Source organism: Spirosoma lituiforme, assembly GCF_054776635.1.
Window position 1 is genome coordinate 346,029 of the sequence record NZ_BAAHBO010000001.1, and the last position, 115,343, is coordinate 461,371.

Below are 115,343 nucleotides of genomic sequence, written 5' to 3' on the forward strand. Positions count from 1 at the left end.
GATGCCGAAGATCCAACCACCGGTGCGGCCCTCCGGGAGGTTGAAGATACGCGCATCAATGCCCTGAAAAGCTTTTCGTCGATGCGCCACTACATCGACTGGGATAAGCTGGAAGCCACGCAGGGCAGCTACACCTTCAACCCGACCTTCAGCGGAAGCTGGACCTATGATGGCATGTATGAACGCCTGGGCACCGATGGCGTTGAGATGCTGGCCTGCCTGCAAACCCTGCCCAAGTGGATGGAAAATACCTATCCTGAGGATGGCCGGGACTACAGCAACTCACCCGCGCGCTACGGTAGTGACCGGTCAAAACCAACGTCTTACATTGAGCACGCACGAGTAGCGTTTCAGTACATGGCGCGGTATGGCTTTAACAAAAAAGTCAACCCGGCGCTGGTCAGCGTCAGTCCGGAAGTGACCTGGGCCGGAGTCAACACGGTTAAGATTGGACTGGGCCTGATTCGTTACATCGAGTGCAATAACGAACCGGACAAGACCTGGAAAGGTCGGAATGGCTACCAGTCGGCCCGCGAGTATGCGGCCAACTTATCGGCTTTTTACGACGGACATAAAAACACGATGGGCCCAGGAGTTGGTGTGAAGAATGCCGATCCATCCGTGGTTGTGGTGATGGGGGGCATGTCGAACCCGACCACCGATTATTTACGGGCTATGATCGACTGGTGTAAAGAATTTCGGGGGTACCGTCCCGATGGTTCAGTCAACCTTTGCTGGGATGTTATCAACCAGCATTTATACGCCAACGATGTTCTGTCGGAGCAGAATGGCGGGGCTACCCGGGGTGTCGCTCCCGAACTGGCAGGCGTTGGCGAGCAGGCAGCGGCTTTCGTGAAACTGTCCCGCCAGTACGCGCAGGGTATGCCGGTCTGGATTACGGAAGCGGGGTACGATATCAACCAGGACAGTCCGTTTCGGGCCATCCCAATTGGTCGGAAAAGCGTTCTGGAAACACAGGCCGACTGGATTCTGCGAACGTCGCTGCTGTACAGCCGGGTGGGTATTGACCGGGTCTTTTATTTTCAGGCCTACGACTTCGATATTCAGAATCCGACCCAGTTTGCCTCCATGGGTTTGCTGAACGAGATTGGCAAAACCCGTAAACCAGCCGCTGATTTTCTTTACCAGGCCAAAAACCTGCTCGGCGACTATCATTACAAAGAAACCATTAGCCACGATCCGCTGGTAGATCGGTACGAACGGGATGGACAGTCGGCTTATGTCCTGCTGATCCCCGATGAAAAAGGCCGAACGGGTACCTATAATCTGCCGGTATTAAAGGGCGATACTGTCCAGATTTGTACACCCGCTGTTGGCCGTGATGACATGAACCGCAGCGTACAGGTTAGCCAAACGGGTACCATTACGGTAAACGTGAGTGAAACCCCTGTCTTTGTCATGCCCACCCGTGCCGCCAGTTCAGACGCAAAAAATAGCCTGAGCAGCTTGCAGGTGTACCCAAACCCGGCCAATGACTATGTTAAAGTAACGCTCGAAAACGGGGATATCAGACCCGTGAACGTGACCATTTACGACAATTCGGGTCGAATATGTAAACAAATAAGTTTATTCAAACCAGGTCGCGTTCTCAACGAACAGCTCGATTTGAGTGCGCTGGCCAACGGATTGTATCTGCTGGAAGTGCGCCAGGGACCGGCAAAATTGATCAAAAAGATTATTCTCAATCAGTAAGGGGCAAATTTAGTGCGGCCCTTATCACCAATACAAGCCCACAGCATACGTAAATGAGTAATACACAAAAGGCAATGAACGGGGGCAAGTGGATTACCGTTTCTACGGTAATTTCTACCCTGTTTCAGTTTTTGCAGGTGGCCGTTCTGGCCCGTCTGCTGGACCCGTCCGATTTTGGTATCGTCAGCATCAGCAATCTGATTATTGCTTTCTTTCAGATATTCTCTAACCTGGGCTTCTCCAACTCCATCATTTACAAGCAGGAAAGCGACCGTAATGTATTGTCGACGCTGTACTTTCTGAATCTTCTGGTTGGCTTTTTCATCTTCGTGGTCATTCACCTTACCTCCCCCCTCATTATCTCCTTTTACCACGAGCCGAAGCTGGATAGGGTCCTGGGGTTGTCATCCTACTATTTCATGATTGCCTACTTCGGGCAACTGTATATGTTTCTACTGGAGAAGGAACTTCGGTTCAAATCGGTAGCCATGCTCGATATTGCCGGAACCGTTATCGGGTCGGCAGTGACGGTGACGCTGGCCTACAACGGATACCGCGAGCTTTCGCTCATCATCGGTGCCCTGGTCATGCAGACCGTTAAGTCGGCGTTACAGATTGCTTTTGGTCTGTCGCTCTTCCGCCCTACCTGGTCGTTCAATCTGAAAGAGGTCAGGGACCACCTTCGCTTCGGGCTCTACAACATGGGCGATGGGTTTCTGGGCTTTATTCAGTTCAACTCCGACAATATATTTATCGGGGGTATGCTGGGTGTCAAAATGCTTGGGTACTACACCATTGCGTACCAACTGGCTATTTTTCCGATCGCCAAACTCAACCCGATTATCCTGCAGGTCGCCTATCCCATTCTGGCCAAGATGAAGGATAACCTGGCGGATCTGAAGAAGTCGTATCTGAAAATTCTGGATTTTATCAGCTACTGCAACCTGCCGCTTCTGGCTGGCTTGTTCATCACCGCCGACAGCGTCGTTCCCCTGATTTATGGGCCGGGCTGGGAAAAAACTATCGACTTGATCCACATCTTTGTTTTTGTGGGCATTTTCACCTGCCTGAGCCATCCGCTGTATACGCTGGTCTTTACCAAGGGCAAGCCAAATCTGCTGTTCTACCTCAACCTGGGCACGCTGGTCGTTAAAATACCCCTGGTTTACGTTATGGGACACTACTGGGGCGTAACGGGTATCGCCCTGGCCTTTTTGCTGACAACAGCCCTAAACATGGTTGCTAATTTTGCCATTGCTCATTCAATCATCGGCGATTTTGTGGGCGATTTCATGCGGGACGTGGCCAAGCCCGTTATTTTCTGCCTCATCATGGTCGGTGTTATTTACACCTACAAACTGTTCGTGGGGGATACCGGCCTGGTCAATACGATCGTCGAAATTGCCCTGGGCGGAGGCACCTACGCCTTGTTGACTTTAGCCTATAAGCTTTCGTTTACCGAAATCAAAGCGTATCGGCAGGCGCTGCTTTAGGCGGTTGAGTATACGCTTTTCGACATTTTGCCAGCCCCGACTATCCGCCAAATTACGGTAGTACCCAATAGCAGCCCACATTGGTTTGTCCTACAGAAACGCCCCTATTCTACATTTACGTAGAATAGGGGCGTTTCTGATAGTATACTCTGTTGCGCTTGTCCCAGACTCACCGGTTATCCAGGGCGCGCTGCAAGGTTTGGGCAAACACTTTATCGTTGGGAGGCAACAGCATATTTTCGTGGTCTCCCGGCACGTTGTGTACTCGAACACCTTTCAGAGCGTATTTTTTCCAGCCCAGGTACCTGCTGTCATCGACGAAGTAAATCCGAAACTTCGCTTTGAACAGGTCAATCACCCCATCATAGGGTTTCATGGTGTACGAGTGGAAAGCAATCTCGTGTTTCTCCATGATCAGCGCTAAATGGTCGAGTGGCGTTTCGGTTTGCGTGGTTGCCGGTTTCCGTAAACCAACCGCCTGCAGGAACCGATCGAGGTTGCGCTTTACGTGGTGTTGCTGGTACTGAAGTGCCATGATCGGGTGCTGGGCCAACGAGGAGATAAACCATACCAGCTTGGGAAACTGCCGGTTTACTTTGCGAATCAGCCGGGGAATCCCCGTTTGCGACGAGTCCCGTTCCTGGGCATTGGTATCGAACATGGCCAGTAGCTTCACCTCTTTGCCCGTCTCCCTAAGCTGGCGAGCCATTTCCAGCGCTACGTAGCCCCCGAACGAATACCCCGCAATGGCGTAGGGACCCGTCGGATTTTGATCGATTACTTCCGTCAGGTAATGGGCAGCAATCGCTTCCATGTTATCCAGTGGTTCATCGACCCCATCCAGACCCAGAGCCTGCAAGCCGTAGATTGGCTGTTCCGCATCCATATAGCTAACCAGTCCACTGAAATTCAACAGATTGAGACCAATGCCATGAATGATATAAATGGGCGTTTTACTTCCTTCTGGCTTAATAGGCACCAGCGATTTCCAGGTCATGGGTCGCTCATCCGTCTGGAGCAGGGTCGCCAGTTTCCGGATCGTTGGGTACACGAGTAAAGTTGACAGAGGCAGTCGGCGACCCGTTTCCTTTTCAAGCCGGGTCATCATCTGAACGGCGATCATGGAGTGCCCGCCTAATTCGAAGAAATCATGATCGATGCTCATTTTGTCTACGCCCAGCACATCCGTCCAGATAGCGTGGATCAACTTTTCCGTGGCCGAAACCGGCTCCCCACCGGACTCATTCGGAACTTGCACCACTTCGGGCCGGGGCAGTGCTTTCCGGTCGATTTTTCCATTGGGTGTAATGGGTAACTCATCCAGGCCGACAAAGTCGCTCGGGATCATGTAATCGGGTAGTAGCTCCCGAAGCCTGGTCCGCCAGGCGGGTACCTGCTTCAGAAACGCGCCGTTCACCAGGGGCTTGTTCGTGACCACATAGGCAACCAGTCGCTGGTCACCGGGTCGGTCTTCCCGGGCCACCACCACGGCATCTTTAATGGCACTGTGGCTAACCAGCGCGTGTTCGATCTCCCCAAGCTCAATCCGGTAACCTCTGATTTTCACCTGGTGATCGATACGACCCAGACAATGGATTTCACCATCGGGCATAAACTTACCGAGGTCACCGGTACGGTACATCATCCGGTTGGGCGATGCCGCAAACGAGTCCGGCACAAACTTCTCCTGGGTCAGTTCCGGCCGTTTCAGATAGCCCCGAGCTACGCCATCGCCAGCCAGGTAGATTTCACCGATCGCCCCCACGGGTAATTGTTTCCGCTGTTCATCCAGAATATACACCTGGGTATTCTGAATCGGACGGCCAATGGTGATGATCTCATCGCTGGCGAAAATCTGCTTCCCGGTGGAGTAAATAGTCGTTTCGGTCGGGCCATACATGTTCCAGAGGGAGGCACAACGGGCCGTCAGCTTCTGGGCGAGGTCTTTCGACATGGGCTCCCCGCAGCAGAGGATTTTGAGGTCAAAGCGTTGTTCCCATCCGGCCAGCAGCATCAATTTATACGTGGCCGGGGTTGCCTGAATGATCGTTATGTTGTGCTCAGAAATAGCTTTCAGCAAAGCCCATCCATCTTTCGTCGTTTCAGTGTCGGCAAGTACCAATGTGGCTCCAACCAGCAACGGCAGAAACAATTCGAGACCGGCGATATCGAAGGAAATGGTTGTTACGGCCAGTAATGCATCGTCTCTGGTTATGCCGGGCATGGTGATCATGCTGTACAGCAGATTGACCAGGTTGTGGTGTTCGATCAGGACGCCTTTGGGTTGCCCCGTAGAGCCGGATGTGTACAGAATATAAGCCAGATCATCGCCCGTTACAACGATTTCGGGTGCCTCTTTCGGATAACGATCCAACTCTGCGAGTACGGTTTCGATAGCCAGCACCCTGGTCGCAACAGTCGACTGACCATCCAGCTGGTAGGTCGATCCGGCACTCAGGTACTTCTTCGACGTCATGAGCATGTTGGCCGCCGAATCGGTCAGCATGAAGGCAATCCGGTCGTGCGGGTAGGCGGGATCAATGGGAACGTAAGCGGCTCCGGCCTTCAGAATGGCCAGCAACGCAATCATTAACTCCGGTGACCGGTCCAGCACGACACCGACAACATCCTTTGGACCAATACCCTTTTGCTGTAGGGCATGGGCGACCTGGCTGGCGGCTTCATCCAGCTCACGAAACGAAAGAGAACGCCCGTTCGACACCAGAGCAACCTTATCGGGATATTGGGTTGCCGTTTGCGCCAGCAACTGATGCAACGGCGACTGCCTGGGGTAGGCCGCCTTCGTGTCATTCCACTGCGCAACTTGCGGGTTCTGTTCCTGCTCCTGGGCACTCGTTAGCGGAATGTCGCCCAGCCGAACCAGTGGGTTGGCAACGATTTCTGTCAACAAGTGCTCGAACCCGGCCATCATCCGATCGATGCTATCATCCCGGAACAAGTGGGTGTTATAGGCCCATTCAAAGATTAACGATGCGTCTTTTGCGGCAGACGAGCCACTGATGTTCAAAAACAAATCCACGGCTGCATATTTCCGCGGATTACTGATTAACTGATAATCAAGCCCGGAGAAATGAACACCATCATCCAGCCCCATGTCTACATTGAAAATAACCGGAACCATGGGCACTCGGGACGGATCGCGGGTGATCGGCAGTTTTTTGAGCAGGCTGCTGAAGGTTAATTGCTGATGCTCGTAAGCATCGAGAATTTCTTCTTTCCGGATGTGTAAAAAATCCCGGAAACGCTGATTTGCCTGCGGGAAGCTCCGCAGGGGCAACAGGTTTACGCAATGTCCAATGAGTCCTGTCTGACCCGAAACCGACTGGCCAGCAGTCGGCAGCCCCACCACCAGATCGTCCTGCCCCGTCAGCCGATGTAGAAATACCTCAAAGGCCGTGATCAGAATTGTCACAAAACTGGCTCCCTCCTGCTGCCCCAACTGCTTAATGGCGCGGGCCAGCGCAGCCTGCATCGGATAATCGCGCCGGGCACTTTCGTACCGACGCAGGGAAGGCCGGGGAAAATCCGTCGGCAAGTCGACCACGGGCACCGTCCCTTTGTATTGATCGAGCCAGAATGATTCGATTTCCCGATGTGCCGCACTCGTCACGAACCGGCGCTGTTCGAACGCGTATTGACTGTACTGGGGAGCGGTCGCCAGCACCGGAAATCTGTGCTGCGAATAGGCCGAGTACAGCGCGCCCAACTCCTGCAACAAAATACCCAGCGACCAGCCATCGCAGATGATGTGGTGTGCCGTCAGAGTGAAGTGGTAGGCTGTATCGGAAAGCTTCAGCAAGCCCCCTTTAATCAATGGCCCATTGACCAGATCGAATACGTACAACGCATCCTCATCGGCATACGCATCAACCGCCCGCTGCTGGTCGGCGTCGGTTCTGTCCGAAACATCGAGTTGAACCAGGTCAACGGAGAAGTTACCAAACACGCACATCTGCGTTCCGTCGGCGCTGAACGCAGCATGCAGCGACTCATGCCGGTCGATTAAACGTTGCCAGGCTTTGTCAAAAGCAAGTGTATCCACTAAACCCGTGAACCGAAGGGATACCGATTCGTTAAATCCCCGGCTTGCCTCATCGCCACCAAACTGACAGGCAGCCCATATTTCTAATTGGGGCTCTGTAACGGGGGCAAGTCGCACAATGCTGGGCCCTTCGAACGGATCGAAGTCAACGTCAATAAGTTGTCTAGTTATAGTGCTCTCGGTCATCCGTACTCAGTTTAGTTCAACCTGCAAGTATTTACCTGGTTGCTCCGGATTCGGGATGAACCAGGCCGGATTGCCCGATCGGTCACGACCTAACCGGGCGCCAGGGGCAGGCGGAGTTGTCTTGTCAACCGTTGCGTCATTTGTCGGCGCAGCCATTTTGCTGCCGCCCAAAAAACCGGCGGCCAGTAAGCTTCGCAAACTCTCGGTGAAGTGGTGAATGATCGTGTCTATTTCGGCTTCAGTATGGGCTTCGGTCAGAAAACAGGGAAAACCATCCCAGATGTGGATTCCCTTTTCCCGCATCAGCGTAAACAGCAGTTCGGAATAAGCCGACTCTTCGTTAAACTTGATCTTCCACAACGAACCGAAACTGGCCACCAGCATAGGCAATTGCCACTGGGTAATAACGTTGTTCATAGCTTTGGCCAACCGGTCGGTTTTTCTTGTCAGATCGGCCTGTAGCTGCGGACCCGCTTTTTTCATATGCACCAGAGCCGCTTTTGCCGCAGCCAGGGCCAGCGGATGGCGGACGAAGGTACCGGCAAAATACGTCACGCCAACTTCAGGTACGGACGCATCGCCGTACTGCCAGAAACCGCCGTCCAGGGCATCCATGTAGTCCCGCTTACCCGCGATGACACCAATGGGCAGACCCGCGCTCACGACTTTCCCGTACGACGCCAGGTCGGCTTTGATGCCGAACAGGGCCTGTGTACCGCCGGGATGCGTACGGAAGCCCGTAATGACTTCATCGAAAATCAGCACGGTTCCCGACTGGGCTGTAATGGCTCGTACTTCCTTTAAAAACGCAATCGGCACAAATTCCGGGCGACGGCTCTGGACAGGTTCAACCAGTACGGCAGCCAGTTCGTGGGCGCGCTCGCGGATAATCTTCAGGCTTTCGTCGGTTCCATAATCCAGAATCAGCATGTTCTGCACCGACTCAGGCATGATGCCGGGAGCCGCCGGGAAAGACTTTAGTTTTTTCGTTCCTCTAACCAGCACCTCATCAACAATACCGTGATAAGAACCGGAGAACGCAACAATCAGAGAGCGGCCGGTTACCGTTCGTGCCACTCGCATCGCGCCTAAAACGGCTTCAGATCCCGTATTGCAGAGGGCTACGCGGTCCATGCCGGTCAATTCCGAAATAAGCTGGCTTACTTCACCGGCCAGGGTATGCTGAGGACCAACTTCGTACCCGTTTTCAATTTGTTCATGTAAAACTTCTTTAATAAAGTCAGGCTGATAACCGAACAGATTAGAGCCGAAGCCATTCAGCGCATCGATGTACTCATTGCCGTCGATGTCCCACAAATGGCTTCCCTTGGAACGGTTCACAACCAGCGGATAAACGATTTCTTTGGTGAGCGGACGAAACCCCGATACGACCCGGGGGTCGGCCATATGGCTGCGATGCTGTTGCGCGTACGCTTTGCTGGCCTTCGTTTTCTGATTGTATCGCTGGATGAGCTGGGCCAGAAAATCCTGTTGTTTCTGCGTTAACGCCGACGCCTGCCGATCAATTCGGGCGGTGGCTCCGAACGGTTTTTTCAGTTCGACTTTTTCTTCCGGCGTTAAGGCACTATCCGCAGCGACGGGGTCATGTGCTACGCTCACCGACGGCACCGGTGATACGGGCGTGACAGGTGCCGGTACGGGCGCTGGTGCCTGAGGCATGATCTCCGGGACGCCACCCTGAAGCAGCGCCACCTGTTTTGCCATGAGTTGCAGTTGTTGGGCAATTAACCCAAGAGCCGTATCGTTTTGCGCAAAGGCTACCGCTGGCTGACTGCTGCGCTCAGGATAACTAACCGGAGCAGGCGCTGGAGTCGGTACAGATACGGGCATTGTCGCGGGTTGCGAAACTGGTTGAGGCACGTCAGCGGGCATCATCTGATCCAGATAACCAGCCAGTTGTTCTGGTGTCGTGTACGTCGAGGTCAGCTGCCGGAAGGTAATGGGCAGGCTGAACTCTTTCTTCAGATTCAGCGCCACCTGCGTTAACAGCAGCGAATCGAAGCCGATTTCCAGAAAACTGGTTGTAGGGGCTACCCCAACCATATCGATACCGGACGCATCTTCCAATAATTGATTCACTTTTGAGAGCAAGGCCTCTTTTCTCATGGTGGTGTGTTTATGGTCAGTCGTAGGGTAGAGCGTTGGGCTCACATCGGCAAGCATCTCGCTCCCGGCAGACAAGACCGGTTGATCAGGAGCTGTAGTCGGTGCTGGCTCCACGCGAACGGGGTCGAGCCAGCACCGTTTTCTAGAAAAAGCATAGGTTGGCAGCCTCACTTTCGTGCGCTTCTGTCCGGCATAAAAGGCTTTCCAGTCAGGCTCTGTTCCATTTAGAAAGAGTTGGCCAAGCGTCGTCACAATAGATTGGCTGGCTTTTACCCAATCCGGCTGGTTGGGTAGCCCGGCAAGAATCGTTACGGCCTTTTTGCCGGCTTGCTGGCGGGCAAGGGTTGCTGTAACATGGCCGGGGCCTACCTCCAGCAGAAGCGGCTTCTCAACCGTAAAAATCGTATCGAGGGCCTCCGAAAAACGAACCGTCGAACGCAGATGCGTGGCCCAGTAGTGCGGATCGACGGCTTCGGCATCCGTCAGCCAGGTACCCGTGCAGGTGGAGACGATCGGCATTTTCGGACGATGCAACCCTACCCCCGCCACCACCTTCGCGAAGGCATCGACAATGGGGTCCATCATCCTGGAATGAAACGCATGGCTCGTTGCCAGCGGCTGATTCGGTATTTCGCGCTCGTCCAGCAGCCGGGAGAAATCGGCGATGTGCTCGTCGGGGCCAGCCACGACGCAAAGGCTATGGCTGTTGATGGCCGCCATAGACAGCGTTTCGGGGAGGATGGCCTGCACCTGGGCGGCTTCCTTCCTGACGGAAAGCATTCCTCCGCGCGGCAGTTGGCTCACCATTTTTCCGCGAGCGGCAATCAGCGTCAGGGCATCGGCCAGCGAGAACACACCCGCCAGATGAGCCGCCACGAATTCACCGATGCTGTGCCCACAAAAGACGGAAGGCTGGATACCCCAACTCATCCACAACTGCGCCAGGGCGTATTCGGTAATAAACAGCGCGGGCTGGGTATACCGCGTATTTTTCAGCCGCTGCTCGGCTTCGGAAGTAGGCACTTCGGGGTACATGACCTCCCGAATGTCCAGGTCTACCTGATCTGCCAGCAGGTAGGCGCATTGGTCGACGGCATCTCTGAATACGATCTCCTGCTCGTACAGCATTTGACCCATGTTGAGGTACTGAGACCCCTGACCCGGAAACAGGAAAACTAGTTCTTCGGGACTTCCGTCTGCTCTTTGCGTTGTGGGTTCGGCCTTTAATTTTTCGATCAGCTCGTCTTTCGACGTAGCCACGATAAAGGAGCGATGGTTGAAATCAGGCCGGGTTGTCTGGAGCGTAAACGCTACATCAGCTAGCTCCATCGATTCATCCCGCTCCAGTGTTTCGGCGAGTTGGCGGGCGTATGCTTTCTGGCTGCTCAATGACTTCGACGACCACGTCATTAACTGTGCCCTGCGTGAATTTGTCCGGCATGAAATTGTCCCGTTTGCCGTTTGTTCACCCGTATTTTCGGGTTGTCCATCGTCAGAGACAGGAATTTCCGGTTTAAATTCTTCCAAAACCACGTGCACATTTGTACCACCTACCCCGAACGAACTCACCCCCGCCCGACGTGGAGTCGTCCGGTGGGGATCCGTCTCATCACCCACCGGTTCATTATCCGGCAATGCCCAGTCACGCAGGATTGTGTTGACAAAAAACGGACTGTTGGTGAAATCAATGACTGGGTTGGGCGTCGAAAAATGAAGCGATGCGGGTATTTGCCGGTAGTACAGCGCCAGCGTGGTTTTGATGAAGCCTGCTACGCCAGCCGCCTGGGTCAGGTGACCCATGTTGCTCTTGATGGAGCCGATAGCGCAGTACTGTTTCTGATCCTGTTCGCCAAACGCCTGCGTAAGTCCCTCTATTTCGATGGGATCACCCAACGGCGTTGCCGTTCCGTGCGCTTCAACATAACTGATTGTAGCCGGGTCAATATCCGCATCGGCAATAGCCATGGCGATAGCTCCGGCCTGGCCATCGGCATTAGGTGCCGAAAAACTCCCTTTACCCCCGCCATCGTTGTTTACGCCAATGCCTTTTATGACCGAGTAGATGGTATCGCCATCCCGGCGGGCGGCATCCAGACGTTTCAGCAAAACGACCCCGGCTCCATCGCTGAAAACGGTTCCCTGGGCGTCGGCATCAAATGACCGGCAGTGCCCATCCCGGCTCAGCATCACCCCTTCCTGATATAGATGACCGCTGTTGATCGGTGTTGTAATGCTGGCACCTCCTGCCAGCGCTACCTCACACTGCCCGTCGCGAATACTCTGAACAGCCTGTGTGATAGCCAGTAGCGATGTTGAGCAAGCGGAGTAAACACTCACGGCTGGCCCTTTCAGGTTGAGTTGGTAGGCCGTGCGCGAGGCTATGTAATCTTTTTCGTTCAGGGTCATTACCTGAAAGGCACCCACCTGGTTGATCAGGTCTTTATGGCCCAGAATGTTGTTCTGGTAGTACGTATTGTTTCCGCTTCCAGCAAATACCCCAACCCGACCAGCGTATTGCTGGGGCAGGTAGCCGGCCTGTTCGAGCGCTTCCCAGGCAATTTCCAGAAAGACCCGCTGTTGCGGATCCATCAGTTGGGCCGTACTGGGCGTTAAACCGAAAAACTGTGCATCGAACTGGTCTGCTCCTTCAATGACTCCACGCGCCTTCACATACATCGGGTCGTTTCGGAGTGCATCAGGCACCGATGCATCGAGTTCGGCATCGGTAAAGAAACGGGTTGTCTCTTTGCCCAACGTCAACACGTCCCATAATTCGTCGATGGTATTGGCGCCCGGAAACCGGCCAGCCATGCCAATCACCGCGACATCCGCCGACTGATTTTCAGCGGTACGTTCTGGTACGGCACGACCAGCAGACAGTCGCTTTGGGTCAGCTGACGATTTAGGGTGTAAATAGAGGACGATACCCGCTACAGTCGGGTATTGATACAGCTTCGTGACGGGCAGCACATACTGCTCATGAGCCAGGGCGGCTACGGTTTTCTGAGCCAGGAGCGAATTGCCGCCCAACTCAAAGAAATTATCATCCAACCCGATTTTATCGATTCGCAGTAGCGTACTCCATATGCCGGCAATGGTCTGCTCCAGTTTCGTTCTGGGCTTTCGGTAGGCCGACGTCTGTTCGGGCCGGTCCCGGCTGGGTTCAGGGAGCTGTTTTTTATCGACTTTACCGCTGCTGGTCTTCGGAAACTCGTCCATCCAGACAAAGGCCGACGGCATCATGTATTCGGGCAGTCGCTGCTCAAGCTCCCGGCGAATGGTTGCCGTATCGGTATATGCCGGACTGGCAATCAAATAAGCAATCAGTTGTTTCTGGGCATCGGCGGTTTCCCGCGCCAGCACAACGGCCTGCTTAATCCCTGCCGTATGATTCAGAATAACCTCAATCTCGCCCAGTTCGACCCGGTGACCCCGAATTTTTACCTGATCATCCCGACGACCCAGGAACTCAACACGGCCATCCGGCAAAAAACGACCCAGATCACCCGTCCGGTAAGCCCGCACGGTCTGTGTCGCTGACGGCGTATTCAACGAAATGAATTTCTCGTCTGTGAGAGCAGGCTGGTTTAGATATCCTTCGGCCAGACAGGCCCCGCTAAAGCACAATTCACCCGCTTCGCCATTGGGCAAACAAGCCAGGTTTTCATCGACAATAGTCAGGTTTACGTTGTCAATGACATACCCGATGGTGGGCAAATGAGGCCATTCCGCCGGATTTCCATCTAGTTTGAGCTGCGTGACGACGTGGCACTCGGTGGGTCCATACTGGTTGTAGAGAACGCAGTCCGGTAATTCCGAAAAAAAACGGGCGATCTGAGGAGTGATCTTCAGCTGTTCACCGGCCGTCATGACTTCGCGAAGATTTTCCGGAAACTGATTGAGGCTCACGCCCGCTTCGGCCAGATACTGCAGGGCAACAAACGGCAGAAACAGCCTGTTGACTGATTGTGCATCAATAAACTGCAACAGCGCATTCAGATCAAGCCGCAAGGTTTCCTCGACAAGAATCAGCGTTCCACCCGTTGAGAGAGTAGCGAATATTTCCTGGAAAGAAACGTCGAAACTGAGCGGAGCCAGCTGCAATGTTTTCGTGCCCGGACCAGCCACCGAATTTTCAGTCTGCCACTGCAACAGGTTCATGAGCGGGCCGTGTCCCATGCAAACACCTTTCGGGTTTCCGGTCGACCCGGATGTGTACAGCACGTAGGCCGTGCTTCCCTGGTGCGGAACCGGCTGGGAAGTGTTTATGTACGTGGTATCAGATGAGACAGTTGCCAGGCCCAGCTGTTCGAACAAGTCTTTATCCCGGGCGGTTGTCACGCCCGTACGCAGGCCCGAGTCGGCAACGATTTTCCGTAAACGTTGCTCAGGGTAGGCAGGATCAAGGGGTAAATAGGCTTTGCCCGCCTTTAGGATAGCCAGCACCCCAACCACCATGTCTAGGTTACGCGAGGTACTCACCCCAATCAGTTTGGCCCCTGCATCCGCCTGCACAATAGCCTGACAAAGCTGGTTGGCCCGGCTATTCAGTTGATCGTACGTCAGCGACTGATTCCCGTAAACGACGGCCGGTCGATTCGGATATTCGGCAACAATCTGATCGACCAGTTGATGAACAAACGGTGGGCCAGCACTATCCCGGACTACGGCTTTGTCGACATAAACACGCATACCGCTAACAAATTAAGTATGACTAGTATTCAGCTGTCGCGTTGGGCTATTGTTCAGTAGCCCAACGCGTTGTTCCGTTTACTAATCGCCTGGTATTAATTAATTTACAGAAAAGTACGCTGAGTTTGCTCGGAACGATCTTTGTTCACCGGCAGTTGTATGGCATCGTCCTGGCGCGGCACATCGACGTAGTTGCCTTCAACCCGGTTCAATACCGTTAAGATTGGTTGATTGGTTGTCCGTACGTACATGCTGAGCAGTTGTTTCTCGGCACGCGCCCAGGGGCTGTTAGCATCAATGACCAGTAGCGACAGGGCGCTTCCTTTGAGGAGATAAGACGGAATCTGGTTGTTGATCAACGCGGGTATTTCGAGAATGATACGGTCGTATTGGGTGATGTCGAAGCCGTAGCTGTAATCGATCAGGTATTCGATGCCCGTTACATTCATAAAATCGGGGCGAATGGTGTAGGGGAAAAATGTTACGTTCCGCTGCTGCTCCCGCTGCTCTCTACCCGTTGCCCGTGGGTAGCAATACGCTACTCTCTGATCGGCAACATCGTACAACTGCGTCAACCCGTTGGCAACCCAGCTTTTTCCCTGTTTCGAGCGGATGCTGAACAGGGTAATGACGGGTGGATAGGACTTGGCAGAATTTTGCGATACCTCAATGTTGATGGCGTTGAAAAGCTGCTCGAACATGCTCCGCGATGCGCGGGTCGTTCTTGAGTAAACCAGTGGTTTCTTCACCGTCGGGAACAGGGCCGTAACAGGCATTCCCACCAGCGCTTCGGCCTGCTCGGGCGATTGAATTCGTTTGTCCAGCCAGAAACGCAGGGCCGTCAGCAACAGCGCAATGAAAATACCTACGCCCAACCCAACCATAATCAGCTGCGAACGCTTGGACGACAGCGGTTCAAGCGGGAAATCGGGAGCATCAATGATTTCGAGCGTTCCGCCGATCGACACGTCCTGCCGCTTTGTTTTCGACTGATCTACATTTTGCAGTAAATCAAGGTAGGCTTTTTCGGAAACAGCCAGATCCCGGTTCAACTCGCGAAGCTGTGACCCCAGCGGGCCATACTCGTTGGTTTTCGCCTGGAACTCCGCCATGCGTTTCTTGTACAAGGCTAGCCGGGCAGTCGATTCCTCATATTCCAGCGATTTCAATAACCGGTCGTTGGCCATCGTCTGGGTGGGAATGGCGTCGGACGAGTTGGCGGCTGCGTCGTATTTCTGGGCGCTCGTTTTCAGTTCTTCCTGCGCCTGCACGACGCTGGCCTGTAACTGATTGATCACGCTTTTGGGCTGGCCGTACGCGCGGGCATTGGCTAATTTATTTTCAACATCGGTCAGTTTCTTCTGTTTGTCGGACAGGTCATTGTTCGCCGAGCGAATATTTCCCTGCTGGCCCATACGCCGGTTAAGCGCATCCAGGGATGCTTTTGCGGCATTTTTGCGCATCAACTCCTGGTTGTACTCATTGTCAAGTGCCTCACGGGACGACGCTACATTCCGGGCTTCTTCGTCGTAGTCAAGCACCTGGTGTTTGGCGCTAAACGCCCGCAGGTTCGCTTCGGCCTGCGAAAGTTTATCTTTGGCTTTCTGCAGTTTGTCTTCGTAGTACCCGACTACCGAGTTCGTTTCGGAGGTTTTGAGCGTGGAATACCGGCTGTTCAGAATGTTGATGGCGTGGGTGAGCGTACGCTGGGATACGGCCGGATCGTCGGACTCGTATTCCATCAGCATAACGTCATTAGTGCTCTTCCGCGCGGTTGCTTTAATGTTCTCACCCAACCGGCTGATGGAGTAGTACGAGTCTGATTTCAGCAACAGAGTTTTTATCGGGTTATCGGTCTTCGATTTAGCCAGGCTATCAATGGTGCGATGCAGCAGGACCGAGTCGCCCGCGATAAAGTACAGGTTTTGCCAATCGGGGGTCAGTGCCTGGTGCAACTTTTGAAAACCGGCGCTTCCCAGCACGAGGGTATCCGGCTGACGAAGACGCAGGTGGTCGCTCAACAGGCCGATCCCGATCTGGAGCAGGGTTTCCCGCGAATTAAGCGTCGTCAGGATATTGTCGAACGCACTGGCCGACCGGTCGGTGAACGAGTTCTGCTTATCCGACAGCAGCGAGTAACGAGATACCAGACCCGTATACAGCGTTGCCTGTGATTTATACACCTTGGGTTCATTGCGCGTAACAAAGTACGCCATACCCGCCGTCAAGCAAGGAATAAGGACAAACCAGAGGATGTGCTGTTTTAATAAGCGCAAAAAGACGTCGATCGACATACTATTCGTTTAGTTACGTTTCAACCGCTGAATAGGCATACCTACCAGCGCTTCGAAGTAGTGAACATTTTTCAGAAAGCTACCCTTAACCTGTTCCGATGCCGTTTTTGCCTGCACATACCGGCTCGTGATAAGGGCCAGCGCATCGGCCGTTGTACGTCCCTTCTGAATCTCAACCTCAGCCACGCGCAACGCCGTTAGAGACGCCTGTTCATCAATCAGGTTTATTTTCAACAGCTGCTGCGTTGTAATCATGTCCTGATAAATGCCAATCAGACTTTGCTTTAATTGCAGCTCAACAACGTCCCGCTGGATAACCGATGCTTTGTAATTCGAATACGCCTGCTTTACCTGGTGCTTGCGGCCAAACAGGTCATACAGGGGTAGCCTGACGTCAACACCTACCCGGTATCCGTTCGAAATCTGCCCGAGCGCATCCCGACCCGGTATGGAGGCTGAACCGGAGGATACGATAGACTGATCACCCGTTGAGTAGTTGACAAAGCCAGCGACATTCTGCAAAATCTGGCGTTTGGCTACTTCGTACGATGAATTTAGCGAGTTAGACACCTCATTCTGGTATTTGATGAGGGGTGAATGCGACACGGCCACTTTCATGATGTCGTCGAACGGCAACAATTGAACGGCCACATCCTGATTAATATCCAAGTATAAGGTATCGTCGGCTAAACCGGATGACGGACCGAACGATACCAGTCCACGCCCTCCCCGGCTTTGGCCGGAGCAGACGGAAAACGTTAGCAGACCTACAATGACAACGACGCTTGCCTTCCTGATTACGGTGAAAAAACTCGATTTTATCCTGAACATGATTTACAGTGCCACGTGTCTATGCTTGCCACGTTAGTCGTGATTACACAAAGTAGGGAGACAAAAGCGTCAAATAATCAATTGTTTATCAAATGGTGCATTAAATAGACTTGATCGCTTATTTCACCTCGTTCCTTTGTCAATTTCCTTACCTATTCTGACTGCTTTATGTTCCGATTGTCACAAAATGAAAACAATTAAGATACAGTTGTTCCCGTTGTGCTTGTATGTGGCGTGTGCATAAACCGTTTGAAAGCCTTACGCATGTTCAGAACCGCCCGGACAAAACTGAGTAACAACAGCGGCACGAGCAGCAACTCCCGGAACGTAATCCGTTTCCACAGATGAGTGGGTACGGCAATCATCAAGCTACCACAAAGCGCAATCAGTAGCCCGAGAGGAATTTCCCAAAGACTCGCATTACCACTCAGCAGACCCGCTACGATACAGACCAACAAGACACCCAGGAGCAGAATTTTAGGCAGAAAAACAGCCTGTAGCACTTTGAACCCGCTGGCGAACTGACCCCGCGCCATTTCTGTGATTCCCCGCCAGAAATAGAATGTGAGAAACTGCCATTGAGCGGCAATCCAGCGGGTACGCTGGTTTTCAAACACGGCCCGGTTAGCAACCTTTTCATCATAAATAAAGGCATCTTCGAGGTAACCAATCTTATGGCCGCTCAGGACGATGTTCGTTTCCAGTTCTTTGTCGTAACCACCGATGGTGTGCTGCGTAGACATAGCCTCTTTCATCAGTCCCGGCTCGAACGCCATTCCCGACCCGATGGTGGCCGATGAAAGTCCCAGTACGCGACTCGCTTTGCGGAACACATGGTTGTTGATCTCTTCACTGATCGCGTCCAGAATGGCAACACTTGTGTTGATGTTTTTGGCCACCCGGTGACCCTGGATGGCTTTCCAGCCCTGGGCAAATGCCTGATTAATGCGGCTCAGAAAATCGGGGGCCATGTGGTTGTCCGCATCCGATACCACCAGAATATCATACTGCTCCAGCGGCAGCCGCGATAAGGCCGCATTGATGGCCTTCGCTACCGTCGATACCTCAAAAGAAACCTGCAGCACGTTGACGGGTAACGTGGCGAGTTTTGCCAGGGTGCTGGGTTGAAACGAGTCGGCAATCACGATCAGATCGTAGCGATCAGCGGGGTATTTTTGTTTCAGATTTTCGGTAACGGATTCAACAATGACGGCATCTTCTTTGTAGGCCGGAATGAGAACGCCTATTTTCCGAAAGACCGATGTTGCCGGATCGGCAGGCGCATCGTCAGCGCGGCCCAGACGGCCAGCAATGGAGAATACAAGCCAGTAAAGGACATTTAAGGCAACAATTCCGAGTAAAATCAGGTAGGCGACGTAGGCAATGGTCATAGGTAAACCCTAAGGCTGGTGGGTATTTTCTTTCTGTTTTTGACCAGTAATTCGGCAACAGGTCACAAAAGCGACGCAACCCAACCTACCATTCCTGCGTACATAGTAGTATGCGTTACATCGCGGTTTTCGCTCAGCAGGAAATTGGGTATGCCGTAGGGTTTGATAGCCTTACCGATGCCGTTGACTTCCTATTTTGGGGTTACGAGGCCTACGAACTACTGCCCTATGGTACGTTTGACCTCCTGACGGGGGAGGTCTGGCCTTACAGGCATCGGGGAGAGCGAATCGTACAGGTTGATGACGATGTTATCAGTCAAAACGCCCGGAATTACGTTAAAGCCGCTATCCGGCGAATGAACTGACCCGCTCGCTCCCATAAAAAGGAAAGCCCGCCAAGACAGATGTCCGGCGGGCTTTCCTTTTTATGGGTGATTGTAACCAAAAAACTTACACCACCATAATGTCTTTTTCCTTAGCAACAAAAGTTTCATCGACCCGAGCAATAAAGGCATCGGTCAATTTCTGAACCCGCTCTTCACCCACTTTAACGGCGTCTTCCGACACTCCTTCCTTGGTCAGCTTCCGGATATCGTCATTTGTTTCTTTCCGGATGTTTCGCACATTGACCTTGGCCGTTTCCACTTCCTGCTTCACCTTTTTTACAAGATCGCGCCGACGTTCTTCGGTGAGGGGTGGGATGCTCAGTCGAATCTGTTCGCCGTCGTTGTTTGGGTTAAGGCCGAGGTTGGAGTTACGAATGGCCTTTTCCACTTCACCAATGAGTTTTTTCTCAAATGGTTTGATAACAATTGTACGGGCGTCGGGGGTGTTTACAGAGGCAACTGTGTGCAGCGGAGACAGCGTTCCATAATATTCGACCTGAATACCATCGAGCATGCCAACATTTGCCTTGCCCGCCCGGATTTTAGTCAATTCGATGGCCAGGTGCTTGAGCGCCTTTTCCATCGTATCTTTTGCGTCGTCGAGAAATAACTCAATTTCTTCCATTTCTTACTAATTGAATGAGTGAATGAGCGAATGAGAGAATGGTTACTTTGTCGATTCAATCACCTTACTCATTAAACAGATTAAGTCAGCTACTTTATTCCGGCAATTTCATGGTGATGAGCGTTCCCTGATCATCGTCGCCCTGCACCAAACGGAACAGGCTACCCTTCGTATTCATGTTGAAAACAATGATGGGCAGGTTATTTTCCTGGCAAAGTGTAAAGGCGGTCAAGTCCATAACGCTCAGTTTCTTTTCGTAAACGTCGTCGAAGGTAATGGTCGTATACCGTGTAGCGCTTTTGTCCTTCATCGGGTCGGCGGTATATACACCATCGACTTTGGTTCCTTTTAATACTACATCGGATTCGATTTCGATAGCCCGCAGACTGGCCGTTGTGTCGGTAGTAAAGTACGGACTTCCGGTACCGGCCGCAAAAATAACGACACGGCCTTTTTCGAGGTGGCGCACGGCCCGCCGACGGACGTAGGGTTCGCAAACCTGCTCCATCTTGATGGCCGACATCACGCGGGTATACATGCCGTGCTTCTCGAATGAACTCTGGAGAGCCATTGCGTTGATCACCGTTGCCAGCATACCCATATAATCGCCCTGTACGCGGTCGATTCCGGAACGTTCGCCGGATACTCCCCGGAAGATATTACCCCCGCCAATGACAATGGCTACCTCTACTCCCAGGTCAACTACCTGTTTGATTTCCTGACTGTATTGCTCCAGTACAATCGGGTCAATATTGTAACCGTTCGGCCCAGCAAGAGCCTCCCCACTCAGCTTGAGCAGGATGCGTTTATACTTTGTTTGCGATGTCATGAGGGAAAGTTTGCGGGCAAAGATAAGAAAAGGGCGCAATTTTTACACAAACTCCACCAGCACCTGGCCCTTCTCCACTCGGTCGCCTTTGGCAATGCGTATCGCTTTTACGGTGCCGTCGCCCGGCGCTTTCAGGTTATTTTCCATTTTCATGGCTTCCAGAATCAGGAGGCTATCGCCTTTGCTGATCACATCGCCCGGCTGAATGCCAATGCCGACAATCAGGCCCGGCATGGGTGCCTTCAGTTCGTTTACCTTGGTACCTGCCGCACTGCTCATGCCCATTTTTTCGAGCAACAGGTCAAAGCGATCCTTGAGCTGGACGTGGTGAATGTGCCCGTTTATTTTCAAACGCACCTGTTTTTCAGCCGTGTTCACGTCCAGCACTTCAGCCGTGTACGACCGATCCTGGTGAAGTATGTGAAACGAGCGGTCGCTGATTTTGACCAGGTCCCACACAAACGGTTCGTTATTGAGGAGTGGCCCATCAGCCGTAAAATCGACGGTGAGGGGCTGATCGTTCAGGGTTGTCTGGTACATAATGCTCTTGCGTGTTGGCTGACAGGCGATGGTAGTGCCGCCGGGTTGAATGCCAGCAACTTACTTTATTTCGTCTACATTAAACAAGTTCGACCAGGTAATTTTCCTGAATCTCATCGAGAATGGCGCTCACCCCGCTGTACGAATCCATCGTAACCAGTCGCATCCGGTAGGGTTTGAAATCGGGCAATCCTTTAAAATAATTGGCGTAGTGACGGCGCATTTCAAACAGCCCGACAATTTCGCCCTTCCAGCGAATCGAAAAGTCGAGATGCTGCCGGCAAACGGCTACCCGATCGGCAACGGTTGGCGCGGGCAGATGCTGACCCGTTTTAACAAAATGCTTGATCTCATTGAATACCCAGGGATGCCCAATGCTGGCCCGGCCAATCATGACGCCATCCACACCGTACCGATTCTTGTACTCCAGCGCTTTTTCGGGCGAATCAATATCACCATTCCCGAAGATGGGGATCTGAATGCGGGGGTTTTCTTTGATCCGACCGATCAGTGTCCAGTCGGCCTCGCCTTTGTACATCTGCACGCGGGTACGGCCATGCACGGTCAGCGCCTTGATACCAATGTCCTGTAAGCGCTCGGCGACGTCGCCCACGTTTTTGGTGCGATCGTCCCAGCCAAGCCGCGTTTTTACGGTTACGGGCAAATGAGTCGCGTTAACGACGGCTTCGGTCATGCGGACCATTTTAGGAATGTCCTGCAATAAAGCCGCGCCCGCCCCCCGGCAGGCAACCTGCTTCACCGGGCACCCGTAATTGATGTCGATCAGGTCGGGGTTGGCCCGCGTAGCGATGCGTGCGCATTCACCCATCGTGTCAACATCCGAACCAAACAGCTGAATACCGATAGGCCGCTCATACTCGAAAATGTCCAGCTTCTGAACGCTCTTGGCCGCGTCGCGAATGAGCCCTTCGGACGAGATAAATTCGGTGTACATCAAATCAGCGCCGTTTGCTTTACAAACCGCGCGAAAAGGAGGATCGCTGACATCCTCCATCGGAGCGAGCAGCAACGGAAAATCCGGGAGTTGTATCGTACCAATCGAAACCATTGAGTCGTATCGGGGCCTCAACCCCCCTATTGATTAAGTAACTGATGTTTGCCTTCCTGAGAACACCGTCCTGAATGGTCTTGTTTCCCAGGTTATTTATGTTCGTTTTAGCACAATCCAAAGGCCGAAATGGTTCCCTTGCACGATTTCTGCGAACTAGTCTGTAAATTTACCCGAATTATGCAACCAAGTTATACGCCCCAGGGCGCTTCTTCCAGGCCACCAACCATCGGCGGACTGACCATGCTGGTTGGTTTTGTGCTCATTGGCGGAGTTATCAGTACTTATTTGTTGCTCGGTATTCTTGCGCTCGCGAAAGGCATGGATTTTACGGGAATCCAGGCTTACCTCAAGCAATTAATTAGTAATCCGGCTGCCTTATCAGGTAGCTGGTATGAACTCATGCTGGTTCAGGGGGTCAATCACCTGGGCACCTATCTACTCCCTTCCTTACTGTACTGGTATTGGATTGAACGGCGAACCTGGCACCAGTTCAATAACCGGCCTGTTTCGGCAGTGGCAGGCATTGGCCTTGTTGTGCTGATCGTTATCAGCTTTATGCCGTTTGATAGTCTCATCATCGAGTGGAATCAAAACCTGCACCTGCCCGAAACATTGTCTCCGGTAGAGCAATGGATGCGTAATCAGGAGAAAAGCCTGGCAGGAATGAGCAAGTTTCTGACGACGTTCCAAGGCCCTGACCAATTAATAATTGCCGTGCTGGTCATCGGCGTTATTGCTTCCATTGGGGAAGAAACGCTTTTTCGGGGCATCTTACAGCGAAACCTGACTGTCTGGACCGGTAATCCGCACGTCGGTATCTGGCTGGCGGCTGCCCTGTTCAGTGCCATTCATGTGCAGTTTCTGGGCTTTTTCCCCCGCATGCTGCTCGGTGCCCTGTTTGGGTATCTGTACCTGTGGTCGGGTAATTTGTGGGTGCCCATATTGGCTCACTTCGTTAATAATGGGTTTACCGTACTCATGGTCTACATGCACCAGAAGAAACTGGTTTCCGTCGATATTGAACGCACCGAGTCGATCCCGATGGCTGGCGTTCTGGTGTCGGGACTCATTACGCTGGGCCTGCTGGTCTATTTTCAGAAACGTAATCAGCAACGAGCGTTGACCGATTGAGTAACCAGCTTTAGCGGGTTGCCTTCACGTTTTTTACGCATCATTTCTTAGTCGTTAACGTACCATGACAGAAGCCTGGGAAGTAATTTACTCAACGCCATTGCCCCACCGAGCCGAATTAGCCAAAGCAATCTTGCTTGAACATGATATATCGGCGGTGGTTATTAATAAACAAAGCAGCAGTTATCCAACCATTGGCTGGGGGAAAAGCGAGGTACATGTATTGGCCCAGGACGCTATCTTAGCTAAAGTAATTCTTGAGAATGAAGCAACGTTTAGCTAAACTTTCGAATCTTCAGCAGCGGGTGATTGCCGCGGTAGCCGGGGTTCCGTTTATTCTGTTCATGATCTGGTACGACGCCTGGACGTTTGCGTTGCTGTTCTGCATCGTCAGCGCGCTTACCCAACGCGAGTTTTACCGGCTGCTTGGCCTCGATGGGTTTGAACCGCTGACCGCCTACGGAACTGTCGTTGGCACCATGATTTGCGTGCTGGCCTATTTTGTTGAAACGGACCAGATTGGCACCGGAAATTATTTCCTCATCTGCCCGGCCTCGTCTATGATTTTTTTGATCAAGCTGTATAAAAAACGGGATATGAAACCCTTCACCAACATTGGGTTCACGTTTCTGGGCATCATTTACGTAGCCATGCCATTTGCCCTGCTGATCATTCTGGCGCTTCGGGGAGGTACGTTTCACCCCATGATCATTACGGGCTGCCTGCTTCTGCTCTGGGCGAGCGACATTGGTGCTTATTTCGCCGGCACCAAGTTTGGCCGCCGAAAGCTCTTCGAACGGGTATCGCCCAAAAAATCGTGGGAAGGTAGCATCGGTGGGGCAGCCGCAGCGGCCCTTGTGGCGCTGGGCCTTACGTTCTGGGCTCCCGAACTGCGCCCCTGGCAATGGTACTGCGTGGGAGGCATCATCGTCGTGACGGGTACGTACGGTGACCTGGTCGAATCGTTGTTCAAGCGCAGTATTGCCATCAAAGATTCCGGTAGCAGCATTCCGGGGCACGGTGGTTTTCTGGATCGTTTCGATGGGCTATTACTGGCGGCCCCGTTCATCATCACGTTTTTGAAGCTGTTCGCTTAAACCGGTTGATCGTAAATAGGGTCATAAACTTTCTTAAAATTCGGGTAACACGAATCATTACTGGTCTTTTACTCGTTTACTTTGTAGTATGGTAACGTTGTCTATGAAGAAGTCACTGACGTTGTTTGTCTTTATTCTGGTATTGTCTGCGCTGACGGGACTCTTCACGACCGTGCGGGCGCAGGGGCAGGAGCGGCAAATCACGTTCACGGGCTTTATCACCGGCGGTAAGTCAAGTGATGCCTTGCCCGGTGCTTACATCTATATTCCTAAAGCCGGAAAAGGTGTTCTGTCGGCACCTAACGGCTATTTTGCCCTGCCCGTTTTTCCGGGTGACAGTGTTATCTTTAGTTACGTCGGTTTCAGAACGCAATACCACATCATTCCACGCCGGTTAACTGACCTTACGTATTCGGCGGTCGTAGCGTTGCAAGAAGATGTCAAAACACTGGCCGAAGTAAAGGTTTATCCTTACGCTACAGAAGAACTTTTTAAAGAAGCTTTCGTAAACCTGAAACTTCCCGACGAAAAAGAACGCGAAAACCTGGCCCGCAATACCAGCCCCGAAGCCATTATGCGGCAGGCCGCGACCATGCCTATGGGCGCATTGGCTAACCACCAGAATTTTGTGAATCAGCAGTTTTTTGGGCGCGAATCGGTTATTGGCCGCAGTGCCACGCCAACGTTTGCCTTTACAAACCCCTTTGCCTGGGCCAACTTTATCCGATCTGTCAAGCGGGGCGATCTTAAAACAAAGGAATGGCGCAGTGAAATCAACAAGGCCCCGCGGGAAAACCTGACCCGAAAAGACGTTTTGCAGGACGGAAACTGAGGTTTCGTTCATCCATAACATAAACTTCACAGTCGCCCTTCTGAATACGCCTATCTTTAAGGATCGATCGAATCCCTAGAGGATGTGTCATCTGTCTTTCCATCAACCGTACCGTTCAGATAAGCTGCTTTCCGCTACTTGCCGGCAACGGCTGTGGTTGCTGCTGATTCTCATTTGTAGCCCTCTGATGACTGGTTATGCCCAGTCGTTGATCGGCACCGAGCTGCTATCTCGCCAGTATCCGGATTCGGCTTACCGGCTTATCAAAGTCAAGCTGGATCAGGCCGTTGCCCAGCACGATGAACTGGCTCAGGGTAACTATCTACAACAGATCGGTACGCTGCTTTACCATCAAGGCAGTTACGTGCAGGCCATTGACTACCTGCTGCAAGCCCAGAAAATAGTCCGCAACGCCCATGATGATCAGCGGCTGGCCAGCAATCAGAACGAGTTAGGAACGGTCTATTATTACAATGAACAGCCGGAACGCGCGCTGGCTCAATTCACGGAGGCTTTAACGTACTACCAGCAAAGTCAGAATGCGAAAGGGCTCGCCCAGACCTACGCCAACATTGGTCACATTTACGAGAAACGGCAGGATCTGAAAAAAGCCTATCACTATCAGAAGCAGGCACTTATTCACAGCCGGATTGCAAACGACACGGCCAGCCTGACGAAAATCTACGAGAACCTGGGGAGTATTTTCGAGGATGAAGCCCGCTATGACTCAGCCCACATTTATTACCAGAAGGCACTGATACTCACTCAGCAAACAAACGATCAGATCAGCCAGATCGAAATCATTAACAACTTAGGGGATGTGTTCCGAAAAACGGGGCGCTATAAACAGGGAATGGCGTTATCGAGACAGGCGCAACAACGCTCGCAGCAAACAGGCGAACGGTATCAATTGAGTGCGGCCCTCCGCGACATCGCCAAAACGTATCGGCTCCTGAACCAGCCCGATAGCGCCTACAAATACATTGAACTGAGTCGTGATCTGACGGATGAGATCTACGCGGTCGAAAACAATCGACAGATTATCCTGCTCCAGTCGTTGTTCGATGTCGAGCGGAAGGACAGCGAGATAGCCCAGTTGAATGCCCGGAAACAGGTGGACCTGATTATCATTACGGCCAGTTGCGTCGTATTGCTGTTGCTGGGCAGCCTGGCTTTTGTTATTATCAGCCGGCAGCAGTTGAAAATTCAGAATGAACAGGCCATCAATCAGCAGAACCAGCAGATTTTCAGTACACAGCATGAGCTGATGCGCGCCGAGTTGAAGAATAAACAGCTGGAAGAAGAAAACCTGAAGGGTCAGCTGGAGCTAAAAGGAAAAGAACTCACGTCACACACGCTGCAGATTATTCAGAAAAATCAGGTGCTCGAAGCCGTCAAGGATGATCTGGCCGCTATCCTGAAGGACGATAAACGGGACCAGAAAAAGCAGCTTCGTCAGTTGCTGGAGAAGATTGGCCAGAGTTTTGACCGGGATAAGTACTGGGATGATTTCCGCCGTATTTTCGATCAGATACATCCGCACTTCTTCGAGCAGCTCGCCCGCCAATTTCCCGACCTGACCCCCACCGATCTGCGCTTGATCGCTCTGCTGAAGATGAACATCAATTCCGCTGACATGGCCACCTTGCTCGGCATCTCCTCCGACAGTCTTCGGGTATCCCGTTATCGCCTGCGCAAAAAAATCGGCTTATCCGAAGGTGAATCGCTCTCGGCCTACATCCACAGCTTTTCGGTTCACCGTTTACCCGCCCCCGAAAACAGCCCCGCTTAATTGATACCTGTACTACATGCGGTGACTAGGTCATCGGGTACGGTACATCCCGTCGTTCGTGAGGACACGCACCATGAAGATCCAAGAACCACGGAGAAAGTGGTCTTCGTCCGATGAAGTTGAGTTTGCTTAGCAGGCAAAACTGCTTCTTAACAAGTAGGAAACAGCTTGTTAACAATAACATAATGGCTAACAGACAGCCGTATAACAACCTACTATACAAATACTTACAACAATATGCTTCCTGCCTGTTAACGCCCTGAATCCCCTTGTTGCCTTCCTGTTAACGGGGCAAATTTGTCCGGTTCCTCGCCTTCCTCGCACCTTTGTCGCATCAATCCCACACAAGGCTGGGTAAACACAAAACGAAGAATTGCAATTCTGTTACACCGGATGAATCGACTACTACTGACTGGTATCTGCCTGCTTTCCGCACTTGACGTTCTGGCGGGTACGATCCGGGGCAGAACGGTAGACGCCACAACGGGCCAGCCTATCATTGGCGCGACATTGCTCATTGAAAACACTAAATTCTACAATGTGTCGGGGCTGGATGGCTCGTTTGCCCTCAAGAATATCCCGAACGGTTCGTATAAGATCCGCATCAGCTACGTCTCCTACCGGACATTAACCCGCGATGTCGTTATCAACAGCGACGACCAGACGCTTACGATGGATTTGCCGCTCGAAACAGAATCGAACCGGGAGATTGCGGAGGTGACCGTGAAAGGGAAACGGGACGGCTCCAGCGACCGTACGGCCCGCGACCTCGAACGAAATGCCCTGCAGGTTACCAACATCGTATCCGGGCGCACCATCGAACTGTCGCCCGATTTAACCGTTGCCAATGTCATCCAGCGGGTGTCCGGCATTTCCATTGAGCGCAACAGCAACGGCGATGGTCAGTATGCCATTCTGCGGGGTATGGATAAGCGCTACAATTATACCCTCGTCAACGGCGTGAAAATCCCCAGCCCCGACAATCGCTACCGTTACGTACCCCTCGACATTTTTCCGGCCGAACTCCTGGAGAGGCTGGAGGTGTACAAAGCCCTGACGCCCAGCATGGAAGGCGATGCCGTGGGTGGGGCCATCAACATGGTCATGAAAGATGCTCCGGAACGGTTGACCGTACTGGCGAATCTGGCAACGGGTTACAGTGAATTATTCCTGAATCGACCCTTTGTGCGCTTCGACGCGACGAGCATCCATTCGCAATCGCCTTACGAGCAATACGGCAATCAGTACAGTGCTAAGTTCGCTGACTTCAACAAAGCCCCGACCACGTACACCCGTCATACGCCTTCCCCAAACCTGATTGGCAGTTTTGCCATTGGCAACCGTTTCATCAACCAGCGGTTCGGCATCATGCTGGCCGGAAGTTTACAGAACACGTTCCGGGGCAGCAACAGCCTGTTTTTCAACGGCGATGTTGTTGATACCCTACCGGGAATAACGCTGAACAAACAGAGCGAGCGGCAGTATTCTGAACACCAGACCCGAGTTGGGCTTCACGCCAAGATGGATTTTCGCCTGAATGAGCGTGCTAAAATCCAGTGGTTCAACGCCCTCATCAGCCTCAAGAATGAGCAGATTCGCGAGACGAAATCAACGGAACTGGGCATCGGTGGTTTCGATCCGGTACTGGGCAACGCAACGCTGGGGTACGAAACACGTTCGCGGCTAACCAAGCAGCACATTTACAATAGTACCCTGCAAGGCACCCACCAGCTTACACCCACTCTTGGCCTAACCTGGTCGGCGGTTTACTCGCTGGCGACCAATGATGTGCCCGACCAGACCTATATCTCCCTGCTGGGTATCCGCAAGAACTTTGCGGAATCGCGCACAACCGTGCAGGATGGCGCCCGACGCTGGGAACATAACTCCGACAATGACTTGGCGGGCTACCTGAACCTCACCCTCAAAACTAATCTGGCGGGTGTGCCCGTAGAATGGATGGCGGGCGGCCTCTACCGCGACAAGCAGCGCACTAACTTTTACAACAACTACACGCTACGGCCAACCAATCCGTTTGCCCAGTACGGCGTTGATTTCACCGACTACAATCAAATTTCGTACAACGTACAAAATCCTCTCGGTTCAGTGGCATCGGCCCTCAACTACGATGCCAGCGAGACGACGACCTCGGGTTACCTGCAATTTCGCACCACCGACCAGCCGCTGGAAATAACCGGTGGCGTTCGGGTCGAGCACACCAACCAGGGTTATGCAATGAAGTTCCCGATTGGCGAAGACCAGCCGGTAGGGAGCCAGATTTACACGGACGTATTGCCAAGTCTGCATATCCGGTACCGGCCTGGCGAAACAACGAACTGGCGCCTGTCTTACTTCCGCTCACTCAACCGCCCCGGCTTCTTCGAGATTGTTCCTTACCGGATCGTGAACGAAGAGTATCAGGAACGCGGTAACCCGAACCTGAAACGGGTCATTGCCGATAACGTCGATCTTCGGTATGAGTTTTTCCCGCGCCCACTGGAGCAGTTTATGGTTGGCCTGTTCTACAAACGCCTTCAGGACCCGATTGAATACACGCTCCAGAAAGACGCCATCCGGGGGCAGGATTTATACTATGGACCGGGTAATTTCGGCAACGCCACCAACGTTGGTCTGGAACTCGATGCGATTAAATACTTCCGGCAGTGGGGCCTCAAGGCCAATTACACGTATACCAATTCCAGCATCACAACGCCCAAATCCAAGCGTATCCGCAACGCCCAGGGCGACCTGCAAACGATTACGGTAAACCAGACCCGCGCCCTATACGGCCAGTCAGCTCACGTGGCCAATCTTTCCCTTCTCTACAAAAGCAGCCAGCACGGATGGGATGGTCAACTAGCGGCCAGCTATACCGGCGGACGCATCAATACGGTGTCTCAATTCGTCGATAATGACCTGTATCAGAAGGGATTCATTCAGATGGACGCATCGCTGGAAAAGCGCATCAGGGGGGGCTTCCTGCTGTTTGCCAAGGCCAATAACCTGCTGAATACACCCACCGAGATTTTCATCAACAATACCAGTCCGAAAAATTCGGATGTGCCCAATCAGGATGTGTCGGGCAAAACGCTTATCCGGCGCGATTACTACCAGCGCTCCTACGTGCTGGGCGTACGGTACAAACTTTAACCGTGTTTACTAACCAATCAATTACCATGAAACAGGCATTTAGTTTAGCCGCGCTATCTATTGCGGTACTAACGGGTTGCTCAAAACCCAATGACTCAAGCAGTACAGTTACGCCCGTAACTGTCCCCGTCGTTAAGGAAGCGGTATCAGGCGATGTATCGGGCGTTTGGGAAAAAGGCAGCACCTACAGGATCACGGGTCATTTGCAGGTACCCGCCAGCCAGTCGCTGGTCATTCAGGAAGGCGTAACCGTTGTGTTCAGCGACTCGACCGTGAAACCGGAGTTTATCGTTAAGGGAAATCTGTACATCATGGGTACTTCGGCAAACCCGGTGAAACTGACGGTGCCCGACGCCTGGAAAACAACCGCGAATCAGTGGGGTAATCTGTGGGGTGGTATCATTGCCGCGCCCACCTGCGCCGAATTATTGATCGACAACGCTATTCTCGAATACGGTGGTGCCGTTACGACCGAAAGCTCTCCCTCGGTGAAAGCTGGTTTGTACAAAGCAACCGCCGGAAACCACGTTCCGGCAGTGAACTACTCGAACGTAAATGGCAAACTGGTCATCGTGAATAGCCGGTTGAACAACCAAAACGAAGACGGTTTTTACATTGAAGGCGGCAAAGTGATTATTGCCAACAACAAGATATATACACAGGGTGTATCGGGGGGCGATGCCATCAACATCAAATCGGGTGTGCAGGCCGACGTTGCGTTCAACCTGGTGTATAGCCCAAATACGAACGCACTGAAACTCTCAAACACCGGCGACCGGACGCCACAGTCGTATGTTATTGGGTATAACAACACCATTGTGAACGCAGGCTGGCGTCGGCCAACCATCAAAGGTGGTTCGATTTGGGTGGAAATTGCGGTTCGTGCCGAATTATACAACAACCTGCTGGCCAACGACCGATTCGGTATTAAGCGCGACCCGAAGAACCCCGAAGATGCCCGATCTAAGGTGAGCAATAACCTATATTATAATTACACCGCCGATGGGGTTACGAACTTCCAGCCCAGCACCGAGATCCTGACGGGTACGAACGACGTCATCAGCAAAACAGCGGGCGATAACGATCCGAAGTTTGTGAACTACCCGCTCAGTACCGATCAGAAAAATGCCGTGTTCAACACTGCCTGGGATTTCCGGCTGCAAAGCGGTTCGCCCGCCATTGGCAAAGGCACGACGAGTTTCACCCGTTTATACGCCGATGGGCTTACGTTTGCCAACGGTACGGTCTACAAATCGCCCGCCCCTTCAACCACCATTGGTGCTTTCGGTAGTAATTAACTCCTCGCTTAAACGCTGTTGACCTGAGACTCGCGAAGAAACGGCAAGCTAATCAATCCTTTATCGCCCTTCGCGAATCTCAGTGTTCCTCTCCATTCTTATGAAGACCCACCTACCGGTGCTTGCCCTGTTTCTGACAATTTCCTGCCAGTCGTCGGCGCAGCACGTCGTTAAACCCGTTGTCATAACCGATGCCGTCCGGCATGACACCGACGATCCGGCCATCTGGATCAACCCCAAAGACCCGGCCAAAAGCCTGGTGATCGGCACGGATAAAGACCAGGATGGCGGCTTATATGTCTTTGATCTGAAGGGGAAAATCGTTCGGGAAATTCACGATCTCAAACGCCCCGATAACGTTGATGTGGCTTATGGGCTTTCGCTCGGCGGCCAACCAACCGATGTTGCCGTAACCACCGAGCGGTTTACCCACAAGCTCCGCATTTTCTCGCTGCCCGACATGAAACCCGTTGATAACGGCGGACTGGCGATGTTTGTCGGCGATACAGCCAATGGGTTTCGGGATTTGATGGGCATTGCGCTCTACAAAAACCCGGCGGGGGTTCTTTACGCTATGGTCGGCCGGAAATCAGGACCAACGGATGGATCGTACATCGGGCAGTACAGGCTCGAAGACGACGGCCAGGGACGGGTTCGGGCAACACTTGTCCGGAAGTTCGGCGCGTACAGCGGCAAAAAGGAAATCGAAGCCATTGCCGTCGACAACGAACTTGGTTATGTCTATTACTCCGACGAAGGCGTGGGCGTTCGGAAGTACCATGCGGACCCCGAGAAGGGAAACCAGGAACTGGCCTTATTCGCCAAAACAGGATTTGCCGAAGATCACGAAGGTATCTCGATATACAAAACGGGGCCAAAGACCGGATTTATTCTGGTGTCGGATCAGGGAGCGAACCAGTTCCACCTCTTCAAACGGGAGGGCGAAACGAATAACCCGAACGAGCACAAACTAGTGAAAGTAGTGAAAGTGGCCGCCCAGGTAAGCGACGGCTCCGACGTAACCAACGTGGCATTGGGCAAGCAGTTTCCCCACGGCTTGTTCGTTGTCATGTCCGACGACAGGACGTTTCACTACTACCGCTGGGAAGACGTAATGAAATGATGTAGGATATAGGATGCGAGCCAAATACATCATACATCCTATATCCTACATCACTTACGCCCATTTTGTCAAGGTCAGGTCAGTGCCATCGAATACGGCGTAGGTTTTAGCGGATACCCACTCGCCGAGATTTACGTATCGACTGGTGGGCGAAACGGCTAAGTCGAGTGGCAGGTGGCGATGGCCGAAAATGTAATAGTCGTGGTGCATGCGGGTTTCAACCTCCCGGCAGTATTGCATCAGCCATTCCCGATCTTCCCCCAGAAATTGCTCCTCCCCTTTTTCCTGATTACTGGCCCGGCTCCGTCGTGACCACGCCTGGGCTAACCCGATACCCAGATCGGGGTGTACCCAGCGAAACAGCCCTCGGGCAAGACCACTCTCGAATACAGTTTTCAGTCGCTTGTAGACAAAGTCACCGGGACCGAGCCCGTCCCCATGGCCGATCAGAAATTGTTTATGCCCGATCAGATACCGGCGCGGGTTGCGGTAGACCGGGATGCCCAACTCCTTCGTGAAGTAGTCGTTCATCCACATATCATGGTTACCCGTAAAGAGAATAATGCGAATACCGGCATCGGTCAGTTCGGCCAGTTTTCCCTGCAAACGAATGAATCCTTTGGGTATACTGTGCTTGTATTCGAACCAGAAGTCAAAGACATCGCCCACCAGAAAGATGACATCGGCGTGGGGTCGGATGGATTCCAGCCAGGCAACGATAATTTTTTCCCGTTCGTGGCTTTGCTCAATAGAGGGCGTGCCGAGGTGAAAATCAGACGCGAAGTAAACGTTACGACCGGGGGCAAGCGAAATTGTTTCGAGATCAGACATGCATAAGGTGAGATTCTGCCGTAAAGGTACGCAAGCCGATTCATTCACGAATTCATTATGGACTATCCACTACGCAACAGGTGGTGTGTCCCGCCGGATTTCAGACCGATACACCCGATTAAATTAGCGAAAACAACTGAACCGATAATCTGGTATGTAAGAAAACGCTAATTTTGGCTTTTCTCTAATCATCTCATGAAAATCAAATCACTGATACTGGCTTTTCCTGTTTTGTGTTTAGCCTGCAGCAGCCCAAGCTCCACTACCGATCCAGCCAACAATGTTGATGCCAGCCCCATTGTGGCTAAACAGGTTGTTGGTGTAAATGCACTCTCGACGGATCGGAACTACGATGAGCCCTGCAACATTTTGGGCGAAGAGTATGTTCGTTCTACGTTCAATCTGGGAGAAGATACCAAGCTGGAAGAAGCGATCGAGCACACAGGTTGTGAGTTCACCTGGGCAGGCAACAAGGTTCTGGTTTCGTTTGCGGGGGCTCGTCCTTTCGCATCCATGTATGTGGCTGAATATACATTTGACAAACTGTACCAGGGCAAAAAAGCCAACGCTATAACGGAACCGGTCGCTGTGGCCGACGACTCAACGGACAGTGGCCCAAAACCAGAAGGAACCAATTCTGAAACGCCGGCTACAACCGAGAACGAAGAAACAGCGCATCATACAACGGACGATAACCAGCCCCAACACGGCGGCATCACCGCAGCTACGCCAGCCCTCACGAAGCACGCGGTTGGCACGGGTAACTACGAAGCGGTGAAAAGTCTAGGCGACAAAGCGGTATGGGATGCCTCAACCGGTGCCATGCACGTGCTGTACAACAACCATATCATCAGCGTAACGGTTGAAACCAAAGAAAAGCCTGAGGTAAAGAAAGAACATGCTCAGAGCCTGGTTGAAGTCCTGATTGATAAAATTTCCGTGAACGAATACACCCGCGGGCTGTAGAAAAAACAAGCTCAACAAAGTATAAGGCGTCAGGCGTGCCACGGTTCAGAACCGTGGCACGCCTGACGCCTTATACTTTGTTGCAAACCAATTAATGCAATTCACCTCCTGCACTGTCAGGGAGTAACTTATTAGAAAAACAGATAAAGTTAGACCAGTTTGTGTCGATAAACGGCACGTTTTCTTTAGTTGAAGTTGCTATCCTGACTGGTGTTACCCAAGGCTTTATGATGAGCGGCTTACGAGGCTTGTACAAAAGACAATTCCTGAACAAAAGGCCGCTACGGGTAATACTGCTCGTGTTTAATTTGCTTTGTATAAATTACGGATTCACACCATAGGCTAGTGGAGACTTGATAAATTTCTATATTTAAAAACAGGGTGTTTTCTTCAGTCCATCAAAGAGGTGGTCAGCCATCTTCAGAATTTCTTTAGATTGATTGGGTACGTTTGAGCGCTGGGTCATCTTTGTGCGTCAATCACGATATCGGTTCGATTACCTTGTGGTAGAAAAACAGGCTGCTACCCCCAGAAAGTGCCTTTACTTTTGGCAATTAAGAAACCCATTTGTGCGTCGATCGTCCATTATCCTGGTAATCGAAGCAAACCATAACCAGCAGCTTTCCCTCACCAATCACTCATCAGGCAGGAGACGGGCAATTACTTAACGAGCGGAGAGCATCGTATGAAAATTTTACTAATTGAAGATGAGCCGGAGTTGCTGGTGAACATTCAGACCTACCTGCAGGAGGAACGGTTCACTGTATCGACGGCGACTACGTTTCGGCAAGCCTCTCAGAAAGTCAATGATTACGACTACGATTGCATCGTGGTAGACATCATGCTGCCCGACGGCACTGGCCTGGCGCTCATCGAGCAACTCAAGGAGGCCCATTCACAGGCGGGCATAATTATTATCTCAGCTAAAAATTCACCCGATGATCGCATCAACGGCCTGGACCTGGGGGCGGATGATTACCTGGCCAAACCCTTTTTCCTACCAGAATTAAATGCCCGAATCCGCGCCTTGATTCGTCGTCGGCAGCATGCCGGTGAGCATCAGCTTGCGTTTGGTGCCCTTACCTTCCTGTTGAAGCGAAACGAAGTAAAAGTGGCGAATCAAGTGCTTTCGTTAACACCGAAAGAATATGCCCTGCTGCTATTTATGGTTACGAACAAGAATCGTCTGTTAACCAAGGAAGTCATTGCGGAACACATCTGGGGGGAGTATACTGAAGATGCGGATTCGCTGGAGTTTCTGTACACGCACATCCGCAACCTACGAAAGAAATTGCTCCTCGGTGGCTGCCCGGACTACATAAAGTCCCGCTACGGCGTTGGTTATATGCTGACTCTGGAATCATGAAACTAATTCATAAAACGGTCCGGTACGTCTTACTGATCACCATACCGGTTGCCTTGGCAGGGGCTTTTTTGCTGTATTATCTGATCCATCAGGTCGTCAATAAAGAAATCGATGAGTTGTTGAACAGTGAACTGAAACAGGTTCAGCAGAACCTGGATCGGCATCCGCCCGATCACAGAGGTATTCTCAACTGGGATCATAACCTGCAAATCGAACCCGCAAAAGCCGGTAGCCGCCAGCCACCCGTATTCAGTGACACAACCTTATTTGATCCTATTGAGAATGCGGTGGTTCCCGTACGTATGCTACGGGCCGACTATGCTGTGGGGCATCATAGTTATAGCATTCGATTGCATCAGCCCTACATGGAGTATCAGGAAATCGCTCAGTATCTATCCGTAGGCATTGTGCTCTGCTTTCTGGCCCTGTTCGTTAGTCTTTTATTTATCGAGACCCTTATTTTCCAGCGAATCCTCCACCCTTTTTATGAAATTATTCAGCAACTGGGCCGATACCGGGTGGATCAGGGAGCCACGATCACGTTTCCGGCGAGTGATGTCGATGAATTTAGCGTACTGAGTCAATCGCTAACCGAAATGACCCAGCAGGCGGCTCTTCAGTTTAGCCGCCAGAAACAGTTTACGGACAATACGTCCCATGAGCTACAGACACCCTTGAGCGTCTTGTCGACGGATTTGGACCTGTTGCAGCAATCGGCTCGGCTCTCGGAAGAGGACATTCAGCGCATTTATCGATCGCAAAAAACAATTAAACGACTGGCTTCCATCAACCAATCGCTGTTGTTGCTCACTAAAATCGACAACCAGCAATACGAACAGACCGAACTCATTGACTTTCGCGAGCTTATGGGGGTGGTGATTGACACGTTCAGGGATTATGCCGACAGCAAGCAAATGCGGTTCAAGCGAGCGGATACGCGGTTGCGTATCCGACTAATCAACCGACAGCTAGCGTATATCCTATTGTCTAACCTGGTCCGAAACGCTCTCCGGCACGGGCGGCCTGGCAGTACGGTTCTCATTGAGAGCGATGCCCACACCTATCAGATCATCAATGAAGGAGCCCCCCTCCCATTTGATCAGGCGCGACTCTTTCAGCGATTTGTGCGCAATCCGGCCATTCCTCAATCAACCGGACTTGGCTTAGCCATTGCCAAAGAAATTGCGGACCGGTGTGGCCTGCAACTTGACTATGCGTACAGTGTGCCAACCCAGCAACACATCTTTACCATCACTTTTCACTAAGGTTATACGCAGGTTTTACCCATCTGGCAGTCGATTGTCTAATCCTTGCCCGATCGCGTTAGCCCTATGATCGCTCACAACCCACCTGCGATCCAGCAGAAAACGGACCCATTTGCTTCAGTAACTTCAGATTTGCTCAAGATTCGTTGAATAGATTTGGCCGGGTTAGTTAAGAATCATCCGAACGAACTAGCCCAAAAACGTTATGAATACCAATCGCCATCAACATGAGACAATCGGTACTAATCATGAGTGTCATCCTGGCTGGCTTATTTCTCTTTTCAGGCTTCTGCTGGGTACTTATTGACTGGTGCCAGGCCATTCAGCAGGATCGGCACAAACACGAACCGTTGAATCTGATCGTAGAATCGCTGACCATTATGGTCTACGGCTACCTGGGGTTTCGGTTTCTTCAAGCCAGATTACCGGGCAGCCAGCCGCCTGATCATTGACCTACGCGGGATAACTGCCTGCTGATTTTACTCACCATTCGCAATCTGTTGGCACGGTTTCCTGTACCGTGCCAACTATTCTATTCTCATCGTCTATGCACACTTCTTTAGCGCATGCACTGCTATGCTGGCTCTTGTTTGTGTCGATACGCCCAGGCCAGGCTCAACGCGTAAGGCCGCTCCGGTATCAGACCGAAATCGGTTACTATGGATCGTCGGCATCGGTGACCCCCTTCTGGCTACGGAGCAATCAATACGGCATTGTGCCCAACAACGGCTCTCTGTTTACGCTTCGCCAGACGCTGGGTCAGGCATACCGCACCAAACGCACAACAGCCGACAGTCTACGCGGTATCAGGCGCAAGCTCGATGTTGGCTGGGGGCTGCAGGCTGTTCTTAACACAGCCCCCAGCCCCCAGGTATTGATCCCCGAAGCGTTTGTCAAGATCAAACTGGGCCGGAACGTAGAGGCCTGGGCGGGCCGACGACGGGAAATCATTGGGCTGGTCGATTCAACGCTAAGTTCGGGCTCCTACGCCTGGTCGGGCAATGCCTTACCCTTAACGAAAGTGCAGCTGGCGATTCCTGACTACCTACCCCGCAACTGGTTGTTTGGGGTCAAAGGGTTCTACGCCCACGGGTGGTTTGAGTCGGGTCGGTTTGTCGATAAGGCTATGTTGCACCAAAAAGCGCTGTATGGCCGCTTCGGCAAGCCTTCCTGGCGTCTGAAGCTTTACGCGGGCATCAATCACCAGGTCATGTGGGGCGGGCAAACCCGGTATCTGACCCAGAACTCCATGATCAAGAACAACCGGCTTCCCGACCAATTTAGTGATTACATAAATATGGTCCTGGCCCGCTCACTCAACACGCGGAGCGATATCGACACCAACCGAATCAGCCATTTCGATCAGGAAAATCGAATTGGCAATCATTTAGGAACGGTTGATCTGGCGATTGAATACACCGCGCGATCGTTCTCAATCTTTGCTTACCGACAGAGTATTTATGAAGATGGGTCTTTGTTTTACTTGACCAACATTCAGGATGGGCTCAATGGCCTGCGCATTCGCAACCTGCGTCCGCGGAGAGGATCCGGCCTTCGCATCGACGACCTACTGCTGGAGTACCTCTTCACCCAAAGTCAGGGCGGGGCTCTATTTATCGATACCGATCCAGCCACGCGGGGACGAGATAATTATTTCAACCATTCCCAATACCAGGATGGCTGGTCGCGCGAGGGCCAGGGAATTGGCACCCCCTTCATCAACCCCTCATCGACCAGTCGGCCTGAGCTACCACCCTACGGGTTTACGAACAACAACCGCGTAGCCCTTATGCATGTGGGGGTTTCGGGTCAGCTCGGGGCGTACCTATCGTTCCTGCTGAAAGCGTCTTACAGTGAGAATCTGGGCACCTATGTACAACCCTTTTCCTCGGTGGTTCATCAGTTCTCCTCCCTACTGTTGGTATCGTCTCCGCTGGCTAGGCAGCGTGGGCTAACGGCCCAAGCTTCTATCGCGGTTGACCAGGGAGATTTATATGAGGATTCAGTTGGTTTTTATTTTGGCATTCGAAAAGACGGCCTGTTCTAGCATAGGCTGATCCCTAAAAGCACTCATTCTGAGTACCATTAATACATGTATCCTTTCACTAAAAAAAACAGATTATGAACAAGATCATCGTGGCCGCTTCCGTTCTGGCCCTGTTAACAGTCGCCCAAAGTGGTTTTAGTCAAGCCACTCAGGAAGCCAAAGCCGAGAAAAAAGAGCAGAAAGCGGAAAAGAAAGTTGCCAAAGCACGTGAGCTTCGGTCGAACGCGGCCAGCGGCAAGGGGCTGGAGATTGCGGGGATTTCGGATCCTAAAACGCGTAACGCAAAAGCCGATCGTAAGCTGGAGCACGCTCGCAAGAAAGAACTGAAGAGTGAATCGAAGGAACTCAAAGCAACGGCTAAAGACATGAAGAAAAAGGCGGCTGGCGTTGATTAAGCCGGTGCTTCGTTGAGCCTGTCATCTATAGCGTTAACGGGCTCAAAAGCATAGCCAGTGGGTTGCACCTCGAAGCGGTTTTCCTGCGGAACGGCTCTATAGGTTGACTTATGCCTCAAAGCCAGGTACCGATAATATCGGTACCTGGCTTTGTAATCTTCCCCTAACGTGATCGGCTGACAAGGAGAGTCTTCCCGGTATTGAGGTCTTCCTAAAAAGCATACCAGCCAACGACCACGCGACAATTCCACGTCGGCACCCTATCTTAGTCAGCTAAAACCTGCTACATGAAACCAGACGAAAATTTATCCGGAAGAAGGGAATTTGTGGGTGTTATCTCAAAAGCCGTTGGCGCTTCATGGCTGATGCCAGCGTTGGGTCTCGGGCAGGAAACACTGGCCAGTCAGCCATCCTATACCGTTGGGCAAATTATGGAGATGATTCTCAAAACAATACCCGGTGCCCCATTTTCGAAAACCGTCGACACCCTCAAGTCGGGCAACGCAGCTCAGAAAGTAACCGGTATCGTTTCAACCATGTTTGCCACGGTCGATGTCATTAAAAAAGCCATCGCGTCGGGGGCGAACTTCATTATCGCTCACGAACCAACTTTCTACAACCACGCGGACGAAACGGACTGGCTTAACAACGATGACGTTTTTCAGTACAAACATGATTTGCTGACGAAGCACAACATTGCGCTCTGGCGTTTTCACGACTACATCCATGCACACCGGCCTGATGGTGTGCAGACCGGCGTATTGGCCGCATTGGGGTGGACGAACTACGCCAGCGCTGATAATGCCCATGTTCTCACTCTCCCCGCCACACCGCTTGGCCAACTTGTCACCCACGCAAAAAGCAAGCTGGACATCAAGATGGTGCGGGTCATTGGCGACCCGGCCCAATCCTGTCAACGTATTCTGCTCATGCCCGGCGCATCGGGCGGACGCAGCCAGATAGCCGCCATCGAGAAAGAGAAACCCGATGTTATTTTTTGTGGAGAAACCAGTGAATGGGAAACACCCGAGTATGTACGGGATGCTCGTCAGCAGGGCAAAAAGCTATCGCTGGTTATTCTGGGTCACATCATGAGCGAAGCCGCTGGCATGAACTGGGTTGTCTCCTGGCTGAAACCTCAGTTACCCGGCCTTAAAATAACCTACATTCCATCCGGTAACGCATTCACTTACCTGTAAAGCCCGTTGCTTCCTCCATCGCGTAAACAAGAAAGAGAGCTGGGCTAAACACTTAGCCAGCTCTCTTTCTTGTTTTACCATTACGGTGTTCTGTCCGTTTCGTTTAAAGCGGAATCTGCTCGAACACAACGGCGGGCTGAGCCGAGTCTTTAAACGCCTTGCGGGGGCGAATGTTGAGTGTCTGAAACAATTGCTGGTCAGCGTCCTCGTTCGGGTTTGGCGTAGTCAGTAGTTTATCGCCCGCGAAAATAGAGTTCGCTCCGGCCAGAAAACACAACGCCTGTTCTTCGGTATTCATCCGAACGCGTCCGGCAGACAGTCGTACCATGGCTTTCGGCATAATGATCCGCGCCGTGGCAATCATCCGAATCATTTCCCATACCGATACCCGCGGCTGATCTTCCAGCGGTGTTCCCTCTACGGGCACCAGCGCATTAACCGGCACAGATTCCGGGTGCTGCGGCAGGGTGGCCAGCGTATACAGCATGCCAATCCGGTCCTGCTCCGACTCACCCATCCCGATAATTCCACCGGAACAAACCGAAATACCCGCTTTGCGTGCATGGCCGAGCGTATCCAGCCGGTCGTCGTACGTGCGTGTGCTGATGATATCGCCGTAAAATTCCTCGCTTGTATCGAGGTTATGGTTATAAGCGTACAAACCGGCGTCTTTGAGTTTCTGTGCCTGGTTTTCAGTCAGCATACCCAGGGTACAGCAAACCTCCAGGCCCATGTCGTTAACGCCCTGCACCATGTCGAGAACTTTGTCGAAGTCGCTGTTGTCACGCACTTCGCGCCAGGCCGCACCCATGCAGAAACGCGTACTGCCCGTGTCTTTCGCGCGCTGGGCAGCGGTCAGGACCTCATCCACTTCCATGAGTTTGTGTACTTTCACGGCGGTATGGTAGCGGGCGGCCTGCGGACAATAGGCGCAATCTTCGGGACAGCCGCCCGTTTTGACCGACAGCAGTGTACAAACCTGCACTTCCTGCGGGTCATGGTGTTGGCGGTGAACAGTGGCGGCCCGGTACATCAGGTCCAGAACGGGCGAATTATAAATTTCGGCAATTTCAGCACGAGTCCAATCGGTACGCATGGGTATACGATTTTTATTGATACACCCCGGATAAACACGGGGCTGTTGGTAAAGACTTAACGCAAGGGCTATAAGTGGTCAAAAATCGTAAATCAAACGCCAGAAACCAACATCATTTCATACCAAACAGAAACCGGGTTAACTTAAACGGCCGTATCAGCAGCCAGTAAATAGCTACACAGACCAGCAGTGACGAAAAACTCACGACCAGAAACCCATCGTAAATACCTAACCCTGTTCTGGTTAAAACGTAATAGCCAATCAGCACAATTACGGTCTGGTGAAGAATATAGAATGGATAAACGGCTTCGTTCAGGTGCGGTAAAATTGGTTTACTGACGTTTAGGTAGCGATACCCATACGCAATAGTCGCCAGCACCGAAGCCACCATCAGGCATTGCCGATTCGTAAAGTACGTAAAGTCGAGCCAGAAAATCGTATCAAGTTCGTCGAACGTAAACCAGTAATTCATCCCGTACATGATGACCGTGAAGACAAGGGTTGCTACCAGGAAGATATGACGTTGCTCGGTAAGGATTGTCCAGAAATCCTGCCGACTCACCAGCAGATACCCAAACCAGAACAGCAACAGGTTTTCGGCAAAGTAGGCCCAGTCATTTATCAAGGCGTGGGTTTCGTCCGGAAAATAGGGCCGGAGCGCATACTGGCTGGCCAGAATACTGACAATCATGACTCCTAAGGCCCCACCCGGCAACGCAATCAGGCGGCCAAAAGCAGTGGTGAATCGTTGTCCACCAGCGGATTTTAACCAGCCAAATACAGGAATACTTAGTAACGAGAAAAGGAATAAATAAGTAATAAACCAGAGATGGTGCCAGCTGAATGCCCCACCAGTACCCCCATCGTGATAGGGCTGGAAGTTGAATACCTCCGGGTAAAACGCGCTGTAACTCCCCGAAAACCGACCACGAAACAACCACTCAATGTAAATCTGAGGTGGCACAATGACGAGCATCCCGAATACCAGCGGCACGAAAAGGCGCCGGACACGTTCGCCGGCGTATTGCCCGAATGATCGTTTTCTTAAGGCGAAAAATGTCCCCGCGCCGGAAATGAAAAATAGCAGCGGCATCCGCCATTGGTGAAGCCACCGCATGACATGCTCCATTGCCCTACTGTATTCGGCGCTTTGAATATGCCAGCCCCACGACACGTAGATCATACCGGTGTGGTAAAATAACAGGGTGATAATGGCAATTACCCGAAGCCAGTCGAGATCATACCGGCGGGCATTGGCAATTACGGGCAGTTTTTCTTCTGCTTTGAAAAAATGGGATGTTGTTTGTTGGGCAGGTGCCATGAGCAGCGTTGCGGTTGTTTGATGACCCAAAAGTGGGCCTCAGTTACGCACAATGGCCTATTCGCCGGTATTCAAGAAGTTCATGCCGACCGGGACGAAGTCGGTAGCGATCCCGAACCGGCTACCAATTGCCGGTATTGAGCCGGGGTTTGGCTGGTTAGCCGCTTAAAAGCCGTATGGAAGGCAGACGGTGAATTGTACCCGACCCGCTCGGCAATCTCATCGATTTTCAGGTTAGCCGTTGCGGCTTCATTCAGCAATCGTTGCGCTTCGGCAATCCGATACGCAGCCAGCCAGTCGAAGAACGTTTGCCCCAGCCGGTCATTTAACAATTGCGACAAATGATGCGGACTGGTATCGAGTCGGGCCGCTAGTTTGGGCAGCGATAAATCACTGTCCAGGTATGGTTTTTCGGTTTCCAGCAAGCGGTTGAGTTTACCCAGAACCGCATCTTCCCGTTCTTCCGACAAGGCTGATTTCTCGTATTTCTTTTTGGGTTCGGCAGATGAATCTGGTTCGATAGTTTTTGGTTCGGCAGGCGGTTCTTCCCGAAAAAAATCGGACCGACTCATTACTAGAAAACTGTTCGTGTAAATCGTGATCGCGATGTATGTTGCCAGTAAATAATCGCCAGCGTCATTTACGAACTGTGGTTTGACCAAGACAATTAAAAATGGGACGAGGGCAAACAGCCAGCTTGGTAAACGAAGGGATTTTAACTTGATGGATGAGCGCAACGTCGCATCCTGACGACTTGCTTTCCAAATAGCTAATAATGCCAAAATAGCATAGATAAAACAGCTGATAAGCGTCATCTCATTAATAAAACCGCGCAGTTCCGTAAAATCTTCCTCCAAATAGAGATGCTGTTTTATATACGGCAATTCAGGATGCTGTGAATTTATGTAGGAGTTGTATTTGAAATTAATAGGTTGATACATCCAGGTTACCGAATTAATCAGCCAGATTCCAAATGGAACTAAATGCCAACCCCAACGATGAGGCAATCGTTGCCAAAGCCGACTAAAAACGAAAAAGTAGAACAGGGGCCCCAGTAAAAAATTGAACGGCTCAGAAAAATCCCCCATCCATAATAATCGAAATGTATAGTTAGTGTAGTTCAGAAATATTTCTCCGCTAATCGCGGATAACACCAGCATAAACAACCCATGACATCGATTGGATATGCTCTTTCCCCGCTCACCAGTCAGGAAAAAAATACCCAGAAACAGGCCCTGTGCAACGCCCAGAAAAATGATGAGTGCGAATAGATCAAGCTGAACGGGAAGCGTCTGCATTGGAGAAGCGTTAAGGAGTGCAAGGTAAAAAAAAGACCTACGCGATCGTTACATCACATAGGTCTTCACCGTGTAAACCAAATCAACTATCGAATATCCATCTCAAATGGCATACGCATCTGGGTGCCTTCCATCATTTTGAGTTTCTTCAGATACTTTACGTAAGGAGCCAGTTCGCCCAGTTGCGCCTGAATTTTGGCTTCCTCATCATTCCCGAACGACATCATTAGTTGTTCCAGAAATTCTTTTTTGCGAGGCTGGTAACGTAGTTGAAAATCATCTTCTTTCAGCTTAGCCGAACGGGCCGCCAGCTTGATCGCGTCGTCCAGCCCGCCAAGCTGGTCAACCAGCCCGATCGCTTTCCCCTGTGTGCCTGTCCAGACACGACCACCCGCAATGGCCCGCAGACTATCAACGGGTAGCTTACGGCCCGAAGCGGCTTTGCTCGTAAAGTCAGCATAGATCCGTTCGGTGGCCCGCTGCATGGTCTGCTTTTGAATGGGGGTCATTTCGTGCGTAGCCGTCGGAAAATCAGCATTGGTATTGGTTTTCACCCGGTCGTACGTAACCCCGAGTTTGTCTTTGAAAAAAGACTCGGTATTGAACAGCAACGAGAATACACCGATAGACCCCGTGATGGTATTGGGCTGGGCAACAATCTTGTCGCAGCCCATCAGCATGTAATAACCGCCAGAAGCCGCATAGTCGGACATGGAGCCGATAACGGGTTTTACTTTACGGGCCAGTTGCACTTCCCGGTACATCACATCCGACGCCAGCGCACTGCCACCGCCCGAGTTAACCCGCAGCACAATGGCTTTCACTTTATCATCCAGGCGCGCTTTGCGAATTTCCTCAACGATGGTTTCCGAACCGATGCTGTTGTCGCCACTCTTTCCCGACTGGATATCACCCGAAGCGATGATGACGGCAATCCGGTTTTTACTGGTCCCGTCGGTATCATCGCTGGTCTTTTCAGATTCTTCGTACCGGCTCAGCGAGACGTAATTGATTTTCTTTTTCTCCTCAACGCCCAGTTGCTTTTTGATCAGACTTTCCAGTTCGTCCTGGTAGCCAATGTTCGTAACGAGCTTCGTCCGAAGAGCGTCTTCGGGTTTCTGGATCGTCAGGTTGTTGGCATAGTTTTTCAGCGAGTCCACCCGAAGGTTACGACTTTGCGCTACCCGCACCAGCATGTGGTCGTTTACCGAGTTCAGGAACGAATTGACCTGCAAGCGGTTAGGGTCGCTCATATTTTCCCGGATAAACGGTTCAACGGCACTCTTAAAATCGCCCACCTTGAAGATCTCGGGCTTGACCCCCAGTTTGTCGAGCGTGCCTTTAAAGAAGGAAAGTTCGGCGTTCAGCCCGTTCCATTCCAGATCACCCGCCGGGTTGAGGTAAATTTTATCGGCCACCGACGCAATGTAATACCCTTTTTCAGTCATGGTTTCAGCGTAGGCATACACAAACTTCTTCGACTGCTTGAAGTCGATCAGCGCATTACGAACTTCTTCCAGAGAAGCCCAACCCGCCGACGGACTTTCGGTTTGCAGGTAGATTCCCTTGATGTTCGCGTCTTTTTTGGCTTCTGCCAGAGCGCGTTTCAACTCAACCAGGCCAATGGCATCGCCTGAGCTGCTGACGGGGCCGAATCCATTGAATGGATTGTTAACACTCCGCTCTTCGATGGGCTTGTCCAGATCTAATTTTAAAACGGTATTTTCTTTGACGGCGGGCTTGGTATCCGACGAGGACGACAACGCGGCCCCCAGCCCTATTAAGAGTATAAATCCGACAACCGAAAACAACAATAGACCAACAACTGTGGCCAGAACATATTTAAGGAACTGTAGCATGAAAAGAATTACCTTGTTTAACAGGCTGTATACAAATATAGCCCGGAAGAAAGTTTCCGGGCTATAAAAGTGTTAAGTGAACGAAAAGGACGGACGAAAGGCGTCATCCTTACATCAGCTTGTAATCGTTAACCGACGTCTGGATTACCTCCCAAGCCTCGTGTTGTCCGTAAATGTTAGCCAATTCCATCACAGCTGGCTCTTCAGGCAGGTTTTTGTAGGTCAGGAAATAGTGACGCAGGCGCTTAACGACCGCTTCGGGTAACTGACCCAGCTCGGTATACTGTCCGTACATGGCATCGCCCTTGAGTACAGCAATGATTTTATCATCAGCCTCGCCTTTGTCGATCAAGCGGAAGCCACCGATGGGGATAGCCTGCAGGATCAAGTCACCGTGCGTGATTTCGCGTTCGGTCAGTACGCAAATGTCGAGCGGATCACCATCGCCCATTTCAACCGTCTTGCCCGATTTTTCGCTGGCCAGCCGCGCAATCTGCTCACCACAATAGGTCTGGGGGATGAAACCGTACAGAGCTGGCAGTACGTTGGAGTACTGCTGGGGCCGGTCAATTTTAAGATAGCCGGTTGCTTTATCGATCTCATATTTAACCGTATCGGTTGGAACAATCTCGATGAAGCAAGTTACTTGCCGGGGAGCTTGATCGCCGATGGGGATGCCATGCCATGGATGGGCTTTAAAATTACTCTTCATTGGTTGTAATACTAAAAAATTAACAATCTATTGATACATGTGCGGGAGCTAACCGGCCACAGGCCGCTCGGTAAATCCTACTTTTTCGGCCACCAGCTGTTCCGCCGAACGGTTCAGGGTCTGACGAACAAGCATTTCACCCAAAAATCCCGCTAAAAACAGCTGAACTCCCAAAATAATGGCCACTAAGCCAAAGAAAAACAAGGGGTTATCCGTCACATTCCTGAACTTGACCCCCTGGGCAATATTGATAAGTTTCTCCACAATGAGCCAGATCGCCAGCACAGAGCCAACAAAAAAAGACAGCGTACCGAACGTGCCGAAAAAGTGCATGGGCCGCTTGCTGAACCGGTGCACAAAAGCAATCACAAGCACATCCAAGAAACCATTCACGAACCGCTCCAGTCCGAATTTGGTGGTCCCGTACTTACGGGCGCGGTGTTGCACAACTTTCTCCCCAATCCGGCTGAATCCGTCCCAATTGGCTACAATGGGCAGGTTTCGGTGCATATCGCCGTACAGCGAGGGGGCAATCGTTTTAACAACTTTCTGTTTATACGCCTTCAGACCGCAGTTGAAATCATGAAGCTGCACGCCCGAAATCCAGCGTGAAACCGAGTTGAATAGCTTCGTCGGCAGTGTTTTGGTAATGGGGTCATACCGCTTCTGCTTCCAGCCCGATACCAGGTCATACTTATCCTGCACAATCATGCGATACAGTTCCGGAATCTCATCGGGACTATCCTGCAAATCGGCGTCCATCGTAATGACAACCTGCCCGCGAACGGCCTGAAAACCCGTTTGCAGCGCGGCCGTTTTACCATAATTCCGGTTAAACCGAATACCCCGCACGTTGGAATTCCGGTTTGCCAGTTGTTCAACGACCGACCATGAATCGTCAGTACTGCCGTCGTCAACGAACAGGATTTCGTAGGAGAAATGATGTTCCGTCACAACCCGCACGATCCAGTCGTGCAACTCAGGCAGCGACTCATCTTCATTATAAAGCGGAATTAAAACGGTAAGTTGAAGCAATTCGGGCATATACTTTAAAACGCAGAATTGGACCGCCTGAACGGCCCTACCCTGGCGCGGGCACAGAGACTCCTACAAAGTTCGCAGAGTTTTCAGAATATTAGGTAAAATTCACGGAGTAATGTCCGAAATTCTGACGTATAGGTCTCGGCGAGTCGATTTCCCCGCAAATCAACCTGTTTACGGGGCTCGTATAGGGTCAGCGTTTCATCAATCGGACTGCCCGCCCCGAACGAAAAGCCCGTGATCACCCGAACAATTGGCTTTTGCGCATTGTGCCGAACCCTAAGTCGTTTGTAGGTATGCAGGCCAGCTTCCTTAGCTAGACCACTCAAGGTTTCGGCCTCGTAGGGTGGCAGCAAAACCCACCACTGTCCGTCGGGCTTCATTAGCCGCACCACGGCCTCAATCAATTCCGGAAAGGGCAACTCATCGGTATGCAGCGCTCGGTTAACCGCCGAGTCGGGCGAGCGCAGATGATTGGTGTAAAAAGGCGGATTAGTCAAAATCCGGTCATACGGTTTCGTGGCGACAAAGTCCTGAATGCGCCCATGCCATACCCGCACCCGCCCGGCAAACGGACTAGCCGCTACGTTTTCCCGAGCCTGCTCAACAGCGGCATCATCGACCTCAACGGCGTCGATCTGCGCAGTTTGATTTCGCTGGGCGGTCATCAGGGCCAGCAAGCCGGTCCCGGTGCCAATATCGAGAATTCGCTGCACAGACCCGCCTGCTTCGGCTGGTTCAGCCTCCGTTACATCGGCATAAGCACCTAATATACAGGCATCCGTACAAACCTTCATGGCCGTTCGATCTTGCCGGATAATGAATTGCTTGAAACTAAACATTTTACTGATTCAAATGGTCCGACTCTATTTACGGCCAAAATCAGCCGGATTTTCGCCCCAAACGGTTGTTTCCCATTTCAGAACGGGGTTCGCGAATCGGTGTGTCTGAAGCCAGGTTTCGGCCCGGTCGAGGAGTTCGAACAGCTCGGCATTGCGGGCAGTTTCTTCGAGTTTGGTGTTCGCTTTCTTCTTCTTTACCCAGCCAATGGCCGTTCGCGAGTCGGAATAGACCGGGATGTTGCTGTTTTTCTGATGCAGTAAGGCCAGCGCGTGAACAATGGCCAGAAACTCACCGATGTTGTTGGTACCATCCCGATAAGGGCCTTTTAGAAAAAGCTTCTGTTTGGTAGCCAGGTAAATGCCCTGGTATTCCATATCGCCGGAAGCGGTGTTCCAGGCCGCATCGACCACCAGACTATCCTGGATCGGTAAACCGACCAGTTCGGTTAATTTTCCCTGTTTCCCGGCTGGCTTGGTCGCCTGACCGATGTGCGCATGCGGCTTATCTTTAAAAGCCTGAATAGCGGCCGGTTTGCTGTCGAAAGCCTTGAACAACGGCTTGGCAAATCCATCGGTCTGGGCTTTGGCCTCGTCCCAGCTGTCATAAACGCCGGGCTTTCTACCGTGCCAGACAACGTAAAATTTGGGCTTTTTCTGCGCCATATTGAAAACATCCTTTCTGCAAAAGTAAGGCCGCATTCAGGTTTGTACTATGCACAGAGCGGTATTATCTACCCGTCATCAAAAAAGTCCTGCCAGTTAGGGCAGGACTTTCTTCACTCGACGTATTTTTAAACTACTCTCTGTTGTTTACGCCAGCCCAAATTGCATACAGCAGTACACCCCCCAACAAGCCGAAACCGATAGCCCGGGCTACGTGGAACGATGTGGGTGTTGGCATATCGACAATTCCATTCTCATCCGTGACAGCCGGTTGTTTTACGTATCGTCCTTCCGATGGAATGGACCGGGATTCAAACTCGTGGGCCAGTTTGTTTAAACCCAGTTGCAGATCAAGACCTCGCACGGAAATACCGTGGCCCGTTCCGGCCGCTGACGGATTCAGGTTATTCAAGGCCAGAACCGATTTTTTGGCGGCTTGCCAGTCGCAGGTAAAATAAGCCGGTGGCCCATGAAATTCTTCGCGTTGGGTGGCTACGGCCGTGATGGCATTCTGGTTTGTGGTCACAAAAGCATCACCCGCCAGAAGTGTGCGATCTTTATCGCGAAACAGAGATATGTGTCCGGGGGCATGGCCAGGCGTGTGGATAGCCCGCCAGTCGGGAAGTTCCGGAATTTTCCCATCGTCGGCAAGGGGTTGTATACGATCACCGAAATCCGATGGTCCAATGGGAAATACCCATGACATATACGACATCCCTCCTCCGCCAATGGCCGGATCAGGTGGCGGGTAACTTGATTTTCCCTGCAAATAGGGCAACTCAAGTTTGTGCGCGTAGACCGGTACATCCCAATCCTTCAGCAATGTGTCCAGCGAACCCGTATGGTCGGCATGACCATGCGTGAGTACAATGGCATCGGGTTTGGTACCAGGCCCAAACAATTGTTCGGCCCGCTTCTTTATCTGGCTGGCGTAGCCCATAAAACCGGCATCGACCAGTGTCCAATGGTTACCGGGGCCGGGGGTTCCGATAAAGAACACATTGACGAACAACGTCTTGATCCCCGCCACATCGGCGGTAACGTCGTAGGGAGTTTTTGTATCGGTTTCCGTTAACGATTCACGGTCAATCTGCGCTTCCATGGCGTTGAGTTTAGTTGACCAAACAACCCACAGAAATAGTAGATTGTTTGGCAATTTGCCCAAACGTCCAGGATACTAACTACGCTCCTCCCACACCTGCGCGACATTGACAATGACAGCAACGGCCTTTTGCATATCCTGCACCGATACCCACTCCTGCCGGGAGTGAAAGGCATGTTCACCCGCAAAAATATTCGGACAAGGCAGCCCCATAAACGATAACCGGGAACCATCGGTACCACCCCGAATGCTGCGTCGCCTGGCCGACAGACCGGACCGACGAATGGCTTCGAGGGCGTTTTCGACTACTTCCGGGTGCTGATCGAGTATGGTCTTCATGTTGCGGTACTGCTCCTTTACCACAACTTGCGCCGATGAGCCGGGGTATCGCGTCAGCACCTCATTCAGCTGATTTTGCAAGTAGGTTTCTTTTTCCTGCAAGCCCGCTTCGGTGAAGTCGCGAATAATGAATTCTAATACAGCTTTGTCCTGATTACCCTCCATGCGGGTCGGGTGAATAAAGCCTTCCTTCGCTTCGGTCGTTTCGGGAGAGAGTGCATCTATGGGCAGTGTTGCCAGTAAAACGGCCGCAATTTTCAGGGCATTTTCCAGTTTCCCTTTGGCAAAACCAGGGTGCGTGCTCACGCCCTGAATGGCAATATGGACAGCGTCGGCCGAGAAGGTTTCGTCTTCGAGGGTACCCAGTGCCTCGCCATCAATCGTATACCCGAAATCGGCTCCCAGCTTCTGCATATTAACCTTTTCGGTGCCGCGTCCTACTTCTTCATCGGGCGTAAAAAGTAATCGGATTCGGCCGTGTTTTACGTCGGGATGAGTCAGCAGATACTGGGCAGCATCCATAATTTCGGCTACCCCGGCCTTATTATCAGCGCCGAGCAACGTCGTGCCACTGGCGGTAATGATATCATTACCGATCTGATGACGAAGATCAGGATGGTCGGCCAGCCGAATTTGCTGAGTTGGATCATCCGGCAAACGAATGTCCGTGCCGTTCCAGCGTTCGTGAATGATCGGCTTTACACCAGCCCCCGTTACATCCGGCGAGGTATCGACGTGTGAACAGAAGCAGATTGTCGGCACATTCGGCTTGTCGGTATTGGCCGGAATGGTTGCGTACACGTATCCCCATTCGTCTATTTCGGCATCCGTAATACCCATGTCCAGCAACTCCTGCACCAGCACCCGACTCAGGTCTTTTTGTTTTTCAGTACTTGGATTCGTCGTCGATTGCGGGTCCGACTGGGTGTCGATCTGCACATAGCGCAGGAAACGGTCAACGGCCGTATATTGGTAGTTTTCCATTACGTTTTGGAATCAGTCTCGGTGTTCAGGCAGGCTATTCACTACGTATATCACTGTTCATCAACGGCCTTCATTACAAGGTAGGCACCAAAATTCCCTCTAGATCAGCCGGTGAGTAGTTAACGCTTTTCAAGGTCTTGTGGTCGGCGTCGCGATAAACCAGAAATTTTCCGTCTGATTCTATAAAATGGCAGGGAACACCTTTGGCCTGATACTGTGCCACGGTGGCTTCGGCTTCGGCCACCGTCAGGCAGGCTTTGCTCATGTTGGAGCGCTGCACTTCGTTGAACAGCTCATTGAATTTGTCGCCCAGACCAAACTCTAGCACCGCCCCCGACAGTACGTACTGCAGGTCGCAGAGCGCATCGGCTACGGCCACAATATCGCCCTCCGCAATGGCCTCGCGCAGTTCGTCCAGTTCTTCGGCCAGCAGCGAAACCCGAAGCTGACTACGGGCTTCTGACGGAATCTGGGGTGTATCTAAAATAGGGGCATGAAAGGTACGGTGAAATTCCGCCACCTGGTTGAGCGAGTCCGGTTGTTGCATGATAAGCAGGGTAACGAAAAAGCCCTGTACGATGAAGGCGTTGACTTACCTTCACCGTACAGGGTCTATCACTGTTTTTTAATCTTCTTCTTCCTCGTCACTACTGAACGAATACAGGGTTGTATCCAGCGACAGGGTATTTGCATTGAATTTTGTAATGAAGTCTTCAATAACCTCGTCGGTCACTTCGTCAACGTTTAAGCAAACATCCAGCGCAATACCATAATCCGATTCCAGGTCGACCTCAACGTGTTCCTGTACCTTAACCGTTTCGGTTTCTTCAATTTCCTCGATGATTTCGGTCAGGGCCGTTTCGGCTTCTTCTTCGAGTTCAGGCGCGATTTTGTAATTAGCTTGCCGTTCTTCGGGTGGTACGTAGGTTGGAAACGTCTTCTGAACTTCTTCTACGGCCATTTCATACACTAAGCTGCTATGATGCAGCCGGAGTGTGTACACCAGCGTATCGAAGATAACTTCCTGTCCCTGGTACTTTCCCGGAAACTGAATATGCCGGCATTCGCCTTCTTCCAGTACGTCCAGATCATCGTCTTCTACGTAGATAAACGATTTGCCTTCCTGGCTGCACTCGTCTTTCAGTGCGCTGATCTCTTCCGGGTCGTACCCGTCATTTTTGTAATTTGCCATGGGGCAAAGCTAGTATTTCTTCCTCAGAAACCATATCTGTGGAAAAACAGTCCGGTTATTTCTGAGCCTGTACTTCTTCATTGAGGAATTTATCCAAACCGCAACACATTACGCTCCAACTGCGTAAGTCAGATAACAGCGCATGGCTGCATTGACGAAAAACGCGTCTATGAAACACCTCTTCCTTCTTGTTTTTCTGACCAGCTTTTCGCTCACGGGGCGGGCGCAGGCAGTCATCCTTGATACCAGTTACTACGCTCCACCGCCCGTCGTTCGGCAACGGGTGCTAACGGAAGACCCGGACCATAATCCGAACCACCAGTCGGGTGGTAACTGGCATGTTACCCGAAAACGCGAACTGCTCGAAACGCTTAACGAAGTGCAAACCTGGTATGTGAGCGCCGAAGCCGGTTTTCGAAGCGATGCCAGTGTATTGAGTAATTCGTTCGACAGGCTGGTCAGCAATCCATCACCTACGAAAGCGTCCTGGAGTGTCCTGCTGGGCTACACTTACCATAATGCCTGGACGGTAGAGGCTGGTTATGCCCACGCGCCTATTCACCTGACCATCAGCATTGCCAACGGCAGCAGTCCACTCGTTTTCAATTACCTGAACAGCGGTAACGCCATTCCGCTGCGCCTGAAACGACGTATTGGATCAGGGAAACGAGCCGCCAGCGGCACTGGTTTCTGGATTACCGGCGGGGCCTGGCTGATGCCAAACGGTAGCGGACAGGTAGGTGACTTTAAATTGATTGGCTACAATCGTTACAACCGAAACCGGGTCGATACGATCCGATTGACAAACTCGACGACTATACTCAAACGTATTACGGGTATTGCCGAACTGGGGCTTGACTATACAATCCGGCTGGCATCGCGTTTTGACATGGGGGTTTATGCCCGTAAATACTGGGGGTTGGGCAATGCTCTCCAGTCTGATCTGGTCTATACGATCAATAACGGGTCGAACGCCCAGTCGACCATTACCGCCGATGGTTCGGGATGGGGTGTCGGCGTTTCTCTACGCTATCTGTATGGGCGACAGTATGACATTAAAAATGCGGGGAGGTGATGTCAGTTTCTTAAAACTGACATCACGAACATAACCTTCTACCTCACGTTAATTTTCTAACTCATTTTTCTCTGTAGAGGATCGGGCCAGTGCTCCTTACTTCACAAATAGCAATTCCCGGTATTTTACCAGTGGCCAGTCTTCATCGTCCACGACTTCTTCGAGTTTATCGACCTCGTAGCGGATGATGTCGAAATGATTTTTTACTTCCGTCGAATAAAGTCTGGCCCGATCGACGGTGTCGGTTACGTTGTTGGCTTTCTTGCGCGCTTCCACCATCGACTCAACACTTTTCTTGATGGTGATGACCCGGCTGGATATCTCCCGAAGAATATCCTTAATGGGTTCCGCTTCGGCGTTCATACTTAAGTCGACTAAATTCCGAGCGGTTTCGGCGAGTTTATTCTGGTATTTCAACGCCGTCGAAACGACGTGGTTCATGGCCAGATCGCCCATCACGCGCGACTCGATCTGCACATTCTTGATGTACTTTTCCAGTTCAATCTCGTAGCGGGACTCCACTTCGGCGTGGTTCATAACACCCGTTCGCTCGAACAACGCCAGCGATTCGGGCTTGACAAACACCCCCAGAGCCTCAGGCGATGATTTGATATTCGATAAACCGCGACGGGCCGCTTCCTCAACCCACTCCTCGGAATAGCCATTGCCTTCGAACAGAATCCGCTTTGTATTGGCGTAGTATTCTTTCAGAATATCAACGATCGCCAGTTCTTTCTTTTCTCCCCTGGCCAGACGCGCATCCAGGTCACCTTTAAAGATGTTTAGCTGATCAGCCACGATGGCATTCAGCACCGTCATGGTTGAGGCCGAGTTAGCCGCACTACCCACCGCCCGAAACTCAAACTTGTTGCCGGTAAACGCAAACGGCGATGTCCGGTTGCGGTCGGTATTATCGCGCATTAAACTCGGAATCCGGTTCAGGCCTAATTTGTAATAGACATTGTCGCCTTTGTTGACAGTCACCTCCGACTTGGTTTCCAGATCATTGAGTGCTTGCGTCAGCGACTCACCCAGAAAGACCGAGACGATGGCAGGCGGGGCTTCATTCGCGCCAAGCCGGTGCTCATTACCCGCCGAGGCAATGGTTGCCCGGAGCAGATCGGCGTTGTCATGTACAGCCTTGACGACGTTGACCAGAAACGTCAGAAACCGCAAACTCTCTTTGGGTTTTGTACTGGGTGCCAGCAAATTAACCCCCGTGTTCGTCCCCATCGACCAGTTGTTGTGCTTACCGCTGCCGTTAACCCCGGCAAATGGTTTCTCATGAAAAAGCACTTTCAGGTTATGCTTCTCCGATATTTTTTCCATCAGATCCATCAGCAGCGCATTGTGATCCACCGCCAGGTTCACCTCTTCAAACGTAGGCGCCACCTCAAACTGACCCGGTGCCACTTCGTTATGGCGGGTCCGAACGGGCATTCCCAGTTTCATCGACTCAAACTCGAAGTCCACCATAAACGCGTTGATGCGGGGTGGAATGGAGCCAAAATAGTGATCATCCAGCTGTTGACCCCGCGCAGGTGAGTGCCCAAAAACGGTACGGCCGGCCAACACCAGATCCGGACGGGCGTAGAATAGCGCCCGGTCCACCACAAAATACTCCTGCTCCGGTCCCAGGGTTGGCGTTACTTTCGTAATGTTCCGATCGAAATACTGGCACACAGCGGTGGCCGCTTTGTCGAGTGCATTCAGCGCCTTCAGCAACGGTGTTTTGTAATCCAGTGCCTCTCCGGTGTACGAGATGAATACCGATGGAATGCAGAGCGTTTTGCCGCCCGCTCCATTATCCATTAGGAAAGCCGGCGAAGAGGGGTCCCAGCCGGTATAGCCACGCGCTTCGAAGGTGTTGCGCAACCCCCCGTTCGGGAACGATGAGGCATCGGGCTCCTGCTGAACCAGCGCGCTGCCTTTGAATTTTTCAACCGCTTTGCCTTCCATCGTAATGTCGAAGAAAGCATCGTGCTTTTCGGCGGTTTCGCCCGTTAATGGCTGAAACCAGTGTGTATAATGAGTAGCTCCTTTCGAGGTTGCCCATGACTTCATGGCACCCGCCACTTCGTCGGCAATGGTTCGATCAATCTGGCCGTTGGTATTGATGGCCTCCGTTACTTTCAGATACGCTTCCGGCGACAGAAGCGTCCGCATCACTTCACTATTGAAGGTATTACTCCCGAAAAAATCACCGACGCGCTCAGTCGGCGCTGCGACAGGCAATGCCTGACGGCTTTGGGCAATTTCAAGCGCTTTAAAACGAAAATTTGACATTGACCAGTTAATGGTTTAGGTTGAAATTTTAACCAAACATACATGCCTTCGGCCCAGATTACAACGGACAACACAAAAAAGCCCGACTACTGACGCAGTCGGGCTTTTCGCTTCTATAATCTTATACAACCTAGGCTGTTTCCAGCACGTCGGATGCCGATTTAACAGTTTTGATGATCACGGCAGCTACTTTATACGGATCGGCAGCCGAGTTCGGACGACGATCTTCGAGCCAGCCTTTCCAGCCCCGCTCTACTGTAGCGATGGGGATACGGATCGAAGCACCCCGGTCAGAAATACCGTACGAGAACTGATCGATCGACTGGGTTTCGTGTTTACCCGTCAGGCGCAGTTCGTTATCGGCACCATACACAGCGATGTGTTCTTTGATCACATCGGCTGGTGAGAACGACTGACAGATTTTATCATAAACATCTTTGCTTCCCGATGTACGCAGCGCGGTGTTCGAGAAGTTAGCGTGCATACCCGAACCATTCCAGTCGGTAGCACCCAGCGGTTTGCAATGCCAGTTGATCGACACATCGTATGATTCACCGATACGCTCCAGCAGATAGCGTGCAATCCAGATCTGGTCACCCGCGTCTTTGGCACCTTTAGCAAAAATCTGGAATTCCCACTGACCCGTTGCTACTTCGGCATTGATGCCTTCTACGTTCAAACCTGCATCCAGGCAAACGTCCAGGTGTTCTTCAACGATGTTACGGCCAAAGGCGTTCTGAGCACCTACTGAGCAGTAATAAGGACCTTGTGGGCGGGTTGGGAAACCTTCTTCGGGGAAGCCAAGTGGTTTGTCGATTGTCGTGTCCCACAGGAAATACTCCTGCTCGAAGCCAAACCAGAAATCGTTATCGTCGTCTTCAATCGTGGCGCGGCCGTTCGTTACGTGTGGGGTTCCGTCAGCGTTGAGAACTTCACACATAACTAGGTAGCCGTTTTTACGCTGTGGATCAGGGCAGATGTAAACTGGTTTCAGCAAACAGTCTGATGAACCGCCTTCAGCCTGTCCGGTTGAGGAGCCGTCGAACGACCACAGGGGGCAATCTTCGAGTTCACCCGAAAAATCAGCTTCAATTTTTGTTTTAGACCGTAAGCTTTGGGTGGGCTTATAACCATCGAGCCAAATGTATTCTAACTTCGCCTTTGCCATGATGTACAAGTGGATTAATTGAATAGGGGTTTTGTCACAATACTTTCAGCAAATATAGTATGGCTTTACAATAAAAAATAAATGCTTTCCCGGTCTTTAACCGTATTTCTTATTGATTTTGTAAAAATATTATAATTTAAATTCGTTTGGTACAGTAAATAGCCACATTTACCCACATTTTTTATCCGTTTATAATATGAACTGACCTACCAAAAAAATACCCTTTATTCCTGATTACTGCTCAGGAACAAAGGGAATACGGCAAAGAAATGCGATTATTCCGGATAATGCTTCGTTAACCAACGATCGTACCAGACTAGGGTGTGGGGTTTATAAGTCGGCGATGAGGTTGGTCTTAAACAGCTTGATGGCAATGGCTAACAGAATAATGCCAAATATCTTACGCAGCACTTCCAGCCCACCGACGCCCAGCTTCTTCTCCAGCCAGCCCGATGACTTCAGTACCACGTAAATCAGCATCAGATTAAGAATGATGCCGATTACAATATTTAACGTCTGGTACTCGGCCCGAAGAGAAATTATGGTCGTTAGGGTACCGGCCCCGGCAATCAGCGGAAAAGCAATCGGGACAATGTGCGACGCCCCGCCGGTGGATACCTCCGATTTGAAAATGGTTCGGCCCAAAATCATCTCCAGGCCAATCAGAAAAATGATCAGGGCACCCGCCACCGCGAACGAGGCTACGTCGACACCAAATAATTTCAGAATCCGCTCCCCAACGAACAAAAACGAGATCATCAGAACGCCCGAAGCAAACGTAGCCCGCTCTGATTCGATTTTACCCGCTTTCTTACGAAGGTCGATGATAACGGGGAGCGATCCGACAACGTCAATTACGGAGAAAAGAATGAGCGTAACGGAAACTGTTTCTTTGAAACTAAACATGGCAGTACGGCAAACAGGCTCCGGCTATTTGATTTGGTAAGCAAGTCAATGAACAGCCCGGGCCTGTCCATGCCATTAGTACGACCGAAGAAACGCCCGTAAGGTTCCAATTTCGTCATCCGAGATGGCGGGAAAGTTAGCGATCCGGAAGGTTGTATCCTTCCAGTCGCCGTAGCCATTACCCAGAATGATACCGGCCTGATAGGCAGCCTGTTTAATGTCTTTTATGATCTTTTCAGAACCTGCTACGGTGATGACCGTTTCGGACCGGATGGCCGGATCGTGAATCAGGAGATTGACCCCTGGCCTGGCGGACAAACCAGTTGCCAGGCCAGCGTTTGATTCGGCAAAAAAAGAGTACCAGTCACGCGCCCGTTTTTTCGTTTGCTTATCGACCTCGGTAATGGGCGGTACTTGCTGTAACACCCGCATGAGCAGGTAGATACCCAGGCCGTTCGGAGTATAAGGGGTCTGAAACTTCGCGAAATTTTCGTGAATGAACAGCAGACTATTGTAGTGCGCGTTCTCGCCAATTTGCCCGGCCCGTTTGAGGGCGGCCGGGGAATAGATAAGTACGGCCAGCCCCGCTGGTAGCCCAAAGCATTTCTGCACCGACGCAAACCAGACATCGGCCAGTGACCAGTCGAGCTGGATGCCCGCCATCGACGATACGGCATCGACGGCAATCAGCGCCGAGAAATCCTGCCGGAACTGGGCGAGCGTTTCCATGCTGACCTGCGTGCCATTGGACGTTTCATTTTGAACGATGCACAACACGTCGGCGTCGCTCAGGCTACCGGGGGACTTTATTCGATACGCGTATTCGGCCCATTTCTTCCCAAATGCTCCACTGTATGGATGCAGACTGGACGTTTCCGTAAGCGACTGGGCTACGATCTCCCAGCATTCCGTTGCGGATGATACCAGCGCAATGTGATAGTCAGCCGGAACAGCCAGTTTTTCGTGAAGCAGCCGAACCGTTTCACTGACAATATCCATGAATCCGGCGCTCCGGTGGTTCAGGCTGACGATGCCCTGCTGTATAGCTTCGGCAGCATAGTCAGCTACCTGCGGGTATACTTTCGACGGACCGGGGTAGAAGGTGATCATGTATGATGTATGATGTATGATGTATGATGTATGATGTATGATGTATGATGTATGATGTATGATCTGCAAAAAATATATCTTATATCACACTTCATACATCTTTTATATCATACGTCATCAAATACCTCACTGCCAGTTCATAGCCCATCAACCCCAAACCAACAACGACACCTTTGCATTTGGCTGACAGGTAACTGTGGTGCCGGAATGACTCGCGGGCGTGTACATTGGATATATGAACCTCCACCGCCGGGGCCGTAACCGCCGATAAGGCGTCGGCAATAGCAATAGACGTGTGCGTGTACGCACCGGCATTAATAACAATGCCGTCTACCTCAAAGCCAAGCTCATGAATTTTATCGATCAGTTCGCCCTCGTGATTCGACTGAAAATAGCGAAGTTGCACCTCGGGAAACATCGCTTCGATGGTTTTCAGGTAATCGACGAACGAGCGGCTGCCATATATCGTTGGTTCGCGCTTGCCCAGCAAGTTCAGATTGGGCCCGTTAATAATTAAGATTGATTTCATTCGTGATTTGGGGTTTGTGCGGTTCCCCGCCGGGGTTTATGGTTTGTGAGCAGTCGTTTGTGGACAGTGGACTCGTCAGGCTCCTTCTCGTCAGTCAGCCACAGGCCACAAACGGGGAATCCCGGCGGGGAATCGCACAAACCACAAACCGTAAACCGTAAACCAACTGTGTGGCAAAGTTATATAAACGCCTTTAAGAACTACCTCAAACTGGAACGGTCGCTGGCCGAAAATTCGGTGGAGGCTTACCTGCACGACGCCGAGAAGCTGTACGAGTACATTTTACTGACCGACCCGACCCGAACAATCATGCAGGTTACGGAAAAAGAACTGGTTAATTTTCTGATGTACCTGGGTGAGCTGGGCTTGTCGGCGCACAGCCAGGCCCGGATGCTGTCGGGAATAAAGTCGTTCTTCAAGTACCTGATACTCGAAAATCTGATCCAGCATGACCCAACCCAGTTGCTGGAAGCCCCGAAGCTGGGCCGCAAGTTACCCGATACGCTCAGCTTTCCCGAAATCGAAACAATGCTGGCGGTCATTGACTTGTCGACGCCCGGCGGTACGCGTGATCGCGCCATGCTCGAAGTTTTGTACAGTTCAGGCCTGCGGGTGTCTGAATTGCTCAACCTGCGCCTGACAAGCTGCTATTTCCAGGAGGGTTTTGTGCGGGTGCTGGGCAAGGGCGACAAGGTTCGGCTGGTTCCCATTGGCCAGGATGCAATTCATTACACGCTTATGTATGTCGAGCATGTCCGTCGAAAACTGGATGTTCAGAAAGGCGATGAAGACACTATTTTTCTAAATCTTCGGGGTAAGCAATTATCCAGAATTTCGGTGTTCACAACCATTAAAAAACTGGCAGCCGAGGCAGGCATCAACAAAACAATTAGTCCGCACACCTTTCGGCACTCGTTTGCAACGCACCTGATTGAGGGGGGGGCTGACCTGCGGGCGGTGCAGCAAATGCTGGGCCACGAATCCATTACAACCACCGAAATTTATACGCACCTGGATCGGGACTACTTGCAACAGACGCTGCGGGAGTATCATCCGCGCAGCCGGAGCCGCCAAAAAAAAGTCCCCGCCATCGAAGCCAATGGCGGGGAGCCCCCAATCTAACTAACCCAAAACTTAATAAAAATCCACTCTCCTTGCCTGTAGCCGACGAAGCCTCTGCACTACCTGTTTCACGCACAAACTGCGGATGCTGATATTCGACCAGTCGATTGAACAAAATCAGGCCACCGTGCATTTGGGTGATCTATTGTCTGCGTTGATCTTATTCAGAGGCACGCCGAATTCAACTATTTTCACGCCATCTTCCTGAAACGTACGGGTACGACCCGCTGTATTCAGATTGATACCGACATCATTACCAAACTCTCCGTGACGGATGCCAGGACCAATGCCCAACAGGCTCATTACTAGACAACGGTGTTAAAGAATTTACAAAAACATAAACAAACGTCGTGCCAAATTAAGTTAACCATTTTGCTTTTTTTTAAATATGCCTGACCTCCTTCCGACATTGATCGCTCAGAAAGATAAGTTTACGCTTCCCGAAGGGATTCACTACCTGAATTGCGCTACTCGCTCCCCTTTGAGCAAGGCCGTTGAACAGGCAGGTCTTGACGCCATTCGGCGCGATACCAATCCGTTCAGCCTTCGTCCCGACGATTTTTTTAGTGGTGCCACGCGCGTTCGGTCGTTGTTTTCCCAGCTCATCCATAATCCTGATCCTGATCGGATTGCCGTTGTTCCGTCGGTTTCGTACGGAATGGCCGTGGTAGCCCGTAACCTGCCCACGAAGCCGGGCATCCGGGCGGGCCAGCGAATTGTGCTGATTGGCAGCGAATTTCCTAGCGATGTCTATGCCTGGGACCGGGTCTGCGCTGAACTGGGGCTCGTCATTACGACCGTACCCATGCCAGCTGAATTTCCGAAAGGCCCCCTCTGGAATGAGCAGTTGCTCAATGCCATCGACTCGGATACGGCGCTGGTAGTGGCACCACCCGTTCATTGGATGTACGGCACCCGGTTCGATCTGGAAGCTATTGGGCAGCGGGCCCGGGAAGCCGGTGCCTGGCTGGCCGTTGACGGTACGCAGGCAATTGGCGCGCTCCCGTTCGACCTGACAGCGGTGCAGCCCGATGCCGTTATTTGTGCGGGGTATAAATGGTTAATGGGGCCTTACTCGCTTGGCCTGGCTTATTACGGACCGGCTTTCGACGAAGGCTCGCCTTTAGAGGAAGGCTGGATGAACCGGCTCGATAGCAATCAGTTTCACCGCCTGATGGATTACCAGCCCGTTTACCGCCCCAAAGCGTATCGGTACAACGTCGGCGAACACTCGCATTTTCTGCAAATGCCGATGTTGGAAGCCGCCTTGGCCCAGCTTACAGTCTGGCAACCGGACCAAATTCAGGCTTATACCGAGGCCCTTATGCACGATGCCTGGCCTGCACTGGAAGAACTTGGCTGTCGGGTCGAACCCGTAAACGGAAGTCGGGGACGAGCCCATCATCTGGTAGGACTATGGCTACCCGACCACGCCGACCCCATGGCGATTCAGCAGGCCTTGCTGGCCGAAAAAGTGTCGGTATCCGCCCGGGCGCAGGCATTACGCATCGCCCCCCACCTGTACAATACCCCCGACGATGCCGCAGCACTGGTTCGGGTATTAACGAAGGTCCTCATGTAGAGCCGCAACCCTTTGCGGCTCAGCACCCGGATGGTTTTAGTCTCGGCTCACTCACTAGATGGCTTGAACTACTATAAACTGTTGCTGACGTATATGAGCCGCAAAGGGTTACGGCTCTACATTTGTTCGTAAAATTCCAGGGGCAGGTCGTCGGGGTCGGCAAAGAAGGTGAACCGACGGCCAGTATGTTCATCAACCCGGACGGGTTCTGCTGGCACGCCGTTTTCGGTCAGGTGCGCGATGGCCGCATCCAGGTCGGGGACGGCAAAGGCCAGATGACGCAGCCCCAGCGCTTCGGGGCGGGATGGCCGTTTGGGTGGGTCAGGGAACGAGAACAGCTCAATGATGTAGAGCCCGTTCAGCGCCAGATCCAGCTTATACGAGTTCCGTTCGGCCCGGTAATACTCGCCCAGAATAGAAAGACCCAGGATTTCGGTGTAAAACCGTTTTGAGGTTTCGTAATCCGAACAGATGAGCGCAATGTGGTGAACAGCAGATAGCTTGAGCATACAGTTTCAGGGGGTTAGGAGCGTATCCAGCGCCATTGTGTCAGCCGCAGCGCCATCTTTCGACATCGGCAGCGCCCGTTCAACCTCCCGGCGTTTGTTCCAGGGAGCGGTTGTCCGGCGGCCCATGTCGATGGCGATCAGAATCACGAGGGACGTAAAAAGAATAAAGACAATGATAAAGATTCGACGGTTTCGGTTCATAAACGGGCTATTGGTTTCACCGGCAATGCTGGTTTGTTAATGACATCATTACTCGGCAGGAAGTTGCTTGGGACCAACCTCAAACGTCATATGCCCCGTACGACCCGACAGTTCGGCCCAGTTCACATCGTCAAAGACAATGGCCACAACGGCTCCTTTGCTCATCGACCCGATAGACTGGTGGGTCAGGTATTCGGCCAGGTACGATACGTCTGGATTGTGCCCCACAATCATGGCCGATTGAACCGACGCGGGTAAGGCATTGAGGGCAGCCAGATACGCTTTCGGTCCACCATCGAACAAGGCGTTATCCAGCTGAATCTGCGCCGGATCATATCCGATTTGTTCGGCCATGACCATAGCGGTGTCTTTTGCCCGGGGGGCCGTGCTGCTGATAACCACATCGGGCCGAATGGCCTTCCCCTTAAGGTAACGGCCCATCCGGGCAGCGGCAATAGTACCGTCAGCCGTTAGCTGGCGGTCGTGGTCAGCCATAAACGTAGCCCGGTCTTCGGCTTTGGCATGACGAACGATGTAGAGTGTAATGGGCATGTCTGAAAAAGAATTAGACGCAAAATTAAGCGGGTAATTGGCACGTACCGTATTAAATCGATGGTAAAACGTTGCGCCGGGCCAAATGTGTTTTGTTGATTTATGGACGTTTCGAACGACAATCCGTACTTTTACGCCCACAACCACTATACTGGTCGCCGTTTTCGTATGAGTTATTTACCTATTCAGCAATTATTAAAAACTGCCCCCATTGGAACCAATGTGACCGTAAAGGGGTGGGTCCGCACCAAACGCGAGAGCAAAAACGCCGTTTTCATTGCCCTTAACGATGGGTCGACCATCCATACCATTCAGGCAGTATCAGAAGCCGGACAACTCCCCGAAGAGACATTAAAACTCATTACCACCGGGTCCTGCCTGGCCGTTACGGGTCAGTTAGTGGCCTCGCAGGGGGCCGGGCAGGCCGTTGAAGTAAAAATTTCAGACGTCACCATTTACGGCACGGCCGATCCGGAAAAATACCCGCTGCAACCCAAACGGCACTCGCTGGAGTTTCTGCGCGAGATCGCTCACCTGCGTCCCCGCACCAATACCTTCAGCGCCATTCTGCGCATCCGGCACGCCCTGGCGTTTGCCGTTCATAAATATTTTAACGACAACGGATTTTATTACCTCAACACGCCCATCATCACGGCGTCGGATGCGGAAGGCGCGGGCGAAATGTTTCGCGTAACGACCCTCGATGCAACCAAGCCCCCCCTCATCGAAGACGGTAAGGTGGATTACAGTCAGGATTTCTTCGGCCGCGAAACTAACCTCACGGTATCGGGTCAGTTGGAAGGCGAGCTGGGGGCCATGGCGCTGGGCAAAATTTATACGTTCGGACCAACGTTCCGGGCCGAGAACTCCAACACGACCCGCCACCTCGCTGAATTCTGGATGATTGAGCCCGAAATGGCCTTCTACGAACTGGAGGATAACATGAATCTGGCCGAAGACTTCCTGAAAACGATCATCCGGTATGCGCTGCAACACTGCGCCGACGATCTGGCCTTTCTGGATAATCGCCTGAAAGAGGAAGAAAAGACCAAAAAGAAAGAAGAACAGAGCGAACTGGGCCTGTTGGAAAAACTCCAGCTTGTCATCAGCAATGACTTTGTTCGGCTCACCTATACCGAAGCCATCGATATCCTTGTCAATTCGAAACCCGCCAAAAAGGGGCAGTTCCAGTACGAAGTTGGCTGGGGCGTCGATTTGCAGTCGGAACACGAGCGGTATCTGGTTGAGAAGCATTTCAAGAAGCCGGTCATCTTAACCAACTACCCCCGCGAAATCAAGGCGTTCTACATGAAGCAGGATGCCGAACCGGCTGTTGGCGCACGGGGCGACGTATTTGGCCCAACCGTTCGCGCGATGGACGTTCTGTTTCCAGGCATTGGCGAAATCATTGGTGGTTCTCAGCGGGAAGACGACTTTGATAAACTGGTAGCCCGGATGCACGAGGTAGGCATCGAACCCGAAGCCCTGTGGTGGTACCTGGATACGCGTCGGTTTGGTTCAGCCCCCCACGCCGGGTTTGGCCTCGGCTTCGAGCGGCTGGTGCTGTTCGTAACGGGCATGGGCAACATCCGCGACGTCATTCCGTTCCCCCGCGCCCCAAAAACAGCCGAATTTTAACATTGTAGAGCCCGGTCCGCCGGGCTCTACTTCTTACTCAACCCATGCTCGCCCTTCCCATTTTTCTTGCTTTGGCATCCGGCTTTGTCGTCGTTGGTGTGTATACGGAACGCAAGGTTTCTGCATTCATGCAGGACCGGCTTGGCCCGATGGAAACGGGTAAATGGGGGTTACTTCAGCTGTTTGCCGATCTGCTTAAACTTCTCCAGAAGGAAGATATCGTTCCGACCGCAGCCGACCGGCACCTGTTTTTGCTGGCACCGGCCATCATTTTCGCGTCGGTGTTTGCGGGTTTTGCCGTACTGCCCCTCACACCCGATCTGCAGGGATCAGGCGCGGCCGTTGGCGTGTTTTATCTGATGGCCATCGTTTCGTTCGATGTGGTGGGCATTTTAATGGCGGGCTGGGGCTCCAACAACAAATACTCGCTGTTCGGGGCTATGCGGTCGGTAGCTCAGATCATTTCCTACGAAATTCCGCTGGGGCTGACGATCCTGTGCGTCGTCATGATTTGCCAATCGCTCGATTTGCAGGAAATCAGCTTTCAGCAGGGCATTTTTGCGCTGGAGAAAAATTACCTGTTCGGGCTGAAAGGCACGGGAGTCGACGTAACGCAGTGGGGTGGCATTTTTTCCTGGAACATCGTCCGAAATCCATTCCTGCTGATCGCTTACGTCATTTTCTTTATTTGCACACTGGCCGAGAGCAATCGGGCACCCTTCGATCTGCCCGAAGGTGAGTCGGAGATCGTAGCCGGGTTTCATACCGAATATTCGGGCATGCGGTTTGCCCTGCTCTACCTGTCGGAGTATGCCATGATGCTGCTGGTTTCCTTCCTGGGGGCGGTCTTATTTCTGGGCAGTTGGAACACCCCCCTCCCCAACATCGGCCCCGTTCGGCTGGCCGACTGGACCAGTGGCGATCCCGGCACCCTCTGGGGCAACCTGACGGGTGGTTTCTGGCTTCTGTCGAAAGTGTTTTTTGCCGTTTTAGTACAAATGTGGGTTCGGTGGACATTTCCCCGCGTTCGGGTCGATCAGATGATGTTTCTGTGCTGGAAAGTGCTGACCCCCGCCGGCCTGGTTCTCTTGCTACTGTCTGGAATTTGGCGGTTGCTGATGGTTTAGGCTAAAACAGGCTTGATTCATTTAAATGCCTCGTTGTACCTTTGCGGCCTTTTACAGTTTTACATGTCCATTCTCACACCCAATCCTACCAGCGACCTGATCTGGCAAACGGCCTGGCAATCGAACACGTTTCGCTGGAAATTTTGCCTGGGGCTCATTGCCACCGTTGCCCTGCTGTTCACCTTTCCGGGCTTCTTTCAAACCATTGAACGACATTCGGGGCCCGTTTTGAATGACTGGGTGCTTAACCAACTTCCACCTACGGATGTATCGATAGCCATTTTTCTGACTATCTGGGCAACGGCCCTGCTCCTGCTTATCCGCGCCCGGTTCAGCCCGGCGGTGTTCATGATGTTTATTTACGGTTACATCATTGTCAGCCTGTCGCGCATGCTCAGCATCAACCTGGTTCCGCTTGATCCCCCCGTTGGCCTGATTCCGCTTATCGACCCGATCAGCAATGCCTTTTATGGCAAGACCTACATCACCAAAGATTTATTTTATTCGGGGCACACATCGTCTATATTTCTGATGTTTTTGTGCCTGCGCCGGTGGTGGGACCGGCTCTTTGCGTTGATCGGATCGTTGATTGTCGGCAGTTTACTGCTGGTTCAGCACGTTCATTATACCGTCGATGTGTTGGGCGCATTCGTCTTTACCTATCCCCTGTACTGGCTGGCCAAACAGTTTGCCCTCTCCGGCTGGGACAATGTAGAGAAACGGGAAAACTAACCCTTTCAGAACGCTTCGCCCAATTGAAAATACAGGCCATGGGACGTTCCCTGCCCTGCGCCCCAGCCGTAGTCGACACGCAGATTCAGCCGTTCCTTACGGTTCAGTGCTACGCGAACGCCCCCGCCATACGAATACTTCAGTTCCTGAACGTTCAGATCCTGGAGGTGATTTCCCACGTTGCCGACCCCCACAAACCCAACCGCCCCGAGTCGCCAGAACAGCGGCACGCGGTATTCTGCCTGCGCTACTACCTGATTTTTGCTGCGATAGCGCCCGTCATAAAATCCTCGCATGCTATTAGAACCGCCGAAGCTGGCCAGGCTCCGCAAGGGCACCTCGCCCGTGTTAAAAAAGCCATACGCCTGAATAGCCAGGACCTGTTGCTGGTAAATTCGGAGAAATCGCCGGAAATCAATAACGTAATTGGTGTATTGAAAGTTGGAACCAAAGGCGGGCGAAAAGTGGTTAAAAAATACCTGCAAAAAGCCTCCCTTATCGGGAGCAAACGCATTGTTTCGTGAATCGTATGTTAGGCTCAACCCCGCTCCCGAAATGTGATACGGATCACGGCCCGCTACCTGTAACTGGTCGAACAGGCCGCCGGGCAGATAGTCGACCGCCAGCAACCGCTGGTATTCGTAAACGGCACCCAGAAAAACGCGATCCCGAAGTTTACGTTGAAAGTGCAGGTACGTATAATATTGCCGAAACGCGTACGCTTCTTCCTGGCGGTCGGGAGCATCTTTCCCTAACCCCCAGAATTTATCGGGAAAGTCGCTATAGGATAATTGATAGTTCAGGATGATCCGCTCACCGGGAAAATAGGTCGTGCCATTGATGGCGGCAATGAATTGTTTCCGTAACGAGTACAACGCCAGGGCCTGCGTATTCGATGTGCGCGTGAGCGAGTCGCGTCGATTGAACCGGAATGTAAACGAGCCCGCCACCCCCAACGACCAGTCTGTTTCAATGGAACGGGCTACCAAGGGTAGAATTAGGGTATTTCGGGTTTTTAGTAGTTGATTGGGGATGGGCTCCTGAGGCAACGGAATACTGTCTGACTGGGCAAACAGCGTGTTGAATCCGCCCACTAGTAAGCTGATTAACAGGAAAATCGACCTTTTATCACGTAAACTATGCACAACAACCGGAATGCCCGTTAATTAAAGTCACATTAATTAAATTGCGCCAAAGTAATCCTAAAATTGTAAATTTCGTAGATTTGAGCCTTTAATAAACAGTGAAACTTGCGCCCGTCGGTTAGCGTGCGGTCGCCGGTAGGCATCAACAACGGAACCTCCGAATTGTAAACCACCGATATGAGCAAATTAAACTTGCCGCCCTTTACGCTGGGCGAAACCATTACCCCCGAACAACGCCAGTTTTTCAACAAAAATGGTGTTATCGTTTTTCGCAACTTTATTCATCCGGAAACAGTCAACGTATTTATCAGTGAAGTTGAACGCATTGAAAAGGAGTGGCTGGCCCAGGGTCTTGACAAAATCAATGGTATTCCATTGAAATTCGGTCAGGACGAGTCAGGAAATCCAATGATTCAGCGGATGTGCTTCCTGTCGCAGCACAGCAAAGCCCTCCACGAGTTTTTGCAGGATCCCCGCCTTCAGGCTGTTGTTGATCTGCTCCAGCCCTACGAAGGGCGTATTGCCGAAATCGAAAAAGACGGACTTATTATGAATCACTATATCCGTACCCCCAACAGCAAGTTTTCGCAGATGGGCTGGCATACGGATAGCCCCCGCGACATTTTCCTTGGGCAGCGCATCATGCCGATGCTCAACGTGGGTATTCACCTTAACCCAACCCCGTACGAAAACGGCGGTCTGCGTGTTATTCCCGGTACACACAAGCAAGGTATTTTCAAGATGTTATTCCGCAAAAAATACTTCGTGGATAACGACCCCGACAAACACGAAATCGGTTTCGATATCAATGCCGGTGACCTGTCCGTACACGATGGCCGGCTTTGGCACCGGGCGCAGCAGTCTCCCTTTGTGGGCGAGGCCAGCCGTCGGCGCGTCATGTATGTACCCGTTGTAACCGGTAAATACATGCCCAAAAACGCCAACAGCAAGACGCCCTTCTACCACCGGTTTATCTCGAAAGTAAACATCTAAATCGTTGTCCGGGCGAAAGTCGTAAGGAGTCAGAAGCTGACGCGAGAGAAGTTCGCCCGTATCAGCTTCTGACTCCTTACGACTTTCGCACGTATGACCTTTATACTCATTGACGCATCATGGCCTACGCCTTAATTACCGGAGCCAGCAAGGGCATTGGCCTGGCTATCGCCGAAGAACTGGCCCGCCGAAAGTTTGATTTGCTCCTGGTAGCCCGCTCGGAATCAGTTCTGGCGCAGGTAGCCAGTAAACTGGCGAACGAACATGGCATCAAAACGGACTTTCTGGCCATTGATCTGGCCCAGCCCGACGCGGCTCGGCGTGTAGCTGACTGGTGCAGTCAAAAACAATACACCATCCGGATGCTGGTCAATAACGCCGGGTACGGCCTGAGCGGCCCGTTCGAGAAGCACGCGATGGGGGAGCATACCAACATGATGGCGGTCAATATGACGGCATTGGTGGAGCTCACGTACCTTTTTCTGCCCCAGCTTCGCCAGGCCTCCAAAGCGTATATTCTCAACATAGGCAGTTCGGCGGCTTACCAGGCAGTTCCGGGTCTGAGTCTGTACGCAGCGTCCAAGTCGTTCGTTCTTCAGTTCAGCCGTGGGCTTCACCAGGAGTTAAAGCGCTCGACCGTTTCGGTTACCTGCGTATGTCCAGGCTCTACGGATACCGATTTCGTTAATCGGGCACAAATTGGAAACAAAGGGCGAAAAGCGGCCGAAAAAGTAAACATGACGCCTGCTGAAGTGGCCCGACAAGCCGTAGAAGCTACCCTGTCGGGTAAGACAGAACTGGTAACGGGACTGCTCAACAAAGCCGGAAAACTAATGGCCTGGCTGCTTCCGAAAGGACTGGTGGAGCAAACGGCCGGCAGCATTTATGACTAGCCGGACTGGTCAATAAGCGACTAAGCAGACGGCCTTGCCAACGCAGGAAGGCCGTTTTTCATTTTACCGGCAAATTGTATTCCACCAATAAATGGCACTTTATTTGTAACAGGGCCGTTGTACACATATAACTTTACAAAGACGTTGGATGCTGGACCTATTTTAGTACCTTATTCCATTGCCTACCGACGTCCAACCAACACATGCAATTTTCCGATTTATCATTAATTGATCCTATCCTGAAGGCCCTCGCTGAAGAAGGCTATACCAACCCCACCCCCATTCAGGAAAAAGCCATTCCCATTTTATTGAGCCGCCGGGATCTCCTGGGCTGCGCCCAAACCGGAACCGGCAAAACAGCCGCCTTTGCCATCCCAATTCTGCAACTGCTGAGCGAAGAACGCAGCAAAAGTACGGGTGGGCCACGGCGCATCAAGACCCTTATTCTGACACCAACCCGCGAGTTAGCCATCCAGATTGCCGAAAGCTTTACGGCTTATGGACGCTACCTGAATCTACGCAGTACGGTTATTTTCGGTGGCGTTTCGCAGCACGCGCAGGTAAACACGCTGAAAGCGGGGGTGGATGTACTCATTGCTACGCCCGGCCGTTTGCTCGATCTGATGAACCAGGGCTTTATTTCGCTTCGCGATGTGCAGTTCTTTGTCCTGGATGAAGCCGACCGGATGCTCGACATGGGCTTTATTCACGACGTAAAAAAGGTCATCACCAAATTACCCGAGCGTCGGCAATCGCTTTTTTTCTCGGCAACCATGCCGGTCGATGTCGCTAAACTTGCCGATACAATTTTACACAATCCGGCTAAAGTTGAAGTAACGCCCGTTTCCTCAACGGCCGATACGATTGAACAGGCTATGTACTTTGTTGGAAAGGACGACAAGCGGAAACTGCTTGTGCATATCCTAGACGACAAGGCGATCAAATCGGCCCTGGTTTTTGCCCGTACCAAACACGGCGCAGACAAGGTTGTCAAAGACTTGTTAAAAGCCGGCATCGGTGCCGAAGCCATTCATGGCAACAAGTCACAGAATGCCCGCCAGCGTGCTCTTTCGAACTTCAAAAGTCGGGAAACGCGCGTGTTGGTCGCTACTGACATTGCGGCTCGCGGTATTGACGTCGATGAATTGTCGCACGTCATCAATTACGAATTGCCGAACATTCCCGAAACCTACGTTCACCGCATTGGTCGGACAGGCCGGGCGGGTCATGATGGCATTGCCTTGTCGTTCTGCGATGCTGAAGAAACCGAATACCTGCGCGACATTCATAAACTGATTGGCAAACGCGTTCCGGTCATCGACAATCACCCGTTCGTACTCAACATATCGGAGTCAACCATTTCGCCTGCTCCCGCCCGTCAGGGACAAGGTCGTGGCGACAATCGCCGGGGTGGTGGTCGTTCGGGAAACAACGGTGGGCGGTCAGCCGGATCGTCGAATAGCGATGGCGGCCAGTCCCGCAACCAGAGTTCGCGCCCCCGATCGGAAAGTCAGGGGAGCCATTCGTCCGCTCCCCGGGAGCGCGAGACAGAAAACGCCCGTCCAAGCCGCAGTACAAGTCGCCCACAACCCCAAAGTCGGGGCACCGGTAATAGCCGGTTCAGTAACTCAAGCTCTGACAAGAATTACTAGGGTGCGTGAATAGATGATGACGAAATGGGTAGTGAACGATGAAGAACCTCGTTCGCTACCCATTTTGGCGTTAGATGTAAGCATCTGATACTACGAGGACGGTTCGCCGTGTCCGTTCCTTCAAACGGACATTACATTAGGAAGCGGACACCACACCGGGCCCTTTAACCGTCTTGATCTATAGTAACAACAACCCCCATTCTTGCTTTTGGTGTAGATTTGTCAGACTACTCCTTACGCTCCATGACACGCTTGGTTTTTGCGCTTTTCGCTCTTACGATACTGGCCGTTGGCTGGTCTCGTTTTCATCAAAATACGACGGACACCAAACCCAATGATTACACGAACTGGGGCGAGTACCTCGGCGGACCTGACCGGAGCCATTATTCTGCCCTGACGCAGATTACTCCCGAAAACGTCAAGAAGCTGACTGTTGCCTGGACGTATGCCACTCCTGACAGCGGACAGATTCAGGCCAATCCAATTATTATTGATGGGGTTCTGTATGGAGTTACCCCCGCTGTTCAGGCCTTTGCGCTGGATGCCGCCACGGGAAAAGAGATCTGGACATTCGGGACACCCGATAAACAATCGTTGAGTACCAGCCGGGGAGTTACCTATTGGCAGGCTGCTAAACCATCTGGTAAGGACGAGCCGGAAAGCCGAATTCTGTACACCGTTGGCTCGTCTCTTTACGCGCTGAACGCCAAAACGGGGAGACCCATTGCGAGCTTTGGGCAGAACGGCCATATTGACCTGCACGAAGGGCTGGGCGATCAGGCAAAAGACAAATTCGTAATTTCAAACACGCCCGGCACTCTCTTCGAAGACCTGATTATCATGCCCGTTCGCCTGTCGGAAGGAGCCGATGCAGCACCGGGTCATGTACGAGCCTTTAATGTCCGCACGGGCAAACTGGCCTGGACGTTCCACACTATTCCGCAACCCGGCGAATACGGATACGATACCTGGCCGAAGGAAGCCTATAAAAACACCGACGTTGGGGGTGCCAATAACTGGTCGGGTATGGCCGTTGACCGGCCACGGGGTATTCTGTACGTACCGACCGGTTCGGCTGCGTTTGATTTTTACGGCGGCAACCGCAAAGGGCAAAACCTGTTTGCCAACTGTTTACTCGCGCTGGATGCCCGTACGGGCAAACGACTCTGGCATTTTCAGGCTGTTCACCACGACATCTGGGATCGTGATTTTCCGGCACCGCCTAACCTCCTGACCGTTACAATCAACGGCCCCGATGGTCGGCCCCGGCGGATTGATGCGGTGGCTCAGGTCACCAAATCGGGCTTTGTCTTTGTGTTCGACCGCGTTACGGGCAAGCCGCTGTTCCCCATCAAGGAAACGCCCATGCCCAAATCCGATGTTCCCGGCGAAGCAGCTTGGCCCACTCAACCCATACCTGCCCGTCCGGCTCCGTTTGCCCGTCAGAATTTCGGGGAAGCAGATTTGAACCCCTACTCGACCGAACGGGACTCGTTACTGGCCCAGTTTCGACGCAGTAACCGGGGCACGTTTCAACCCCTCAGTCGGCGGGGCGCGTTTATTTACCCTGGCCTCGATGGCGGGGCTGAATGGGGTGGTGCTGCCACCGACCCCGACGGCATTATGTATGTCAACGCCAACGAAGCGGCCTGGCTCATTGCCCTGAATCCGACCCCAAAGGAGGACGAACTGGCCCATCTTACGCTGGGCAATCGCCTGTATACCACAACTTGTTCCAGTTGCCACGGTGCCGAACGCAAGGGCAATGCAACGAGTGGTTACCCATCGCTCGTCAACATCGGACAGCGCCGTGACCGGGCGTATGTCACGCAAATTATTGGTCACGGCAAGGGAATGATGCCCGGCTTTACGCAACTATCAGCCGCTGAAAAGCAGGCTCTGGTTGGATTTCTCTTTGATGACGAGAAGCTAGAAGCCGTTGGGAAGGCAACTAAGGGCAAGAAGACACCGTCGGTACCCTACAAAATTTCGGGATACACGAAGTTTCTGGACAGCAAAGGATTATCGGGTATTGCGCCACCCTGGGGCACGCTCAACGCCATCGACCTGAACACCGGCGAGTACCGCTGGAAAATACCCCTTGGCGAAGAGCCCGAACTGGCCGCCAAAGGCATCCATAACACGGGCGTTGAAAACTACGGTGGCCCGGTTGTTACAGCTGGCGGATTGCTGTTTATTGGCGCCACCAAAGACGGTAAGTTTCGGGCATTTGATAAGCAGACCGGCAAACTCCTTTGGGAAACAACCTTGCCAGCCGCCGGGTTTGCCACCCCCGCTACCTACCAGGCAGGGAGCAAACAGTATGTTGTCATTGCCTGTGGCGGAGGAAAGCTAGGCCAGAAGAAAGGAAATCAATACGTGGCGTTTGCGCTGCCGTAGAAAGCGTCGGTCCGTCGATCGGGCCACTTTGATAACATGAAAAATCTTTTTTACATCGGTGTCGTCGGGTTGATCCTGTTCGAAATAGCCAACGTCTATTTCATCATGCCGATGCCGGGTAGCCAGCGAATAAATAGCCTTGATCTGGCTTACTTCCTATACGCATGGCGATGGGCATTCCGAGCCGTTTTCGGTTTACTGGCCATAGCGGGTGCTCCGTCGGCCATCAGGCAGTCGAAATGGGTGGCGCTGGTCGCACTTGTCCTGGTAGCCGGGGTTGGCTACGCGTTTAATTTCCGGATGGCCGCCGATCACATGTTTTATCAGCCAACGTCCGTACAGCTTCAGCCAGCCAGTCGAAACGCCGTTAAACCAGACCGGGAAATCTTGGGCGTTGAGGTGAACGGGCAGGCAAAAGCGTATCCTATTCAATTTATTGGGTATCATCATCAGGTACTGGACAGCCTCGATGGACAGCCTATTATGGTTACCTACTGCACCGTTTGCCGAACCGGACGCGTATTTCGGCCCGTCATAAACGGAAAACCAGCAACGTTCCGGCTCGTGGGCATGGACCATTTTAATGCGATGTTTGAAGATGGCGAAACCAGAAGCTGGTGGCGTCAGGCCAATGGCGAATCAATTGCCGGGTCGTTAAAGGGCGATACCCTCCCCGAAGTCTTCAGCGAACAGATGACGCTGAAACAGTGGGTTACCCTGCATCCGAACACCCTTGTTATGCAGCCGGATACAACGTTTTCGGAGCGGTACGCCAAGATGGACACCTACGAACGCGGAAAAGGCAGTAGTGACCTTACCCGTATGGATAGTTTGTCGTGGCACGATAAATCGTGGGTAGTGGGCCTGAGCGTTGGCAGGCAAAGCAAAGCCTACGACTGGAACCGCCTGAAACGGGAACGCCTGATTCAGGATACACTCGCCAACCGGCCGGTGTTGCTGGTTCTGGCGAATGACGACCGCTCGTTTTTTGCGTACGAACGCCCTACTTTTTCCGACCGCTTCGTGCTACGACACGATACGCTCCGTAGTGGTCTACAGTCTTATTCGTTGAGTGGTCGTTCGCTGCGTGCTGGCTCCGGACTCGTTCGACTGCCTGCCCATCAGGAGTTCTGGCATAGCTGGCGAACCTTCCACCCCACCACCAGCCGTTACTAATTTCAAACCTATGTGGTCGAAAAACACTTGTATACGTATCATATACACGAGTTGACCCAATGATTTTTCGTTACTTATTTTTCTTTCTTCTTATCTCAGCTGGCAGTTTTGGGCAACAATACCGGATCATAGATCGCAACGCCATTGGCTGGTACGTCTACAACGGCGATCATAAGCTGAGTAAACGCTGGGAATTACATACCGAATACCAGTGGCGACGGGTGGAACTGATTCAAGCCTGGCAGCAGTCGCTGGCGAGGCTTGGTTTAACTTACAAACTAACCGACCAGGTAAAGCTGGCGGGTGGTTTTACCTTTTTTACGACGTACCCATACGGCGATTACCCGGTGGCCGATGCGGGCGTTCCAACCCTCGAAAGCCGGACGCACGAGGATATTCAGTTCAGTGCAACGGCGGGTATCGTTGCACTCAGCCACCGTTTCCGGCTCGAACAGCGGTGGCTCGGGACCGGGGCCGACTCGAACCCCCGCCATATCGAAAACTGGGAATACCAGAACCGAGCTCGCTACCAGATCTCAGGTACCATTCCGCTACAGGGAACCACCATTGACGATGGTGAATGGTATGCCAATTTCTTCGATGAACTATTCATTGGTTTCGGCCAAAACGTTGAACAGAATGTCTTTAACCAAAACCGGATTTCAGGTGGGTTGGGGTATCAGATTCGGGACGCCTTCAAGATCGAGTTAAATTACCTCAACCAGATCACACAGCATCCCGAACTGGAACCCATCACCCAAAAACCCGTCTTTGAAATTAACAACGGCTTCCGGCTGAACGTGAAGTACGATCTGGATTTCAGTAAAAAGTAACGCTGTGCGCCCGTATTCTGTCATGCTGAGGTACGAAGAATATCAGCGGACAAGCAGACTCTATTCAACGATTCCTCGTACTTCCGCATGACGAAAAATGGTTTGCTGCGACTTGCTTGCAGCAAGTTCAAACAAGTACAACGTCACCAACCGCCGGCCGATAATGCATTTATTTCCCCATACCTTGTAGTGCTTTCTGCATCTGTTCGGCCACAAGCTGATTACCGGCTTCGTTCAGGTGAACACGATCGGTGGTCAGAATACCTTTCTCTTTGTTCTCGGGGTTATGTTTGAGGTTGTAGTCCAGAAACGCTTTCCGCAGGTCGATCAGGGGAATGTTCTGCCGTTTGGCCAGATCGCGAATCAGTTGACTGTACTGATTCAGGTCGCCATCCTGCTGGTTACTAAAGTCCGTTTTTTCGCCGATGGCGGCTGGTGTACAAAGCATTACTTTAGCATTGGCCGCCTGTAGTTTCTTGACAACGGCTTCGTAGAATTTAACGAACTTGTCGGGGTCGGTACCCGTTCCGAACGAGGATTTGTGCCAGACGTCATTAACCCCTACCCAGACAATCACAACATCGGGCTGTTTGGCCAGCACGTCGTCGTCCATTCGCAGAAACAGGTCATAGATTTTATTCCCGCCGATACCGGCTCCCATCAGCTCGAATTGCTCGGCGGGAAGCATCTTTTTCAGCCGGTCGATGTAGCCGCCTGGATTTACACCCGCCTGGGTAATGGAATCGCCAAAGAAAACAACGCGGGTGGGCTTGGCAATGGTCATAGCCAGCAGGCCAACGATGGCCAGAAAAAGCAGAGAGTGACTAAGTAGTTTCATGTCTGATAAAGGACCAAGCCCGTTTCCATTACTCATGTTCAGCGTCAGTTTGTTATCTGGATTGTGTTGGAGAACAGGGTTTCATAGCCGGTAAAGATTGGTCGCTGATCGTACAACGACTCAGCTGACGTCACCCAACACAGAGCCACGCAGGCAAAAACTAGTCAGCGAATCAACAGTACCCGCCCGCTTCGAACAAAATGCGCTTCTTTATTCGTCTGGTCGACAACGCTGTAGTCAACCGTCCAGGCGTAGACGTCTTCCGAACAGGGACGATCGTGATATGTTCCATCCCACCCTATATCGGCCCGCTGGCTGAAGAAGATGACACTTCCCCAACGATCATAGACCCGAAACGAGTACGTCGTAAACGTACCTTCGTGGAATACGAGAAACTGGTCGTTATAGGCATCGCCATTGGGCGAAAACGCGTCGGGCACATAAATATCGCTTAGCCGGCAGTTCTGGTCGATCACATTGACGGTATCCCGGTAGAGACAGCCGTCCAGATTTGTTTCCAGCCAGTACGAACCCGGATTAGCAATCGTCAGGATAGCATTTGTGCTCTGGTCTGACCACAAAAAGGAGGTACCCGTTGGCCATGAGTCCTTCTTTCCCAGCACTTTCGTCATGCCCTGGCAAAGCGGTATGTCATCGCCCAAACTAAATGGGCTATCCGGACGCCCGTTAACAATGAGCACGTTTGACACGGTAGAACACTGGGCGCTGCCCACCGCAGCGGCATTGATGGCCTGGGTATTTCGAAGCCGGTAGTACGTGCGCCCCGCCCGAACGGCATTGATTACATAGGTTGCCTGATTGCCATTGGGTATGGATGTCCAGTTTACGTTGTCCTGACTTTGCTGCCACTGGTAAACGGGATTCACGTAGCCAGGATCGGCACCAACGGTCAAATTTAGTCGCGTATCCGCACAAACGGTCGTTTCGGACGCCGATGAGCCGGGAAACTGAATGCTTAGAATGGGGTGAACGGGCCGAAAACTGATGTCATCAATGACCAGATCGTTGCCGCAGCCGCCGAGCCCTTTGTTAACAAGCTTGACCACAATGTCATTGCCGCTGGTGGGTATGGAAAACTGCATGGACAGGGGTGTCCAGACGGGGGTTGCCGAACGGGAAACCGCAGGCTGAATCACTTCGCGGATCAGCGTACCGTCCGGTAGTTCAATCCGCATGGCAATGATCGGGTTGCGCAGGCTGTATTCATCACAGGCACCCGCCTGTAAAATTCGATTTAGGTTAAGCGCCCACAAGGCGAATTCATAGACCACGCCGGGACAGAGGCCCGCTACTTTCTGGCTATAAAACTCACTGGGCTGGTACGATGCATTGACAACGAACATGTTACCGCGTACGTCGTTCGGCGTATGATCTTCCCGCAGGGCGTGCCAGGCCTCACCGTGGCAGCTGCCCGCCACGGTGTCCATCACATTGTATTCCCCATCGTCGGGGCAGCTTTGGGGCACATACTTGAAGTTGGTCAGACCCTGCGCCAGCGGACCCGTTGGCCCGTGGCCAAACGTTTCGCAAATGATGGCCCCTTCGCTGCACTGCGCCCGACTCACGATGGGTGTGATCAGGACCAGCAGACACAGGACAAGGGCCACCGAAAACCTATTCATTCAACGACGTCTTTGTATCGTGAGGGGCCTGGGCCACAAAAATTCCGCCTATTCGCCGTAGTTCGATGCCCACTTTCATCCACAAGGCTCGGGCATAACTTCCGTTGCCTTCTACCCGAAGCGTGCGGGTGCCCGTCCAGACACGGGCCTTTCTGGATTTCACCAGTTTCACCTTGCCGTACTGCAGCATATCGAAGCACATCCGGCCATCTTCCCCCCGAACCTTTCGCATCACATAGCCTATTTTGAGCGCATATTTGCGTTCGTAGCCGATACTGATGCCGTATGCATTCAGGTGAGGGCGTTTTACATGGCGGGCCGTTGCCAGGGTATCTTTCAGCGATTCGTGAATCGACAATACCCAGCGCGGAAAGCCCGGTGCCGGAATAAACGAGTATCGACCACACACGCAGATAACCCCCGGCTGCTGCAACACGGCCATCATTTCGTCCAGCCATTCGGGCGGATAAATCCCGTCGGCATCGGCCGTGAGCAGGTACTTACCCCGAGCCTCTTCCAGTCCCATCTGCCGGGCTGGCCCCCACCCCTGTATGGGCTGAAACACCGACCGCACATGCAGGTGATCCAGGGTCTTCTGCATCTGGTCGGTTGAGTTGTTATTGACGACCAAAATTTCCATGGGAATCGTCGTCTTCAGCTTGGCCAATGAGGCAATACTCCGGAGAATATTTACTTCTTCATTCCAGGCCGGAATAACGACGCTGACCAGGGGCTCGGGATTCTGAAGTGCATCCAGATCCCGGTTGATCGCATCGAATGTTGATTGGGGCACGTCGTCGAACGAGGTGTACGAAAAATTGAACTGATCAAGCCAACTGGGCGCGTTGAAAATACTCATCGTATGTCTTCGGTAAAGGTCAAACTTAAGAAACTACCAGGCTGGGCACGGCCTTGCCGGTTCGATCCGGGGCAGGAGGCTGAAGAATTAATTCAACATGGCGATAGGTAAACACCGACAGCAGATGCACGCACGCCAGACAGGTAAGCACAAAAAGCAGTTCGCCCAGGCCGGTATGCGGTATCTTCAGCAGCTTAAAGACAAGCAGGTCCATCACGGCCAGCACTACCGTATGGTTCAGGTAATACGAGTACGAGAGCTTCCCCAGAAACTCGAACCGCTGACCGGCCAGCACGCGGGAAACCGCCCCCGATTCGCGGGAGAAAACAATAATGACCCCGGCAAACAGAAACGGCATCAGCCAGCTTTCGCTATGCGTGAATGAACTGACGGCAGCAATGGTCAGGCCAATCAATACGACTTCGATCAGGGTAAACTGCCCATAGCTAAATCGAAGCGGAAGCCGTCGATTTAGCTGGTAGGTAAGCATACCAATCAGAAAACTGTAGAGGCAACGCACAAACCCGTAGTCGTAATTAAAGATGATGCTGCCGTTGTGCTGCACGATAAACCAACCCAGCAACCCAAACAGAACGCTGCACATAAGCAGCAGGTTTTTACGAAACAGCACCAGACACAACGCCCACGCGATGTAGGTGTAAAACTCCACGCTGATGCTCCAGCTCGGTCCGTTCCAGGTAACCCGGTCGAACAGATTCAGCGACTGCGTCAGGGTGAGGTTGGCGATAAACGACGGCAGACTCTTATCCGGAGCAAACACCGGATAGGTCAGCTTAACGATGTAGTGATCAATGCCATACCGAACCAGTTCGAACCCCAGCACCAGGAGCAGGGTGAACAGATGGAGGGGGTACAGACGATTGAACCGTTTGCGGACAAAGGGCTGCACACTGGCCAGATCGGTGATCCGATCGTAGTTGCTGTGAGTCATCACAAAGCCGGATAACACAAAAAAGAAGTCGACGAAAATGTCGCTTTTGGCAACAAAGGCAATGCCGGACAACAGTTCCAGGTGCTGTAAATGGAACAGAATCACCATAATGGCCGCCATACCCCGAAACGAATCAACCGCTTTGAATCTCATCGATGTATCAGGCTAGGGATTTATACACATCGAGGGTCTGATCGATGGATTTTTTCAACGAAAACTCGCTCAGTCGTCGCGTCCCCTTTGCCACCAGTTCGGTTCTCAGCGCCGGATTGGTCAGCATATCGGTCAGTGTATCGACCAGATCATCCAGGTCATTTGGCCTGAAGTACTGGGCAGCATCCGTTGCTATCTCACGAAAACATTCCGTATCACTCAGTAAAATGGGGCATTTGGCCTTGAAGGCTTCCAGAATAGGCAACCCAAATCCTTCGTAGAGCGACGGGTAAGCAAACACCTGGGCGTTCTGGTAGAGGTAATTGAGTTGCTCATCCGTGGCGCCGATGTGCCGTACCCGTCCCGTCAGCTTTAGCCGCTGGATGAACTCAATGTCGGCTACTTCCAGCTTACCGCCACCCGCCAGCACGACATGCAAGTCGGGAAAACGGTCGGCCAGTTTGCTGAACGCATTCAAAAACAGGTAAAAATTCTTGTATCCGCTCCGGTCCCCGACGAATAGTACGTACTGTTCCGGCAGGTCGGGCACGGGCTGCGTCAGCACCGGACTGTCGAAATCAATGCCGTGGTAAATGGTCCATACTTTTTTGGGGTCGATGTCAAAGAAGCTGAGCATATCCTTCCGGGTTGTGTTGGATATGGTAATGATGGCATCGGCCCGCAGAATGTTTTCCCGCTTTTGCCGGGTCAGCGGATCGAGCGCCCAGAAGTACTCCGGTAACCGCTCGTACGTCATGTCATGAATGGTAATGACCAGCGGCTTTCTCAGCCGATCCATGAAATACGTATCGTAATAGGTGGGGTGAAAGACGTCGAAGTCGGCTTTGTCCAGCAGGCGTTTGCAATAAAGCTCGTTCAGCCGGTAATCGTATCGTTCATTCCGGTTCAGCACCTTGTCGCTGAGGTTCCCTTTTATGGGCAGGGGTTCGTTCTGGATATAGTGATTTTTGGCATGCATCACCCCCAACTGATACGTAATGTTATCGGTCCGTTTTATTCCCTGAATGATGTTGGCAAAGTAGCGGCTGATGCCTCCGTATTTCTGGGTACTGAATTTCTGGTGGTCAATCAATACTTTAGTCATCGTCTGCAACGGTCGGAAAGGTAGGTCATAGATAAGGGGTTAAAGGGCCATCCAGGCCGCGGGCAACAGATCCTTTGTGTTCCAGGTAGGCTGTTGTTTGTACCATTTTCTGGGGGTAATGACCAGCTTATCCAGGTGGGGATTGAGCCAGGCACCCCACCAACTGAACGAACTGTTGGCAATGATGTGGTGGCGGCAGTGGCTCATCAGCACCAGATCGGCCACATCGCCATTGGGACCGGTATTCTGCACAAAGACCGTATTTTCCGGGAGCGTCAGGTTCTCGTGCACCCACGCGTGGTCATCACTGAACACATACAGCTGCGTCTGGGCGTGGTGATCGTTCAGTTGCTGAAGCGCCTGCTTGTAGTAGTCAAGTCCCACGAAGCCAAAGGTTTTGCTAAACTCCGGGTGGTTTACGTAGTCCCCCCGCCGAATGTGAATAGACACGGGCGTCGGGGTATTGCCGATCTGTTGCCGGTAGTACGAAAACTCAGGACTGGGTTCGCCAGTCAGGGTTAACTCCTGCCGGATGGTGCGGGCATCGTCCCGAAAATAGGCTTCCGACTGCCAGAAACCTTCCAGTATAATGCAGGTCGCGCGGGCATCGACAATGGCCTGGTCGAAGTGAAAATGCTTTTCTTTCAGGAACAGAACCACGGGTGGCAAACTGCGGTTGGGGAGCAGTTTGGTGGCTTTGGAGACGTACTCCATGGGCGATTTCTGGAGCAGCCGGTACGGAACTGCAAAGTGGTCCAGCTTAAACGGACGCACCGTATCATCCGAATACTCATAGAGGTAATAGCTTAAATCCAGATACAAAGCGGCTTTGTTTTTCAAGGCAAGATGCCGGGCCGTTGCATACTGAAAAAGCTGGTTTCCTAGACCACTGGTAATTCTGCTAATAATCATAGTCGGTTAGCACCACGAAGACAGAACGAATCGAGCTTCGATCCTCAGTCCGTGTCCTTCTGGACCGTATCGGCGCAAGTAGTCTGTGCGGACATGGACCGAGGAAGTGAACTGAATAAGTTTTCTTTATTTATTTTTTATAAATATAAAGTTAACAATTATACAATTCAAGTACAACGAAGAAAAATCGTAGAAAGTCAATAATTTGTCACCACATGCCTTAAAACCTCCTCCCGGTCCCTGGCGTGCAGAATGGTGGCTCCGGATAATTTGGGAAATAAGGTCTGGTATTCGTTGAACGGGTGCTCCTTTCCCCAGTTCATATTGGAGAGAATAATGTTCGTACCTCCGAAACAGCTTGCCAGGGCGGCTGTGCCCCCGTGCATGGAAATAAAGTGGTTGCAATTGGCATAAACCATCAGTTGCAGGTGGTTATAATTGGCCACCGTGGCCGGATGATACTGGGTAAACAGATCATCCATCAGCACAACCTCCGGGTGGTTTTCCCGCAGCCATGCGTGCTCGTTCAGCACCATCGTTTCGCTGTTATCCTGAACAATATGCGTCGGCAGCGGTCGGTTGTAAATGATCTGGTATTTATCCCCGACCTGCTGAATGATCCGGTCAAGGGTAGGAATATCCAGGAAGTTGATGGGTGGCTGGTCCCACTCGATGTTGTATTTGTTGGCGATGATCAGAATCGGCTTATCGAAGACGAAGACGTCATTTCTAAAGTGCGCTTTGTATGGTACCTGCGCCCATTTCCGGAAGCTGTAGGTATTGCTGTGCGTCATATTCGGCACATCATAATGCGCGTACGACTCCGTCCAGACCCGCTTTTCAAAGCGCTCTTCGTGCTCTTCGCTGAAGAAATAAAACTCTTTCGTGTGCCGGGTCGAAATGGTTTTCAGCAGGGTCCCGTTCAGGTGGTGCCAGTAGGCAAATGGCAATACATACCGTAATTCCTGGTCAAACTCGCCGTGGTAGCTGATCACTTTGTACTTTTTCTTCAGCACATAATCGCGCACCACGTACCGCCCCTGCACCAGCTTACAGTAGTAATTATCCCGCACAAAATACCACAGATCGTTCGGCAGCTTCGGGTACTTGAGCCGGGCTACCACGTACAGGGACTTCAACAACAACTTTTGCATAGAATCAGGCAGCTTTGCCAAACGTTTTCAGATCGGTAATCGGGAATTTGTAGCGGATCGTCAGGCCCACGTAAATCAATCCTCCCAGGGCTATTTCCACCAGCGTATTGACCGTATTGATGGAATCGGCGTACGATTTATAGAGTATAATGGCGGCTACCATCAACAGGCAGAACAGGATCGGCTTGCTGATATTCTGGGCAAATTCGCCCAGAAACGAGCCAATCAACGAGTGTACGATGCCAAAATTGAACAGCAGATTCAGAAACGTGGCCACCAGGAAAGCCGACGCAATACCAACAACGCCCCAGTACTGAGCGAACAGGAAAACAAGCGGAATCTTGATAACCAGGGTAATAACGTTGAGATAGAAAAGCAATTTCGGTTTTCCCTTCGAGAAGGCCAGCGTAAATAGGGGATTGCTCAACGACGTGAAAATGCTGACAAAGACAAAGATTCGGATCAGCAAAACCGTTGGCTCCCAACCCGGCCCGTAGAACAGAAACACCACACTATCGGCCATGATAAACAGGCCCGCCAGCAGCGGCAGATTCACGTAACTAAGCAGATCAAGAATGGTCAGGTACGATTTTTTCAGTTCGTTGGTATCGCCTTTCAGCCGCGCCAGAATCGGATACGCAACCTGGAGAACAATTGGACTGAGCCGCTGGATGGGAAATACCGCCAGTTGAGACGCCAGGGTATAATAGCCCAGTTGCTTCACGCCAAGCATACCTCCCACCAGAATATTGTCGGAATTGGCCTGGATAAACCCGACAATACCGTCGCCAACATTATACAGGCCAAACCGCAGGTGATCCTTGATCAGATTCAGATCGAACGTAGCGACGGGTTTGAACAGCTTGCGCCCGTAGGCCAGTTGAAGAATCGATTTGATGGCCTGCTGCGCCAATTGCCCATACATCAGCGATAATTCAGCGTACCCGTTGTAGGCCAGCAGAATGGTTACGCTGCTGCCGAACACCGTACCAGCAATGTCGATGCTGGCAACGGCTTTGAACTGCAGCTCTTTCTGAAGCAGAAACAGGTAGATCTGTCCGACGTACACAATACTGAAATACAGCGACGATAATTTGATCACCTGCTCCAGTCGCGGTTCCTTGTAGTAGGCCACCACCAGCGGCCAGCTGAAGAACACGACAACCCCGATCAGTAAGCCCAGCATCAGGTTGAGCAGGTAAATGGTCGACAGTACCCGCCGATCCTCCTCCTGCTTGTAGATAATGGAATTGGAAAAGCCCAGATTGGCAAAAATACTGAAGAAGGCAATCATCAGCGTGCTTACGCTCACAATTCCGAACACCGACGGCTCCAGCAATCGGGCCAGAATGGCAACCTGACCAAACTGAAATACAGTGGAGATGGCCGTGGACATCGTCATCCATTTACCCCCGCTAAGCGCCTGTTGTTTCTGGCTCATTTGGACTGACGGTCAAGTACTTTTTCGGTTGATGAGGCACCGGGCACCACCAAATTTGGCTCATTGTATCGTTTGGTGCGCACCAGCCCCTGTTCGATGTCGCCCAGCGTTGGCGCATCGGTATCGCCCCCATCTACTTTGTTGAGCGCCAGCAGCACCGGGTGTTTGATTCCTTTCATGTAAAGCCCAAACAATTCGTTATCCCGACGCCCCCAAATCGTATGAACCGTAAGCACCATGAGCGACACGGCACTCTGATTGACCAGGTGAAACGGAATCGGGCTACCCACGAGAGCAGGCAGTTCCAGAATGATTTTGTTGATGGTGCTCATCAGCGGCATCTCACCGTTGATCGTCAGGTCTTCCGGCTCCCGCACATTCATGAAACTAGGGTGCATCTCGTAGGGCAAAAACGCGATATTTTCCTGCTCGAATGATTTGTCCGTTTCGGACAGGCGCGGGTAGAAATAAGCCACTTTCTCGCCCGACTCCGCGTACATCCGGGCCAGCCCGTGCGCGCACCAGGTTTTCCCCTGCTTCGAGCGCATACTGAATATCGTGATGAGGGGCGCGTGATCGGACAAGCGCCGGTGCTCGACTTCGATGTTGATGGCATTCCCCAATTGGTCGAACATGCCCACTGCGGCACGGCTGGCTCGCGAATTGGCCGCGAACTTTTTAACCAGTGGGAACACCGCCGTCATGGGTTTACCCAACACCTGCTCTGCCTGCTCCAGCGAGTTAATCCGTTTATCGACCCAGAACCGGATAGCCGCCAGCAACAGCGCAATAACCAGACCCGCACCAGCCGCAATCGCGGTAAACAGCATGCGTTTGGCGGCTTGTGGTGACAGTGGAAAGGCGGGCGGGTCCAGTACGGACAACGACCCGTCAATGCTGATGTCCTGCCGGTGCGTGGTGGCCTGATTCAGCGACTGCACCAGCGTCAGGTATTCTTTCTCGGCAATATCCATGTCGCGGGTCAGCTGGCGCTGTTCCGATTCCAGTGGGGTAAACGCCGTGGATTCGGTCTGGTAATCATCCAGCCGTTTTTTCACAACCGCCATCCGGGCCCCCGACTCTTCGAACTCTAGTACTTTCGTCAGCCATTCGTTCACCAGTTTCATCTTGGGCACCGATTCCGAGCCATTATCGGCCGCGAAGTAGTTCTGGGCAATCTGCTTCAGCTCATCCGATGCCTTGTTGATCCTGGCCTGGTGTTTATCCAGAACGGCCTGGGGCTGCCCATTGGTCCGGGCGGTAATCATCTGCGATTCAGCCGCCGTCAGTTCGGCCTGTTTATCGGTCAGCGCGGTATTGATCTTCAGCAGGCTACCGCCCTGGGTCATCCGGGCATTGAGGGCATTCATGGCCGCTTTAGCCGCCTGATTTCGCATCACTTCCTGATTATACTCGGCCACCAGAGCCTCGCGGGTAACGGAGCGCGTTTTCAGTTCTTCTTCAAAATTGAGCACGTTGTGCTGCACGTTGAATGCCTTCAGTTTGGATTCCGCATTATCCAGTTGCCGTTTGGCTTCTTTCGCTTTGTTCTCGTAGTAACCAACAACGGGATTGGTTTCTCCGCTTTTCAAGGCCGTATACCGCTTGTTGAGTTCACTGATGGCCAACTTCAGCGTCTGCTGGACCACGGCCGGGTCATCTCCTTCATACTCCAGGTCCAGCATATCACTGGCGCTTTTGCGGGTCGCCTTCAGCTTTTTGCCAATATAATCGGCGGTATAGTAAGAATCGGACCCGATCAGCAGTTTCCGGACGGGATTATCCGTCGAGCTTTTCGCCAGACTATCGAGCCGCACCTGGGTATAGGCCAGATCGCCGGCCTTAAGCAATGACTGTCGGAAACTAACCGGAATAGCCGCTTGCAGCGCCTGAAAATTGGCCGCCGAAAGTTCCCGCTCGCTGGGCTTGGTAAGTTGCAGATGCTCGGCCAGCAGGTCCAGGCCAACGTAATAAAGTGTCTGGTTGGATGTCAGCGTTGTCAGGATATTATCGAAGGCGTTACTAACCGCCGAGTAATCGGTCTGAAAACCTTCCTGCGCCGACCGCAGGGTATAACCGGACGTTAAGCCGGTATACAGCGTTGCTTTGGTTTTGTATACTTTCGATTCATTGCGCATGAAATAGTACACCGCCCCCCCGGCCAGGCAGGGGAACAGGATAAACCAGATAATATGCTGCTTCAGGAGTCGAACAAGTCCTTGAATAGTCATGTGGTTAATTGCGTTTCAGTTGATGAATAGGCACCCCAACAAACAACTCCAGTGCGTAGATGGTCTTGATGAACTGGGTTTTCGCTTGTTCCACGGTTGATCGGGTTTCGGCGTAACGGTTGCTGTTGAACGCGTGCGTTTCGGGGGTAATTTTCCCTTTCTGTAACTCTACCTCCCCAATCCGGTAGGCGGCCAGTGATGCCTGATCGTCGCGCAGGCGAATCTGTAGTACCCGCTGGGCCAGAAGCAGATCCTGGTACAGGTTAAAGACATCCCGTTTCAGCAAAATCTCGGCCGTTCGCCGGCGTTCCTGCGTGGCTTCGTAGTTGGCTTTGGCCAGCTGAATCTGGTGTGGCCGACCAATTAAATCATGGATACTGAAGGCCAGGTTGACCCCCGCCCGGTAGCCATTGGATATTTGCCCCAGTTGATCCGTCACGTTTGTTCCTGTGGAGAGAATAGCCTGATTTCCGGTTGAATAGTTAGCGTAACCCGTAACGTTCTGGAACACCTGCAACTTGGCTAATCGATACGCAGAAGCCTGCGAGCTGGCCACCGCTCCCTCAAACTTTACGGATGGCGCGTACGCCAGTGCCAGCTTGAAAATGTCATCGAACGGAACAAGCTGAATGGCAATGTCCCGGTCAAAATCGAAACCCATACTGTCAATGGGCAGTCCGTCTGCTGCTGTCAGAGCGGCATTGGCCGACACGGGTTTGGGCACGGCAACCTGCCCGTAACTGACGGTTGCCGCCGTGGCCCAAAGGACCAGCCCCAGCACCCATCGAAAGGTAAATTGACAAAACCGATTCATTCGTGAGGTAGAAAAGTTTTACGTTATAGCGTATGGATTATGTTTATTGAACAACTTGCTCTTGTTTCCAGGCCCGGGGTATATGCCGGATCACGGCGTCGAACTCGATGGCACGTTGCTCCCAGGAGTTGGCCTGCGCCATATCGACCCGCTGCTGAACGCGCTCAGGATCGGTGTCGGCCAGGGCCCGCCGGAGAGCCGCCACAAAGCGATCCGGGCGATCGGCCAGTTCGATAACACCGCTGAATTCATCCAGTATCGAAAACGGCGTCGACACAACCGGCAATCCGGCCGCCAGGTACTCGTTGATCTTAAGCGGATAAATGGTGTAGGTATGTTTGTTGCACACAAACGGAATGATACCGACGCTGAACCTGGCCAGCAGTGGTGGTAAATCGGCAGGCTGGTGGGGCGGAATGAAGCGTACGTTCGGGAAACTGGCCAGCCGCTCCGGTAGCGCAGGCTCATATACCTCGCCAATAAACTGAAACTCGACATCCGGCATTTTCTCAGCGCAGTACGCCATCAATTCCCAATCAATCCGGTTGTCGGCCGAACCGAGGTAGCCCACCACGGGTTTTGTGGGCGGCTGTTGCTGCGCCAGCTGCCGGGTCCGGTTGAACAGGTCGAAATTCGCCCCGTTCTTGACACAGAACGTTCTGGATTGCAGCCGCGACTTGTCCTGCCGCAACGTTTCGGAGGTGGTAACAACGGCATCGACACGCCGGATGAATTCGTCTTCGAAGCGATCGCCATGCTTACTCATCCAGTTACCGGCCGCCGTGATCTCATCGAAACAATAATAGATTGTAGCACACTCATTCAACTTTCCCAGCAAAGGCAGGCCCACCACCGGATTGTAGGCATTGATGATGAGCGGCTTGTGCATGCCCAGCTGCCGCATAACCGTTCGCAGGCTGCTGGCCAGCCGGTTCGTATTCAGGCCCAGCAACCGATCGTGGGAGGTTGCTGGCAGCCAGTTGATCGGCAACATCAGGGGCGGGTTCCAGACGTGCAGGTCTCCGCCGTGCCTGGTCGGAATTTTCGTCAGTGGATTACTCAGCCGAATGGTTTCCCGAACCGGCATTTCCTTCCGTCCCGTTGCCAGGTCTTTAGCGGTATACATATAATCGACAAACAGCACCCGGTGGCGAGCGGACAACTCCGTCATCAACTGGACCACAGCCTTCTGAAAGTCGCCCGACCAGGGTGTTTGGGTCAGGCAGATAATACTGTCAAATTGTTTCATAGGGTTCGGGCTTAACACGTAGGCGTTCTTCGTGAACGACATCGGAAGGACTCGGTTGGGTATCCCAGCGATTGCAGGAAGCGACCAGCATCGTGCTGATAAAAATGATACTGCTGGTTGGAAACTGCCCCAGTACGGGGTTCGAGTAACCCATGATGGCCATGCCGACAAACTCCGATAGAAAGCCATACATGACCTTTATCATCCACGGGTCTTTCAACTGCCAGACCCGGTAGGCCCCGATACTGGCAAGGCCTACCAGCATGGCAATGTACAGCGCGACCCCAACCCGGCCGGTTTCGATCCAGAGCTCAACATACCAGCTATCGGGTGGCGTTTGGGCGGCCCAGTGCCAGGGCGAAAACCGCGCGCCCATATCGGTTGAAGTACCAATGCCCGCGCCAAAAGGCAGGTCGGCTAGGTAAGCTTTCAATTTCGCCTGGTTCTGCAACCGGAGAATAAACGAGGGGTCGTTCATGGGCGTCAGCGCCGAGCGCATCCGCTGAACCTGGTAATTCGAACTGCCGACACTGGTGTACATCAGGAGCAGCAACAGCGGAACGGCCAAAGCCGCGCCGATCACCAGCTTTAGAAAATCGCGTTTAAGGAGCAGGTAAAAAGCAAACCCACCTACCATCACGAAGAGCGCGCTGCGTGTTCCCGAAATAGCATATCCCCAGAAATAAACCAGCGTCAGCGCCGAGCAGGCCAGCTTTTTGGGCAGCGTTTTTTCTTCGAAAGTCCGAATCAGCGCCACCAGCGTTACCCCCGCCATTTCGCCCCCGAACTGAGCAGCATCCGAGTAAAACGAGAAGCACCGAAGCTGGCCGAACAGCATGTGCGTACGGGCATTGAATCCACTATTCAGCCAGATCACTTCGGCGGGCGACAGGCCTATGTATTGCTGCTTGAATGCCCACAGCGCCCCAAAGAACGACCAGGCCAGCCAGGAGTTAACGAAAATACGCACATCGCGCCGGGTGAGGGGCGTTACCAGCACCATACAGGCAACCAGAATCCAGTGAAGGGAGAACGGCCTTACGTGAAAAAACCAGGCCGGGCGATACGGGGCTTCGGGATTGATCAATTCGATGACGGTATACGCAAACCAGATGGCAACCAGGGCAAATGCACCGCTACGTAACCGGTTCCATTCCATCCGCTTACCGTTCACAAACAGGCTCAGCAGGGTCAGCGACAGTAAGCCGTCGATGAGCAGCCCGATCGGAATTTCAACCAGCGCAAAGCGCGTGAACCCGATGGTATAGCTCATGTGTACGTAAAAAAACAAGCCCCAGCGCGGCTCCGTCAATATCAGAATAACCAGGCTTATGACAACAGGTAAGATAATACCCGCTATGGCCCCCGGTGCCCCCAGCCGACTAACAGCGTAGCCAACAGCCAGGGTGTAAATACCCCCCAGGAGGGTAAGTAACCAGAACTGATTGGACTTGTAATTGCTGAACGTAGAGAGAGCAGATAGGGGCATGCTGATTCCTGGTATTAATTGGTCGGCGTGGCGTTCGTCAGCCTTGCCTCAAACGGTTCGGTTACGGGTGACGGTGTTTTTTCAATATCTGTTTTGCGGACTGTATGCTTGACATTCCAGGCGATCGCATCGCGAACGGCCTTCAGGTAAGCGGGTTGCCGTTGAAGGGCGTAGTGAACGAACGCCTTCGGCAGAGCCAGCCCAAAGTAATAGACATAAAAAACAAGCAACGGCAGCTTCTCCACATTCCGGCGCATGAACCACAGCCGATTACGCGTGTGGTAGTACACCTTCATGGGATTCTGCTTGCCAACGCTCATGGACTCGCGGTGGTAGATTAGGGCCTCTGGCTGATAATAAATCTGGTAGCCCGCTTTGCGTATCCGCATCGACCAGTCCAGTTCCTCGTAATAAAGAAAAAAGCTATCGTCCAGGCTACCCACCCGGTCCAGTACCTCCCGACTAACCAGCATGGCCGCTCCGTGCGCGAAATAGGTTGGTTTGGCCTGATCGTGCTGCCCCTGGTCGGGCTCCATCAGGCCAATGGCCCATGTCCGGCCCGTGTACTTGTTCAGCGGATGATAACCGGCATACTGGATGATATTCGGCTGATCATGATACCGGATTTTGGGACAGCAGACGCCAATTGTTGCATCCTTAACAAATGGTTTAATCAACTGCTCCAGAAGGTCTGGCGTGACAATCGTGTCGTTATTAAGCAGAAAATAATAATCTCCTTTTGCCTGCTGGATGCCCAGATTATTGCCACCAGAAAATCCCAGATTGTCGGGGCTAACGATCACGCGCACGTGGGGGTAGTTTCCCTGTCGTATCCGTTCGGAGGGGTCTTCTGCTGATCCATTATCGACAACAATAATCTCATAGTTGGGGTAGGTAAGCTGCTGGGTTGACTCCAGCAAATCACAGGTTACTACCGCCTGGTTGTAGTTAATCGTAATGAGCGATATGAGGGGTGGTACAGGTATCCAGTCTACGTCTGCCATAGTTTTTAATGCAAGGCATTATTACCATAAATATAAACTCATTATTTACTTTTTCTAGGTAAAATAAACAAAATATGTTCCAACATCTCCGTATTATTAAAAATAAATTTATAAATCGTCAGTGACGAATGATGTATAATGCAGTAGACTCTGTCATTAATCACGATAGGGAAACTTGAGTTAGTGCGCTTAGTAGTATCATTATCAGTTGCTTTAGCCCAATAATCCGGGTAGTACCTTTTGGCCGTGACCCCAAAAAAGTGACCCGCAGGATCACGAAGAACACCGTGGTTTTTTAGCCCCTCTAGAAAAGGGAAACCGTTGTGCTCTTCGTGATCCTGCGGGTCACTGAACGTATTGATTCGGCAGGTTTATGGTATCCGCTACAAGGGCGGGGTACCCGACTAATTCTTCAGTATTTTCCGCATGACTCGTTCGTCGCCCTGTTTTATTTCCAGCAGATAATGGCCGGTGGGGAGTTGGGTCAGGTCCATCTTACCCGAAAATTGCCCGCCGGTGTTCGGGATGGTCAGCCGCTGGTGAATGTGCCCTGTTCCAACGTCGAAAAGACGGACCCGAATGGGAGCAGCAACGGCTCGCTCGGCCTGGATCATCACGAAATCGACCGTTGGGTTGGGGTACACGGTAACAGACTCATCCAGACTTTTCACGTCTGATGCGACAGCCCGACGCGCATTAGGCGCAGCATTGCCGGGTACCACGAACAGGGGCGTCTCCGTTACCGTGAGCGATATTTTCCCCTGATTCGTCGTGACCAATTCCAGCGTCATGTCATCACTCCCGACCTTGGGGCGATAAATCCGGGCCTGCGTTGCGTTACCCAGATCCAGCGTGTAGGATACTGTCCGCCCAACTTCATCCGGAACCACCAGCATATACATTGAGTTGCCGCTCCGCTCATACCGATCCACGAATGGATCACGGTTCAGGGTTTCCTTATAAGAATAGTCCTTGAAAAGCTTTTTCGTCTGGAAAAGAAAGTCAGCCGCCGGCCGTCGGGTCATGTTATCCCCGTTCGCCAGACCGGATGTGCCAAACATACCCCCACCCGAATTGTCGTCGTACAGCTGGTAGAAAAACACTTTTTCGATTCCCATCCGGGCATAAAACAAGGCCGTTCGCAGAACCCAGTCACCCTGCGTTTCCAGCGCTGACTTGTTCCCGATGGGAATGGCCCGCAGCGGACTACCCTGGTTCACATCGTACCCGGCCTCAGTAATCCAGACCGGCATATCGTACGATTGCCGATGCGCCGTTTGCCGAAAATCCTCCGCAATTTTATTGATTGGCGTCACTTCCGGAGCCGCTCCCCGGGTGGAGTTCCCACTCTGCGACGACGAGGTATTATCGGAATACATGTGGTAATTGATGATATCCCAGCACAGATTGACCGAGCCATCGGCTTTGTAGCCACGGTACTGCTTGCACCAGTCGATCATTCCTTTTACGTAATCGGAGCCGCTCGATGCCGACGCCAGTCCACCAATAACCACCTTCACCGATGGATCGGCGTTTTTAACGCCTACCCCCGCTCCCATCGTGTTTTTGTGTCCATCGTAAAAGGCCGATAGATTGGCCGCGTATTCGCGGGCAGTCTGGTAGGCTTTTCGGCCTTTCCACCACTTATCGCGCTCGTTATCGCATTCGATGTACTTGATCAGCCCCATGCCAATTTTAACCGAGTTAGGGGTATCGCCCGTCCAGCGGGGGGTCGAATTAACGCTCAGCAAAGCCGGGTTCACATTCGGATTGTAGCCGTAACGCGCCATGTACTGAAAGCCCATTTTTGCCTGTTCCAGATACGATTGCGGATCAGCAAAGTCTTTGTTATAACGTAAAGGCGTGTTTTCGGCATCGCGCTGGTCCTGCGGGTAGGTGTTAACCATCCAGTCCGGAATCGTTTTCACACAGGCCAGTACGTCGATGCCTTCCGCTTTACAGCGTTCGTAGATCGCGTCGAAGTTCCAGCCTCCGCTCATGGTTGGGTTATACGAGTAGCTTCCTTCTGTCGATTCGAGCTTGTTCCAGTCCATGTAATGCCGAATACCGGAAAAGCTTTTCACCACATTCATCTTGGCCTCATTGATCATCCAGGGCGAATTGCCATCTTCGAAATTCCACTCGTAGGCGTTGACGCCCAGCATATCGCCCAGCTTAACGGATTTGGCTGGTGTGGGTGTTGGCTGCTGGCTGGGCGCCGTGTAGGAGCCGTACAACTCAATTTCCGTTGGGAAAGAACCATACGTATTGATAACCAGATACCGGGCATTGGCAATGGGCTGGTCCAGCTTGAACCGGGCGTTACCGCTGGTGGAGCGGTCGGGATAAGGGCCGACCCAGTTAGCATAATCAGTACCCGTGAAGGTGGCAATTGGAATACGCTGCCATTGAGCCGTAATGACCGACAACGTCATGGGTGTATCCTGGCAGGAGCCGACAAAATCGTAGAAGCGAAGGCTCTCCAGCGTCATTGACTCGCCATCCAGCAGGGGGTAATAGGCATCATACTGGGGCAATACCTTTCCCCAGCCGGTTTCAACAGTAGCATCGGTAACGCCATCGAACAGCCCCTGTAGCCCATTGCTAACGTTCGTTAACTGGTACCAGCGTTTAGAATCAATCGGGATTTTCTTGTTGGCCGCAATAATGGACGATGCCCGGACGACCTGCGTCTGGGTTGCATCGCTGGCGGCTAAATAAGACGACGAAGCGGCCTGGGAAGCCGTCAGGATGGCGGTTCCGGCAGCAACGACGGCGGCCTTCCAGGAGCCGGTAGCGTTCGACACGGACAAAACGGATGGGTTGGATGACGAAAACGTAATGGGCGTCTGGTTATTATTGCTCGTTGCGACCAGCGAAAACTCCCCATCGTCGGTTGTTTTGTCGGGCAGCGCCGGAAAGTTGATAACCGCCTGCGCCTTGGCGATGCCGCCCTGGGCAACGGAAAACCAGTTAAAATTCCAGGCTCCCCGTACGGAAAAAATGCGCAGCACCTGGCTGCCGGCCGGTAAGGTTGCCGTTGTGCTTATAGTGGTCCAGCTCTGCCAGCCACCCGTTCGGGGCACATCAATGCTTCCCAAAACCGCCCCCGACTCCGATCGGATATCGATGCGTCCATTTCCCCAACTATTGGCGACCCGAAACTGAAACGTGTACACACCCGCCGAGGGAGCCGTAACATTGTAATCCATCCAGTCACCATCGTCAATGTAGCTCAGGTCCTGTCCTCCATCGGTGTCGGTTACCTGTTCAGGACGAACATCCGTCGCTACGTCGAAGTTTTCCGCTTCTAGTTTGCCCGGAATCGGCTGCCCGTATACAATGTCGAACCAGTTCAGGTTCCAGTCGCCTTTTAGTACGTAGAGCTGAATCGTCTGATTACCAGCGTTCAGGTGCGCCGTTGCCCCGGTTGTTTGCCAGTTCTGAATCCCGCCCGTCCGGGGTACATCAACTGTACTCAGTGCCGTGCCATCAGCCAGTCGGATCTGAAATTTTGAGCCATCGCCGTAGCCATTGGCAACCCGGAAGCGCAACGAATAAACGCCGGTTTGAGGCACATTGATACTGTACGTGAGCCAGTCGCCCGTGTCAATGCTGTTTATGTTCTGGCCCCCGCCCTGATCATCCGTTGTTTCCAGCCCTATGCCCTGCATAGAGACAAAATTTTCGGCCTCAATCCGACCAGGAATGGTAACGCCTGCCAGATGGCCTGCGGACTTCGTGAATAGACTTGTTGCCTCGGGTTCAACCGCTGGCTGATGATCAGCGTTGAAGCTGACCGTCAGCAACATAAGGATGCCTGTTAGGCTGAAAATTAAATTTCTCTCCATCTACGAACCAATTTTGATTTATATGACAAAACTTACACTTTTTATTTATTTTAACAATATTCTGTATACTTATTATATACATATATCATTATTAATTAATTTTACTACCAACTTGTTTTATCAACGTCCAAGTCATACCCTTTTTTCTCTCTCGATGGCGCTGTTTCTTTACTTTATCGGCTTCTTACTTGCTGGCTACCTGGCACTTAACGTTGGTTACCTATTTATTTCGGCCCTGGCGGGTCGTTTAGGCTGCAAACGGGATGTTTATTCACCCAGCCCCACTGATCTCCAGCGACGGATCGCTGTCCTGATTCCGGCCTACAAAGAGGATGCCGTCATTTTGGGATCCGTAGTCGCCAACCTAAAACAGAGCTACCCTGCTGACTTATACGATCTTGTCGTCATTGCCGATTCATTTCAACCCGAAACTTTGGAAAAACTTTCGCGCTATCCGATCAAGGTAATCGAGGTTGATTTTGAGCAATCGACGGTCCAGAAATCGGTAACCTACGCGCTGAATGCACTTCCGGAGAATACGTATGACTTTGTCGTAATCTCCGACGCGGACAACCACATGGCTACTGATTTTCTGGAGCGAATCAACTACGCCTTCGGGCAGGGCTGGCTGGCCGTTCAGGGGCATCGTAAAGCCAAAAATACAAATAAGAGCGTAGCTATTTTCGACGCCATGAACGAAGAAGTCAACAACAACCTCTTCCGGGCCGGACAGCGGGCATTAGGGCTGTCGGCCATGTGCATTGGCTCGGGTATGGCCTTCGAAACCAACCTGATGAAGCAGGTTATGAACCAGATCCAGACTGTGGGCGGCTACGACAAAGAACTGGAAATGCTCCTGACAATCAACCATGTTCGGGTTGGGTATTTACAGGACGCGGTTATTTATGACGAAAAAGTGCAGAATGTAGCCGTATTCAATAAACAGCGCACCCGCTGGATAGCCGCTCAATTGTACTTCATCAAGTCCTACTACAAAGTTGGTTTTCAGCAGCTGATGAAGGGCAACTGGCAGGCATTCAATGCTTTTTTCCGATCTCTGTTGCTGCCACGAAGCATCTTACTGACTGCCCTTCTGTTGATGGCATTTGTTAGCCTGTTTACCGGCAGTTTACCCTTCCAGCTGTTTGCCGTGGGCATGTTTGCCCTGATGGTGGCCTGCCTGGCGATATCGATTCCAACGGTGCTGTGGAAAAAAATATCGATTCAGGACTTCTTTGTTCTTCCTTCGCTGATTTTCGGTATGTTCCGGGCTTTGCTTAATTTCAAACAGGCCAGTAAAGTATTTCTGCATACGCCCCATGCCGAAACCACGGAATAGAACAATGCTCATTTTCCGGGTGAATCAGGAACAGGTTTGACCGTTCCAGCCGATACTTTTTGCCGGGTCGGTGCGTCTAAGGGGAATATCCGCTCCGTATGCCGCACCGATTCATTACCCTGCTCGTCGTTTTGTTTTTGTTCGTGTCGTTCGATTCCACGGCGCAACCAACGAATGACCCCGACCCGACACAGTGGCTGGATTATTCACAGTCATACTACAAAATTCCGGTTGCCAGAGCCGGTATCTACCGGGTTACGGCCCGTGAACTGGAACGGGCCGGGGTTCCGGTCAGCGACATCGACCCAACCACCCTACAGCTTTTTCACCGGGGCGTCGAGCAGGCTATTCTTCTGGCCGGTGACGCGGACCGGCGTTTCGATTCGGATGATTTCTTCGAGTTTTTTGGACGGGGCAACGATGGCGCGCCCGACTCGCTGCTGTATCAGCCGACCAGCGCCCAGCCTCACCCGTTTTACAGTCTTTTCAACGATACCACAGCCTATTTCCTGACCTGGCGAGCAGACGGTAGACCCGGCCGGCGAATGAACGCCTACGTGGATACAGCCTACGCTTTCTTATCCCCGGAAGCGTACCACTGGGCGGACGATCTGCGGTTATTTACGGACCACTATCCTGGCTGGGCAGCGGGCATTGCCCCCAAAATCGAGTACAGTTATTACGAAGCGAGCGAGGGCTATACGGGCGTTATTCAACAAAAAGGGCAACCCTACACCAATGCCTTTGCGCTGGCAAACGCCGTCAGGTCAGGCCCATTGCCCCAGCTTGATCTGCTCGTTACGGGCCGAGACTACACCAATCACCAGGTCGACTGCTTTATTGGGCCCCGACCCGACCGGATGCGCCTGCTCGACTCCGTTCGCGTATCGACCTACGACAACGCTCACCTTCGGGGGTCGATAAACTGGTCGGATATTGGGCCGGATGACAGCCTGTTTATTTCAACGGTTTCGCGGGGCGAAAACAGCCCGGTCGATAATTACTCGGTATCGTATATCCAGTTGCGCTACCCCCAGGCTTTAACGATCAATGGACCACAGCAATGGTTTCGGCTTGAGCCAAACCCTGTTGCGGATCGCTCCCTGGTCGTTGTTCAGAATGGTGCGACCAGCACCCGTTTCTGGGATATTACGGACCCAAACGCCCCTGGCCAGATCGGGAAGACCAGTTCGGCAAACGGGTCAGCGCAGCTAGTTGTTCACGGGACTTCAGTAGCGAAAACAATTTTCTGCACCAGTCAACCCATTCCGGCAACGGCCATCAACCCCGTCACGTTCACGAACTGGAACAGCAGAAAACCGACCTACCTGATTATCAGTCACGAAGCACTTATGCAGCCGGTTGGTGCGTCGGCTAATGCCGTACGAGACTATGCCGCCTACCGGGCCTCGGCAGCGGGAGGCAGCCATGATACGCTGGTTGTGACGATGCAGCAACTGTTCGATCAGTACAGCTACGGCGAGCGCCACCCACTCGCCATTCGCCGGTTTTTGACGCAGCTACTCCGCCAGACCAGGGGCGCACTGGCCTATTTGCTACTCATCGGGCAGTCTCGCAGTACCCCCGGTATCCGACGAAACCCAGATCAGGCAACACTGGACAAGGTGATGACCGCTGGTTTTCCCGGCTCCGATGCGGAGTTCTCGACCGGGCTGAACGGCTATGCGGAACACGTACCCGCCGTTCCAACCGGGCGCATTAATGCCGCGACGCCACAGGAGATTCTCCATTACCTGATTAAAGTCAAAGAATATGAGCATCCGGACGCCGACAAAAGCTGGCGCAAAAATATCCTCCAGTTGAGCGGTGGGCAGACGGCGGGTGAACAGGATTTGTTTCGTCGGCTGGTTGAGCAATACCAGATCCAGGCTACCACTCAATCGCTGGGGGCACGGGTCATGACGCTGTCAAAGGAAACGGGCAAACCAGTCGAGCTGACTCAGGTTGTAAAACCCGTTAACGATGGTGTGGGGCTGGTCACCTTCTTCGGGCACTCCGGCCTGGACATCACTGATCTGGACATTGGTTTCTGTTCCAACGATGCCCTCGGCTACCGAAACAAGGGCTGGTATCCATTATTGCTCATCAATGGCTGCGCCATCGGCAACTTCTTTTTTGGTCGCTCGACGCTGGCGACCGACTGGGTACTGACTCCCGACCGGGGCGCCATTGCCGCCATTGCCCACAGCCATCTTGGCTACCCGGATGTGATGCATGCGTACAGCAAAACCTTTTATAGCCTGTTGGCCGACAGCTTGCAATTAGATAAGTCCATTGGCCAGCTTCAGCAGGAAACCATCCGGCGGGTGCTGGCTCACTCAACAGACGGGCGAGCGGTGGCGAACAGCCAGCAAATGGTTTTGCAGGGCGACCCCGCCATTCGTCTGTTTCCGTTCCGCACGCCCGATTATGCACTAACGGCCAGAGAATTGACGGTTTCGGGCACTGACCACACTCCCCTAACAAGCCTGAGCGATTCGGTGCAGATCAGGGCCATCGTTCGAAACAATGGACAGTACTGGCGAGGCAGACTACCCGTCCGGGTGCGCCGATGGGTTAACGGACGCGAATCAGGCGTGTTCACTACGGAGGTGGCCGCAGTTGCTTACCGGGACACGCTTCGCCTGTCGTTGCCAAACGAGCGGAACGCCGAAGGCCAGAACCAGATTGAGGTGACGATCAACCCGGCGGACTCGCCCATTGCCCAGCATGAAATTGATCCGTCGAACAACAGCGCGATCATCGATTTGTTAATTCCCAGCCAGAAACCCGTTCTGATCTTTCCGGCACCGGGCAGCCTGGTCAGCCAATCAGCCGTCCGATTGACCGCTCACTATCTGGCCGATGGCGCACATGACTTTGATCTTGAACTCGACAGCACGTCTCGGTTTACCAGTCCCTTCACACGTCGGCAACGCATCCAGGCCACTACCCTTGTCAGTTACCCAGCCGTTTTGCCATCCCGTCCCCGTACAACCTACTACTGGCGCGTTCGGGTAGTCGGGAAGGCAGATACGGCAACCCAAACAACCGAAAATGGCTGGTCGACCGGTTCATTTACGTACGCTCCAGATAACACGTCAACGGGCTTACCGGAGGGGCAACTCTGGCTGGCGGCTTCCCTCCCGACCGATATCCGGCAAGGCGATTCTGTCCTGGTTCGGGCAAATTTTACGAATCTTAGTCCGTATTCCTTTACTGATTCGCTGGCAGTCAGGCAAACGATTTACGCGGCTGGCCTGCCGAATACCCTGACAAAAACGTGGATGGTGAAAGCCCCGTCATCCGGCGATACCCTTCGCGTGGTAGCGTCAGTCGATACCGAGAAACTACCGGGTATCAACCGTATTATGCTCACCATAAATCCACGCCTGCAACCTGAATACACCTTCCTGAACAATACCCTCGATCTGTCCCTGACCGTTCAGCCCGACGTATTGGGACCGATACTCGAAGTAGCCATTGATGGAGTCCGTATTGCAGATGGTGCCGTTGTTTCAGCCCAACCCCTTGTTGATGTACTCGTTGCCGACGACAACCGATCCCTGATTCGCCGGGATACTACAGGACTGGACCTATACCTGCAACAAGCTGATAATAAGGCAATTTTTGAGCGATTGAGCTGGCGCCATGCGGCTAGTCAGATCACCGATTCGACTACTGTATTTCGATTAAGGTACCCGCTTCCCCTGCTCCGCGAAGGCATTCATCATCTGCTCGTGACCGCCTGTGACCGTATTGGGAATAGAGCCGCGCCGTATCAGGTTAGTTTTCGAGTGGTGAACAACCGACAACTAACCCAGTTCACAGTTTACCCAAACCCATTCCAGGATCAGGTTATCTTCACGTTTTCCCTGACCGGCGACCAGGCTCCAGCGAACGCAACGCTCACCATGACCAACCTTGCGGGGCAACCCCTGAAACAGCTTTCCCAATCGGTCCGGGTGGGTCTGAACGAATGGGCCTGGGATGGGCGGGATGAGCGGGGTGGGTTGTTACCGTCGGGGCTATATCTTTATAAACTGACCCTTCGTGGCACTGACGGAAGTAACTGGCCGGTAGCCAATTCCCTATCGAAAGAGCTGACCGGTCGACTTACCCTAAATCGCTGATGCGGACGAGCACCATTCCGACGGCTGCCGCAGAGCACGAGCGCCAGCCCGTTAACGTTATTCCTGCGTTTACCGGCCTGCGGGCGGTTGCAGCTTGTCTGGTTTTCCTGCATCATTATAATCCGGCTCCGGTCGGCACCTTTGCCAACCGGCTTTTTCATCAGGGTTATATCGGCGTTTCTGTCTTTTTTGTGTTGAGCGGCTTTTTGATCCATTATCGTTACGCCAGCGCTTTTCTGAAGCAAACCAACGGAGTATGGCGTCCGTATTTACAAAACCGTTTCGCCCGAATTTTTCCGCTGTATGCCTTACTCCTGCTGGTAACCGTTGGTGTCGAACAGTTGATGGGGCAGCCCATGCGTTTACCGGTACTAATGCTCAATCTTACGTTGCTGAAAGGCTTTTCCGAGACATATCTGTTCAGTGGTATTGCCCAGAGCTGGAGCCTGACCGTTGAGCTGTGTTTCTATTTAGTTGCCCCTTTTCTCTTCGCCGGGTTAAAACGGTGGGGGGCCTTACCCATCACAGCCATGCTTGTTGGTTTTGGTATACTGACCTGGGCAACAATAAATCTGCTTTTGGGTAATACGGACGTTGAGCAGGGGGCAGAGAAATGGGTACCCTTCCTGTTGTTCTACACGTTCTTCGGCCGGTCGTTTGAGTTTGTGGCGGGGATGTGGCTGGCGAGCCAGTGGCGGCAAAACCGATTACCCCATGTTACCTACGCCACGGAAACGGGTCTGCTGGTTATGGGTGGCTGCATTCTCTGGCAAAGTAGTGTGACCCGGTTTACAACCAACAGTACATTACTCAATGCCAGTGAGGCTATAGTCTATAACTTTGTTCTACCCACTGGTATCTGCCTTTTTTTGCTGGGGTTACTCGATGCGAATGCTGCTATTCGCCAGGTGTTTTCCTGTTCGTTCATGCAAGCCCTGGGCCGCAGTTCTTATGCCTTCTATCTGCTGCACATCGGTGTCGTGGCGCGGGCGATGCAAAAAGCGGGTCTAACAAACTATTGGGTAGTATTCGGTCTGATGGTCGTAATGGCACACGGCCTATATACGCTGGCGGAGAAACCCCTGCATCGCTGGCTGGGAGTCCGTGAGTAGCGACCCTTCGTTATTTACCGGGGAGGTGACGAATTAATCCCAACACTCCATTATCAGCAGATCGCCTGTTTTTGCTTCGATGCGAACGAAGCCATCCTCGGCGGCTTCGTTGCTGCTGCTCGTAAAATACCCCAGTCTCAGGGTAGCCTCCTGAAGGTTATACTTCAACCCTTGTGACGTGAAACCCGTTACCGTGCCGACGGGTATTAGAGAAATAGGTGTCCCGGCTTCGTACCACTTCTCAAACCGCCCAACCAGCGGAAAAATTCTGGAATGATCATCGAGCATCACGATACGAATTTGGTCTTTGTACCGCACAATGTTCGTCATGTTCGCCAGAGTATGGTCTGCCCGGCGGCCGGTTGCCCAGATGATGTTGACGGCCGGATAACCCTGGTCAATCAGGTATTCGATGCCTTTATCCAGATCGGATTTGTCTTGATCCGGCGCGTGAACTATGTTGAGCGGGTACTGATGAGCCCGTATGCTATCGAGGTCTAAGCTTCTGTCGAAGTCACCAAGCAATACGTCTACTTTAATGCCCAGGTCGAATACCCGCCAGATGGCACTATCGAGTACCACAACAGTTGGGCTCCACTCCAGAAGCTGGCCCAATAGTTCCTCCGAACAGGCTTCCCCGTTGGCAATCAGCAAGGCGGGTTCCTGTTTTTCCCGGACAATATGGTGTGACGACATACCGGTAGTTACAGACCGCTTTGCAGTATTTTTTCAATATCGCCCGGACTATCTACGCTTGGCGTTTGGTACGTTGTGGCAACAAGTTTGATGCGATAACCCGCTTCCAGCCAGCGCAGTTGCTCCAGCGATTCGATTCGTTCGAGTGGTGAAGGCGGCAGCTGCGTAATCTTCTCCAGCACATCCGCCCGATACGCATACAGCCCAACATGGCGATGGTAGGCATGCTGTTCGTGCCAGCGATCCGGCTCAACGCCCCACAAGTACGGCACCGCCGACCGGCTGAAGTACAAGGCTTCGTTTTGCGCGTTGATGACGATTTTCGCTTCCTTGGGGTCATGCAGCATCGCAGCTGAATCGACTGTTGCCATCTGGGTGGCCAACTCAATGGTGCCATCCAGAACAGCCGCCAGCTCATCAATTTGGGCGGGGTCGATAAAGGGTTCATCCCCCTGAATGTTGAGAATATAATCGGATGAATCTCCCGTAATCAGGCCGTCTGTTTTTAGCCGTTCGTAAGCTTCCCAACAGCGATCAGTACCACTGGGATGATCCGTGCGGGTCATAACCGCTTCGAAACCGATTCGACGCACGACGTCGGCAATGCGTTCGTCATCCGTTGCGACAACAACCTTCGATAAGGATGTTGCCTGACTGGCCTGTTCGAGCACCCGCTGAATCATACTTTTTCCGCCAATATCGGCCAGAGGTTTACCAGGAAAACGGGATGAGCCGTAACGAGCGGGAATTAGTCCGATGATCATGTTCTTATTTTTTCGGTGCTGGCTGTTCGAGCCTTTACCTGATTTTCTGTTCGGGGCCATTAGCACCCACTGTCCAGTAACTCGGTTCAACCGCCTGCCGTTGCTGGTAATACTGGTCGTATACAGGCTTATAGCGTAATCGTTCGGCCATTACGGTGTTGAACTGCCCCAGCAGACCCAGCATTAATTCGCACCCTTCCCGTACCGCAAACTGCCCGCTCTGGCTACCCGTCAGGTAATCGACAAGACCGTTCTGGACAACGTACTTCGTGAACAGTGGATTGGCATTCCGGCGGACCATGATACGCACGCCCGCTACGTCGGCAACGGATAGATCCAGCGCATCATCGAAGAAAAAAGCGACTTCGTAAGGTTGCAGGTTGTGCTCGGCCAGAAAATGGCCCAATACATCAATCTTGTGCTTAGCCTGCGAATAACAGGCGTGAAAATGCTCACGACGGACCAGCGCATCGGCCAGCCCATTTGTCACCCCGGTGATAATAGCCGCAGCGGGAAGTTGCCCACCGTGGTGAAGCCACAAGCCAAACCGCAACAGATTGGTACCCATCGAATCGACTTCACTGAATGAGCTGCTGCCCGCTTCCGTTTTGATGCCATCGTTGAACACGCCATCCCAGTCGAACACGATAGCCCGTATGGTTTTCAGTTTTTCGGCCAGGGCATCGGCTGGTGTTACAAATTGGCCACCCAGTGCGGTAAAAATCTGTTCTGTATCAGTCATGAAAAGAATGTATGATATAGGATGTATGGTATATGATTTGCGGCTAGACAATACATCATATACCATACATCATACATCCTTTGCTAAGCCAGTTCGGGTAAGGTGTTGCGGTATTTCACTTCCACCGCGTGCAGTTCGATGAGGGGTTTCATGAACTCCTCCAGGTAACGAATATCGAGCTGGCTGGCTGCGTCACACAGTGCTTCCGATGGGCAGGTATGTGCTTCGATGAACAGTCCATCAACCCCCGAGGCAACACCGGCGCGGGCCAGTACGGGCAGATACTCGCGAGCGCCCCCTTTGGCATCGGCCGATGGAATACCATACTTCCGGATCGCGTGCGTAACGTCGAATACAACCGGATAATTGGTACGGGCCATGTGGTAGAAACTACGTGGGTCGACTACCAGGTCATTGTATCCGAAGGTGAAGCCCCGCTCGGTCAGTATGATCTGATCGTTGCCCGAATCTTCAATTTTCTTGACGGGATGTTTCATGTTCTCCGGTGCCAGAAACTGACCGTGCTTCACGTTGACAACCCGACCCGTTTGAGCGGCTGCCACCACCAGCATGGTTTGCATACAGAGGTACGCCGGAATTTGCAGCACATCCACTACTTCGGCCGCCGGTGCGCACTGATCGGGGTAATGAACGTCGGTCAGCAGCGGGAAGCCAAACTGTTCTTTTACCTTCGCCAGAATTTTAATGCCTTTGTCGAGGCCCGGTCCGTTGTAATAATTCAGGCTGGAACGGTTGTCTTTCTGGAAGGATGATTTATAGATGATCTTGATGCCGAGCCGCTCCTGGATTTCACGAAGCTGCTCCGCCACATTCATCATAATTTTTTCGTCTTCGATAACACACGGACCCGAGATGAGAAACAACTCATCGGACCCACATTCGATGTCGCCAACGCGAACAATTTTTTGAGACATAGTAGTCGGTAGTTGATAGTAATTTACAGCCGTCGGAACAAATCCTTCAGCACATCGATGGTGATCACTTCCTGCCAGTTATCGCCGATGGCGTGCAGCCACATGTGCGGCAGATTGTAGGAGATATGCGCCATCTGCGTAATGGTATCGTCACTCCAGTCGTTGGACAAGCCCTGCGGCAGATCAATCTGGTGATACGCAACCATTTCCTTGAATTCGGCAACCCCTTCCGGATAGTAGTCACCCAGGTGATTCATGATCAGGCAGTTGGCGTAGCAATGCCGGGTGCCCAGAATCTTGGATAACCCATAACTAAGCGCATGACAAACCCCCACTTCGGAATAGGTGAGGCTCAGGCCACCCATCATGGACGCCACCATGAGTTTATCGTCGTTTTCGGGTGTCTGGCCTGAGTCAGGCCCCAGGTATACCTCCCGGCAAAGCTTCATCGACTGCTCGGCATAGGCATGTGAATACGCGTTATTCAAGCGGCCATTTTCCGATTCGACGCAGTGGATATAGGTATCCATACCGGTGTAGAACCACCAGTTACGCGGCACGCTGGCAATCAGTTCAGGATCAAGCACGATCTGATTGAACACCGTCCATTCGCACTTAAGGCCCAGTTTTTTTACCGGTCCGGTCAGAACGGCCGTCATGGAAACTTCGGCACCCGTACCCGAAATGGTGGGCACACCAACGTGGTAAACCCCCGGCTTTTTGATCAGGTTCAGCCCCTGGTAAAGCGTCGAAGACCCCTCGTTGGTGAGCATTAACGACAGGGCTTTGGCAATGTCCATGATGCTGCCGCCCCCAATGCCAACAACACCCGACGGCAGGCCTTTCGTTGCCAGAATCGCATCGCGTAGCTGGTCAATCTGGTCCGTCGTTGGTTCGTGTTCTTCAACACTGATGTAATACGTCAAATCTTCGGCATGAGCCGGGACCTGCCCTTCTAGGGGTTTGCCCTTAAAGTAGTTGTCGACCAGAAAAACAAAGTAGCCTTCGTTTTCGACCCGGTGTGGAGCCAGTATCTCGTCGAGCTGCGAGAAACTTCCCCGCCCAAAAACTGTCTTCTCGACACCCTTAAAATTCTTATGCGTGGTTTGTGTAGCTACCATATTGGCTGAAAATTTACGCTTCTACCAGTGTTACTTTGCGGATGGCCGCTTCGATGTTCGTGGCCAGAACGGCTACTTCGTCTGATGTCCAGGAGGCCCGGATACCGAACGAGATCAGTCGGCCGATGGTTGCCTGTGCGTTTGGAATATCGAGGTTGTTGTAATCCTGGGGCGCACCGAATTTTTCGATAGGTAGGGGAGCCGCCGTCCGCATCTGTTTGATATGATCCCACTGGTTAATGAAGTGGTACATGTTCGTGAACCAATAATTGAACCCACCGATCCCGGCCGCATTCATCTCATTTACAACACGCTGTGCCGTATCCGTATTGGACATCAATATATTCAGGAACGTAGCCGAATCGCCGTCTGCATCGGGAATACGGGCAAACGATACGCCCGGCACCTGCCCCAGCACGGCCATCAACTGGCTTTTGTGGGCGTTGTTGTTCTTTATGATTTCGGGGACCCGGCGCGTCTGAACCAGACCAATGGCCGCGTGGAGTTCGCTGATCCGGTAGTTGAAGCCAAGAACCGGGTGTTGCTCCATACCCCGGTTGCTACCGATGTGGTCATGACCGTGATCGGAATACGAATCGGCGTGTTTGTAGGCAACTTCATCGTTGGTAACCATGATGCCGCCTTCACCCGCCGTCGCGATTTTAAAGAAGTCGAACGAATAAGCGCCGGTTTTACCCCACAGTCCCGTCGAAACGCCTTTGTAGCTGGCACCCATCGCCTGGCCGGCATCTTCAACCAGCACCAAATTATGTTCGTTAACAACGTCCATAATGGCTTCCATATCAGCCATTTGTCCACACATATGAACCAGGCAAATGGCTTTCGTTCTGGGCGTAATGGCCTTACGAATACCATCGGCACTCAGGCAGATTGTCTCATCGATATCGGCAAAGACGGGCAACGCACCCACCATCAGCACGGCTTCAACGGTAGCGATATAGGTGAAGGGCGGCACGATTACCTCATCGCCTGCACCGATGCCAGCCGCAGCCAGCGCACACAACACAGCAGTCGATCCGCTCGATACGGCATGGGCGTAGGTAGCGCCAACGAGTTTGGCAACTTCAGCCTCAAACTCGCGGGCTTTGTAGATATTATTGCGTTGTGCTTCGTGATTATACCGAAACAGGATGCCGGTCTCGAGCACATCGTTGATTTCTGCGCGCTCAGCGGCTCCAAAAAATTCCATTCCTGGCATAGCGTATTTTTTTTGTAAAAGTACGGCTTTTTGTGTTTGTTAATAGGACATCCGTTTCTCCATAGCAACCCACTCTTCAAATACTTCGTTGGCTTCCTCGCGCAGGAGCTGATGCATCGGAATATGCCGCTCTTCGCGGGGCTTGTCGATCTCTTCGTAAATGAACTGATCGTCGAAACCGGCTTTGGCCGCATCGGAGTGAAACGATGCGTAGACAATCCGGCTCGGACGCGCCCAATAGATAGCTCCCAAACACATGGGGCAGGGCTCACAGGAAGCATAGAGCGTACAGCCATCCAGTTGAAACGTGCCGAGATGCTGGCAGGCATCCCGAATAGCAACGACCTCCGCGTGGGCCGTCGGGTCATTGGTCGAGGTGACCTGGTTACATCCCTTTCCTACGACAACACCATCCCGCACAATAACAGACCCAAACGGGCTACCCTGGCCGCTGGTCATGCCTTCGCGGGCCAATTGAATGGCCTCGCGCAGAAAAAAATTATCCTGATTAGTCATTAGCTTTCGATTGATTCAACAACACTTACCGGATGGGCACCACAACGCCCAGCCCAGTTGAGCTGGCGGAGAGTAGCATACGCTCCTGCCTGTCGCCCCGGTTTTTGAAAATAAAATAGTTGACCAGATCAAAGGCCAGCAGAAAACCACCCTGGGCGATGATGGATGTGCCATAACCACGAAGTTGGTCGGCCTTGTCGGGGTGCGATACGGCCCGCTCCCGCAGATACGCCCCGCCCACTACATAAGCCACATCCAGCCCCGCGTTGAGCAGCAGAATCTGTTTCATATTTTCGTGCTGCCTTACGGCATCCGCCAATGTTTCGGCATCTGCGTTCTTCTTGCGTGAACCCAGCAGGCCAGCCCCGGCAATGCCCAGGTTAACGAGATTCCAGTACACGTTCATTTTGTGGAAATACCGGGTTTCGCCCGATGTTTGCCCGGCCGCTACGGCTCCCACCGCAATATTGGCCACGGCAAAGCTACCGAGTGCCAGGCCGAGGGTTTTCTGATGCCGGATGCGCTGTTCACTGAAGTCGCGGAATTCGGCCGGGGGTGTTGCGCGCTGAGCCATTGTTGCACCGCCAAACAGCACGGAACCAGCCGTTAACAGGAGTTTTCGCAGTAAGATCATAAACGCTGGTTTTGACTATAACCCACCAGTTCAGGATGATGTTTACAAGCCAAGACCCGCTTTGGCGGCCGGATCGTTTACATTAGTCAGTTCACGACTGTCAGGCACCGTCAGTAGCGCTACGTTATTCTGTTGCAGAGCCTGACGCGGGGAGTATTGTTTAGCGGCTATTGCCTGCCGTAGAACCGGATAAAAGGCGGGCTCGTATACGCCCAGTAATGGCTCGGGAAGCCGACCATCCGAATCATAGAAGACGGTAGCCAGCTTCGCCGGATTTCGTCCCTGAAGCAACGCGTCGAGCGACTGGGTCGTGAGCAGCGGCATATCGCAGGCCACCACCAGCCAGGCCACCGAAGCCTTGTGAGCAAACGCCGACAGAATGCCATTGAGCGGACCCGGAAAGTCGAACCTGTCGATTATAATGGGCTGACCAGCTGGCATTTGCTCAGCGGCCTGCTCTGCATTTACCGACCAGAAAACGGCCTCGCAATAAGGTGCCAGCAACTCGGTGAGGTGTTCACGCTGGGGTTTCCCGTGATAGATCAACTGCGATTTGTCCTGTCCCATCCGGGTACTACGCCCCCCCGTCAGAATCAGGCCGTTCAGGTTAGGCCCGCCGAAAATCCCGTTTCCCACCCGTCTTCTCCATTAATTTTGTTTCCCGAATAATTATGTCGTGCGACAGGGCTTTGCACATATCGTAAATGGTCAGAGCCGCCACCGAAGCACCCACCAGCGCTTCCATCTCCACGCCGGTTTTTCCTTCGGTCGATACCAGACAGTCAATGATCGCGTCGGTTCCTTCCGTCGTGATGGTGATCTGGCAGTTGTCCAGTCCGAGCGAATGGCAAAGTGGAATCAGGTCATCGGTGCGCTTGGCAGCCATCGTTCCGGCAATAATCGCCGTCTGGAACACCGGCCCTTTCTTGGTCGAAATATCATTTCCTCCTGTTCCTAAGGGAACCAGATGCTGCATAATATCGGAACCAAGGGCAACAACACTCCGGGCTCGGGCCGTCCGGCGGGTTACCGTCTTGGCACCCACATCGACCATGGCCGGGTTGCCGTCTGCGTTGAGATGAGAAAAAGAGTTCATGGTAGAAACTGATGAATTATGACCGGGTCGCCGACCGTCCGCGGCTGCGGTGCAATGAAAAATAATGAATAGCTTGCGTCTTCCGAGTCAAAAGTCAACATTTATCCGTCAACATTCATCATTACCCCGTTTATGCTTACCGTCACCGACGCTTTCGCCCTTACTCAACAACATAGATTGTACCTGCCCACCGAACCGGTTTCGCTGGCCGATGCCGCCGGCCGGGTACTGCGCGAAGGGGTTCGCGCTGACCGGAACTTTCCTCCTTTTAACCGGGTGGCGATGGACGGAATTGCCATTCGATTTGCCGATTATGCGGCCGGACAACGTACATTCCGGATTGAGGGTACACAGTTCGCGGGTCAGCCACAACAAACGGTAAGCGATGCCAATGCCTGCCTGGAAATTATGACCGGAGCGATGCTTCCCATTGGCACCGACACAGTTATTCGCTACGAAGATGTCCGCATTGCCGACTCGCAGGCAACCATCACCATTGAGGAGGTACAACCGGGGCAACATATTCATCCACAGGCAACTGACCGCCGGGCTGGCGACGAGCTTCTGTCCAATGGTATGTGGCTTGGTCCGTCAGAACTAGCGGTGGCAGCTTCGGTTGGACAAACAACATTGACCGTAACGGCGCTTCCCCGCGTGGCGCTCGTTTCTACGGGCGATGAGTTGGTGGATGTGGCCGATGCGCCCCTGCCCTACCAGATTCGGCGATCCAATACGTACATGCTCCGAACGGCGCTGGCAACGCTGGGTATTGCGGCTACCTTACACCACATCGTTGATGATGAAGCTGTCCTGAAAAGTAAACTGGCAACGTTGCTGGCCGACAACGACGTGCTGATCCTGAGCGGGGGTGTTTCCGCCGGCAAAGCGGACTTTGTGCCCTCGGTGCTGGCCCAACTGGGCGTCCAGAAACATTTCCACAAAATTGACCAGCGCCCGGGTAAACCGCTTTGGTTCGGAACGACAGAGGCTCCGAACGGACAGACCCAGGCGGGTCCGACCAAAGCAGTCTTTGGGTTACCTGGCAATCCGGTATCTACGGTTCTTTGTGGGTATCGGTATGTGCTGCCTTATGTACGCACCTCGCTGGGACTGCCTTCAGCGCCCATACGGTATGCGCAACTGGCCACGCCCATCGTGTTTAAACCAGCCATTACCTACTTTTTACCCGTTCGGCTGACTTCCGAACGGGATGGACGTACGCTGGCGCACCCCCTACCCGGCTCAGGATCAGCCGACTTTGCGAATTTGCTGGCCGCCGATGCGTTTATGGAACTCCCCGCCGAACGCTCTGAGTTTGGTGCCGGAGAAGCCTTCCCGGTATGGTCGACCCGTGGTTGATGGTCATTGGATTATTTATCTGACGATCGATTGTTTTTCTCTCCAACCACCAGTCCTTCGCCTGGGCTCCATTTATCGTACTCCATATAAAAAGCCGTTTGCCGGGCTACATCAACCCCTTTGAGCTTGGCAACTACATGCAGGGCTCCGTCAATGCCGGCCGATACACCCGCTGTAGTAATAACCTGCCCATTGTCGACAAAACGGGTATTCCGTAAAATTTTGGCGTTGGGCGTTGCCTGCTGCAACGGGTCGATGTAGCTGTGGAACGTAGTGGCCTGCTTACCGTCTAAAAGGCCTGCCTTGGCCAGCAGGCCAGCTCCGGTACAGACAGACAACATTAATTCAGCCCGTTCTGCGGACGTTTTTATCCAGCTTATCAGCGATTTATTCTCAATAAACGGTCCTGTCTGGCCACCGGGTAGCACAACAATATCCGGCGTCGGACAATCCGCCAGACTGTACTCAGGTATAATCTTGATAAATCCCTGACTGATAATCGGTTCCTTGCTGAGCGAAACGGTATAGACGGTAAACCCTTCTGTTGACGCGAACACTTCGCTTGAACCCGCAAAATCCAGTATCTCAACCCCATTATGAATAAAAATGGCTACGTTGCGCTTCCTCACGTTTCGGACTTGGTTGTTAATCGAATCTACCGTAGCCACACGCCGTTCAACCAGTGGCATACCGCAGTGCGCACAAATACCGGGCCGTTCCTGGCGCTCCACATCGCATGCGCTACCGCAAGGTTCACAATAATAGGCCATTACATCCGCTTTTATGACTGGTCTTTGGGCGTATACGGGCGTTAGAAAGGTTATCCATAAACAGATAAACAGGCAATAGCGTACTGGATCAGGTAGGTTCATAGTCATGATTCTTAGGAGAAATTTGATCGTCTTACAGTCGTGACAGCGTCGGATTTTTTCCAGATTCGGCGGAGCTGGCGCGCATCCCGAAAGCCACATTTGGCAGCAATAGCGTCCATTGTCATGCTGGGATCATACAGCAGCGTAGTAGCCAATTCGAGCCGTAACAGCGTTGTATATGCATTAATTGTGGTGCCGGTTTGTTTTCGAAATGTACGCGTCAGGTTTCGGGTGCTCATGCCTACAATGTCGGCCAGATCTTCCAAACGGGCATTGGCTTCCAAGTTAGCAATCAGCCAATCCTGCATTCGGTGAATAGCCACATTCATGTGGTTCCGGTAATCCAGGTAAACACTTTTCTGCGAGTGACCCTCGCCACGGCGAAAATAAACCACTAATTCGCGGGCTATCCTGGTGGCAAACAAAGGCCCCTGCTGCTCTTCTACAATGGCCAGCGCCAGATCGATACCGGCGGTGACACCCGCGCTGGTATAAATACCGGCGTCTTTTATAAATAGTCTATCCTGCTGAACCACCAATCGGGGGTGAGTGGCCTGTAGCTCCTGCAACCGTTTCCAGTGAGTTGTACATTTCCGGCCATCCAGCAGACCTGCCTGCGCCAGGACAAAAGCTCCGGTACAAACGGAACAGAGATAAACCCCTTTTTTGTGCTGCTGCCGTAGCCAGTCAAAGAAAGCCGTCTCCTGTTTAAACGCGTCTGACCGAAGATAGGCCATATCCATGCCGGGCAAAAAAATATAATCGCCCGGCAGGGTTTCCAGATCGGCAAACAACGATAGAACCCCGAAATCAAGGCCTGCCGAGCTGGTAACGGGCTTTCCTAATGAACAATACACCAGACGGTAAGGTGCTCCATATTCAGCGGCTTCGTAAAATACCTGCACCGGCCCCGTTAGATCAAGGACGTGTACGCAGGGTGGTACAACAAAAATCAGTTGCGAAGTAAGCGCCATCGACCTGCTCTGTTAAGCTACAAAAATACAGGGTAATTTTACCACGAGAGAGCCAATTAACGGACATTTTGAGCCATCCGGCAGATGACACTCAGCAACCTGGCTGACCGCATTACCGGTGAAAATCGTATCTTTGCGGCTGATTAACCGCTTATGAACGCCACTTTCGCCAACGATCTATTCCGCCAGAGTATTCAGGACTATCACCTGACCGATACCGTCGATACCCCTGTTAACAACCCGTTTGCGGCTGATGATATTGCCTTTTTATTGTATCAGAAAAACTGGATCGATACGGTTCAATGGCACCTCGAAGACCTTATTCGCAGCCCGACCATTCGGCCGGACGAGCTGGTAGGGATCAAGCGCCGGATTGACCAGTCGAATCAGGATCGGACGGATACCGTTGAGCAAATGGACGGCTGGTTCTTTGAGCAGTTTCGGGGAATAACGGCCAAACCAGATGCCCGGCTGAACTCCGAAACACCCGCCTGGCTCCTCGACCGAATGTCGATTTTGCAACTCAAACTATACCACTTCCGGGAACAGGTCGACCGCCCGTCGGTATCGGACGAACACCGCTGGAAAGCACAGCAAAAACTCGCCGTGCTTCTCGAACAGGAGCAGGATCTGGCCCGCTGTTTCGACGAGTTGCTGGACGATATTCGCAGCGGTGACCGGTATATGAAGGTGTATCGGCAAATGAAAATGTACAATGACCCCACGCTGAACCCGGTTCTCTACCGCGAGGCCAAATAAGCGTCGGGACTATTTCTCTCTCCCCTTCACCAAGTGTATGAAGCATGTGCTGCTGCTTCGGTTTTCAGCGATGGGCGATGTGGCCCTGCTGGCTCCCGTTGTTCAGGCGTTTACGCAACGTTACCCCGATGTCCGCATCACCCTGGTGACCCGGGCCAGGTTTGCCGTTTTTTTTGGGCAATTTCCGAACGTTCGCGTTGTTGGTGCCGATTTCGATGGGGAACACAAGGGCCTTATGGGACTGATTCGGCTGTTTACTGATCTACGCCGGGTAACTTCGTTCGACGTATTGCTGGATGCCCACCAGAATATGCGCTCGGCGGTACTGAAGAGCCTGTTTCGGCTGATAGGGGTTCCGTCGTTTACGATTGATAAGGGTCGCGCCGAGAAAAAAGAATTAACGAGGAAGACCAACAAAATCCGGCGGCAGCTACCGCATAGCGTGGATCGGTACGCCCGTGTATTTACTGAAGCCGGGTTGACTCTCCATCCGGCAAAACCTTTTCACTTTCCAGCGTTTACGACGGCTGAAACCGAACTTGGTGTCTTTCTGAACCAGCACACC

The 115,343-nt window shown here is 52.4% G+C and carries 94 protein-coding genes (2 of these 94 cut by a window edge); 36 read left to right on the forward strand and 58 right to left on the reverse strand.

Going from position 1 to position 115,343, the window contains the following annotated elements; genetic code table 11:
• Positions 1 to 1,713: the 3' portion of a T9SS type A sorting domain-containing protein gene (locus tag ACYU87_RS01460; RefSeq protein ID WP_461132242.1), read on the forward strand. Its footprint begins 606 nt before the window's first position; only the last 1,713 of its 2,319 coding nucleotides appear in the window; its start codon lies beyond the left edge, outside the window; its stop codon occupies positions 1,711 to 1,713.
• Between the two features lie 53 nt (positions 1,714 to 1,766).
• Positions 1,767 to 3,206: an MOP flippase family protein gene (locus ACYU87_RS01465; RefSeq protein WP_461132243.1), complete on the forward strand. Its 1,440-nt coding sequence runs from the start codon at positions 1,767 to 1,769 to the stop codon at positions 3,204 to 3,206.
• 169 nt (positions 3,207 to 3,375) lie between these two features.
• Here the strand turns inward: ACYU87_RS01465 and ACYU87_RS01470 are convergent, their stop codons facing one another.
• The 5 genes from ACYU87_RS01470 to ACYU87_RS01490 all read right to left on the reverse strand — a co-directional run bounded on the left by ACYU87_RS01470 (position 3,376) and on the right by ACYU87_RS01490 (position 18,790).
• Complete coding sequence (locus ACYU87_RS01470) at positions 3,376 to 7,455, reverse strand: non-ribosomal peptide synthetase (RefSeq protein WP_461132244.1); 4,080 nt, start codon at positions 7,453 to 7,455, stop codon at positions 3,376 to 3,378.
• Between the two features lie 6 nt (positions 7,456 to 7,461).
• Positions 7,462 to 14,274: an amino acid adenylation domain-containing protein gene (locus ACYU87_RS01475; protein WP_461132245.1), complete on the reverse strand. Its 6,813-nt coding sequence runs from the start codon at positions 14,272 to 14,274 to the stop codon at positions 7,462 to 7,464.
• Positions 14,275 to 14,378: 104 nt separating this feature from the next.
• Positions 14,379 to 16,568, reverse strand: a complete 2,190-nt coding sequence (locus ACYU87_RS01480; RefSeq protein ID WP_461132246.1) for a GumC family protein — start codon at positions 16,566 to 16,568, stop codon at positions 14,379 to 14,381.
• Between the two features lie 9 nt (positions 16,569 to 16,577).
• Positions 16,578 to 17,399, reverse strand: coding sequence for a TolC family protein (locus tag ACYU87_RS01485; protein ID WP_461132247.1), 822 nt, complete (start codon positions 17,397 to 17,399; stop codon positions 16,578 to 16,580).
• Between the two features lie 197 nt (positions 17,400 to 17,596).
• Positions 17,597 to 18,790 (reverse strand): glycosyltransferase family 2 protein, encoded by a 1,194-nt coding sequence (locus tag ACYU87_RS01490; protein WP_461132248.1) that lies wholly within the window; start codon positions 18,788 to 18,790, stop codon positions 17,597 to 17,599.
• Between the two features lie 110 nt (positions 18,791 to 18,900).
• Between ACYU87_RS01490 and ACYU87_RS01495 the strand changes: the two genes are divergently transcribed.
• The gene (locus ACYU87_RS01495) at positions 18,901 to 19,155 is read left to right on the forward strand and encodes a hypothetical protein (RefSeq protein WP_461132249.1); all 255 of its coding nucleotides are present in this window, start codon (positions 18,901 to 18,903) and stop codon (positions 19,153 to 19,155) included.
• 85 nt (positions 19,156 to 19,240) lie between these two features.
• Here the strand turns inward: ACYU87_RS01495 and frr are convergent, their stop codons facing one another.
• The 4 genes from frr to dusB all read right to left on the reverse strand — a co-directional run bounded on the left by frr (position 19,241) and on the right by dusB (position 22,239).
• Positions 19,241 to 19,801: a ribosome recycling factor gene (gene frr / locus ACYU87_RS01500; RefSeq protein WP_461132250.1), complete on the reverse strand. Its 561-nt coding sequence runs from the start codon at positions 19,799 to 19,801 to the stop codon at positions 19,241 to 19,243.
• 94 nt (positions 19,802 to 19,895) lie between these two features.
• Positions 19,896 to 20,630, reverse strand: coding sequence for a UMP kinase (pyrH, locus tag ACYU87_RS01505; RefSeq protein WP_461132251.1), 735 nt, complete (start codon positions 20,628 to 20,630; stop codon positions 19,896 to 19,898).
• 42 nt (positions 20,631 to 20,672) lie between these two features.
• Complete coding sequence (locus tag ACYU87_RS01510; protein ID WP_461132252.1) at positions 20,673 to 21,170, reverse strand: acyl-CoA carboxylase biotin carboxyl carrier protein subunit; 498 nt, start codon at positions 21,168 to 21,170, stop codon at positions 20,673 to 20,675.
• A gap of 79 nt (positions 21,171 to 21,249) precedes the next feature.
• Positions 21,250 to 22,239, reverse strand: a complete 990-nt coding sequence (dusB, locus tag ACYU87_RS01515; protein WP_461132253.1) for a tRNA dihydrouridine synthase DusB — start codon at positions 22,237 to 22,239, stop codon at positions 21,250 to 21,252.
• A 243-nt stretch (positions 22,240 to 22,482) separates the two neighbouring features.
• Here dusB and ACYU87_RS01520 point away from each other — a divergent pair, with 243 nt between their 5' ends.
• From ACYU87_RS01520 to ACYU87_RS01555, 8 genes are all read left to right on the forward strand, one after another.
• A complete protein-coding gene (locus tag ACYU87_RS01520; RefSeq protein ID WP_461133613.1) occupies positions 22,483 to 23,373 on the forward strand; it encodes a lysostaphin resistance A-like protein in 891 nt (296 codons plus the stop codon).
• Between the two features lie 64 nt (positions 23,374 to 23,437).
• Positions 23,438 to 23,656: a putative signal transducing protein gene (locus ACYU87_RS01525; protein ID WP_461132254.1), complete on the forward strand. Its 219-nt coding sequence runs from the start codon at positions 23,438 to 23,440 to the stop codon at positions 23,654 to 23,656.
• Entirely contained in the window at positions 23,637 to 24,470 is an 834-nt protein-coding gene (locus ACYU87_RS01530) for a phosphatidate cytidylyltransferase (protein WP_461132255.1), read from the forward strand. Before ACYU87_RS01525 ends, ACYU87_RS01530 begins: the two co-directional genes overlap by 20 nt.
• A gap of 103 nt (positions 24,471 to 24,573) precedes the next feature.
• Complete coding sequence (locus tag ACYU87_RS01535) at positions 24,574 to 25,302, forward strand: peptidase associated/transthyretin-like domain-containing protein (RefSeq protein WP_461132256.1); 729 nt, start codon at positions 24,574 to 24,576, stop codon at positions 25,300 to 25,302.
• A 187-nt stretch (positions 25,303 to 25,489) separates the two neighbouring features.
• Positions 25,490 to 27,094 (forward strand): tetratricopeptide repeat protein, encoded by a 1,605-nt coding sequence (locus ACYU87_RS01540; protein WP_461132257.1) that lies wholly within the window; start codon positions 25,490 to 25,492, stop codon positions 27,092 to 27,094.
• 393 nt (positions 27,095 to 27,487) lie between these two features.
• A complete protein-coding gene (locus tag ACYU87_RS01545; protein WP_461132258.1) occupies positions 27,488 to 30,244 on the forward strand; it encodes a TonB-dependent receptor in 2,757 nt (918 codons plus the stop codon).
• A gap of 26 nt (positions 30,245 to 30,270) precedes the next feature.
• Positions 30,271 to 31,542, forward strand: a complete 1,272-nt coding sequence (locus ACYU87_RS01550; protein WP_461132259.1) for a right-handed parallel beta-helix repeat-containing protein — start codon at positions 30,271 to 30,273, stop codon at positions 31,540 to 31,542.
• 100 nt (positions 31,543 to 31,642) lie between these two features.
• Positions 31,643 to 32,665 (forward strand): phytase, encoded by a 1,023-nt coding sequence (locus tag ACYU87_RS01555; protein ID WP_461132260.1) that lies wholly within the window; start codon positions 31,643 to 31,645, stop codon positions 32,663 to 32,665.
• Positions 32,666 to 32,719: 54 nt separating this feature from the next.
• On the opposite strand, the gene ACYU87_RS01560 is transcribed toward ACYU87_RS01555, so the two are convergent.
• Entirely contained in the window at positions 32,720 to 33,496 is a 777-nt protein-coding gene (locus ACYU87_RS01560) for a UDP-2,3-diacylglucosamine diphosphatase (RefSeq protein WP_461132261.1), read from the reverse strand.
• 195 nt (positions 33,497 to 33,691) lie between these two features.
• Between ACYU87_RS01560 and ACYU87_RS01565 the strand changes: the two genes are divergently transcribed.
• The 7 genes from ACYU87_RS01565 to ACYU87_RS01595 all read left to right on the forward strand — a co-directional run bounded on the left by ACYU87_RS01565 (position 33,692) and on the right by ACYU87_RS01595 (position 40,734).
• Positions 33,692 to 34,462, forward strand: a complete 771-nt coding sequence (locus ACYU87_RS01565; RefSeq protein WP_461132262.1) for a hypothetical protein — start codon at positions 33,692 to 33,694, stop codon at positions 34,460 to 34,462.
• Positions 34,463 to 35,147: 685 nt separating this feature from the next.
• The gene (locus ACYU87_RS01570; protein ID WP_461132263.1) at positions 35,148 to 35,828 is read left to right on the forward strand and encodes a response regulator transcription factor; all 681 of its coding nucleotides are present in this window, start codon (positions 35,148 to 35,150) and stop codon (positions 35,826 to 35,828) included.
• Entirely contained in the window at positions 35,825 to 37,093 is a 1,269-nt protein-coding gene (locus ACYU87_RS01575; RefSeq protein WP_461132264.1) for a sensor histidine kinase, read from the forward strand. Before ACYU87_RS01570 ends, ACYU87_RS01575 begins: the two co-directional genes overlap by 4 nt.
• Before the next feature lie 227 nt (positions 37,094 to 37,320).
• A complete protein-coding gene (locus ACYU87_RS01580) occupies positions 37,321 to 37,545 on the forward strand; it encodes a hypothetical protein (RefSeq protein ID WP_461132265.1) in 225 nt (74 codons plus the stop codon).
• A 95-nt stretch (positions 37,546 to 37,640) separates the two neighbouring features.
• A complete protein-coding gene (locus tag ACYU87_RS01585) occupies positions 37,641 to 39,140 on the forward strand; it encodes a capsule assembly Wzi family protein (RefSeq protein WP_461132266.1) in 1,500 nt (499 codons plus the stop codon).
• Between the two features lie 74 nt (positions 39,141 to 39,214).
• A complete protein-coding gene (locus tag ACYU87_RS01590) occupies positions 39,215 to 39,535 on the forward strand; it encodes a hypothetical protein (protein WP_461132267.1) in 321 nt (106 codons plus the stop codon).
• 287 nt (positions 39,536 to 39,822) lie between these two features.
• Entirely contained in the window at positions 39,823 to 40,734 is a 912-nt protein-coding gene (locus tag ACYU87_RS01595; RefSeq protein WP_461132268.1) for a Nif3-like dinuclear metal center hexameric protein, read from the forward strand.
• Between the two features lie 103 nt (positions 40,735 to 40,837).
• On the opposite strand, the gene bioB is transcribed toward ACYU87_RS01595, so the two are convergent.
• The 12 genes from bioB to ACYU87_RS01655 all read right to left on the reverse strand — a co-directional run bounded on the left by bioB (position 40,838) and on the right by ACYU87_RS01655 (position 53,183).
• Positions 40,838 to 41,830 carry a biotin synthase BioB gene (bioB, locus tag ACYU87_RS01600; protein WP_461132269.1) on the reverse strand — a complete coding sequence of 331 codons (993 nt, stop codon included), beginning with the start codon at positions 41,828 to 41,830 and terminating at the stop codon, positions 40,838 to 40,840.
• A gap of 112 nt (positions 41,831 to 41,942) precedes the next feature.
• Positions 41,943 to 43,151: an acyltransferase gene (locus ACYU87_RS01605; protein WP_461132270.1), complete on the reverse strand. Its 1,209-nt coding sequence runs from the start codon at positions 43,149 to 43,151 to the stop codon at positions 41,943 to 41,945.
• A gap of 80 nt (positions 43,152 to 43,231) precedes the next feature.
• On the reverse strand, positions 43,232 to 44,449 hold the full coding sequence (locus ACYU87_RS01610) for a helix-turn-helix domain-containing protein (RefSeq protein ID WP_461132271.1): 1,218 nt from the start codon (positions 44,447 to 44,449) through the stop codon (positions 43,232 to 43,234).
• Positions 44,450 to 44,535: 86 nt separating this feature from the next.
• Positions 44,536 to 46,308: a signal peptide peptidase SppA gene (sppA, locus tag ACYU87_RS01615; RefSeq protein WP_461132272.1), complete on the reverse strand. Its 1,773-nt coding sequence runs from the start codon at positions 46,306 to 46,308 to the stop codon at positions 44,536 to 44,538.
• Between the two features lie 109 nt (positions 46,309 to 46,417).
• Positions 46,418 to 47,020 (reverse strand): inorganic pyrophosphatase, encoded by a 603-nt coding sequence (locus ACYU87_RS01620; RefSeq protein ID WP_461132273.1) that lies wholly within the window; start codon positions 47,018 to 47,020, stop codon positions 46,418 to 46,420.
• Positions 47,021 to 47,068: 48 nt separating this feature from the next.
• Positions 47,069 to 48,064, reverse strand: a complete 996-nt coding sequence (locus tag ACYU87_RS01625; RefSeq protein WP_461132274.1) for a glycosyltransferase family 2 protein — start codon at positions 48,062 to 48,064, stop codon at positions 47,069 to 47,071.
• An 83-nt stretch (positions 48,065 to 48,147) separates the two neighbouring features.
• On the reverse strand, positions 48,148 to 48,903 hold the full coding sequence (locus ACYU87_RS01630; protein WP_461132275.1) for a tRNA1(Val) (adenine(37)-N6)-methyltransferase: 756 nt from the start codon (positions 48,901 to 48,903) through the stop codon (positions 48,148 to 48,150).
• Between the two features lie 24 nt (positions 48,904 to 48,927).
• Positions 48,928 to 49,566 (reverse strand): ribonuclease H1 domain-containing protein, encoded by a 639-nt coding sequence (locus ACYU87_RS01635; protein ID WP_461133614.1) that lies wholly within the window; start codon positions 49,564 to 49,566, stop codon positions 48,928 to 48,930.
• A gap of 133 nt (positions 49,567 to 49,699) precedes the next feature.
• Complete coding sequence (locus ACYU87_RS01640; RefSeq protein ID WP_461132276.1) at positions 49,700 to 50,668, reverse strand: MBL fold metallo-hydrolase; 969 nt, start codon at positions 50,666 to 50,668, stop codon at positions 49,700 to 49,702.
• A 75-nt stretch (positions 50,669 to 50,743) separates the two neighbouring features.
• On the reverse strand, positions 50,744 to 51,991 hold the full coding sequence (pepT, locus tag ACYU87_RS01645) for a peptidase T (protein ID WP_461132277.1): 1,248 nt from the start codon (positions 51,989 to 51,991) through the stop codon (positions 50,744 to 50,746).
• A 73-nt stretch (positions 51,992 to 52,064) separates the two neighbouring features.
• Positions 52,065 to 52,538, reverse strand: coding sequence for a pyrophosphohydrolase domain-containing protein (locus ACYU87_RS01650; RefSeq protein ID WP_461132278.1), 474 nt, complete (start codon positions 52,536 to 52,538; stop codon positions 52,065 to 52,067).
• 78 nt (positions 52,539 to 52,616) lie between these two features.
• On the reverse strand, positions 52,617 to 53,183 hold the full coding sequence (locus tag ACYU87_RS01655; RefSeq protein ID WP_461132279.1) for a hypothetical protein: 567 nt from the start codon (positions 53,181 to 53,183) through the stop codon (positions 52,617 to 52,619).
• A gap of 169 nt (positions 53,184 to 53,352) precedes the next feature.
• On the opposite strand from ACYU87_RS01655, the gene ACYU87_RS01660 reads away from it, so the two are divergent.
• The gene (locus tag ACYU87_RS01660; protein ID WP_461132280.1) at positions 53,353 to 54,258 is read left to right on the forward strand and encodes a hypothetical protein; all 906 of its coding nucleotides are present in this window, start codon (positions 53,353 to 53,355) and stop codon (positions 54,256 to 54,258) included.
• Positions 54,259 to 54,354: 96 nt separating this feature from the next.
• On the opposite strand, the gene ACYU87_RS01665 is transcribed toward ACYU87_RS01660, so the two are convergent.
• From ACYU87_RS01665 to aroQ, 5 genes are all read right to left on the reverse strand, one after another.
• A complete protein-coding gene (locus tag ACYU87_RS01665) occupies positions 54,355 to 56,544 on the reverse strand; it encodes a glutamine synthetase III family protein (RefSeq protein WP_461132281.1) in 2,190 nt (729 codons plus the stop codon).
• Positions 56,545 to 56,674: 130 nt separating this feature from the next.
• Positions 56,675 to 57,712, reverse strand: a complete 1,038-nt coding sequence (locus ACYU87_RS01670; protein WP_461132282.1) for a glutamine synthetase beta-grasp domain-containing protein — start codon at positions 57,710 to 57,712, stop codon at positions 56,675 to 56,677.
• Positions 57,713 to 58,042: 330 nt separating this feature from the next.
• Complete coding sequence (locus ACYU87_RS01675; RefSeq protein ID WP_461132283.1) at positions 58,043 to 58,618, reverse strand: MarC family protein; 576 nt, start codon at positions 58,616 to 58,618, stop codon at positions 58,043 to 58,045.
• A 75-nt stretch (positions 58,619 to 58,693) separates the two neighbouring features.
• The gene (locus ACYU87_RS01680) at positions 58,694 to 59,728 is read right to left on the reverse strand and encodes an aminotransferase class V-fold PLP-dependent enzyme (protein WP_461132284.1); all 1,035 of its coding nucleotides are present in this window, start codon (positions 59,726 to 59,728) and stop codon (positions 58,694 to 58,696) included.
• Positions 59,729 to 59,819: 91 nt separating this feature from the next.
• A complete protein-coding gene (gene aroQ, locus ACYU87_RS01685) occupies positions 59,820 to 60,257 on the reverse strand; it encodes a type II 3-dehydroquinate dehydratase (protein ID WP_461132285.1) in 438 nt (145 codons plus the stop codon).
• Between the two features lie 168 nt (positions 60,258 to 60,425).
• On the opposite strand from aroQ, the gene xerD reads away from it, so the two are divergent.
• Positions 60,426 to 61,379 (forward strand): site-specific tyrosine recombinase XerD, encoded by a 954-nt coding sequence (xerD, locus tag ACYU87_RS01690; protein WP_461132286.1) that lies wholly within the window; start codon positions 60,426 to 60,428, stop codon positions 61,377 to 61,379.
• A gap of 117 nt (positions 61,380 to 61,496) precedes the next feature.
• Here xerD and ACYU87_RS01695 read toward each other — a convergent pair whose 3' ends face one another.
• Positions 61,497 to 61,682, reverse strand: coding sequence for a hypothetical protein (locus ACYU87_RS01695; protein WP_461132287.1), 186 nt, complete (start codon positions 61,680 to 61,682; stop codon positions 61,497 to 61,499).
• 85 nt (positions 61,683 to 61,767) lie between these two features.
• Here ACYU87_RS01695 and ACYU87_RS01700 point away from each other — a divergent pair, with 85 nt between their 5' ends.
• The gene (locus ACYU87_RS01700; protein ID WP_461132288.1) at positions 61,768 to 62,961 is read left to right on the forward strand and encodes an aminotransferase class V-fold PLP-dependent enzyme; all 1,194 of its coding nucleotides are present in this window, start codon (positions 61,768 to 61,770) and stop codon (positions 62,959 to 62,961) included.
• Positions 62,962 to 63,077: 116 nt separating this feature from the next.
• On the opposite strand, the gene gloA2 is transcribed toward ACYU87_RS01700, so the two are convergent.
• From gloA2 to ACYU87_RS01715, 3 genes are read right to left on the reverse strand one after another with little or no spacing between them, the layout of a single operon-like run.
• Positions 63,078 to 63,470: an SMU1112c/YaeR family gloxylase I-like metalloprotein gene (gloA2, locus tag ACYU87_RS01705; protein WP_461132289.1), complete on the reverse strand. Its 393-nt coding sequence runs from the start codon at positions 63,468 to 63,470 to the stop codon at positions 63,078 to 63,080.
• Between the two features lie 6 nt (positions 63,471 to 63,476).
• Positions 63,477 to 63,671 (reverse strand): hypothetical protein, encoded by a 195-nt coding sequence (locus tag ACYU87_RS01710; protein ID WP_461132290.1) that lies wholly within the window; start codon positions 63,669 to 63,671, stop codon positions 63,477 to 63,479.
• Positions 63,672 to 63,719: 48 nt separating this feature from the next.
• Positions 63,720 to 64,223 carry a SixA phosphatase family protein gene (locus tag ACYU87_RS01715; RefSeq protein ID WP_461132291.1) on the reverse strand — a complete coding sequence of 168 codons (504 nt, stop codon included), beginning with the start codon at positions 64,221 to 64,223 and terminating at the stop codon, positions 63,720 to 63,722.
• Between the two features lie 168 nt (positions 64,224 to 64,391).
• Here ACYU87_RS01715 and asnS point away from each other — a divergent pair, with 168 nt between their 5' ends.
• The 3 genes from asnS to ACYU87_RS01730 all read left to right on the forward strand — a co-directional run bounded on the left by asnS (position 64,392) and on the right by ACYU87_RS01730 (position 67,720).
• Positions 64,392 to 65,861, forward strand: a complete 1,470-nt coding sequence (gene asnS, locus ACYU87_RS01720) for an asparagine--tRNA ligase (RefSeq protein ID WP_461132292.1) — start codon at positions 64,392 to 64,394, stop codon at positions 65,859 to 65,861.
• 44 nt (positions 65,862 to 65,905) lie between these two features.
• Positions 65,906 to 66,988 (forward strand): complex I subunit 1/NuoH family protein, encoded by a 1,083-nt coding sequence (locus ACYU87_RS01725; RefSeq protein ID WP_461132293.1) that lies wholly within the window; start codon positions 65,906 to 65,908, stop codon positions 66,986 to 66,988.
• Between the two features lie 63 nt (positions 66,989 to 67,051).
• A complete protein-coding gene (locus ACYU87_RS01730) occupies positions 67,052 to 67,720 on the forward strand; it encodes a phosphatase PAP2-related protein (RefSeq protein WP_461132294.1) in 669 nt (222 codons plus the stop codon).
• A gap of 5 nt (positions 67,721 to 67,725) precedes the next feature.
• Here ACYU87_RS01730 and ACYU87_RS01735 read toward each other — a convergent pair whose 3' ends face one another.
• On the reverse strand, positions 67,726 to 68,865 hold the full coding sequence (locus tag ACYU87_RS01735) for a BamA/TamA family outer membrane protein (protein ID WP_461132295.1): 1,140 nt from the start codon (positions 68,863 to 68,865) through the stop codon (positions 67,726 to 67,728).
• A 177-nt stretch (positions 68,866 to 69,042) separates the two neighbouring features.
• On the opposite strand from ACYU87_RS01735, the gene ACYU87_RS01740 reads away from it, so the two are divergent.
• The 6 genes from ACYU87_RS01740 (at position 69,043) to ACYU87_RS01765 (ending at position 76,812) form a co-directional block, all read left to right on the forward strand.
• A complete protein-coding gene (locus ACYU87_RS01740; protein WP_461132296.1) occupies positions 69,043 to 69,858 on the forward strand; it encodes a phytanoyl-CoA dioxygenase family protein in 816 nt (271 codons plus the stop codon).
• A gap of 119 nt (positions 69,859 to 69,977) precedes the next feature.
• Positions 69,978 to 70,751 carry an SDR family NAD(P)-dependent oxidoreductase gene (locus tag ACYU87_RS01745; protein WP_461132297.1) on the forward strand — a complete coding sequence of 258 codons (774 nt, stop codon included), beginning with the start codon at positions 69,978 to 69,980 and terminating at the stop codon, positions 70,749 to 70,751.
• 203 nt (positions 70,752 to 70,954) lie between these two features.
• Positions 70,955 to 72,403, forward strand: a complete 1,449-nt coding sequence (locus ACYU87_RS01750; RefSeq protein ID WP_461132298.1) for a DEAD/DEAH box helicase — start codon at positions 70,955 to 70,957, stop codon at positions 72,401 to 72,403.
• A gap of 243 nt (positions 72,404 to 72,646) precedes the next feature.
• On the forward strand, positions 72,647 to 74,803 hold the full coding sequence (locus ACYU87_RS01755; protein ID WP_461132299.1) for an outer membrane protein assembly factor BamB family protein: 2,157 nt from the start codon (positions 72,647 to 72,649) through the stop codon (positions 74,801 to 74,803).
• Positions 74,804 to 74,839: 36 nt separating this feature from the next.
• On the forward strand, positions 74,840 to 75,979 hold the full coding sequence (locus tag ACYU87_RS01760) for a DUF3179 domain-containing (seleno)protein (protein ID WP_461132300.1): 1,140 nt from the start codon (positions 74,840 to 74,842) through the stop codon (positions 75,977 to 75,979).
• A gap of 59 nt (positions 75,980 to 76,038) precedes the next feature.
• A complete protein-coding gene (locus ACYU87_RS01765) occupies positions 76,039 to 76,812 on the forward strand; it encodes a DUF2490 domain-containing protein (protein WP_461132301.1) in 774 nt (257 codons plus the stop codon).
• 169 nt (positions 76,813 to 76,981) lie between these two features.
• Here the strand turns inward: ACYU87_RS01765 and ACYU87_RS01770 are convergent, their stop codons facing one another.
• The 14 genes from ACYU87_RS01770 to ACYU87_RS01835 form a co-directional block, all read right to left on the reverse strand.
• The gene (locus ACYU87_RS01770; protein ID WP_461132302.1) at positions 76,982 to 77,650 is read right to left on the reverse strand and encodes an SGNH/GDSL hydrolase family protein; all 669 of its coding nucleotides are present in this window, start codon (positions 77,648 to 77,650) and stop codon (positions 76,982 to 76,984) included.
• A gap of 164 nt (positions 77,651 to 77,814) precedes the next feature.
• Positions 77,815 to 79,293: a T9SS type B sorting domain-containing protein gene (locus ACYU87_RS01775; RefSeq protein ID WP_461132303.1), complete on the reverse strand. Its 1,479-nt coding sequence runs from the start codon at positions 79,291 to 79,293 to the stop codon at positions 77,815 to 77,817.
• Positions 79,286 to 80,152, reverse strand: coding sequence for a glycosyltransferase family 2 protein (locus tag ACYU87_RS01780; protein WP_461132304.1), 867 nt, complete (start codon positions 80,150 to 80,152; stop codon positions 79,286 to 79,288). Before ACYU87_RS01780 ends, ACYU87_RS01775 begins: the two co-directional genes overlap by 8 nt.
• A gap of 25 nt (positions 80,153 to 80,177) precedes the next feature.
• Positions 80,178 to 81,257, reverse strand: coding sequence for an acyltransferase family protein (locus tag ACYU87_RS01785; RefSeq protein WP_461132305.1), 1,080 nt, complete (start codon positions 81,255 to 81,257; stop codon positions 80,178 to 80,180).
• Positions 81,258 to 81,264: 7 nt separating this feature from the next.
• Complete coding sequence (locus ACYU87_RS01790) at positions 81,265 to 82,362, reverse strand: glycosyltransferase family 4 protein (protein WP_461132306.1); 1,098 nt, start codon at positions 82,360 to 82,362, stop codon at positions 81,265 to 81,267.
• A gap of 39 nt (positions 82,363 to 82,401) precedes the next feature.
• Complete coding sequence (locus ACYU87_RS01795; protein WP_461132307.1) at positions 82,402 to 83,274, reverse strand: alpha-1,2-fucosyltransferase; 873 nt, start codon at positions 83,272 to 83,274, stop codon at positions 82,402 to 82,404.
• 197 nt (positions 83,275 to 83,471) lie between these two features.
• Positions 83,472 to 84,428 (reverse strand): hypothetical protein, encoded by a 957-nt coding sequence (locus tag ACYU87_RS01800; protein ID WP_461132308.1) that lies wholly within the window; start codon positions 84,426 to 84,428, stop codon positions 83,472 to 83,474.
• 4 nt (positions 84,429 to 84,432) lie between these two features.
• Positions 84,433 to 85,869, reverse strand: coding sequence for an MOP flippase family protein (locus ACYU87_RS01805; protein WP_461132309.1), 1,437 nt, complete (start codon positions 85,867 to 85,869; stop codon positions 84,433 to 84,435).
• Entirely contained in the window at positions 85,866 to 88,100 is a 2,235-nt protein-coding gene (locus ACYU87_RS01810) for a GumC family protein (RefSeq protein ID WP_461132310.1), read from the reverse strand. The genes ACYU87_RS01805 and ACYU87_RS01810 overlap by 4 nt, the downstream gene beginning before the upstream one ends.
• Before the next feature lie 4 nt (positions 88,101 to 88,104).
• Positions 88,105 to 88,914 carry a TolC family protein gene (locus ACYU87_RS01815; protein ID WP_461132311.1) on the reverse strand — a complete coding sequence of 270 codons (810 nt, stop codon included), beginning with the start codon at positions 88,912 to 88,914 and terminating at the stop codon, positions 88,105 to 88,107.
• 43 nt (positions 88,915 to 88,957) lie between these two features.
• Entirely contained in the window at positions 88,958 to 90,163 is a 1,206-nt protein-coding gene (locus ACYU87_RS01820; RefSeq protein ID WP_461132312.1) for a glycosyltransferase, read from the reverse strand.
• Positions 90,150 to 91,652, reverse strand: a complete 1,503-nt coding sequence (locus tag ACYU87_RS01825) for an O-antigen ligase family protein (protein ID WP_461132313.1) — start codon at positions 91,650 to 91,652, stop codon at positions 90,150 to 90,152. Before ACYU87_RS01825 ends, ACYU87_RS01820 begins: the two co-directional genes overlap by 14 nt.
• A gap of 14 nt (positions 91,653 to 91,666) precedes the next feature.
• Entirely contained in the window at positions 91,667 to 92,656 is a 990-nt protein-coding gene (locus tag ACYU87_RS01830) for a glycosyltransferase family 2 protein (RefSeq protein ID WP_461132314.1), read from the reverse strand.
• A 404-nt stretch (positions 92,657 to 93,060) separates the two neighbouring features.
• Complete coding sequence (locus ACYU87_RS01835) at positions 93,061 to 96,507, reverse strand: carbohydrate-binding protein (RefSeq protein ID WP_461132315.1); 3,447 nt, start codon at positions 96,505 to 96,507, stop codon at positions 93,061 to 93,063.
• Positions 96,508 to 96,661: 154 nt separating this feature from the next.
• Between ACYU87_RS01835 and ACYU87_RS01840 the strand changes: the two genes are divergently transcribed.
• From ACYU87_RS01840 to ACYU87_RS01850, 3 genes are all read left to right on the forward strand, one after another.
• Complete coding sequence (locus ACYU87_RS01840) at positions 96,662 to 97,846, forward strand: glycosyltransferase family 2 protein (RefSeq protein WP_461132316.1); 1,185 nt, start codon at positions 96,662 to 96,664, stop codon at positions 97,844 to 97,846.
• Between the two features lie 98 nt (positions 97,847 to 97,944).
• Positions 97,945 to 101,979: a putative type IX secretion system sortase PorU2 gene (gene porU2 / locus ACYU87_RS01845; protein ID WP_461132317.1), complete on the forward strand. Its 4,035-nt coding sequence runs from the start codon at positions 97,945 to 97,947 to the stop codon at positions 101,977 to 101,979.
• Positions 101,979 to 103,091 (forward strand): acyltransferase family protein, encoded by a 1,113-nt coding sequence (locus tag ACYU87_RS01850; RefSeq protein WP_461132318.1) that lies wholly within the window; start codon positions 101,979 to 101,981, stop codon positions 103,089 to 103,091. Before porU2 ends, ACYU87_RS01850 begins: the two co-directional genes overlap by 1 nt.
• Positions 103,092 to 103,124: 33 nt before the next feature.
• On the opposite strand, the gene ACYU87_RS01855 is transcribed toward ACYU87_RS01850, so the two are convergent.
• The 10 genes from ACYU87_RS01855 to moaC form a co-directional block, all read right to left on the reverse strand.
• On the reverse strand, positions 103,125 to 103,787 hold the full coding sequence (locus tag ACYU87_RS01855) for a thiamine diphosphokinase (RefSeq protein WP_461132319.1): 663 nt from the start codon (positions 103,785 to 103,787) through the stop codon (positions 103,125 to 103,127).
• 8 nt (positions 103,788 to 103,795) lie between these two features.
• Entirely contained in the window at positions 103,796 to 104,551 is a 756-nt protein-coding gene (gene kdsB / locus ACYU87_RS01860; protein ID WP_461132320.1) for a 3-deoxy-manno-octulosonate cytidylyltransferase, read from the reverse strand.
• Between the two features lie 34 nt (positions 104,552 to 104,585).
• Positions 104,586 to 105,293 carry a phosphatase gene (locus ACYU87_RS01865; RefSeq protein WP_461132321.1) on the reverse strand — a complete coding sequence of 236 codons (708 nt, stop codon included), beginning with the start codon at positions 105,291 to 105,293 and terminating at the stop codon, positions 104,586 to 104,588.
• Between the two features lie 83 nt (positions 105,294 to 105,376).
• A complete protein-coding gene (kdsA, locus tag ACYU87_RS01870; protein ID WP_461132322.1) occupies positions 105,377 to 106,228 on the reverse strand; it encodes a 3-deoxy-8-phosphooctulonate synthase in 852 nt (283 codons plus the stop codon).
• A 23-nt stretch (positions 106,229 to 106,251) separates the two neighbouring features.
• Positions 106,252 to 107,349: an iron-containing alcohol dehydrogenase family protein gene (locus ACYU87_RS01875; protein WP_461132323.1), complete on the reverse strand. Its 1,098-nt coding sequence runs from the start codon at positions 107,347 to 107,349 to the stop codon at positions 106,252 to 106,254.
• A gap of 13 nt (positions 107,350 to 107,362) precedes the next feature.
• On the reverse strand, positions 107,363 to 108,559 hold the full coding sequence (locus ACYU87_RS01880) for a DegT/DnrJ/EryC1/StrS family aminotransferase (protein WP_461132324.1): 1,197 nt from the start codon (positions 108,557 to 108,559) through the stop codon (positions 107,363 to 107,365).
• A gap of 48 nt (positions 108,560 to 108,607) precedes the next feature.
• Entirely contained in the window at positions 108,608 to 109,084 is a 477-nt protein-coding gene (locus ACYU87_RS01885) for a nucleoside deaminase (RefSeq protein ID WP_461132325.1), read from the reverse strand.
• A gap of 25 nt (positions 109,085 to 109,109) precedes the next feature.
• The gene (locus tag ACYU87_RS01890) at positions 109,110 to 109,718 is read right to left on the reverse strand and encodes a DUF6992 family protein (protein ID WP_461132326.1); all 609 of its coding nucleotides are present in this window, start codon (positions 109,716 to 109,718) and stop codon (positions 109,110 to 109,112) included.
• Between the two features lie 42 nt (positions 109,719 to 109,760).
• A complete protein-coding gene (locus ACYU87_RS01895; RefSeq protein ID WP_461132327.1) occupies positions 109,761 to 110,354 on the reverse strand; it encodes an NTP transferase domain-containing protein in 594 nt (197 codons plus the stop codon).
• The gene (moaC, locus tag ACYU87_RS01900; RefSeq protein ID WP_461132328.1) at positions 110,326 to 110,814 is read right to left on the reverse strand and encodes a cyclic pyranopterin monophosphate synthase MoaC; all 489 of its coding nucleotides are present in this window, start codon (positions 110,812 to 110,814) and stop codon (positions 110,326 to 110,328) included. The genes ACYU87_RS01895 and moaC overlap by 29 nt, the downstream gene beginning before the upstream one ends.
• Positions 110,815 to 110,946: 132 nt before the next feature.
• Here moaC and ACYU87_RS01905 point away from each other — a divergent pair, with 132 nt between their 5' ends.
• Positions 110,947 to 112,173 (forward strand): molybdopterin molybdotransferase MoeA, encoded by a 1,227-nt coding sequence (locus ACYU87_RS01905; RefSeq protein ID WP_461132329.1) that lies wholly within the window; start codon positions 110,947 to 110,949, stop codon positions 112,171 to 112,173.
• Between the two features lie 11 nt (positions 112,174 to 112,184).
• On the opposite strand, the gene ACYU87_RS01910 is transcribed toward ACYU87_RS01905, so the two are convergent.
• Positions 112,185 to 113,051, reverse strand: a complete 867-nt coding sequence (locus tag ACYU87_RS01910; RefSeq protein ID WP_461132330.1) for a DJ-1/PfpI family protein — start codon at positions 113,049 to 113,051, stop codon at positions 112,185 to 112,187.
• 5 nt (positions 113,052 to 113,056) lie between these two features.
• On the reverse strand, positions 113,057 to 114,019 hold the full coding sequence (locus ACYU87_RS01915) for a GlxA family transcriptional regulator (protein ID WP_461132331.1): 963 nt from the start codon (positions 114,017 to 114,019) through the stop codon (positions 113,057 to 113,059).
• A gap of 153 nt (positions 114,020 to 114,172) precedes the next feature.
• Here ACYU87_RS01915 and ACYU87_RS01920 point away from each other — a divergent pair, with 153 nt between their 5' ends.
• Both ACYU87_RS01920 and ACYU87_RS01925 read left to right on the forward strand, forming a co-directional pair.
• On the forward strand, positions 114,173 to 114,778 hold the full coding sequence (locus tag ACYU87_RS01920) for a DUF4254 domain-containing protein (protein WP_461132332.1): 606 nt from the start codon (positions 114,173 to 114,175) through the stop codon (positions 114,776 to 114,778).
• A 37-nt stretch (positions 114,779 to 114,815) separates the two neighbouring features.
• Positions 114,816 to 115,343, forward strand: the 5' portion of a protein-coding gene (locus ACYU87_RS01925; RefSeq protein WP_461132333.1) for a glycosyltransferase family 9 protein. Its footprint extends 522 nt past the window's final position; the window shows 528 of its 1,050 coding nt (coding positions 1–528); its start codon is at positions 114,816 to 114,818; the stop codon falls past the right edge of the window.

What these genes read in the sequence shown, in the direction of transcription:
- ACYU87_RS01465 (WP_461132243.1), top strand. Translation starts at nt 1,767, where the DNA reads ATGAGTAATACACAAAAGGCAATGAACGGGGGCAAGTGGATTACCGTT.
- ACYU87_RS01470 (WP_461132244.1), bottom strand. Translation starts at nt 7,455, where the DNA reads ATGACCGAGAGCACTATAACTAGACAACTTATTGACGTTGACTTCGAT.
- ACYU87_RS01475 (WP_461132245.1), bottom strand. Translation starts at nt 14,274, where the DNA reads ATGCGTGTTTATGTCGACAAAGCCGTAGTCCGGGATAGTGCTGGCCCA.
- ACYU87_RS01480 (WP_461132246.1), bottom strand. Translation starts at nt 16,568, where the DNA reads ATGTCGATCGACGTCTTTTTGCGCTTATTAAAACAGCACATCCTCTGG.
- ACYU87_RS01485 (WP_461132247.1), bottom strand. Translation starts at nt 17,399, where the DNA reads ATGTTCAGGATAAAATCGAGTTTTTTCACCGTAATCAGGAAGGCAAGC.
- ACYU87_RS01490 (WP_461132248.1), bottom strand. Translation starts at nt 18,790, where the DNA reads ATGACCATTGCCTACGTCGCCTACCTGATTTTACTCGGAATTGTTGCC.
- ACYU87_RS01495 (WP_461132249.1), top strand. Translation starts at nt 18,901, where the DNA reads ATGCGTTACATCGCGGTTTTCGCTCAGCAGGAAATTGGGTATGCCGTA.
- frr (WP_461132250.1), bottom strand. Translation starts at nt 19,801, where the DNA reads ATGGAAGAAATTGAGTTATTTCTCGACGACGCAAAAGATACGATGGAA.
- pyrH (WP_461132251.1), bottom strand. Translation starts at nt 20,630, where the DNA reads ATGACATCGCAAACAAAGTATAAACGCATCCTGCTCAAGCTGAGTGGG.
- ACYU87_RS01510 (WP_461132252.1), bottom strand. Translation starts at nt 21,170, where the DNA reads ATGTACCAGACAACCCTGAACGATCAGCCCCTCACCGTCGATTTTACG.
- dusB (WP_461132253.1), bottom strand. Translation starts at nt 22,239, where the DNA reads ATGGTTTCGATTGGTACGATACAACTCCCGGATTTTCCGTTGCTGCTC.
- ACYU87_RS01520 (WP_461133613.1), top strand. Translation starts at nt 22,483, where the DNA reads ATGCTGGTTGGTTTTGTGCTCATTGGCGGAGTTATCAGTACTTATTTG.
- ACYU87_RS01525 (WP_461132254.1), top strand. Translation starts at nt 23,438, where the DNA reads ATGACAGAAGCCTGGGAAGTAATTTACTCAACGCCATTGCCCCACCGA.
- ACYU87_RS01530 (WP_461132255.1), top strand. Translation starts at nt 23,637, where the DNA reads ATGAAGCAACGTTTAGCTAAACTTTCGAATCTTCAGCAGCGGGTGATT.
- ACYU87_RS01535 (WP_461132256.1), top strand. Translation starts at nt 24,574, where the DNA reads ATGAAGAAGTCACTGACGTTGTTTGTCTTTATTCTGGTATTGTCTGCG.
- ACYU87_RS01540 (WP_461132257.1), top strand. Translation starts at nt 25,490, where the DNA reads ATGACTGGTTATGCCCAGTCGTTGATCGGCACCGAGCTGCTATCTCGC.
- ACYU87_RS01545 (WP_461132258.1), top strand. Translation starts at nt 27,488, where the DNA reads ATGAATCGACTACTACTGACTGGTATCTGCCTGCTTTCCGCACTTGAC.
- ACYU87_RS01550 (WP_461132259.1), top strand. Translation starts at nt 30,271, where the DNA reads ATGAAACAGGCATTTAGTTTAGCCGCGCTATCTATTGCGGTACTAACG.
- ACYU87_RS01555 (WP_461132260.1), top strand. Translation starts at nt 31,643, where the DNA reads ATGAAGACCCACCTACCGGTGCTTGCCCTGTTTCTGACAATTTCCTGC.
- ACYU87_RS01560 (WP_461132261.1), bottom strand. Translation starts at nt 33,496, where the DNA reads ATGTCTGATCTCGAAACAATTTCGCTTGCCCCCGGTCGTAACGTTTAC.
- ACYU87_RS01565 (WP_461132262.1), top strand. Translation starts at nt 33,692, where the DNA reads ATGAAAATCAAATCACTGATACTGGCTTTTCCTGTTTTGTGTTTAGCC.
- ACYU87_RS01570 (WP_461132263.1), top strand. Translation starts at nt 35,148, where the DNA reads ATGAAAATTTTACTAATTGAAGATGAGCCGGAGTTGCTGGTGAACATT.
- ACYU87_RS01575 (WP_461132264.1), top strand. Translation starts at nt 35,825, where the DNA reads ATGAAACTAATTCATAAAACGGTCCGGTACGTCTTACTGATCACCATA.
- ACYU87_RS01580 (WP_461132265.1), top strand. Translation starts at nt 37,321, where the DNA reads ATGAGACAATCGGTACTAATCATGAGTGTCATCCTGGCTGGCTTATTT.
- ACYU87_RS01585 (WP_461132266.1), top strand. Translation starts at nt 37,641, where the DNA reads ATGCACACTTCTTTAGCGCATGCACTGCTATGCTGGCTCTTGTTTGTG.
- ACYU87_RS01590 (WP_461132267.1), top strand. Translation starts at nt 39,215, where the DNA reads ATGAACAAGATCATCGTGGCCGCTTCCGTTCTGGCCCTGTTAACAGTC.
- ACYU87_RS01595 (WP_461132268.1), top strand. Translation starts at nt 39,823, where the DNA reads ATGAAACCAGACGAAAATTTATCCGGAAGAAGGGAATTTGTGGGTGTT.
- bioB (WP_461132269.1), bottom strand. Translation starts at nt 41,830, where the DNA reads ATGCGTACCGATTGGACTCGTGCTGAAATTGCCGAAATTTATAATTCG.
- ACYU87_RS01605 (WP_461132270.1), bottom strand. Translation starts at nt 43,151, where the DNA reads ATGGCACCTGCCCAACAAACAACATCCCATTTTTTCAAAGCAGAAGAA.
- ACYU87_RS01610 (WP_461132271.1), bottom strand. Translation starts at nt 44,449, where the DNA reads ATGCAGACGCTTCCCGTTCAGCTTGATCTATTCGCACTCATCATTTTT.
- sppA (WP_461132272.1), bottom strand. Translation starts at nt 46,308, where the DNA reads ATGCTACAGTTCCTTAAATATGTTCTGGCCACAGTTGTTGGTCTATTG.
- ACYU87_RS01620 (WP_461132273.1), bottom strand. Translation starts at nt 47,020, where the DNA reads ATGAAGAGTAATTTTAAAGCCCATCCATGGCATGGCATCCCCATCGGC.
- ACYU87_RS01625 (WP_461132274.1), bottom strand. Translation starts at nt 48,064, where the DNA reads ATGCCCGAATTGCTTCAACTTACCGTTTTAATTCCGCTTTATAATGAA.
- ACYU87_RS01630 (WP_461132275.1), bottom strand. Translation starts at nt 48,903, where the DNA reads ATGTTTAGTTTCAAGCAATTCATTATCCGGCAAGATCGAACGGCCATG.
- ACYU87_RS01635 (WP_461133614.1), bottom strand. Translation starts at nt 49,566, where the DNA reads ATGGCGCAGAAAAAGCCCAAATTTTACGTTGTCTGGCACGGTAGAAAG.
- ACYU87_RS01640 (WP_461132276.1), bottom strand. Translation starts at nt 50,668, where the DNA reads ATGGAAGCGCAGATTGACCGTGAATCGTTAACGGAAACCGATACAAAA.
- pepT (WP_461132277.1), bottom strand. Translation starts at nt 51,991, where the DNA reads ATGGAAAACTACCAATATACGGCCGTTGACCGTTTCCTGCGCTATGTG.
- ACYU87_RS01650 (WP_461132278.1), bottom strand. Translation starts at nt 52,538, where the DNA reads ATGCAACAACCGGACTCGCTCAACCAGGTGGCGGAATTTCACCGTACC.
- ACYU87_RS01655 (WP_461132279.1), bottom strand. Translation starts at nt 53,183, where the DNA reads ATGGCAAATTACAAAAATGACGGGTACGACCCGGAAGAGATCAGCGCA.
- ACYU87_RS01660 (WP_461132280.1), top strand. Translation starts at nt 53,353, where the DNA reads ATGAAACACCTCTTCCTTCTTGTTTTTCTGACCAGCTTTTCGCTCACG.
- ACYU87_RS01665 (WP_461132281.1), bottom strand. Translation starts at nt 56,544, where the DNA reads ATGTCAAATTTTCGTTTTAAAGCGCTTGAAATTGCCCAAAGCCGTCAG.
- ACYU87_RS01670 (WP_461132282.1), bottom strand. Translation starts at nt 57,712, where the DNA reads ATGGCAAAGGCGAAGTTAGAATACATTTGGCTCGATGGTTATAAGCCC.
- ACYU87_RS01675 (WP_461132283.1), bottom strand. Translation starts at nt 58,618, where the DNA reads ATGTTTAGTTTCAAAGAAACAGTTTCCGTTACGCTCATTCTTTTCTCC.
- ACYU87_RS01680 (WP_461132284.1), bottom strand. Translation starts at nt 59,728, where the DNA reads ATGATCACCTTCTACCCCGGTCCGTCGAAAGTATACCCGCAGGTAGCT.
- aroQ (WP_461132285.1), bottom strand. Translation starts at nt 60,257, where the DNA reads ATGAAATCAATCTTAATTATTAACGGGCCCAATCTGAACTTGCTGGGC.
- ACYU87_RS01695 (WP_461132287.1), bottom strand. Translation starts at nt 61,682, where the DNA reads ATGAGCCTGTTGGGCATTGGTCCTGGCATCCGTCACGGAGAGTTTGGT.
- ACYU87_RS01700 (WP_461132288.1), top strand. Translation starts at nt 61,768, where the DNA reads ATGCCTGACCTCCTTCCGACATTGATCGCTCAGAAAGATAAGTTTACG.
- gloA2 (WP_461132289.1), bottom strand. Translation starts at nt 63,470, where the DNA reads ATGCTCAAGCTATCTGCTGTTCACCACATTGCGCTCATCTGTTCGGAT.
- ACYU87_RS01710 (WP_461132290.1), bottom strand. Translation starts at nt 63,671, where the DNA reads ATGAACCGAAACCGTCGAATCTTTATCATTGTCTTTATTCTTTTTACG.
- ACYU87_RS01715 (WP_461132291.1), bottom strand. Translation starts at nt 64,223, where the DNA reads ATGCCCATTACACTCTACATCGTTCGTCATGCCAAAGCCGAAGACCGG.
- asnS (WP_461132292.1), top strand. Translation starts at nt 64,392, where the DNA reads ATGAGTTATTTACCTATTCAGCAATTATTAAAAACTGCCCCCATTGGA.
- ACYU87_RS01725 (WP_461132293.1), top strand. Translation starts at nt 65,906, where the DNA reads ATGCTCGCCCTTCCCATTTTTCTTGCTTTGGCATCCGGCTTTGTCGTC.
- ACYU87_RS01730 (WP_461132294.1), top strand. Translation starts at nt 67,052, where the DNA reads ATGTCCATTCTCACACCCAATCCTACCAGCGACCTGATCTGGCAAACG.
- ACYU87_RS01740 (WP_461132296.1), top strand. Translation starts at nt 69,043, where the DNA reads ATGAGCAAATTAAACTTGCCGCCCTTTACGCTGGGCGAAACCATTACC.
- ACYU87_RS01745 (WP_461132297.1), top strand. Translation starts at nt 69,978, where the DNA reads ATGGCCTACGCCTTAATTACCGGAGCCAGCAAGGGCATTGGCCTGGCT.
- ACYU87_RS01750 (WP_461132298.1), top strand. Translation starts at nt 70,955, where the DNA reads ATGCAATTTTCCGATTTATCATTAATTGATCCTATCCTGAAGGCCCTC.
- ACYU87_RS01755 (WP_461132299.1), top strand. Translation starts at nt 72,647, where the DNA reads ATGACACGCTTGGTTTTTGCGCTTTTCGCTCTTACGATACTGGCCGTT.
- ACYU87_RS01760 (WP_461132300.1), top strand. Translation starts at nt 74,840, where the DNA reads ATGAAAAATCTTTTTTACATCGGTGTCGTCGGGTTGATCCTGTTCGAA.
- ACYU87_RS01765 (WP_461132301.1), top strand. Translation starts at nt 76,039, where the DNA reads ATGATTTTTCGTTACTTATTTTTCTTTCTTCTTATCTCAGCTGGCAGT.
- ACYU87_RS01770 (WP_461132302.1), bottom strand. Translation starts at nt 77,650, where the DNA reads ATGAAACTACTTAGTCACTCTCTGCTTTTTCTGGCCATCGTTGGCCTG.
- ACYU87_RS01775 (WP_461132303.1), bottom strand. Translation starts at nt 79,293, where the DNA reads ATGAATAGGTTTTCGGTGGCCCTTGTCCTGTGTCTGCTGGTCCTGATC.
- ACYU87_RS01780 (WP_461132304.1), bottom strand. Translation starts at nt 80,152, where the DNA reads ATGAGTATTTTCAACGCGCCCAGTTGGCTTGATCAGTTCAATTTTTCG.
- ACYU87_RS01785 (WP_461132305.1), bottom strand. Translation starts at nt 81,257, where the DNA reads ATGAGATTCAAAGCGGTTGATTCGTTTCGGGGTATGGCGGCCATTATG.
- ACYU87_RS01790 (WP_461132306.1), bottom strand. Translation starts at nt 82,362, where the DNA reads ATGACTAAAGTATTGATTGACCACCAGAAATTCAGTACCCAGAAATAC.
- ACYU87_RS01795 (WP_461132307.1), bottom strand. Translation starts at nt 83,274, where the DNA reads ATGATTATTAGCAGAATTACCAGTGGTCTAGGAAACCAGCTTTTTCAG.
- ACYU87_RS01800 (WP_461132308.1), bottom strand. Translation starts at nt 84,428, where the DNA reads ATGCAAAAGTTGTTGTTGAAGTCCCTGTACGTGGTAGCCCGGCTCAAG.
- ACYU87_RS01805 (WP_461132309.1), bottom strand. Translation starts at nt 85,869, where the DNA reads ATGAGCCAGAAACAACAGGCGCTTAGCGGGGGTAAATGGATGACGATG.
- ACYU87_RS01810 (WP_461132310.1), bottom strand. Translation starts at nt 88,100, where the DNA reads ATGACTATTCAAGGACTTGTTCGACTCCTGAAGCAGCATATTATCTGG.
- ACYU87_RS01815 (WP_461132311.1), bottom strand. Translation starts at nt 88,914, where the DNA reads ATGAATCGGTTTTGTCAATTTACCTTTCGATGGGTGCTGGGGCTGGTC.
- ACYU87_RS01820 (WP_461132312.1), bottom strand. Translation starts at nt 90,163, where the DNA reads ATGAAACAATTTGACAGTATTATCTGCCTGACCCAAACACCCTGGTCG.
- ACYU87_RS01825 (WP_461132313.1), bottom strand. Translation starts at nt 91,652, where the DNA reads ATGCCCCTATCTGCTCTCTCTACGTTCAGCAATTACAAGTCCAATCAG.
- ACYU87_RS01830 (WP_461132314.1), bottom strand. Translation starts at nt 92,656, where the DNA reads ATGGCAGACGTAGACTGGATACCTGTACCACCCCTCATATCGCTCATT.
- ACYU87_RS01835 (WP_461132315.1), bottom strand. Translation starts at nt 96,507, where the DNA reads ATGGAGAGAAATTTAATTTTCAGCCTAACAGGCATCCTTATGTTGCTG.
- ACYU87_RS01840 (WP_461132316.1), top strand. Translation starts at nt 96,662, where the DNA reads ATGGCGCTGTTTCTTTACTTTATCGGCTTCTTACTTGCTGGCTACCTG.
- porU2 (WP_461132317.1), top strand. Translation starts at nt 97,945, where the DNA reads ATGCCGCACCGATTCATTACCCTGCTCGTCGTTTTGTTTTTGTTCGTG.
- ACYU87_RS01850 (WP_461132318.1), top strand. Translation starts at nt 101,979, where the DNA reads ATGCGGACGAGCACCATTCCGACGGCTGCCGCAGAGCACGAGCGCCAG.
- ACYU87_RS01855 (WP_461132319.1), bottom strand. Translation starts at nt 103,787, where the DNA reads ATGTCGTCACACCATATTGTCCGGGAAAAACAGGAACCCGCCTTGCTG.
- kdsB (WP_461132320.1), bottom strand. Translation starts at nt 104,551, where the DNA reads ATGATCATCGGACTAATTCCCGCTCGTTACGGCTCATCCCGTTTTCCT.
- ACYU87_RS01865 (WP_461132321.1), bottom strand. Translation starts at nt 105,293, where the DNA reads ATGACTGATACAGAACAGATTTTTACCGCACTGGGTGGCCAATTTGTA.
- kdsA (WP_461132322.1), bottom strand. Translation starts at nt 106,228, where the DNA reads ATGTCTCAAAAAATTGTTCGCGTTGGCGACATCGAATGTGGGTCCGAT.
- ACYU87_RS01875 (WP_461132323.1), bottom strand. Translation starts at nt 107,349, where the DNA reads ATGGTAGCTACACAAACCACGCATAAGAATTTTAAGGGTGTCGAGAAG.
- ACYU87_RS01880 (WP_461132324.1), bottom strand. Translation starts at nt 108,559, where the DNA reads ATGGAATTTTTTGGAGCCGCTGAGCGCGCAGAAATCAACGATGTGCTC.
- ACYU87_RS01885 (WP_461132325.1), bottom strand. Translation starts at nt 109,084, where the DNA reads ATGACTAATCAGGATAATTTTTTTCTGCGCGAGGCCATTCAATTGGCC.
- ACYU87_RS01890 (WP_461132326.1), bottom strand. Translation starts at nt 109,718, where the DNA reads ATGATCTTACTGCGAAAACTCCTGTTAACGGCTGGTTCCGTGCTGTTT.
- moaC (WP_461132328.1), bottom strand. Translation starts at nt 110,814, where the DNA reads ATGAACTCTTTTTCTCATCTCAACGCAGACGGCAACCCGGCCATGGTC.
- ACYU87_RS01905 (WP_461132329.1), top strand. Translation starts at nt 110,947, where the DNA reads ATGCTTACCGTCACCGACGCTTTCGCCCTTACTCAACAACATAGATTG.
- ACYU87_RS01910 (WP_461132330.1), bottom strand. Translation starts at nt 113,051, where the DNA reads ATGACTATGAACCTACCTGATCCAGTACGCTATTGCCTGTTTATCTGT.
- ACYU87_RS01915 (WP_461132331.1), bottom strand. Translation starts at nt 114,019, where the DNA reads ATGGCGCTTACTTCGCAACTGATTTTTGTTGTACCACCCTGCGTACAC.
- ACYU87_RS01920 (WP_461132332.1), top strand. Translation starts at nt 114,173, where the DNA reads ATGAACGCCACTTTCGCCAACGATCTATTCCGCCAGAGTATTCAGGAC.